Here is a 115,343-nt window from a genome sequence, read left to right on the forward strand (position 1 = left end):
ACCGACAGCAGAGATAGCTACAACGCCTTAAGCTGTTATGAAAGCATATCCGCTACGATTTCACAGAATCTTATCGGCTGGAACATGATGCTGGGTTATACCCGCACGCAAAATAACACCGACGACAGCTTACGCTGGGACAAACAGCAGAGTTTTGAAAATAACTATCTTCGCCAGACTTCTGCGCAAAGTATTTCTGAAACCGTACAGCTTAGCGCGTCTCGCGCTTTTGTAATGCGTGACTGGATTTTGAGCACTTCTGTCGGGGTTTTCCATCGTAACGACAACGGCGGAGATAACGACGACAACGGATTGTACTTATCGTTTTCGTTATCTGATACACCAACGATGGACAGCAATAATAACAGTCACTCAACCAATGTTTCGACTGACTATCGCTATAGCGATCAGGATGGCGACCAAACTTCATGGCAGTTATCGCATACCTTTTATAACGATTCATTCAGCCATAAAGAACTTGGCGTGACCGTCGGTGGTCTGAACACCGATACCATAAACAGCGCGGTTAACGGTCGCTGGGATGGTCAATACGGTAATCTCTACGGCACCGTATCAGACAGTTACGATCGCAAGAATCATGATCATCTCTCTGCCTTTACAGGGTCTTACAGTTCCACACTGGCGGTGAGTCGTTACGGAATTAATCTGGGAGCCAGTGGAACAGATGATCTGCTCGGCGCTGTATTAGTCGATGTAAAAGGATTTACTGAACAGGATGAAGAGAGCCAGGATCTGCAATTCGAAGCTCGGGTTGCGGGCAGCAGAACTCTGCAACTTGGTCAAAGTGACAGTGTGTTGTTCCCCTATGCTGGATTCCAGTCGGGCTTTGTTGACGTCAGGGACAGCAACCAGGGCAACCAGCAGGGAACAACCAATATTATCAATGGCGCGGGAAACCGGGAATTAATGTTGCTGCCCGGTAAGTTACGTTATCGCGAAGTCACTGCCAGCTTTAACTACAACTATATTGGTCGCTTGTTATTACCAGCATCAGTAGAGAAATTCCCGCTGATTGGTCTGAACAGCACCATGTTATTGGTGGCTGAAGATGGCGGATTTACGCTGGAAATTAGCGGCAATGATAAAGAATTGTATCTGCTTTCCGGACACGAATTCCTTAAATGTCCGCTGACTGTTGTGAAGAAACGCGCCAGCATTCGTTACAGCGGCGATGTGACTTGTAGCGTCGTGAGTTATTCGCAATTGCCAGAGTCGATTCAGGTTCAGGCGCAGTTAAAACAGCCTAAATTACGTGAGAGCGTACAAACGGCGCAAAGGGAGGTTGCACCATGAGAAAGCGATTGATTGCCATACTATTTTGCTTTTTGGGCTCGGTTGCAGGTGTTCAGGCATCGCCCAACGTTACGGCTGAAATTACTTATGATTTGGCAGTCGGCAGGGCAGATTATTACATCTGGAACAAGGAAGAACCCCCTGCTATAAACTACGACACCGCATGGTCAAGTTATCAGTGCAATTTTCCTGATCGACAGCAGATTTGTACACCATCTGGTAATTATTCAAACGTGAAAATTTATATGACAGAAAAGCGCAGTGGTATGCGTTGGCCAGTTAACCTTAAAGGATATACGAATTTTGTGGTCCGCAATCCAGGAGGGGACTGTGATGGCTGGTCGGCGCAATTCCCTTTAGATAGTACAACTACTCGTCGATGTATAGCTAATAGCGGTGCTTATAATGCCAATGTAAAACTGTTAACGCTCTATCTTGAGCAAGCAGAAATGAAAAAATTACCGATTGGTGGCGTCTGGGAAGGTTCCGTTAAAATGCATTTTACCTACCCTGGAGCAGATTATTTTGCGGATATCACGCTTAATACGCTCGATCCCAACCATATCGATATCTTCTTTCCGGAGTTTGCCCACGCCACGCCACGGGTACAGTTGGATCTACACCCGACGGGGAGCGTCAATGGCAGTAACTATGCTCAGGATCTGACCACGCTGGATATGTGCCTGTACGATGGTTTTAACGGCAACGCCATCAGTTATGAAATCCAGCTTAAAGATGAAGGTCGCCCGGCTGCCGGGCGAAGAGATGGCGACTTCTCGATTTATCGTCAGGGAGGAATATCGACAGATGCCTCAGAACGCATTGATTACCGGGTAAAAATGTATAACCCGGAAACGGGCGGGCAAATTGATGTTCGCAACAATGAAAATATGGTCTGGAACAGCATCAACCTGAAGCGCGTTCGTCCGGTTGTGCTGCCAGGAATTCGTTACGCTGTCATGTGTGTGCCGACGCCATTAACCCTGGCGGTCGATAAATTTAGCGTGATGGATAAACAGGCAGGGTATTACATGGGGAAACTATCGGTAATTTTTACTCCATCTCTACCAACCATCAATTAACCCTCCAGGCCGGACAAACGCATAAACAACGAAGCCGCCTGAACAGGCGGCTTCGACATTAAAACTCACGCTAAGCGTTAATGTTGCGGGGCGGGATCGTTATGTGTTTCCTGCGCCACCTCAATCGCCGGTTTGTTCTGCAATACCGTCCAGATAACCAGCGCGCCTAACAGGTCGAACACTGCCAGCACTGCGAACAGCGGGCTGAAGCCGATGGTGTCAGCCAGAGCACCAACAACCAAGGCAAACAGCGTACTTGCCAGCCATGCGGACATCCCGGTCAGACCGTTTGCCGTTGCCACTTCGTTACGACCGAACACGTCAGAAGAGAGCGTAATCAGTGCGCCAGACAGTGCCTGGTGAGCAAAACCACCGATACACAGCAGCATAATCGCCACATATGGATTGGTGAACAGACCGATCATACCTGGGCCAATCATCAGCACCGCACCCAGCGTGACTACCATCTTACGGGAGACGATCAGGTTCACGCCAAACCAACGCTGGAACAGCGGCGGCAGGTAACCACCGAGGATACAACCGAGGTCAGCAAACAGCATCGGCATCCAGGCGAACATCGCGATCTCTTTCAGGTTAAAGCCGTAAACTTTAAACATGAACAGTGGGATCCACGCGTTGAAAGTCCCCCACGCCGGTTCAGCCAGGAAACGCGGCAGCGCGATACCCCAGAACTGACGGTTACGCAGGATCTGACCAACGGACATTTTCTTCGCCGTGCCAACCTGGTGCTGGGCTTCCTGACCGTTAATAATGTATTCGCGTTCTTCATCAGTCAGATGTTTCTGGTCGCGCGGGTGTTTATAGAAAATCAGCCATGCCATCGCCCAGATAAAGCTCAGCGCACCGGAGATGATAAATGCCATCTGCCAGCTGTGCATCACAATTGCCCATACCACCAGCGGCGGTGCAATCATCGCACCAATTGAAGAACCAACGTTAAAGTAACCTACTGCGATGGAACGCTCTTTCGCCGGGAACCATTCGGAACTGGCTTTCAGACCCGCTGGGATCATTGCTGCTTCAGCAGCACCTACCGCACCACGAGCAATCGCCAGGCCGCCCCAGCTACCTGCCAGCGCGGTAGCGCCACAGAACACAGCCCACAACACGGCAAACATCGCGTAACCGATTTTTGTACCCAGAACATCCAGTACATAACCCGCTACCGGTTGCATGACCGTATAAGCAGCAGAATAAGCTGCGATGATGTAGGAATACTGTTGGGTGGAGATGTTTAACTCTTCCATCAGAGTTGGCGCAGCTGCCGCCACAGTGTTACGCGTCAGGTAACCGAGCACGGTGCCGAGCGTCACCAGTGCGATCATATACCAACGTAACCCTTTAATTTTACGCATGTAAAACCTCATCGTTTTGTTATATCCGCAGTAATCGCGGCCATCATCCCGCCAGAGGCTGAAGATGTTACTTACGACCGGGTAACCGAAAAAAAAACCGGCACGCCCCGAACGTTGCCATGAAAGTTTCGTGCTAATTCGGCTTCCGTACCGGTCAATCCAATCCATCCAGAGAATGAATCGGCAATTTGCATTCCGTCGACTTATTATTTGCGACGGCAAAAAGATAACTTGTCATACAACTTTAAAAGGTGAGAGCCATCACAAATGTGCGAATATTTGTAGGGACATTACACGATGATAGCGAGGCCAGTAACGGCGCGGCTTGCAGCGATATTTACCACTTTGAGAGTAATTTTTTTAACTACGTTTATTGATCTAACTCACGAAAATATCTTCTGGCTCTGGAAATTGGTGTGATAACTTTGTCAGCATCGCACCATAAGCAAGCTAGCTCACTCGTTAAGAGGAAGACGATAATGACTCCGTTTATGACTGAAGATTTCCTGTTAGATACTGAATTTGCCCGCCGTCTGTATCACGACTACGCAAAAGACCAGCCGATTTTCGACTACCACTGCCATTTGCCGCCGCAGCAGATTGCAGAAGACTATCGCTTTAAGAATTTGTATGACATCTGGCTGAAAGGCGATCACTACAAATGGCGTGCAATGCGCACCAATGGTGTAGCTGAACGCCTGTGTACCGGTGATGCCTCTGACCGTGAAAAGTTTGACGCCTGGGCGGCGACCGTTCCGCACACTATCGGCAACCCGTTATACCACTGGACGCACCTCGAACTGCGTCGTCCGTTCGGTATCACGGGCAAACTGCTGTCTCCGTCGACTGCCGATGAAATCTGGAACGAATGTAACGAACTGCTGGCGCAGGATAACTTCTCCGCGCGCGGCATCATGCAGCAGATGAACGTGAAAATGGTCGGTACTACTGATGACCCGATCGATTCTCTGGAGCATCACGCAGAGATCGCCAAAGATGGCTCTTTCACCATTAAAGTGCTTCCGAGCTGGCGTCCGGATAAAGCCTTCAACATCGAACAGGCGACCTTTAACGACTATATGGCGAAGCTGGGTGAAGTTTCTGATACCGACATTCGCCGCTTTGCAGACCTGCAAACCGCCCTGACCAAACGTCTGGATCACTTCGCCGCTCACGGCTGTAAAGTGTCTGACCACGCGCTGGATGTGGTGATGTTTGCTGAAGCGAACGAAGCGGAACTGGACAGCATTCTGGCACGCCGCCTGGCAGGCGAAACCCTGAGTGAGCACGAAGTGGCACAGTTTAAAACTGCGGTGCTGGTGTTCCTTGGTGCCGAATACGCACGTCGCGGTTGGGTGCAGCAGTACCACATCGGCGCTCTGCGTAATAACAACCTGCGTCAGTTCAAACTGCTGGGGCCGGATGTTGGTTTTGACTCCATCAACGACCGTCCGATGGCAGAAGAGCTGTCTAAACTGCTGAGCAAACAGAACGAAGAAAACCTGCTGCCGAAAACCATTCTCTACTGCCTGAACCCGCGCGATAACGAAGTGCTGGGCACCATGATCGGTAACTTCCAGGGCGAAGGTATGCCGGGCAAAATGCAGTTCGGTTCCGGCTGGTGGTTTAACGACCAGAAAGACGGTATGGAACGTCAGATGACCCAACTGGCGCAGCTCGGTCTGCTGAGCCGCTTTGTCGGTATGCTGACTGACAGCCGTAGCTTCCTGTCATACACCCGTCACGAATACTTCCGCCGCATTCTGTGCCAGATGATCGGTCGCTGGGTGGAAGCGGGCGAAGCACCGGCGGACATCAACCTGCTGGGCGAGATGGTGAAAAACATTTGCTTTAACAATGCGCGTGACTATTTCGCCATTGAACTGAACTAAGGTCTGGGGTTGATATGCAATACATCAAGATCCATGCACTGGATAACGTCGCGGTTGCTTTAGCAGATTTGGCGGAAGGCACAGAAGTCAGTGTCGATAACCAAACCGTTACGCTGCGCCAGGATGTCGCTCGAGGACATAAATTTGCGTTAACGGATATCGCAAAAGGGGCCAACGTCATCAAATATGGCCTGCCGATTGGTTATGCACTGGCGGATATTGCGGCGGGGGAACACGTTCACGCCCACAATACGCGCACGAATCTGAGCGATCTGGATCAGTATCGCTATCAACCTGATTTTCACGAACTGCCAGCACAAGCGGCAGATCGTGAAGTGCAGATCTATCGTCGCGCTAACGGCGATGTCGGGGTGCGTAATGAGCTGTGGATCCTGCCAACCGTGGGCTGTGTCAACGGCATCGCGCGGCAGATCCAGAACCGTTTCCTGAAAGAGACCAACAACGCTGAAGGTACTGACGGCGTGTTCCTCTTCAGCCACACCTACGGCTGCTCACAACTGGGTGACGATCACATCAATACCCGCACTATGCTGCAAAACATGGTGCGCCACCCGAACGCGGGCGCAGTGCTGGTGATTGGTCTGGGCTGTGAAAACAATCAGGTCGATGTCTTCCGTGAAACGCTGGGGGACATCGATCCTGAACGCGTTCATTTCATGATCTGCCAACAGCAGGATGATGAGATCGAAGCCGGGATCGAGCATTTGCATCAACTGTATAACGTGATGCGCAACGATAAACGCGAGCCAGGCAAACTCAGCGAACTGAAGTTTGGTCTGGAGTGCGGCGGTTCTGATGGTCTTTCTGGTATTACCGCTAACCCGATGCTGGGGCGTTTTTCTGACTACGTGATTGCTAACGGCGGTACTACCGTACTGACCGAAGTGCCGGAGATGTTTGGCGCAGAGCAGTTGCTGATGGATCATTGCCGCGACGAAGCAACGTTTGAAAAATTGGTCACCATGGTCAACGATTTCAAACAGTACTTTATTGCTCATGACCAGCCCATTTACGAAAACCCATCACCGGGGAACAAAGCGGGCGGTATCACCACGCTGGAAGATAAATCACTTGGTTGTACTCAGAAAGCGGGTTCCAGCGAAGTGGTTGACGTGCTGCGTTACGGCGAGCGTCTGAAAACGCCGGGACTGAACCTGTTGAGCGCGCCGGGTAACGATGCCGTAGCGACCAGTGCCCTGGCGGGCGCAGGCTGTCACATGGTGCTGTTCAGTACCGGTCGCGGTACGCCGTATGGTGGTTTTGTGCCGACGGTGAAAATTGCCACCAACAGTGAACTGGCGGCGAAGAAAAAACACTGGATCGACTTTGACGCGGGTCAGTTGATTCACGGAAAAGCGATGCCGCAGTTGCTGGAAGAATTTATCGATACCATCGTTGAGTTTGCCAACGGTAAGCAAACTTGCAACGAGCGTAACGACTTCCGCGAACTGGCGATCTTCAAAAGCGGCGTAACGCTATAAAGTCGAAATGAGTTGTTAATAAAAAACGGCGTTTCATAATGTGAAGCGCCGTTTGCTTTTCCATACCTGTTAAGGATTTATCATGACCGCGTATTGGCTGGCCCAGGGCGTGGGTGTCATCGCCTTTCTGATTGGTATCACTACATTTTTTAACCGTGACGAACGTCGCTTCAAAAAGCAGCTTTCGGTCTATAGCGCCGTTATTGGCGTGCATTTTTTCCTCCTGGGCACTTATCCTGCCGGTGCCAGTGCCATCCTTAATGCTATTCGTACGTTGATTACCTTACGCACGCGCAGCTTATGGGTAATGGCGATATTTATTGTGCTGACTGGCGGAATCGGCCTGGCGAAGTTCCATCATCCTGTTGAACTATTGCCGGTTATTGGCACGATTGTCAGTACCTGGGCGCTGTTCCGCTGTAAAGGGCTGACCATGCGCTGCGTGATGTGGTTTTCAACGTGTTGCTGGGTGATTCACAACTTCTGGGCGGGGTCGATTGGCGGCACGATGATTGAGGGCAGTTTTCTACTGATGAATGGCCTGAATATTATTCGTTTCTGGCGGATGCAGAAAAGGGGAATTGATCCATTTAAAGTAGAGAAAACCCCTTCCGCCGTTGACGAAAGGGGTTAAACATTAATTACGCAGGGCGCTATTTGCCAGACGCTCGTCTTCTGCCTGGCAAACAGCCGCAGTGAACAGCACGTCAGTTGAAGAGTTCAGTGCGGTTTCGCAAGAGTCCTGCAACACGCCGATGATAAAGCCGACGGCAACCACCTGCATGGCGATATCGTTCGAAATACCGAACATATTACAGGCCAGTGGGATCAGCAGCAGAGAACCCCCCGCCACGCCGGAGGCGCCACAGGCACACAGGGAAGCAACCACGCTCAGCAGCAGCGCCGTAGGCAGATCGACCGGAATACCCAGCGTATTAACCGCAGCAAGCGTCAACACCGTAATGGTGATTGCTGCGCCCGCCATATTAATGGTGGCTCCCAGCGGAATAGAAACGGAATAGGTATCGCGATCCAGATTCAGCTTTTCGCACAGCGCCATATTCACCGGAATGTTCGCCGCAGAGCTGCGGGTGAAGAAGGCGTACACGCCGCTTTCGCGCAGGCACAGCAGTACCAGCGGGAACGGGTTACGACGAATTTTCCACCACACCAGCAGTGGGTTAACCACCAGCGCCACCAGCAACATACAGCCAACCAGCACGACCAGCAGTTGCGCGTAGCCCCACAGTGTGGAGAAACCGGTAGTTGCCAGGGTAGAAGAAACCAGACCAAAAATACCGATTGGTGCGAAGCGAATCACCAGTTTCACCATAAAGGTGACGGCATTCGACATATCATTGACCAGGTTTTTGGTGGTTTCGTTACCGTGACGCAGCGCGAAACCGAGGCCAATCGCCCACACCAGAATCCCGATGTAGTTACCTTTCAACAGCGCGTCGATGGGGTTGGAAACCATGCTCATTACCAGTCCGCGCATCACTTCCACAATACCTGACGGCGGCGAAATATCGCCTGCGCTACTGGACAAATGCAGGGTAGAAGGGAAGGCGAAGCTGAAAACGACTGCGGCCAGTGCGGCGGAGAAAGTACCCAGCAGATAGAGGAACAGAATAGGGCGGATATTGGTTTTCTGCCCGTGTTGGTGGTTAGCGATGGAAGCCATCACCAACATCAGCACCAGGATGGGTGCTACGGCTTTCAGGGCGCCAACAAATAAAGTGCCTAACAGACCAACAGCTTCAGCCGCCGGTTTTGAGAACCATGCCAGAATAATCCCCAGAACAAGGCCGACCAGGATTTGTTTTACCAGGCTGCCATGAGCCAGACGCCGGAATAGCCCCGGTGAATGTTGCGTAGTCATTTTTCGATCCTTTCATTGTGTTGTCGTACATCCCTGGTACGTTCTTTCGACGCATCTTTCAGGATGTAACAAAGTGTTTGCAAGGTCGAGTATAAGGAAAGTTACAGCTTCGGGAAGCGAAAAATGCTGGATTTTAAAGAGAGGTCATGTTTTGCAACTTAATGGTTACATTTGTTTGACATAAAAATAAAGCCCAACGTGCGGCTTCCAGACTGATGACAACGTCAAAAAAGTACCCGGTCAGTCCCCTCGCCCCTTTTGGGGAGAGGGTTAGGGTGAGGGGAACAGGCCAGCATTGGTGCGAAAAATTACCCTCACCCCGACCCTCTCCCTGGAAGGGAGAGGGAGAAAACGGTGCTCATGTTGATGACAGGGTACACGGCTTAGGCAGATTAAAAATCATTCTACCCGCTGCTTATCATGCCGATAATTCACCCAGGCGTTGATAATAAACGTCATCACCAGAATGCCAAACACCACGCCCAGCGAGACGGCGATCGGAATATGGTAGAAGTCGACAATCAGCATCTTGATACCGATAAACACCAGAATCACCGCCAGACCATATTTGAGCATCGAGAAACGTTCTGCTACGCCTGCCAGCAGGAAATACATCGCACGCAGGCCGAGGATCGCAAACAGGTTTGAGGTCAGCACAATAAACGGATCGGTGGTAACAGCGAAGATAGCCGGAATGCTATCCACGGCGAAAATCACGTCGCTCAACTCCACCAGAATCAGCACCAGCATCAGCGGGGTGGCGTACAACAAGCCATTCTTACGCACAAAGAAATGCTCGTTGTCGATGGTGTCGGTCATGCGCAAATGACCGCGCAGCCAGCGCACCAGCGGCTTGTCGCCGATTCCTGATTCATCTTCATGAGCCAGCGCCATCTTCACGCCGGTAAACAGCAGGAATGCACCGAAGATATACAGGATCCAGTCGAACTGCGAAATCAGCCAGCTACCGGTGAAGATCATGACGGTACGCAGAACAATCGCCCCGAGCACGCCATACACCAGCACGCGGCGCTGTAATGCCGCCGGAACAGAGAAATAGCTGAACAACATTAACCAGACGAAGACGTTATCGACCGCCAGCGATTTCTCAATCAGATAACCCGTGAGGAAGGCCAGCGCCTGCGGGTCAGCGACTTCGCGCCCCTGTGTCTGCACCAGATACCACCAGAAAGCGGCGTTAAAGAGTAACGACAGCGTCACCCAGACCAGCGACCAGGCCGCAGCCTGTTTCATGGTCATGGCATGTGCCCCACGACGCCCCTGCAACAACAGGTCGATAGCCAGCATAATGGCGACAACAACAGCGAATCCGCCCCATAGCAACGGCGTGCCGACAGTATTCATAGAAGTTCCTTACACATAAAAAAAACGGCCAACGTCGGAAGACGTCAGCCGCTGCTTTTTATGCATAGACCTCGCCTTCCGGCAAGGTCTCACTTACAACAAAAAAGGAATACGTCTGCGTATTCCTTTCGGGTTGCCCGGTGACCGGATGTGGTTTTTCACACATCGTAATGACGATCGACCGGCAATGAAGTTACTCCCCTTTGCAGGTAACAAAGTATGACAGACCATTCAACCAGTCAATGGTCTGTTACATACCTTTTACACTGTTTTACTTTGGCAATTATAGTTTTACGCTATCTGCCGGAAAAATCACCCCAGTCTGGCGGCGAATCTCGGTCAGCAGTTTGGCGGTGATGCGACTGACCGCCAGCCCTGGATGATCCACCAGATGCTCATCCACCAGGGTAGCGAACAGCTCTGCTTCGTAGAGCATGGTATTAATATGCTGCGGTTGGGTGAGATCCTGCATCTGGCTGCCGCGTGGCACAAAGCAGACTTTCTGGCATTCAGAAAGTTTTTCAATCACCAGCGATCCCGCTTCGCCTTGAATCTCGCTTGCCAGCACAGAATCGCTGACCTTTGAGTGCTGCAACGTAACGCTGAAATCACCGTAATCCATCACTACCACGCCGTGGGCATCCACGCCGCTTGCCAGCAAACTGGCGGTTGCCTGCACGCTTTTCGGTTCACCAAATAACGCCACCGCCGACGCCAGGCAGTAAAAGCCGATATCCATGATTGAACCGTTAGAGAACGCCGGGTTAAAGGTGTTGGGATTCTCTCCGTCCAGATAACGCTGATACCGCGAGGAATACTGGCAGTAGTTGAAAAAGACTTTACGCAATTTGCCGACTTTCGGCAGCACCTGGCGTAACAGATGAAAGTTCGGCAGGCTGGCGGTTTTAAATGCCTCAAACAGCACCACCTGATTTTCTCGTGCGCAGGCAATGGCGGCATCCACTTCCGCCAGATTCGACGCCAGCGGCTTCTCGCAAATCACATGAATTTTATGGCTAAGGAAAAGTTGTGTCTGGGAAAAGTGCAGGGCATTCGGGCTGGCAATATACACCGCGTCAATGGCATCGCTTTCCGTCATCGCTTCTAGCGATGTAAACAGATGCTCGACAGAAAAATCATTGGCGAAGTGCTGAGCCTGTTCAAGGCTGCGGGAATAAACGGCGGTTAACTTGTATTTACCGCTCTCATGGGCGGCCTCGACGAACTGACGAGTGATCCAGTTCGTGCCAATCACAGCGAAACGTATCATAACGCGTGGATACTCCATAAAGGGATTCTGTCGTCAATGTAGCACGCCTTTTTCATCTTCGACGTGCGCAGATACGCATTATTCTTTCGCCGGGCAGCCATGCTCACTAAACGGACCAATCATGACCGATGACCCAAGATATTTCGGCTGGCGATGGAGGATTTTCGCGTCAATCACCGCACTGACTCTGGCGAGTTTTTCCCGTAGCTGAGTATAAAAGCCGTGCTTCATATTCAGGTCTGGCGCGTTAAACCCGATGGCATCAATGCCGTATTGCTTTGCCAGCCAGATGGCGCGTTGGTTATGAAATTCTTGCGAAATAATGGTGATATGGTTTTCCCCAAACACCTTTTTGGCACGCACTACCGAATCCAGCGTTGAGAATCCGGCATAGTCGCAGAAGATCACTTTCGCCGGTACGCCTTTAGCGATCAAGGCCTGCTGCATGCCTGATGCTTCATCGTAATTTTTACGTCCGTTATCGCCACTTACCAGCAGCCATTTCACTTTTCCGGCATGGTACAACGCTGCTGCGGTATCAATGCGTCGGGTAAAGTAGCGATTACCCGGTCTCGCCCCCAGCAATAAACCCACGTTACGCGCCGGAACGGCGTTGATATCGCTCCAGGTCAGCTGCTTGCTGGCGGTGACCATTGCGCGATCGGCGATAAAAATGGTCGCTCCTGCCACAAGCAACAATAAACAGGCAATTTTAAGAGTCCGGCGAGAAAAACAAACGCGGCGAAGAAGGCGAGCAAATGCGCGCAGCATGGTCGTTATCCTTAACGAAAAGAGGGGCGTCGATTTTAGGCGTTAATGGTTGAAAATATAACGCCTGGCATCATTTTCAGATTTTGTCCTGCCCAAGCGACAACTGCGTTAGCCACAGCCGGGTGTCGAACTCAAGCTGGTGGTACTGCGGCTCCATATGGCAGCACAATTGATAGAACGCTTTGTTATGCTCTTTTTCCTTCAGGTGCGCCAGCTCGTGCACCACGATCATGCGCAAAAACGGTTCCGGCGCGTTGCGAAACACGGTAGCGACGCGGATCTCTGCTTTTGCTTTCAGCTTGCCGCCCTGCACACGAGAAACAGCGGTATGTAACCCGAGCGCGTTTTTTAGCACATGGATCTTGTTGTCATACATCACTTTATTGATCGGCGGGGCATTGCGCAGAAACTGATTTTTCAGATCCTGGGTATATTGCCAGAGGGCTTTATCGGTGGCGTAGTCGTGCGTTCCCGGATAGCGTTTTGCCAGCACATCGCTCAGACGTTGTTCATTAATCAGCGTGCGCACTTGGGAAAGTAGCTGCTCGGGATAACCCTGAAGATAAGTAAGATTGCTCATAACCGCCCACGAAAAAGAGAAAAAGGGTATACTCACGCACCCTTTTCAGGGGCAACGTCGAAATTTTATCATTCAGGAGGGCCGATGAGCCACTTAGACAACGGTTTCCGTTCACTGACACTACAACGTTTTCCGGCGACGGATGACGTTAACCCGCTACAGGCGTGGGAAGCGGCGGATGAATATCTGCTGCAACAGTTGGACGACACAGAAATCTGCGGCCCGGTGTTGATCCTGAATGATGCCTTTGGCGCGTTAAGCTGTGCGCTGGCAGAACATAAGCCGTACAGCATTGGCGACTCGTATATCAGCGAACTGGCAACGCGCGAGAATTTACGTCTCAACGGGATTGATGAGTCGAGTGTGAAGTTTCTCGACAGCACTGCCGACTACCCGCAACAGCCGGGTGTGGTGCTGATCAAAGTACCGAAAACACTGGCATTGCTGGAACAGCAACTGCGTGCGCTGCGCAAAGTGGTCACGTCGGATACGCGTATTATTGCCGGTGCCAAAGCCCGTGACATTCACACTTCCACGCTGGAACTGTTCGAAAAAGTGCTCGGCCCGACCACCACCACGCTGGCATGGAAAAAAGCGCGCCTGATTAATTGCACTTTCAACGAGCCGACGCTGGCCGATGCGCCGGAGACCTTAAGCTGGAAGCTGGAAGGTACTGACTGGACTATCCACAATCACGCGAATGTCTTCTCCCGCACCGGGCTGGATATTGGCGCGCGCTTCTTTATGCAGCATCTGCCGGAGAACCTCGAAGGTGAGATTGTCGATCTCGGCTGTGGTAACGGCGTTATTGGCCTGACATTGCTCGATAAAAACCCGCAGGCGAAAGTGGTGTTTGTCGATGAATCACCGATGGCGGTTTCTTCCAGCCGTTTGAACGTTGAAACCAACATGCCAGAGGCGTTGGATCGCTGCGAGTTTATGATCAACAACGCGCTCTCCGGCGTGGAGCCTTTCCGCTTTAATGCTGTGCTCTGCAACCCGCCGTTTCATCAGCAACATGCGCTGACCGATAACGTCGCCTGGGAGATGTTCCACCACGCCCGCCGCTGCCTGAAAATCAACGGTGAGCTGTATATCGTTGCCAACCGCCATCTGGATTACTTCCATAAACTGAAGAAAATTTTCGGCAACTGCACCACTATTGCTACGAATAATAAATTTGTGGTGCTGAAAGCGGTGAAGCTGGGGCGTCGTCGGTAAGATTGGCAACTACCTGCCGGATGCGGCGCATCCGGCAATGCTGCTCATTTCTGGAATCTCGCTTCCATAAAACAAAAAATCCCTGTCACCGCCCCCTGCATTCTCTTGTTTGGCATTTCTCAACGTTTATTCTTCCGTCATACAGATAAATTCATTCGTTGCCAATCTGTCAACGAATGTTATCATATTGCCAATTTGTCAACGGACATGATGAAGAATGCACCTGATCACTCAAAAAGCACTGAAAGATGCTGCGGAAAAATACCCGCAACACAAAACGGAGCTGGTGGCTTTGGGGAACACGATTGCTAAGGGATATTTCAAAAAACCTGAGTCATTAAAAGCAGTGTTCCCATCTCTGGATAACTTCAAATATCTGGATAAGCATTATGTTTTCAATGTCGGGGGCAATGAATTACGTGTTGTCGCAATGGTCTTTTTTGAATCGCAAAAGTGCTACATACGCGAAGTTATGACGCACAAAGAATACGATTTCTTTACCGCCATTCATCGTACTAAGGGGAAAAAATGATTGCGATTGCCGACATCTTGCAGGCGGGAGAAAAGCTAACTGCTGTGGCACCTTTTCTGGCGGGTATCCAGAACGAAGAACAATACGCCCAGGCGCTGGAACTGGTCGATCATCTGCTGCTTAACGATCCTGAAAATCCCTTGCTGGATCTGGTGTGTGCCAAAATAACCGCGTGGGAAGAATCAGCGCCCGAATTTGCTGAATTTAATGCCATGGCTCAAGCCATGCCAGGTGGTGTTGCTGTGATTCGTACCCTGATGGATCAATACGGTTTAACCCTTTCCGATCTGCCGGAAATTGGTAGCAAGTCGATGGTGTCACGCGTTTTGAACGGGAAGAGGAAATTAACGCTGGAACACGCTAAAAAACTGGCAGCGCGATTCGGTATTTCTCCCGCCTTGTTTATTGATTAATGCAACTGCCGGATGCGGCATGAACGCAGCATCCGGCACGTCAAATAACGATTTAAATCTCCAGTGCAAGCCGTGTTCCCTGGGCAATCGCTCGGCGTGCGTCCAGCTCCATAGCCACGTCGCAGCCGCCAATCAAATGCACGGTTTTCCCGCTATCAATCAGCGGTTGCGCCAGCGCGCGGTTTGGCTCTTGCCCTGCGCAGATCACCACATTGTCCACGGCTAATACCTGCGTTTCGCCGTTGATCACCACATGCAGCCCGTCATCGTCGATCTTCTGATAACTTACGCCTGGGATCATTTTCACGCCTCGCGAGAGCAGGGTGGTGCGATGGATCCAGCCTGTGGTTTTACCCAGCCCCTGACCTGGTTTGCTGGCTTTGCGTTGGAGCATCACAATCTGCCGTGGGCTACGGGGGATCAGCATCCCTTGCGAACTTAAGCCACCAGCCTGTTGTAGGCTGCTGTCGATCCCCCACTCATTACAGAACTCGGCGATATTCTGGCTGGTGGATTCGCCCGGCTGACTTAAATACATCGCCGTGTCAAAGCCAATCCCGCCACAACCGATGATGGCAACTTTGTTGCCCACCGGCGCTTTGTCGCGCAGTACATCGAGATAACTCAATACCTTCGGATGATCGATCCCGTCGATAGGCGGAACGCGCGGCACGATCCCGCTAGCGAGGATCGTTTCATCGAACGACTCTAACTGATCCGCCGTCACGGTGTGATTGAGTTTCAGCGTCACGCCTGTTACTTCGATCATCCGCCGGTAGTAACGTAGCGTTTCGTAAAACTCCTCTTTGCCGGGGATCTGTTTGGCGATATTAAACTGACCGCCGATCTCACTGTGCGCATCAAACAACGTTACCTGATGACCACGCGCCGCCGCGTTAATGGCAAACGCCAGCCCCGCCGGACCGGCACCGACCACCGCCAGATTTTTTTTCTGCACGGCAGGAAGGATCGGCATTTTGGTTTCATGGCAGGCGCGAGGATTCACCAGGCACGAGGTGACTTTGCCAACGAAGATCTGATCGAGACAGGCCTGATTGCAGCCAATGCAGGTGTTGATCTCATCGGCTCGCCCTGATTGCGCTTTTGACAGCAGCTCCGCATCAGCAAGAAACGGTCGCGCCATCGATACCATATCGGCATCACCGCGCGAGAGAATGTCGTCGGCAACCTGCGGATCGTTAATCCGGTTGGTGGTCACCAGCGGCAGCGAGACGTGACCTTTCAGTTTGCGCGTGACCCAGCTAAATGCGCCGCGCGGCACGGGCGTGGCGATGGTCGGAATACGCGCTTCATGCCAGCCAATGCCAGTATTAATAATGGTTGCGCCAGCCGCTTCAATGGCCTGCGCCAGATCTACCGTTTCGGCAAAAGTACCGCCGCCTTCGACCAGGTCGAGCATCGACAGTCGGTAGATAATAATGAAGTCGTTGCCGACGCGTTCGCGCACTGCTCGCACCACTTCAACGGCAAACCGCATCCGGTTAGGGTAATCGCCGCCCCATTGGTCGCTACGCTGGTTGGTGCGCAAGGTCAGAAATTCGTTGATCAAATATCCTTCGGAACCCATTACCTCTACGCCATCGTATCCGGCCTCCCGCGCCAGTTGCGCGCAGCGGGCGAAATTGTCGATCAGTTGCAGAATCTCTTCATGGGTGAGTTCATGAGGAACGAAACGGTTGATGGGAGCCTGCAATGCGGAAGGTGCCACCAGATGCGGCTGGTAGCTGTAGCGCCCGGTATGCAAAATTTGTAGGGCAATTTTGCCGCCTTCCTGATGCACCGCTTCAGTAATGGTGCGATGGTGCGGGATCTGGCTGACGTCATTGAGCATTGCGCCGCCTTCCATGCCAACGCCTGTGAAATCTGGTGCAATGCCGCCGCTGACAATCAGCGCCACGCCGTGACGGGCGCGTTCAGCATAAAACGCCGCCAGCCGTTCAGCGCCGTCCGGGTATTCCTCCAGCCCGGTGTGCATTGAGCCCATCAACACGCGGTTTTTTAACGTGGTAAAACCTAAATCCAGCGGGGCGAACAGCGACAGGTAGCTCATAAAATTGTCCAGTATGTAAAATAATTGTTATGTGGTCGGATGAGTTCTAATTTAGCCGTCGCCGGGGAAAAGGGAAAAGGGGAATGCGGGGTTTGTGATGGGATTCAAAAAGAATGCGCCCGGGGGTAATGCCGGATGCGACGCTTGCCGCGTCTTATCCGACCTGGGGGATTGCACATGTAGGGCGGATAAGGCGTTTACGCCGCATCCGCCAGCCGTTGAAAATTACTGCTTACGGAAAAAATCGTTATACAACATATACAAATGCGCGGCACTCCAGGAGAAATTGGGTGCCCCTTGCTGCGCGCCGGTCAGCGGATTGTAATTCTCCTGAATCGGACCATCGGCGGTTAATCCTTTGGCGTGCCGGAAGAACGTATCCGCCAGCTTCAGGGCATCATCACGATAACCGTAACGCTCCATCCCTTTCAGACCAAACCAGAACTGATCCACCCATACGCGCCCACGCCAGTAGATATCCGCGCCAAAGGCCGGGTTGGTTAACGCTGCCGTTCCCAGCGGTACAAAGGTGTTGAACTCTTTAGTGTCCAGCATCACCTTCACCACCGCGTCGGCATTGGCCTGCGTTGCCGCACCGTTAAACAGCGGCGACCAGCCTTCCGGCCCTTTACCGCGCTCGACTATCGGTTTGCCCGCGCAGCCGTTTGCCAGCGGTTTATCTTCAATGCGCACGTCATAGTAGAACTGTGTAGTCGGGTCGAACATACAGGTGTTGATGTAGTCCGCGAGCTGCTGTGCCAACTGGCGATAGCGTTTGGCCTCTTCCGGCTTACCGAGGATGGTTGCCATCTCCGCCAGATAATGGTTATCGCTGTACATATAGCTGGCCTGATCCACCGACTCCTGCAATAGCGAGTAGCCCAGCAACGTTCCGTCCTGACTGCGGTTTTCGGCGAATTTCACCGTCCAGTCGCTACGTTTGCCGCCGTTAGCGACATATTTATCCAGCTGTTCTTTGTCGATAAACCCAAAGACGGCGGCGTCATCACGCCCCGATTCCCACGACGCAGCGACCTGTGCCGGAATTTCCAGACTGTCATACTGGCCTTTCTCCACCACGCGGGCGTAGTTGTTCAGGCCAGACTGCGTCTCTTCTTTGTCGCCTTTTTTCACCGTAAACAGCATCTCACCGCTCTCGGTGTTGTGGGCTTTATCGCGGGTCGCGCCATATTCCGGCACGCCGTTGCCGTTATGATCGCGGTTACGTAACCACCAGTCGTGATAGGCCACCAGTTTCGGGTACATCTCTGTCAGCCAGGCTTTATCCTGGGTGACGTTATACACTTCCATCACCGACCAGGCGGCAAGGCTGGGTTTGGTGTTACGTTCGTTCCAGTTGCCGCCATCACCGCCACGCTCGGGGCTAAGGTTCCACGCAATCAGGTCGGGGACAAAGCCCACATCCTGCGGACGCACGCTATCGCCAGGCTGGATCTGCCAGGAGAAGACCGCGCGGATATTCTCTTTGGCGATGTCCGGATTGAAATGCGCCATCGCAAACGCCTGCTTCCAGGTATCCCACGGCCAGGTCTGATTGCCGGAGAACCAGCGCCCGGTTACCGACGGCGTAACGGTGTTATATTTCACCGCACCGCCAGGCGAGCGCCAGTTACCGTTAAGCGTTTCGATTGCTTTCACCGCGACGCGCGTCTGTTCCGGCGTCGCATCCGGATTGGTTAACCCTTTCTTCAGATACTCTTCCCAGCGTTGCTGCGAGGCGGTGAGATAAAACGCCGGACGCGCCAGAATATCGTGGATCTGCATCTGCTCTTTGCTAACTTCCTGGGCGGTCAGCAGATGGGAATAGGTGGTATAGAGCGTCGTTGACCCGTTGATATGCGCCTTACTGGTAAAGCGATTGCCGTTGATTTCAGTCTGCACTGGCAGGGATTTATGCACCTGATATTCCGATTCGCCGGAGGTCAGTAGATCCCAGGTGGCGCGCACTTTGCCAAAGGTGACTTTCAGGCCATCACGGGTGGCGCTGATTTTGCGTTGATAATCAGGGTACTCGCCAGCAATGGTTTTATCGGAAAGTGGTTTCCCTTCTTTTGCTTCCAGTTTTTCCAGCAGCTCGCCATCCCACACCAGATCCAGCGGTTTATCGCTGATGATTTTAGTTTCCAGTAGTGAGGTGCGCGGCGTGGCGAAGCGCAGGGTCATTTCAACCTGCACATCTTTTGCTATCAGTTTTTGCACCAGCGCGCCGGGAATACTGTATGCCTCCAGCGTGAAGTCGACTTTCTTGCCGTCCTGCCAGACGGTCAGGCGGTCGAAATTGGTCGCCATAAAGTTGATGTACTCTTCTGTCAGCAGCGCAACGCCCGGAAAACCGCCCATGGTGTTCGGGCCGTCTGGCAACAAGTGACCATGCCAGGCACCGAGATCAAAAAACGGGTTAAAACGCTGGTGATCGTCGTAGTCGTAATCCTTCATGTACTGCGGCGCGCCGGTACGGTTAATCACATTTTTATAATTGTCGGCGTTAGCGGCATGGGCGGAAAAGCTCATCAGCAGAGCACAGGCTACTGGCGTTAAAATAGTTTTGATTTTCATGAAATTACAGTCCTTATTACCAGTAAAAATATTGCATCAGGAAGATTTGGTCGCTGGGATCGTTAGAGGCATTTTTCATGTAGAAGCGGCTATCAAAAGCCGTTGCGAAACGTCCGCCGCCGTATTCGTACCAGATACCAAACTGCATGAAAGAGGTGGTTTCATCGTCAGCGTGGTCAGGGCGATGTTTGGCGTAGGTGTAAGCGGTGGAGAGATAAACGCCTTTTAACGCTTCATACATGGCGCTCACCATTATCCCGCTTTCACTTCCCGGTACGTCCAGCCCGTCGGCGCGTCCGGTATGGTGCCAGGCGCGAGCGGCAAAGTTAGGGGTAAGCAGGCCCGTGAGATAGAGTTGTCCAGTGCCGTCGGTGATTTCCAGACCGTTCATCCAGGTGATGCCTTCGGCAAGGTCATACTGGATGTAACCGTTCATCATTGCCGGATAGGTATATTTGTCGTCGTAGCGATCGTACTTGCCAAAATGTAGCCAGGCTTTGCTTTCGTCATGATGTCCGGCAGGTGTGGCGGTGACGCTATAACGAAAGTTGCCGCTTAAGTTCTGCACCTTCAGCGCGGTCATAATGTCGCGGGTATTGGGAATGACGTAGCCCAGATCGGGCGTGAAATCGCCCCACCATTGCAGGTCATCCAGCGAGGAATCCTGGCGCAGACTGAGCATGATTTCGGTGCCATCGTTAGTACGATAACCGCCATAAAAACGGTTAATCCCACCTTCAAAACCACCCCAGCTATGGTCAGGCACCCAGGCATTGCCGTCGTGGTCGGCCTGCACGGTCCAGCCTTCGCCGTAAATCAGGCCGAACCAGGAGCCATATTTCATCTCCAGACCGCCTTCGATATAAGTTCCGTCGCTGTATTTATGTTTATTCTCACCTTCTAAATCCATATATCCACCAACCCCTAATTCGCCGTAAAAACGAAATGAAGGAGAAGACGTCGAGGTAATGGCGGGTGTTTTTGTGTCGTCATGTTCTGCCGGACGTACTTCATCAGCGGCCGCAGAAAAGGCGTAGCAAAACGGCAGAGCAAGTAATGCTCTGCATGGTGCAGTGATTAATTTCATTGTGTTAATCCATGAGCTAAAGAAAAAATACAGCCTTTTATCGTTGTAATTATAAAAATATTAAGGCAGAAACTATTTTCCCTCACCCCATCCAGGAAGAGGGAAAATGCCTGCTCATTTTTTATTAGTCTGCTTAATCAACATTATTGGCTGGCGTTGCTTCAATATGACGTTCTTCAGCCGTTAATCCCTTTATATATTTACTGTATTTCCACCACGCAAAGCCGAGGAAGATAACAATACCGCCGACGTTATAAAAAATGATGGTCAGAATATTCGCGCCAGTCGGGAATGTCGAAGCGACAAACCCTACGGCAAATATCGCAATCAGCATTGAAACAACGATAATACCGGTGCGGCGGGAACCCATACGGAAATCACGTGGCAGGTGATCTAATTTGGCGCGTAAATTCAGGTAAGCCAGCATGATGAATAACGGCGGAAGCATGGACGCTGCGGCGGTCATATTAATAATGGTATTCATCAGATCCTGCACGGTATTGGAACCGAGCATCGGGATAATCATCAGCGGGATGACGATCAGGAACTGGATCCACGCTGCACGCGCCGGAACGCCGTTTTCGTTCAGTTCAACGGTTTTCTTACCAAAGATGCCTTCCGGGATTTCGGAGAAGAAAATTTTCACCGGCGTTGCGGTCCACATCAGCAGGGAACCGAACATCGCAGTAAAGGATACCAGACCGACAAAGCGATTCATCAACGCTTCAGGTAGACCAAAATACGCCGCCATGCCGTGGAATACCTGTACCGATCCGCCGGTAAATTTCAACTCTTTGCTGCTGACGAAGACGTTAATCAGCACCGAGGAGACGGAATACAGTACGCCAATGAAAATCCCGGCGAGGATGATCACTTTAACGAACGATTTCGAACCGCCTTTGACGTCGTTAACGTACACCGCGACGGACTCCGCGCCGCCTGCGGCCATAAAGATCCAGGTGGTAACGCCGAGGAACGCCCAGTTGAAGTTCGGGATCATCGCGTCAACAGTGATCGGATCGGCAGGCTGTACGCCGCCAACCAGCGCCGTACCTGCCAGTAAAATGTAGGAGAGCGTTAACAGCAGCATCAGCGTTGAAGTGACGGAGGTAATTGGCCCCAGCATTTTCGCCCCGTTGGTAGAAACCCAGGTGGAGAAGGCGAACAGCACCATACTGATAATGGTGGTGGCAACTGGCGTCATAATATATTCGTAGCCGAGGAAGGCATATGAAGCGTAAGCAATAACGCGCGGCAACAGCGAGGTGAAAAAGAACAGGTTTACGAACCAGTAGGTATAGGCAGTAATAAATGCCCAACGTCCGCCCAGCGAACTTTTTACCCACGCGTAGACACCGGCTTCCGAGTTTTTATTTAACGAGACAAATTCTGCGATGATCAGACAGAAGGGAATAAAATAAAAAATCGTTGCGAGGAAAAACATCGGTGCCGAGGCCAGTCCAAGCTCAATATTATTATTGATAACGTTGTTAAAGCTGTAAACGGCGGCAAAAGTCAGCGAGAGCAAGCCGAATTTGCCGATTGTATTACGTTTGGTATCAGACATAACACATCTCCGAAAATGAGTAGGGTAGCGGTGGCGGCAAACTCCTTTTGCCGCCGTAGTTGTTATTTGTTATGGAAATAACCATCTTCGATGGTGACTTTGAGAACCACTTTTTTGACCGCGTTATTGCAGATAAACCGATACGCTTCATGGATATCGCAAATAACGATTTGCCCTTCGTGAACCTCGACGGTTTCTCCGCAGCCTTTTAAATATTCACGGTCAGTTTCATCGCGATAATATTCCACTACCTGTAATGTCTCTTTCGGCGCATATTCAATCTTTTGCTGCCCTTGCAGGTAGTAATGCACTTCAAAATAACGACGATGCCCGGTAAATAACGCATCGGTCGCGGAGTCATTTTCCACACGGTAGGTCAATGAGTCACCGATGGAGTGGGCGACGCCGGGCTGAATGTTGTCGATATTTTCAATCGCTTCAACGCAGCGTTGCCACTTCTTGCCAGAGGCGTAAATCTGGCGGAACTGTTCTAAGTTATCGATGATCCTCATTGCTTATTCTCGCTGTGCAAATTCGTGGAAAAGAACCCTGCGCCGAACTCATACGACGCCAGGCTTTGCGCGGTAGCTTCTCCGCCAGAAACCGGCAGCAACGTAAAGCCGTAGCTGAAGTCACGGAACCAGACGCGCCAGGAGTCCAGCACTTCGCTGCCCCAGGAGTTGGAGCCGAGGCCAAGCAGCTGGTGGTCAAGATTCAGGGTGATGTCATCACTGCGCTGAAGTTCGTTGCAGTGTTGGGCTGCGTGGATGTTTTCCTGGGTGTAGTGCCAGGCGCTGAAGTTAATTGGGCGCTGCGGAACCACCAGCAGACCGTTGCCGTGGCGGTTAGTCAGTGCCGCCCAGCGGACATGCTGACGGTTGCCGTTGTTCTGCGGGAAGGGATAGTTCTCGAACATGGCATCGACGTTACTGCGCCAGATATCGATGATGTTAGCCTGCTGGCTGTCGGCGTAGTTTTCGCCCGGTCCACGACCGTAATACGCCACCTGGTCGTATTCGCCGTTAATCCCCATGGTGAAACCGATGCACGGAATGATGTGCGGATAGTCACCGTAACGCTCGCCGGAAAGCGCCACGTTAACCTGTCCATCGGCAGCGATACGCCAGATGTAGGTGCAGCGCATCCCGAAGTCAAACACCGGCGGGGCAATAACCGTGCGGCTGATGATCAACACTTCGCCATCGCTTTGCTCAACGGCAAAGTCGCGCAGATGTTCCTGCATGATCTGCAAATGATTCGGCTGCCACAGCCCTTCGTACTCCTGCTTGTGGTTGTCGATCATTGGCTTGAAGAAGTTGATCTTTGGCTCGCGAGTCAGCATTGATTCGCCATTCACCTGCCATGACGTCGGTTTGCCACTCATTTTTGAGAAGGTGATTGCGAAGTTGTAGCCGCGAACGGTGCAGCTCAAACGATCGTCTTCCAGCGTCAGCGGACGAGCATTATTTGGTGCGAAAGGCACTGGCTGCGCGGTGTTTTCCTTCAGCGGGAACTGATAAGTAGCGATAGGGTGCCCGGCGTCGCTGTAGCGGGTGCGGGAATCTTTGGTCACCGTAATGTTGAGGAACGCTTCGCGGGCGTCCAGTTGTGGCAGCGTAATGCGCAATGGCGCTTCGCTGTTTGGCGCAACGTCGTGCAGCTTAATTTGCTGCGTCGCGAGCGTTTCACCTTCGGCGCGCACCTCTGCGTGCAGGGTGTAGTCATCAAGCGTGGTAAACCACAGTTTATTTTCGACTTTTAGCTCGCCGCGAGTCAGATCCAGCGCGTGGATTTTTACCGGCGCAATAACCTGTTTGTACTCTTTCAGGCCTGGTCCCGGCGTCTGATCGGAGTAGATCAAACCATCAAGACAGAAGTTATAGTTGTTGGGATAGTCGCCGTAATCGCCGCCGAATTTATACCAGACATTGCCGTTGTCATCCTGCGCCTGGATCCCGTGGTCGCACCATTCCCAGACATAATGTCCCTGAATGCAATCGTGCTTATAGAAGACGTTCTGGTATTCCGTTAGCCCGCCCGGTCCGTTCCCCATCGCATGAGCGTATTCGCAGATGATACGCGGCTTCGGATGCGGATATTCACCAAACTCATTCATCAGCGGCACGCGGGTGTACATGGTGGAAATAATATCGACCACTTCAGCATCGCGATCTTCTTCGTAGTGCACCAGACGCGTGTCATCGAGCGCCTTCGCCGCGTGGTACATCGCGCGGATATTACAGCCATAGCCGGACTCGTTGCCCAGCGACCAGATGATGATCGACGGATGGTTTTTCTGCGCGTGAATATGGCGAACGATGCGCTCGACGTAGACCTTTTCCCACTGCGGATCGTCGGTAATACGGCTGATATCGCCGACATTAGCAAAGCCGTGCGATTCGACGTCGGTTTCCGCCATCACAAACAGGCCGTAGATATCACACAGTTCGTAAAAACGCGGATCGTTCGGGTAGTGAGCGGTACGCACGGAGTTGATGTTGTGCTGCTTCATCAACTGGAGATCTTTCTCGACGCGATCCATTCCAACGGCGCGGCCTTTGCGATGATCGTTGTCGTGACGGTTGACGCCGTGCAGCATTACATAACGGTTATTGATCCAGAACAGACCGTCGCGCACTTTGATATCACGGAAGCCGACGCGTTGCGGCACCACTTCCAGAATGTTGCCGTCGGCGTCTTTCAGCGTCATGACCAGATGGTAAAGATAAGGAGATTCTGCCGACCATTGCTGCGGCTGTTCGACAGTAAAAGCAAAGCTGGCGCTGGTCAGTTTTTCAATTGCCAGATGAGGAATGGCGCTGCTGTGCACCACGCGTTCGCCGTCGAACAGGGTATATTCCAGCGTCGTTACGACAGGGGAGGCGGCGAGGTTTTCCAGCACCACTTCGCAGGAGAGCGTGGCATCGCAATAGGCTTCGTCAAAGTCGGTGCGCACGGTGAAATCGTTAATATGCGTCGGTTGTTTACCGATCAGATAAACATCGCGGAAGATCCCCGCTGACCACCACATATCCTGGTCTTCCACGTAGGTGGAGTCCGCCCACTGCATCACGCGCACACACAACAGGTTATCGCCGGTTTTAACCATCGCGCTGATGTCAAACTCTGCGGTCAGGCGACTGCCCTTGCTGAAACCCACATACTGACCGTTAACGTAGACTTCAAAATAGGTTTCGACGCCGTCAAATTTAATCAGCGTCTGCTTGCCCTGCCAGCCGTCGCTGAGGGTGAAAATACGTTGATAGGCACCGGTTGGGTTATCGCTGGGGACAAAAGGCACATCGATGGGGAACGGAAAACCTTCGTCGGTATATTGCAGTTTGCCGTGGCCTTCCATTTGCCACATGGCGGGGACGGTAATGTCCCCCCAGTCAGCCATTAACTCGGAAGTGAAGGCTTCTGGCACTTGTAGCGGATGGTCAAAAAAATGGAAATTCCACTGACCGCTTAAGGGCTGAAACAAGCTGCTGGTTTCGCGGGCAAAGGTACGCGCCTGCTCAACAGAATCATATGAAAAAAAGTACGCACGCGGCGCAAGTCGGTTTTCGTGGGTGAGTTGAATGTTTTCCCAGCGATTCATAGGGCCTCCCGGTAGAGAGAAATCGGAACCATTCATGGTGATGGTAGTTTGTGTAATTGCTGGGGAGTTTAGTAAAATTTTTACTAAAAAGTAGCAGGTAAATGCATTTACTTTAACTGGATCACGAAAATAAACGGCAGCACTGCCCGGCAAAAACGATTGCCGGACAGTGTGTAAGGAGATTTAGCGGGTCGTGCCGCGCAGTTTTAATTTGCTGGGAACGAAGACTAACAGCGGCAGCGCGCGACCATCGCGAGCCTTTTCATACAACAGGTTAACGCCCTGGCTTCCCATCATTTCGGAATGGATGCGCACGGTTGAGAGCGGCGGAAAGGTAAATCGCGCGGTGGGGATGTCGTTCACGCTGATAAGCGAAATATCCTGCGGGATGTTCAGGCCGCGTTCATGAATTGCCCGCAGTACGCCGATAGCAATGGAATCAGAAGCGACAAACAACGCCTTCGGATAGTCTTCCCGCGCCAGCATTTGCTTTGCCAGTTCATAGCCCGACGAACTGGAAAAACCGCCGCGCCAGATGTCCTCTTCGCGTACCACTTGTTTCAGTCGGCCATATTCCACAAAGGCGACTTCACGAATATCCGCCTTGCCAGGCAAGTCTTCACCGCCAATAAAACCAATACGATTAACGCCCTGATCGATATAGAAGTCGATGATTTCTTTACTGATGCGTGCCAGATCGATATCCACAGCATCGTAACCGCTGCCGGGTTCGTGAAAGTCGATAAAACAGATATTGTCGGTCAATGCGCTGGCGGCGGCGCGCAGTGCGGGCGTGGGTTTGCCGACAATCAAAATGCCGGTGACGTTTTTAATGTCCGGTAAGCCGTTGTGCTCATAACAGTTGGTCAGTTCGATCGCCAGCTTTTCGCACTGGGTTTCAATGCCGTGGCGGATCGCCAGATAATAAGGATCGTTGATCTCCAGCTCCTGTTGGTAGCTGTAGATAGCCAGAATATGGTGTTGGTTGACTGCGCCTGTCTGTAGTTTACGGGCGCTACTGGTCTTGTACTCCAGCTTTTCGGCGATCTCGAGAATGCGATGTTTCGTCTCTTCTTTCACATTCAACGTCGGATCGTCATTTAAGACCCTGGATACTGTCGCCAGGGATACGCCAGCTTCGATTGCGATGTCTTTTAGTGTTGCCATGTTTACCTTTTTTACTTTCCCTGATGTGCGTCTCCATTGTAGAGGAAGTGCTTATCGGGTCACCTGTTTTCAGTAAATAAAGCGCGTTTCTTTGACGCTGTAACGGTAACACAGCGGCTTACGAATGTGATCACGCCTGCATTCTCCATTTTTAGCCTACAGGATTGAGAAAAACTTTTGCTATAGTTTAGTAAAATTTTACTTGAGGGGGGGAAACAATGGAAACCGTTGCTAACGCTGATTTTGCGCGACTGGAAATGCGCGTCGGGAAAATTGTGGAAGTGAAACGCCATGAAAACGCCGACAAGCTGTACATTGTACAGGTTGATGTGGGGGAAAAAACGCTGCAAACCGTGACCAGCCTGGTGCCGTACTACAGCGAAGAAGAGCTGATGGGGAAAACGGTGGTGGTGTTGTGCAATCTGCAAAAAGCGAAAATGCGCGGTGAAACGTCGGAATGCATGCTGTTGTGTGCGGAAACCGATGACGGCAGTGAAAGCGTACTGTTAACGCCGGAACGGATGATGCCTGCGGGCGTGCGAATCGTATAAAGAGATCGGATGGCGACGTTGCATCGCCATCCGATTTGATATTACGCTTCTTCGACACTTACTCGCATGGCCGCCAGCGCCTTACGCGCCGCTTTGATCACCAGTTCACACTGTTCAATGGTCAGCGTCAGTGGCGGTTCAATGCGGATCGTTTTGGCGTTGTTGAGCGTGCCGGCGACCAGCACACGCTGGCGGAACATCTCGCTGGCAAAGTTGTAGCCGATTTCGTTATCAACAAACTCAATCGCCATCAACATCCCTTTACCTCGCGCTTCCTGCACCAGATCGGGATATTCCCGCGCCAGTTGGCGGAAACCGTCCAGCAACATATCGCCTTTTTGTTCAGCCTGAGCCGGTAAGTTCTGCTCCAGCAACACATTGATGGTCGCCAGCGCCGCCGCACAGGCCAGCGGGTTGCCGCCAAAGGTGGTGGTATGCAGGAACGGGTTGTCGAACAGGACTGAGAACACCTCTTCAGTGGCGATGGTTGCGCCAATCGGCATCACGCCGCCGCCGAGGGCTTTTGCCAGACACAGAATATCCGGCTGAACGTTCTCATGCTCACAGGCGAACATCTTGCCCGTGCGCCCCATGCCCGTTTGTACTTCATCGAGGATCATCAGTGCGCCGAACTCATCGCACAGCTTACGCACGGCGGTGAGGTAGCCCGGCGGCGGCAGAATGACGCCACCTTCGCCCTGAATCGGCTCAAGGATCACCGCAGCCACATCATCACCGGTTTTTTTGCACTCGCTAAGAGCCGTGCGCATGGCTTCGATATTGCCAAACGGCACATGACGGAAGCCCGGTAGCAGCGGCATAAACGGTTTGCGGAAGGTCGATTTTGCCGTGGCTGACAGTGCGCCAAGCGATTTACCGTGGAACGCGCCGCTGGTGGCAATAAAAGTAAACTTGCCGCGCGGTGACTGATAAGCCTTCGCCAGCTTCAGCGCCGCTTCAACGGACTCAGTGCCGCTATTACAGAAGAAGCTGTATTTCAGTTTACCGGGCGTTAGCGCGGCAAGGGTTTTCGCCAGCATCGCCCGTAATGGGTCTAGCAACTCCTGGCTGTGCAGCGGCTGTTTCGCAAGTTGATTCTGTACGGCGGAAACCACAACTGGATTACGGTGCCCCACGTTGAAAATGCCAAAACCTCCCAGGCAGTCGATAAACTCCTGTCCTTGGGTGTCGACAAGCGTATTTAAACCTCCCGCTTGCCACTCTACGGCTCCGTAATCCCCGCCGGCGGTAACAGATTTGCGATACTCTAAAAACCCCGGATTGACATGCTCTTTGAAGTATTCAATCACCTCCCGGTTAAGTGCTTTCATCTCCTCATGATCCAGCGTTCGCTTTTCAATGAGATTCAGGGCGTGGGCGCTGCACGCTAAAGCCGATGCGCTCGAAGGTAACCTGTTCAAAATATGCTCCAGAGGCTCGCGTATCACATGATACCGATTTAAGTATTGCAGGGATTGCGCCACTCCGGCTGCGATCGCGAAAATCGGGATAAACATAAATGCGGTTATCATTCATGCAATATTTAATGCTATTTGTTAACACTTGCTGTTGTTTTGAACGATTTTTATCGGGCGCACCTCCTGCTATCCAGGAGGAAATGCACTATGTCAGGGCAATAATTGCCTGATTGTTGGGCAATATAATAAACGTGCCGGGATAGTACCCAAGTGAAAGTATTTTAAATCAAGGAATTAGGTTTTGTGCTTTAATCGAAAATTGCGATCTAAATCAAATTAAACCACTAAAGATAACCGCACCGGAGCCGACATAACTTCTGACAAGAAGTTAACAACAATATAACCTGCACAGGACGCGATTATGTCTTCTCATTCGTATGTCACCCAGCAAAATATCCCGCTGGCTGACGATACCACTCTGATGTCTACTACCAATCTACAAAGCTATATCACACATGCTAATGACACTTTTGTGCAGGTTAGCGGCTATACCTTGCAAGAGTTACAGGGACAGCCGCATAACATGGTGCGCCATCCGGATATGCCGAAAGCGGCCTTTGCTGATATGTGGTACACCCTGAAGCAGGGGGAACCCTGGAGTGGTATTGTGAAAAATCGGCACAAAAATGGCGATCATTATTGGGTGCGGGCGAATGTGGTGCCGATGGTGCGTGAGGGCAAAATCAGTGGTTATATGTCGATTCGTACACGGGCGACGGATGACGAGATCGCAGCGGTAGAGCCGCTGTACAAGGCGCTGAATGCCGGACGTACAAATAAGCGTATTCATAAAGGTCTGGTGGTGCGTAAAGGCTGGCTGGGAAAACAGCCTTCATTGCCGCTTCGCTGGCGGGCGCGTGGAGTGATGGCGCTGATGTTTATCGTGCTGGCGGCAATGCTCTGGTTTGTTGCTGCCCCGGTGGTGACGTATTTCCTCTGTGCGCTAGTGATGTTGTTGGCAAATGCCTGTTTTGAATGGCAGATTGTACGCCCGATAGAAAATGTTGCCCGTCAGGCACTGAAGGTGGCGACCGGAGAACGTAATAGTGTTGAGCATTTGAATCGCAGCGATGAGCTGGGGCTGACATTACGCGCGGTAGGGCAACTTGGCCTGATGTGCCGTTGGCTAATTAATGATGTCTCAAGCCAGGTGTCCAGTGTCAGAAACGGCAGCGAGACGCTGGCGAAAGGCACTGATGAACTGAACGAACATACCCAGCAGACAGTTGATAACGTTCAGCAAACGGTGGCGACCATGAACCAGATGGCGGCGTCGGTGAAACAGAACTCTGCTACGGCGTCGGCTGCCGATAAACTTTCTATCACTGCCAGTAATGCAGCAGTGCAGGGCGGGGAAGCGATGACCACGGTGATCAAAACGATGGACGATATCGCCGACAGTACCCAGCGCATTGGCACCATAACTTCGCTGATTAACGATATTGCGTTTCAGACCAATATCCTCGCCCTGAATGCGGCGGTGGAAGCGGCGCGCGCCGGAGAACAAGGCAAAGGTTTCGCGGTGGTGGCTGGGGAGGTACGTCATTTAGCCAGCCGTAGCGCCAATGCTGCCAACGATATTCGCAAGCTAATTGATGCCAGTGCAGATAAGGTGCAATCCGGTTCGCAACAGGTACACGCCGCCGGGCGGACGATGGACGATATTGTGGTGCAGGTAAAAAACGTCACCCAGTTAATTGCTCAGATTAGCCATTCAACGCTGGAACAGGCTGATGGGCTTTCCAGCCTGACCCGTGCGGTAGATGAGCTTAACCTGATCACCCAGAAAAACGCCGAGCTAGTGGAGGAGAGCGCGCAGGTGTCGGCGATGGTAAAACACCGCGCCAGCCGACTGGAAGACGCGGTGACGGTGCTGCATTAATCGGTATGCCGCATCCGGCAGTTAGAGCACAATGCCTGATGCGATGCTGGCGCATCTTATCAGGCCTACGGGGGGTAGGCGGATAAGGTATTTACGCTGTATCCGGCAGTTGGAGCACAATGCCTGATGCGATGCTGACACATCTTATCAGGCCTACGGACGGGTGTAGGCCGGATAAGGCGTTCACGCCGCATCCGGCGGTTGGTACACAATGCCTGATGCGATGCTGACGCATCTTATCAGTCCTGCGGACGGGTGTAGGCGGATAAGGCGTTCAACGCCGCATCCGGCAATCGGTGATTAATCCAGTTGCGTAATATCAAAAGCAGCGCGGTCGATCACCGCAATGATCTTTTTTATCTGCGCGTCGGTGATATCGCTCTGGTTGACGCGTAAGTCCAGCACCGCTTTAAAATTATCCAGCGCCCGCTTCATTTGCGGGTTCTGGCGCAGCGCCGCACCAACGCAACGCGCTTTGATGCGTTCCTCAATCATCTCCACTTGTTCGCGGTTTTCTTCCAGCCACTGCGCGCCCTGTTCGGTCAGCGCAATCTGTTTTTTGCCGCCTTCCTCTTCGCGGATGGTAATTAGCGACTGCTCCTGGAGAAAATCCAGCGTCGGGTAGATGACGCCCGGGCTTGGGGTGTAATTCCCCTGGGTCAGATTCTCAATCGCTTTAATCAACTCATAACCGTGGCTGTCATCGCGCGAGAGAATATCCAGAATCACCAGGCGCAATTCACCGTGACCAAAGAAACGCTGCCGACGACCACCACCGCGACCGTGGCGACCACCGCAGCATTGACCGTGTTCATGCTGGTGACCGTGCCCGCAGTGCTCGTGTTCTGACTTCTCACCTTTGCAGCAGCCTTCATGGCGTGGCTGGCCTTCATGTTTACAACACCCTTCGTGATGATGGCTCATATCAGCCTCCTTTTGCTTAATTAGATATATCTAATTTATATCTGATATGAGCATTGCTGCAAGTACAAAAATGATTTTTAAACTCAGATGTACTCAACATGTAGGCCGGATAAGGCGTTCACGCCGCATCCGGCAGCCTTGCTACGGTGCTGAATGACTTCACATACTTCAGATATATCAGTACTACAAATTGCTTGCATTTATCATGATTAACAATCATTATCATTTGCGAATTTTATTTAGATATATCTGATTACCATCACGAAGGCGATAACAATGAATAACTCTCCCCGCTACCCACAGCGCGTTCGCAATGATCTGCGCTTCCGTGAACTGACCGTGTTACGCGTTGAGCGCATCAGCGCCGGTTTTCAGCGCATTGTCCTCGGCGGCGAGGCGTTGGACGGTTTTACGTCGCGCGGCTTTGACGATCACAGCAAACTCTTCTTTCCTCAACCTGACGCTCACTTTGTACCGCCAACGGTAACAGAAGAGGGTATCGTCTGGCCGGAAGGGCCACGCCCGCCGTCGCGCGACTATACGCCACTGTATGATGAGCAGCGCCATGAACTGGCGATCGATTTTTTTATTCATGACGGCGGTGTCGCCAGCGGCTGGGCGATGCAGGCGCAACCGGGCGATAAACTCACAGTAGCCGGACCGCGTGGTTCGCTGGTGGTGCCGGAAGATTACGCGTATCAGCTGTATGTCTGTGATGAATCCGGAATGCCCGCACTGCGCCGCCGCCTGGAAACGTTGAGCAAACTTGCCGTTAAACCGCAAGTTACCGCGCTGGTCAGCGTGCGGGATAACGCCTGTCAGGATTATCTCGCGCACCTTGACGGTTTTAACATCGAGTGGCTGGCGCATGATGAGCAGGCGGTGGACGCGCGTCTGGCGCAGCTGGAAATTCCTGCCGATGATTATTTCATCTGGATAACCGGCGAAGGTAAGGTGGTTAAGAATTTAAGCCGCCGCTTTGAAGCGGAACAATATGACCCACAGCGGGTACGTGCAGCAGCTTACTGGCACGCAAAGTAATTGATATATGAAAAAAGGCTGACGATTTCTCGTCAGCCTTTGCGGTATCTGGTGGCCCCTGCTGGACTTGAACCAGCGACCAAGCGATTATGAGTCGCCTGCTCTAACCACTGAGCTAAGGGGCCATGGTAGCGGATTATAAAGTAACTCCGTGCCGCGATCCAGCCATTAGCGTGCGGCTGCTGTTTTTATAAACAACGTGTTTTCAATTCGTTATACTTCCTGCGGGTTGTGTTGTTCAGGAGTTAATATGGTTGACGATATTCTTGCGCCAGGATTGCGTGTGGTGTTTTGTGGCATCAATCCGGGTCTTTCTTCCGCAGAGTCTGGCTTTCCGTTTGCCCATCCGGCAAATCGCTTCTGGAAGGTGATTTATCAGGCCGGATTTACCGACCGTCAGTTGAAGCCACAGGAAGCGCAGCATCTGCTGGATTATCGTTGCGGTGTTACCAAACTGGTAGATCGTCCAACGGTGCAAGCCAATGAAGTTTCAAAGCAGGAGTTGCACGCAGGCGGGCGCAAGCTGATTGAAAAAATTGAAGATTATCAGCCGCAAGCGTTGGCGATTCTGGGCAAACAAGCATATGAACAGGGATTCAGCCAGCGCGGTGCACAATGGGGGAAACAAACGCTCACCATTGGTTCGACGCAGATTTGGGTGTTGCCGAATCCCAGCGGCTTAAGCCGCGTTTCACTGGAGAAACTGGTTGAGGCGTATCGGGAACTGGATCAGGCGCTGGTCGTGCGTGGGCGATAAAAACGCCACCGAAAAGGTGGCGTTTGTGCAGAGGGATAAGTGCCGGATGCGGCGTAAACGCCTATCCGGCTTACCGATTAATCGTCCAGGAAGCTACGCAGTACTTCAGAACGGCTTGGGTGACGCAGTTTACGCAGCGCCTTCGCTTCGATCTGACGGATACGTTCACGGGTAACGTCGAACTGTTTACCCACTTCTTCCAGCGTGTGGTCGGTGTTCATGTCGATACCGAAACGCATACGCAGAACTTTCGCTTCACGCGCGGTCAGCCCAGCCAGCACGTCGTGCGTTGCCGCACGCAGGCTTTCGGTGGTCGCAGAATCCAGCGGCAGCTCGAGGGTGGTATCCTCGATGAAATCACCCAGATGCGAATCTTCATCATCACCGATCGGCGTTTCCATGGAGATTGGCTCTTTGGCGATCTTCAGCACTTTGCGGATTTTGTCTTCCGGCATCAGCATACGTTCAGCCAGTTCTTCCGGCGTCGGTTCACGACCCATTTCTTGCAGCATCTGGCGAGAAATACGGTTGAGCTTGTTGATAGTCTCAATCATATGCACCGGAATACGGATGGTGCGCGCCTGATCTGCGATAGAGCGGGTGATCGCCTGACGGATCCACCAGGTTGCGTAGGTGGAGAACTTGTAACCACGACGGTATTCGAATTTATCAACCGCTTTCATCAGACCGATGTTGCCTTCCTGAATCAGATCGAGGAACTGCAAGCCACGGTTGGTGTATTTCTTAGCGATAGAAATAACCAGACGTAAGTTCGCTTCAACCATCTCTTTCTTCGCACGGCGGGCTTTCGCTTCACCGATGGACATGCGACGGTTAATGTCTTTAACCTGCTCAATGGTCAGGCCGGTTTCTTCTTCAATCTGCTGCAGTTTCTGCAGGGCGCGATGCACTTCTTCAGAGACATCGTGCAGTTTTTCCGACCACGGTTTGTTCATCGCAATTGCCGCGTTGAACCAGGTATCGCTGGTTTCGTTGCCGGTAAACAGGGTGATGAAGTTTTTCTTCGGCATTTTGCACTGCTCAACGCAGAGCTTCATGATCAGACGCTCTTGTGTACGAACGCGATCCATCATGACGCGCATACTGTTGACCAGGTAGTCAAACTGCTTCGGCACCAGGCGGAACTGTTTGAATACTTCAGACAGTTTCAGGATTTCTTCCTGAGCGGCAGCGTGGCTGCGGCCTTTCGCTTTGATGGTGTCACGCGTTACAACGTACTGAGCGCGCAGTTCAGCAAATTTTTCGCGAGCCAACTCCGGGTCGATGCTGTTGTCATCGTCGGCACTGTCGTCGTCGGCATCTTCTTCGTCTTCATCTTCGTCATCGTCCAGATCTTCCTGGGAAAGCTCAGAACCGACGTGAGTGGCGGTTGGTGCCAGATCTTCTTCTGCGTTCGGGTCAACAAAGCCAGTGATCAGATCGGACAGACGCGCTTCTTCTGCTTCAACACGATCATACTGTTCCAGCAGATAGGTGATCGCTTCCGGATATTCAGCAACGGAGCATTGAACCTGGTTGATCCCGTCTTCGATGCGTTTAGCGATGTCAATTTCGCCTTCGCGGGTCAACAGTTCAACGGTGCCCATTTCACGCATGTACATGCGTACCGGGTCAGTCGTGCGCCCGATTTCAGATTCCACGCTGGAAAGCACCTGCGCGGCGGCTTCGGCAGCATCTTCGTCTGCTGTGTTTTCAGCCAGCATCAGGTCATCGGCATCCGGCGCTTCTTCCATCACCTGAATGCCCATGTCATTGATCATTTGGATGATGTCTTCGATCTGATCGGAATCGACGATATCTTCCGGCAGATGGTCATTGACCTCGGCATAGGTCAGATAGCCTTGCTCCTTACCACGGGTGACAAGAAGTTTCAGCTGTGACTGCGGGTTTTGCTCCATAAGACGGTATCCACACTTATTTCATGAGGTTGGTGTTGGGCGATTGACCGGATATCATTCAGACGTTAATACTGAAATCCAACGGTTATTTACCGCCAACGATAATTACGAGGGCGTACTTATATCATTGCCGCTGCCTCTCAGTGCGGCTGTCGGGGGCTTCCCGATCGCTATTCGGCACTTAAGCCGTTAAATCACTTTTTCGCCAGTTCCTGGTTTAATGTCCAGAGTTCCAGGCGTTCTTCATTACTTAAACCATGGGTGCGCTCACGAGCGATTAACTCTTCCTGGCGCAGTTCAAGCAACGAATCAAACATATGGTTGAGTGAGTCGGTGAAGGTTTGCTCAGCAATATTCTTATCTGCTATATCGTCCCACATCGACAGTTTTTCAAGGGTGGCAGCATTATTTGTACCACGATAGTGCTCTAAAAGTTGCCCGGTGGTCAGACCTGGCTGAGAGAGACAAGTGTTGACCAGTTCTCTGAATAAGCCAAGTCCAGGAAGCTTATTTTGATCCAGATTCTCAAGCGGCGGGACTAACGTCGCTAATTCTGGATTTTGCACCAGCAACCCTATAAGTATACGCATGGTCGTGCGTTTTAGCTGCGGAACAGGACGAGAAACGCCGTTCTCTGCTGCTTTCGGCATTAATCGTTCAAGCTGGCTGTCATCAAGTATGCCTAACTTGTTGCCTAATTCCTGACGAAGATAGATGCGCAGCGTTTCTCCTGGCACCTGAGAAATCAGTGGCAGCGCCAGCGTACTTAAACGTGCGCGCCCGTCAGGGGTACTCAGGTCAACCTGCGGCATCAGGCTGTTAAACAGAAACGCGGAGAGCGGCATTGCCTGCTCCATTCGCGCTTCAAACGCCTCTTTACCCTCTTTGCGCACCAGTGTGTCTGGGTCTTCGCCATCGGGTAAAAACATAAAGCGTAACTGACGGCCGTCTGTCATATAAGGCAGCGCAGTTTCCAGCGCCCGCCAGGCGGCATCGCGACCTGCACGGTCGCCGTCATAACAGCAAATGACATTGTTGGTCGCGCGGAACAATAACTGAATGTGATCGGCAGTGGTTGACGTACCCAGCGATGCAACGGCGTAATTAATACCGTATTGCGCCAGAGCCACCACGTCCATATAGCCTTCGACCACCAACAGACGCTGGGGTTCAGCGTTATCCTGCTGCGCTTCATAAAGACCGTAAAGCTGGCGGCCTTTATGGAAAATATCAGTTTCCGGTGAGTTCAGGTATTTGGGGGTATCGTTGCCCAGCACGCGCCCGCCAAAACCAATCACCCGACCGCGCTTATCGCGAATAGGGAACATCACCCGCTCGCGGAAACGATCGTAACTGCGACCCTGATCGTTGGTGACCAACATGCCCGCATCAATCAATGACTGGCGATTTTCTGGATTGCCGCCAAACCGTTTCAGGACGTTGTCCCAGCCGGGGGGGGCAAAACCAATCGCAAAGCGGGCGATAACCTCGTGGCTTAATCCGCGTTTTTCCAGATACTGGCGCGCAGATGTGGCAACAGGTTGTTGTAAAGATTGTTGGTAAAACGTATTCAGACCGTCCATCAACTGATAAAGCGTTTGCCGTTGATGGCGCTCTATCTGGCTGGGGCCGCTGCCTGCTTCAAATGGCACTTCAAGATTGTGCATTGCTGCCAACTCTTCGACCGTTTCGACGAACTCAAGCTTGTCGTAGTTCATCAGAAAGTCGATCGCGTTGCCGTGCGCGCCACATCCAAAGCAGTGGTAAAACTGTTTCTCACCGTTGACGGTGAATGACGGGGTTTTCTCGTTGTGGAATGGACAACACGCGTGAAAATTCTTGCCCTGCTTTTTCAGCTTCACACGGGCATCGATCAGATCGACGATGTCAGTGCGTGCCAGCAGATCATTAATGAATACGCGTGGGATTCGTCCAGCCATAGGCCCCGATTTTTAGCAATTCATAAACGAAAATAAGCCGCGCATTCCTTTCGGAAGCACGGCCTTACAACTACAACTCGGTCTGATCGGAGAGCAACGCTCTCAGGGAATTAGTACAGACGAGTACGGCGTGCGTTTTCGCGAGCCAGTTTCTTCGCGTGACGTTTCACTGCAGAAGCTTTAGCGCGCTTACGTTCGGTAGTCGGTTTTTCATAGAACTCACGACGACGAACTTCCGCCAGAACACCTGCTTTTTCGCAGGAACGCTTGAAGCGACGCAGAGCTACGTCGAACGGCTCGTTTTCACGTACTTTAATTACCGGCATGTGCCTCTCACCTTTGATTAATTCGGTTTGCCGCTGGCATCAACGCCAGCTTATTTCAAAATGGTGCGGAATTTTACTGCAATTGCTGCTGCTTTGTAAAGCACCGCGACCTCTTTTGAAAGGGACTTTTATAAGGGTGAGGAGTATACACGAGGCTTTCTCCAGGGGCGAACAAAGTTTTACATCAACCCGCATTGGTTCTACACTGCGCGGTAATAAAGCGAGGTAAAACAAGTCATGCGTGTACTGGGTATTGAAACTTCCTGCGATGAAACCGGCATCGCCATTTACGACGATGAAAAAGGTTTGTTAGCCAACCAATTGTATAGTCAGGTGAAATTACACGCTGACTACGGCGGCGTGGTGCCTGAACTGGCCTCCCGCGATCACGTGCGTAAAACCGTACCGTTGATCCAGGCGGCGCTGAAAGAGTCTGGTTTGACGGCAAAAGATATTGATGCCGTGGCCTATACCGCAGGCCCAGGATTAGTCGGCGCGCTGCTGGTTGGTGCGACCGTGGGACGTTCTCTGGCGTTTGCCTGGAACGTTCCGGCGATTCCGGTGCACCATATGGAAGGGCATCTGTTAGCACCGATGCTGGAAGATAACCCGCCGGAATTTCCGTTTGTCGCATTGCTGGTTTCCGGCGGCCATACGCAGTTAATCAGCGTTACCGGCATTGGTCAGTATGAGCTGCTCGGCGAGTCCATTGATGATGCCGCTGGTGAAGCGTTTGATAAAACCGCGAAGCTGCTGGGGCTGGATTATCCAGGCGGGCCGCTGCTGTCGAAAATGGCGGCTCAGGGTACAGCCGGGCGCTTTGTCTTCCCGCGTCCGATGACCGACCGTCCGGGGCTGGATTTCAGCTTTTCTGGTCTGAAAACCTTCGCCGCGAACACGATTCGTGATAACGGCACCGACGACCAGACGCGTGCTGATATCGCCCGCGCTTTTGAAGATGCGGTGGTCGATACGCTGATGATTAAGTGTAAGCGTGCGCTGGATCAGACGGGCTTTAAGCGACTGGTAATGGCAGGCGGCGTGAGTGCTAACCGCACGCTGCGGGCGAAACTGGCGGAAATGATGAAAAAGCGTCGCGGCGAAGTGTTCTACGCGCGTCCGGAATTTTGTACTGATAACGGCGCGATGATCGCCTATGCCGGAATGGTGCGGTTTAAAGCAGGCGCGACGGCGGATCTCGGCGTTAGCGTGCGTCCGCGCTGGCCGCTGGCGGAGTTACCCGCTGCGTAAAACTCTCGGGTGCCGGAGAGCAATTTCCGGCACCGTCCTCACTTAAAGCAACACCACGGGCATCCACAGTAAGCCGGTAATCACCAGCAACACGAGGAATATCAGCCCAAAAATCGCCCCCAGTCGCCAGTAATCCACCGTTGGCAGATAACCACTACCGTAGTAAATCGGACTGGGTCCGGTGGCGTATGGTGTAAGAATGCTCCCCAGACCAATTGCCGCGCCAACCATCAGGCAGAACACCGGCAGCGAGATTTCCGGCATCGCCAGCGCAGCGGCAATCATCATCGGCGCGAGAGCGGAGGTATACGCCGTGGCGCTGGCAAAAAAGTAGCGCAGCAGATAAAACACCACAATCAACGCCATCATCACCATCGTCGGCGAATAACCACTTAAGCTGCCTGCTAACAGTTTGCCAAACCAGCTAATAAAACCGGTGTTGTTGAGTCCGGTGGCGAGGGTGATTAGCGAGGCCAGCCAGAAGAAAACGTTCCACGCTGCTTTATTACTGACAATATCGTCCCAGCTGATAATACGCAGAAGCAGCATCAGTGCCACCACGCTGTAACCGACCATCGCAGCATCGATATAATCACCGCCGAAAATCCACAGCACCAGCGCGCCTACCATCAGCCCCAGCATCCGTTTTTCACGCGAACAGAGTGGCCCCATCGCTTGCAGTTCCGTCTCTGCCCAACGCGGCACCTGATCACCAGACTTCAGTACCGGTGGGTATAGCACGTAAGCCAGCCAGGGAACCAGCAGAACCAGTAAAATACTGAGCGGCAACATCCCGAGGAACCAGTCGCCCCAACTCAGCGTGGCGTGAGATGCGCTTTTCATCAGTCCAATTAGCAGCAAGTTAGGTGCCATCGCCGTCAGGAAAATGGCGCTGGTCACACAATCGGCAACAATCCCCATCCACATGATGTAGGAGCCAATGCTGCGCGAACTGCTGTCGTTCGGCTGTGATTGATAGAGCGGCGGCAGGTTACGGATGATGGGATAGATAATCCCCGCACCGCGCGCTGAGTTGGAAGGTGTTACAGGTGCCAGGATCAGCTCGGAGAACATCACCGCATAGCCGAGAAACAGTGTGCGATGCCCCATCTTTTTCACCAGAATCAGCGCGATGCGACGTCCAAGTCCGGTTTTTTCATAGCCAGTGCCAAACATAAAGGCGGCGAAAATCAGCCAGATAACCGAATTAGAAAAACCGGAAACCGCCCAGGAGAGGGATTTAGCGGTGAATTTAAAGCCTGGCTGGGCGAGCTGTTCGGGGCTAAACAGCAGCCAGGGCGAGAGAATGGCGATGATGGAGATACCCACCATCGCCACCACGGCACCCGGTACCGGTTCGAGGATCAGCCCAACGATCACGCCGGTAAAAACAGCAAAGTAGTGCCAGGTATGACTCTCCAGCCCCGCAGGAACCGGAAGTAGAGCAATAATGGCGATGACCGCCAGCGGTGCGAGATATCGCCACCATTCAGTGGAAGGTTTCATCGTGTTATGCCTGCGAAAAAGGAGAGGGGGCGAACCTCTCCGGGAGGGTTATTTGATGTAATGGACGTGCTCGCAGATCTCTTCCACGATGGGATCGCGGCGTTCGGCGAACAACTTTTTGTTTTCGGCTATCAGGTTGTTGCCGTGGGTATCAATAGAGACAATCAGCGGGCCGAACTCTTTGACCCGGCAGACCCACAGTGACTCCGGCATCCCGAGTTCTGTCCAGTGCACCTCTTCAATCTCTTCCACCTGGGTTGCCGCCAGCACCGCGCAGCCTGCCGGGAAAATCACATGCAGCGCCTTGAATTTCTGGCAACCTTCTTCAGTCAGCGGCCCCATTCCGCCTTTGCCGACCACCAGTTTCACGCCGGTCTGTTCGATAAATTCACGTTCAAAACTTTCCATCCGCATACTGGTTGTTGGGCCGACGGATACCATCTCCCATTTGTCGCCATTTTTGCGCACGATGGGGCCAGCGTGGAAAATCGCTTTGCCGTTGAGATCGTAAGGGATCGGACGTTTCAGTTCGATCAGGCGGCGGTGACAAACGTCGCGGCAAGTCACCAGCGTACCGGTCAGGTAGATCACATCGCCGACGCGAATATCTTGCAGATCTTCAGCTTTGATCGGGGTTGTCAGGATCTTTTTCATAACGCGCTCCGGGTGTGAGAAAGGTTTTCAAAGGAGAGATCGGCATGAACCAGCAGCGTACCGCGACGATGCGCCCAGCAGCCGGTAGAGACAGCGACGCCGATGGTAGACGGATGGCGAGCGGCAGATTCGATATGCACGCCCATCACTGAACTGTTGCCAGTCAGCCCTTGTGGGCCAATTCCCAGACGGTTGAGTCCTTCTTCCAGGCGTAGCTCCAGCTCTGCCGCTTTTGGATTGGGATGGCGGCTGCCAATCGGGCGCAAAATGGCTTTACGTGAGAGCACGGCGGCGGTTTCCACCGAGGTGGCGATGCCTACACCTACCAGTACCGGTGGACAGGCGTTTACGGCGAGGGTGGAGATATTTTCGAAGACGAATTTCACCACGCCTTCGTAGCCTTCCGATGGCATTAACACTTTTGAGCGGCCAGGTAGCGTGCAGCCGCCGCCAGCCATGTAAACTTCGATTTCCGCGTCGTCACCGTCGGGGACGATATCCCAGGTAACCCACGGTACGCCGCTACCGGTATTTTTGCCGGTGTTCACTTCGTCAAAAATTTCCACCGCGTTGTGGCGCAGTGGCGCTTTGACGGTCGCCTCTTCCACGGCTTGCTTAAGAATGCTTTGCAGTTCGCCAAGCAGCGGGAAACGGGAACCGACCTTAACAAAAAACATGATTTCGCCGGTGTCCTGACAGGCCGGGCGATTCAGGTCGATCGCTTTTTGCATGTTATCGAACATCGTGTGGTAGATGATTTTCCCCATCGACGACGTTTCGGCGTCCCGAAGCTGTTTTAGTTTATCCACTACGTCATCAGGCATTCGGGTAGAAATCATGGCGGTAAAGTTAGCGACAATATCCGTCAACTTATTCACTGCCTGTTGTTTATTACATTCGCTCATCATGGCAACTCCAGTTTTTCTATTTGTCTGGAAAAATTCACCACCACAAACTACCACTAAAAATGTGGTTTTATATTTTTTGCCACCGTGAATATGTAATTAACAGTTCGTGAATCAACACGAAAATAAGAATGAATATTGCGCCAGAGCAGGGAATGGAAATGTTTTGCGAAATACACTGAGCCAGTCAAAATTGCGGATAGTTAACGATGCTGAATAGCTGGCCTTTAGCCAAAGACTTGCAGGTACTGGTAGAAATCGTCCATAGCGGCAGTTTTAGTGCCGCAGCGGCGACGCTTGGGCAGACGCCCGCATTTGTCACCAAACGAATCCAAATCCTTGAAAACACGCTGGCAACGACGCTACTTAACCGCTCCGCTCGCGGCGTGGCACTGACTGAAAGTGGCCAACGTTGTTACGAACATGCGCTGGAAATCCTCACCCAATATCAGCGACTGGTCGATGACGTCACGCAAATCAAAACGCGCCCGGAGGGGATGATTCGTATTGGCTGTAGTTTTGGTTTTGGGCGCAGTTATATTGCACCAGCCATTACGGAACTGATGCGCAATTACCCTGAGTTACAGGTGCATTTTGAATTGTTCGATCGGCAAATTGATTTAGTGCAGGATAATATTGATCTGGATATTCGTATTAATGATGAAATCCCTGATTATTATATTGCGCATCTTTTGACAAAAAATAAAAGAATATTATGCGCAGCACCTGAGTATCTGCAAAAATATTCCCAGCCACAATCCTTACAGGAATTAAGTCGTCATGACTGTCTGGTGACCAAAGAGCGCGATATGACCCACGGAATATGGGAGTTGGGGAACGGTCAGGAGAAAAAATCGGTGAAGGTAAGCGGGCATCTTTCCTCCAACAGCGGTGAGATAGTGCTGCAATGGGCACTGGAAGGTAAAGGGATTATGCTGCGTTCCGAATGGGATGTGCTGCCGTTTCTGGAGAGTGGCAAACTGGTGCGAGTATTGCCGGAATATGCACAAAGCGCCAATATCTGGGCTGTCTATCGGGAGCCACTCTATCGCAGTATGAAGTTGCGCGTCTGCGTAGAGTTTCTGGCGGCGTGGTGCCAGCAACGGCTGGGCAAGCCCGCCGAAGGCTATCAGGTTTTGTAAACCTGCCAGAAATCACTGCGGATCTTTTTCGCGCTTTCTTTTAAATTTCGTCCAGATTTTTGTCTCCTGGCGACGCCACAGACGCTGGATGTTGTCATGATGACGCAGCAGGATCAGGCAAGAGAGCATAGAAACCGGAAAGGTGAATTGTGGCTTAAACCACCAGACATAAAACGGAGCAATCAGTGCGCTGACAATCGCTCCCAGCGACGAATAACCGCTGAGTAAAATGGTTAACAGCCAGGTTCCCGCCATCACACCCGTTAAATCCCAGCCAATTGGTGCGATTGCGCCAAAAGCGGTGGCAACGCCTTTTCCCCCTTTAAAACCGAAGAAAACCGGCCAGATGTGTCCAAGACAGGCGGCGATGGCAATTAAGCCTAGCCAGAAGGGGCTGACACCTAATTCATACGCGCCCCAGACGGGTAACATTCCTTTCAGAACGTCGAAAATCAGCACTGCTACGGCTGCTCCCTTGCCACCGATACGTAACACATTGGTGGCGCCGGGATTGCCGGAGCCGCTGGTTCGCGGATCGGGCAGCCCACACAAGCGGCAAACCAGAATGGCACTGGAAATGGAGCCGCAGAGGTACGCGATGAGGATCATTCCAGGCGCGATTGCACTCATAAGCTGTTCCGTTTTGAAAATTCGTGTTCAACGATGAATCTGTGGATAATACGCACATTTCGCCGGAAGTGGTATCCGGTTAGCCAAAAAGCAGGCAGGACGTGATGGATATTGTATTTATAGAGCAACTTTCGGTAATCACCACTATTGGTGTTTACGACTGGGAACAGACCATCGAACAGAAGTTGGTGTTCGATATCGAAATGGCGTGGGATAACCGTAAAGCGGCGAAAAGCGATGATGTGGCGGATTGTCTCAGCTACGCTGACATTGCCGAAACGGTGGTCAGCCACGTCGAGGGCGCGCGTTTTGCACTGGTGGAACGCGTGGCGGAAGAGGTGGCGGAGCTGCTGTTGACTCGCTTTAACTCGCCGTGGGTGCGTATCAAACTCAGCAAGCCAGGCGCAGTGGCGCGTGCGGCGAATGTTGGCGTCATCATTGAGCGTGGCAATAATCTGAAAGAAAATAATTAATTTTACAGCTGTTAAACCAAACGGTTATAACCTGGTCATACTGCAGTAGTTCGGACAAGCGGTACATTTTTATAATTTAGGGGTTTATTGATGAGCGATATGCACTCGCTGCTGATAGCGGCAATATTGGGTGTGGTCGAAGGATTGACAGAATTTCTGCCGGTATCCAGCACGGGCCATATGATTATTGTCGGTCATTTGTTGGGATTTGAGGGCGACACGGCGAAAACCTTTGAAGTCGTGATCCAGTTAGGATCAATTCTGGCGGTAGTAGTGATGTTCTGGCGGCGTCTGTTTGGTCTGATTGGCATTCACTTTGGGCGTCCGTTGCAGCACGAAGGAGAAAGCAAAGGTCGGTTAACGCTGATCCACATTTTGCTGGGGATGATCCCGGCGGTGGTACTGGGGCTATTGTTCCACGATACGATTAAGTCGTTGTTTAACCCGATAAATGTGATGTATGCGCTGGTTGTTGGCGGTCTGTTGCTGATTGCCGCTGAATGCCTGAAGCCGAAAGAGCCGCGTGCGCCGGGTCTGGATGATATGACGTATCGTCAGGCGTTTATGATTGGCTGTTTCCAGTGTCTGGCGCTGTGGCCGGGTTTCTCCCGTTCCGGGGCGACCATTTCAGGTGGGATGCTGATGGGGGTGAGCCGTTACGCTGCTTCCGAGTTCTCGTTCCTGCTGGCGGTGCCGATGATGATGGGCGCAACGGCGCTCGATCTCTACAAAAGCTGGGGCTTCCTGACAACCGGCGATATCCCGATGTTTGCCGTTGGGTTTATCACCGCCTTCGTAGTGGCACTGATTGCGATTAAAACCTTCCTGCAACTGATTAAGCGCATTTCGTTTATCCCGTTCGCCATTTATCGCTTTATTGTGGCGGCTGCGGTGTATTTTGTGTTCTTTTGATTGAGAAAAGGTTCGGGAGCAGGCCTGGTTTTCTCCCTCGCTCTGTAGGGAGAAGGCCGGGGTGAGGGTGATTGTTCGCACCGGTGCTGGTCTGTTCCCCTCACCCTAACCCTCTCCCCGAAGGGGCGAGGGGACGGTTCGTGCTAACGTTTAGTTTTATACTCATTCAGGCTTTGGGCAACGTTGTTCCTTCCAGCTGGCTACCGCCGCAATCCTCCGTCGGGTCAGCTCCTCGCGAATCTCCACGCCTTTAAATCCTGCTTCAACGACGGCTTTTGTCGGCACTGACTGTGCCACTTCCCAGGCCTCGCGCAACCAGCGGCCTTGCGGGTAGTCCGCCGATTCAAAACCGGTTCTGCCGCGCACGTCAGCCTCGCTGGTCAGCGCCAGTTGCTCGACACGCTGCGGTTTACGCCAGGCGTCAATGGAATCAAATAATTTGACGATGGTTTTTGGGTTCAGCATTGGGAAGGTGTGGATGAGATCGTGAAACTCAGCCACCAGTCTGGCTAAATCGCGAATTTCATTTGGCACGCGCAGACGCTGGCATAGTTGTTCCACTAACTTAACACCCGCCGGGCCATGACCATGATGACGCGGCCAGAGTTCTGGCGGCGTCAGTCCTTTACCGAGATCGTGGCATAAAGTTGCGAAACGGACATCGACCTGCGGACTCAGCATCGCCGCCATTGAGAGCGTCATTAAGGTGTGAATACCGGTATCGATTTCCGGGTGCCATTTCGCCGGAGCGGGGACACCAAACAACGCGTCGATCTCCGGGAATAAAACGCGTAGTGCGCCGCAATCACGCAATACCTGGAAGAAAACTTGCGGATTGCGTGTGGTGAGGGCGCTTTCCGTCTCTTTCCACACCCGTTCAGGTGTCAGGTGTTCCAGTTCACCTGCGTGGGTCATCTCGCGCATCAGCGCCAGAGTTTCATCGGCAATACGAAAACCAAGGTGGGCATAACGCGCAGCAAAACGCGCCACGCGCAGTACGCGTAACGGATCTTCGCCAAAAGCGGGGGAAACATGGCGCAACAGACGATTTTGCAGATCGCCCAGACCGTTGTACGGGTCGATAATCTCGCCGTTATCGTCCTGGGCCAGCGCATTAATGGTCAGATCGCGACGCTTAAGATCATCTTCCAGCGTGACATCCGGTGCGGCATAGCAGGTAAAACCGGTGTAACCGGAACCGGATTTCCGTTCGGTACGTGCCAGCGCATACTCTTCATGCGTTTGCGGATGCAGAAAAACAGGAAAATCGCGGCCTACCTGCTGGTAGCCCGCGTCGAGCATCTCCTGTGGCGTACTGCCGACCACCACCCAATCTCTGTCTTTGACCGGTAGCCCTAACAATGCATCCCGAACAGCACCACCGACCAGATAAATCTTCACGCCATCTTCCCTTCGTCAAATACACAATTCCTAATAATAAGACAGTGCAACGAAGAAGGCGATTTAGTTCATCCAGCGATCTTTACGTTTGCGCGTTGGGATCAGGTGCGGCAATACCAGACCGAGCAGCAAGCCAAGTCCCAGCACGCCGCCACCATACATAAACCACTGCATGATGATGGTGCGCTGTTTGTCATCCAGCTGAACGCTGGCGGCATCGACTTTTTTCTGCGCGACAATCAGTTCGTTTTTCAGCTTCTGATTTTCTTCTTTTAACCCGTTGATCACACTGTCGCTCTGCGCCACTTTTTGCTGCATTTCTGCGGTGCGCTGATTCCAGGTGTTATCGATATTGGTGAGCTTATCGGTCAGAGTTCTGACCTGATTTTCCAGATCTGGCACGCGGGAGCGCAGGCTTGGCTCAGTACTCAGTTGTTTCAACGGGATCCAGGCGGTACGGCCGGAGCTGTCTTTCACCTGGGCATAATTGGTGTTGGCGTCAGTTTGTAATAATGTCACTTCTTCACCGGCGTTCACGGTGCCCACGAGGCGATAATGATCTCCCGGACCACTGCGAACCCAGGTATTCAGTTCGTCAGAAACATAGCGTTTTTCTTCCGCGTGAGAGACGGCAGTGGCGCTAAGCGCGAGTAAAGTTAGTGCGATCAGGCGTAATTTTGGCATCAGGCTGTCGTTATTGTCATGGAAAGTGGAACGATAGTAGTGGCATCAGTGTTGCTGCGCAAAGCATTCGGTATCAATCAGAATCCTCTGTGTCAGCTTTTGCCACTGTCTCAAACTTTTACGCCCGTCAAAATGCTCGTTGCATGGCAATTTGGCGCAAAATACTATCTACTGACAAAAAAGATCGCATTTAGTTCGCCGTTCATCGTCACTTATGTGACATAACCGATAAGTAAAGGCCATGGCTCAGGAAATCGAATTAAAGTTTATTGTTAATCACAGTGCCGTTGAGGCGTTGCGTGACCATCTCAATACGCTGGGCGGCGAGCATCATGATCCCGTGCAGTTACTGAACATTTACTACGAAACGCCGGATAACTGGCTGCGTGGGCACGACATGGGGCTGCGTATTCGTGGCGAAAACGGTCGCTATGAGATGACCATGAAAGTTGCCGGACGGGTAACGGGCGGATTGCACCAGCGCCCGGAATATAACGTGGCGTTGAGTGAACCGACGCTCGATCTGGCGCAGTTACCGACGGAAGTCTGGCCAAACGGTGAGTTACCTGCCGATCTCGCGTCCCGCGTGCAGCCGCTGTTCAGCACCGATTTTTATCGCGAAAAATGGCTGGTGGAGGTCGATGGCAGCCAGATTGAAATCGCTCTCGATCAGGGCGAGGTGAAAGCCGGTGAATTTGCTGAACCTATCTGTGAGCTGGAACTGGAGCTGCTTAGCGGTGAAACGCGCGCGGTGCTGAAACTGGCGAACCAACTGGTATCGCAAACCGGATTACGCCAGGGCAGCCTGAGTAAAGCAGCGCGTGGCTATCATCTGGCGCAGGGCAATCCCACGCGTGAAATCAAACCCACCACCATTCTGCATGTTGCGGCAAAAGCCGATGTGGAACAGGGGCTGGAAGCGGCGCTGGAGCTGGCGTTAGCGCAATGGCAATATCATGAAGAGCTGTGGGTGCGCGGCAACGATGCGGCGAAAGAGCAGGTGCTGGCAGCCATCGGTCTTGTTCGCCATACGCTGATGCTGTTCGGTGGTATTGTGCCAAGAAAAGCGAGCACTCACTTACGTGATTTACTGACTCAATGCGAAGCGACCATCGCTTCTGCGGTGTCTGCCGTAACGGCGGTCTACTCTACCGAAACGGCGATGGCGAAGCTGGCGTTGACCGAATGGCTGGTAAGCAAAGCCTGGCAGCCGTTTTTAGATGCCAAAGCGCAGGGCAAAATCAGCGATTCCTTCAAACGCTTTGCCGATATCCATCTTTCCCGCCATGCCGCGGAACTGAAAAGCGTTTTCTGCCAGCCGTTAGGCGATCGCTACCATGACCAGTTGCCACGCCTGACGCGTGATATTGATTCGATATTGTTGCTGGCGGGTTACTACGATCCTGTCGTCGCGCAAGCCTGGCTGGAGAACTGGCAGGGGCTGCGTCACGCTATTGCGACCGGTCAACGCATTGAAATTGAACATTTCCGTAATGAGGCAAACAATCAGGAACCGTTCTGGTTGCACAGCGGAAAACGTTAATCAGGCAAGGATAAAATCGCTTATGAAGCCGCTCTCTTCACCGTTACAGCAGTACTGGCAGACCGTTGTTGAGCGGCTGCCAGAGCCTTTAGCCGAGGAATCACTTAGCGCACAGGCGAAGTCAGTACTTACTTTCAGTGATTTTGTGCAGGACAGCGTGATTGCGCATCCAGAGTGGCTGACGGAACTGGAAAGCCAACCGCCGCAGGCCGACGAATGGCAGCATTACGCTGCCTGGTTGCAGGAGGCGCTCAGTAATGTGAGTGACGAAGCCGGGTTAATGCGTGAACTGCGGCTATTCCGGCGGCGCATTATGGTGCGCATCGCCTGGGCGCAAACGCTGGCACTGGTTACTGAAGAGAGCATTTTGCAGCAGCTCAGTCATCTGGCGGAGACGCTGATTGTTGCGGCGCGTGACTGGCTGTATGACGCCTGCTGCCGCGAGTGGGGAACGCCGTGCAATGCGCAGGGCGAAGCGCAACCGCTGCTGATTTTAGGCATGGGTAAGCTGGGCGGTGGGGAGCTGAATTTCTCCTCAGATATCGATCTGATTTTTGCCTGGCCGGAACATGGTTGTACGCAGGGCGGACGCCGGGAACTGGATAATGCGCAGTTTTTTACCCGCATGGGCCAGCGGCTGATTAAAGTGCTGGATCAACCAACGCAGGATGGCTTCGTCTATCGCGTGGATATGCGACTGCGTCCGTTTGGCGAAAGTGGCCCGCTGGTGCTGAGCTTTGCGGCGCTGGAAGATTATTACCAGGAGCAGGGGCGCGACTGGGAGCGTTACGCGATGGTCAAGGCGCGGATTATGGGCGATAGCGAAGGCGTCTATGCTAACGAGTTGCGTGCGATGCTGCGCCCGTTTGTTTTCCGCCGTTACATCGATTTCAGCGTGATTCAGTCGCTGCGCAACATGAAAGGAATGATTGCCCGTGAAGTGCGTAGACGCGGTTTGACCGACAACATCAAACTTGGCGCAGGTGGCATTCGCGAAATTGAATTTATCGTCCAGGTGTTTCAGCTCATTCGCGGCGGGCGTGAACCGTCGCTGCAATCGCGCTCTTTACTACCAACGCTCAGCGCCATTGCCGCGCTGCATCTGCTTTCTGAAAACGATGCTGAACAATTGCGAGTGGCGTATCTGTTCCTGCGGCGTCTGGAAAACCTGCTGCAAAGCATTAACGACGAACAAACCCAGACGCTTCCTTCTGATGAGCTTAATCGTGCGCGGCTGGCGTGGGCAATGGATTTCGCTGACTGGTCGCAACTGACCGGGGCGCTGACCGGACATATGACCAATGTGCGCCGGGTGTTTAACGAATTGATTGGCGACGACGAAAGCGAAACTCAGGAAGAGTCGCTGTCGGAACAGTGGCGTGAGCTGTGGCAGGATGCGTTGCAGGAAGATGACACTACGCCAGTGCTGGCGCATCTTAGCGAAGATGATCGCAAAAAGGTGCTGACGCTGATTGCTGATTTCCGCAAAGAGCTGGATAAGCGCACCATCGGGCCGCGAGGACGTCAGGTGCTCGACCATCTGATGCCACATTTGCTAAGTGATGTCTGTGCGCGTGAAGACGCTGCCGTTACGCTGTCGCGCATTACCGCCTTGTTGGTGGGGATTGTTACTCGCACCACTTATCTTGAGTTGCTTAGTGAATTTCCGGCGGCACTTAAGCATTTGATTTCTCTGTGTGCCGCATCGCCGATGATTGCCAGCCAACTGGCGCGTTATCCATTATTACTGGATGAACTGCTCGATCCAAATACCCTCTACCAACCGACGGCGACCGATGCCTACCGCGATGAGTTGCGCCAGTATTTGCTGCGCGTGCCGGAAGATGACGAAGAGCAACAGCTTGAGGCGCTGCGTCAGTTCAAACAGGCGCAGCTGTTACGCATCGCCGCAGCGGATATCGCCGGTACGCTACCGGTGATGAAAGTGAGCGATCACTTAACCTGGCTGGCGGAAGCCATGATAGATGCTGTCGTTCAGCAGGCGTGGGTTCAAATGGTCGCCCGCTACGGTAAACCGAATCACCTGAACGAACGCGAAGGTCGTGGTTTTGCGGTGGTCGGCTACGGTAAGCTGGGTGGCTGGGAGTTAGGTTACAGTTCCGATCTTGACCTTATCTTCCTCCATGATTGCCCGATGGATGTGATGACCGACGGCGAGCGGGAAATCGACGGGCGGCAATTTTATCTGCGTCTGGCGCAACGCATTATGCATCTGTTCAGTACGCGTACTTCTTCCGGCATTTTGTACGAAGTGGATGCGCGGCTGCGTCCGTCCGGGGCGGCGGGAATGCTCGTGACATCCGCTGAAGCGTTTGCCGATTATCAGAAAAGCGAGGCCTGGACGTGGGAACATCAGGCACTGGTTCGTGCGCGTGTGGTATATGGCGATCCACAGCTCACTGCGCACTTTGACGCGGTGCGTCGGGAAATTATGATGCTGCCGCGTGAAAGTAAAACTCTGCAAACGGAAGTACGGGAAATGCGTGAGAAAATGCGCGCTCATCTCGGCAATAAACATCGCGATCGCTTTGATATCAAAGCCGATGAAGGCGGAATTACCGATATCGAATTTATTACTCAATATCTGGTGTTGCGCTACGCTCATGAAAAACCGAAGTTAACGCGTTGGTCAGACAACGTGCGCATTCTGGAACTGCTGGCGCAAAACGACATTATGGAAGAGCAGGAAGCGATGGCGCTGACCCGTGCTTACACGACGCTGCGCGATGAACTTCATCATCTGGCGTTACAGGAATTACCGGGTCATGTGCCGGATGAGTGCTTCACCGCAGAGCGTGAACTGGTGCGGGCAAGCTGGCAGAAGTGGCTGGTGGAGGAATGAAGTGTGATATTATCGCGCGCAAATTTTGAATCTCTCAGGAGACAGGAATGAAAGTAACGCTGCCAGAGTTTGAACGTGCAGGAGTGATGGTGGTTGGTGATGTGATGCTGGATCGTTACTGGTACGGTCCCACCAGCCGTATCTCGCCGGAAGCGCCGGTGCCCGTGGTTAAAGTTAATACCATTGAAGAACGTCCGGGCGGCGCAGCCAACGTGGCGATGAACATCGCTTCTCTTGGTGCTAACGCTCGCCTGGTCGGGTTGACCGGTATTGATGATGCGGCGCGTGCGCTGAGTAAATCACTGGCGGACGTCAACGTAAAATGCGACTTCGTTTCTGTGCCAACGCATCCGACCATCACCAAACTGCGGGTGCTTTCCCGTAACCAACAGTTGATCCGCCTGGATTTCGAAGAAGGTTTCGAAGGTGTTGATCCGCAGCCGCTGCATGAGCGGATTAATCAGGCGCTAAGTTCGATTGGCGCGCTGGTGCTTTCTGACTACGCCAAAGGTGCGCTGGCAAGCGTGCAGCAGATGATCCAACTGGCGCGTAAGGCGGGCGTTCCGGTGCTGATTGATCCAAAAGGCACCGATTTTGAACGTTACCGTGGCGCTACGCTGCTGACGCCAAATCTCTCAGAATTTGAAGCCGTTGTCGGTAAATGTAAGACCGAAGAAGAGATTGTTGAACGTGGCATGAAACTGATTGCCGATTACGAACTTTCTGCGCTGCTGGTGACCCGTTCAGAGCAGGGTATGTCGCTGCTGCAACCGGGTAAAGCGCCGCTGCATATGCCAACCCAGGCGCAGGAAGTGTATGACGTTACCGGTGCGGGTGACACGGTAATTGGCGTACTGGCGGCAACGCTGGCGGCGGGTAATTCGCTGGAAGAAGCTTGCTTCTTTGCCAATGCGGCGGCGGGCGTAGTGGTCGGCAAACTGGGGACATCCACGGTTTCTCCCATTGAGCTGGAAAACGCGGTGCGTGGACGTGCGGACACCGGCTTTGGCGTGATGACCGAAGAGGAACTGAAGCTGGCTGTAGCGGCGGCGCGTAAACGCGGCGAAAAAGTGGTGATGACCAACGGTGTCTTCGACATCCTACATGCCGGGCATGTCTCCTATCTGGCAAACGCCCGCAAACTGGGTGACCGCCTGATTGTCGCAGTGAACAGCGATGCTTCCACCAAACGACTGAAAGGGGATTCTCGTCCGGTTAACCCGCTCGAACAGCGTATGATTGTGCTGGGCGCACTGGAAGCTGTCGACTGGGTGGTGTCGTTTGAAGAAGACACGCCGCAGCGCCTGATCGCCGGCATCTTGCCAGATCTGCTGGTGAAAGGCGGCGACTATAAACCGGAAGAGATCGCCGGGAGTGAAGAAGTCTGGGCCAACGGCGGTGAAGTGCTGGTGCTCAACTTTGAAGACGGTTGCTCGACGACCAATATCATCAAGAAGATCCAACAGGATAAAAAAGGCTAACCGGAAAGCGGTTCACAGATCTCGTTTCGTACCTGGCAGGCCTATTGACGCTGTTGTTTTTTCAACCTAAAGTAAAGGAACAAGGGTAAGGGAGGATTTCTCCCTCCTCTGATGAGTTGTTAGTAAGTCGGGAAACTTAACAGTAACAACACAACCAGTATGATGACGAACTTCATCATAACCCTTTCCTTCTGTAAGGCTCCTTCCTCGGGAGGGGCTTTCCCGTTTCAGCCCCTTACTGACTCCCCGATTGTTGATGAGCGGCAGACCCCGCGCAATGCTTTTTCTGATGCAGTTTTACCTTCCCCGAGTCGACTCGCAAAACGCTGTAACAAGCTGATCATTTGCACTTTTTAGTGGAACGCAGATATAAAAAATCCCCGGCTTTTTGAGCCAGGGATGTGGATATAAGAAGATTTACTCTACGTTATCTGCGATGGGTATCGATGGAGTCAATGGTGAAGTCAATGCCGCCAGCGAACCGCCTGAAACGCCGATTTCATTGAGGAGAGAGTCAATAAGCGGTGCCTGTGTGCGGTAAGAAAGGGCGGCTGATAACGCCTGTTCTGCCAGATTACCCCCACCAACGCAGCCTGATGTCGCATCACCCGTAGCGCCTCCACGATTCAGTCCATCCACCTGAATTATTTTAATACCGTCGATAGACTTCATCGGTTCTACGGATTTCTCGATTACTGCAGGAAGAGACTGCAACAGCGCCAGCTTGAACTTAAGACTGGTTTGTTCGTCAGAAAGTACGTTGATAGCGTCGTTCAATGCACGTTGTGCTTCCGCTTCCGCCAGGCCTTTTTTACGTGTTGCCTCAGCTAACTCTACGATTGCTGCCGCCTGCATCTCTGCGGCTTCTTTTTCAGCTTTCGCGCGGACGGTCAGTTCGACCGCTTTGGTTTCCGCGTCTTGTGCTGCGGCAATCAGAGCAACCTGCTTGGCACGATCGGCTTCGGCGGTCTGACGAGTTGTTTCCACGTTTTGCTGGGCGCTTACCGCTTCTGCAAGTGCGAGGTTGGCACGCGCTTCCGCTTGTGACTGCTGTTCCGATTTGGCCGCAATAGCGATCGATTTCGTCTGGTTGGCGATTTCGGTGACCTGCTGCTGTTCGATTTCTTTAATGCGAACTTCGCGTTCGGCCTCAACTTTTCTTGAGCGCACGGCCTGTTCGCGGTCGATTTCTGTTTCCTGAATTTGCCGTTCAGCCAGAATACGCGTCTGCTCTGCTTCACGACGACGTTCAGCTTCAAAAGCCGCAATTTTCGCATTCTGCTCTGCGGTGCGGGTTTTAACCTGCTGCTCCTGCTCAAGTGTCATAAACGCTTCTTGCTGTTCAATTTCCAGCTTCCGCGACAGCGCATCACGGTTTTTCTCACGTACTGCGACTTCCACATCCTGTTCAACTTCGTTACGCTCGCGGCGACGGCGTTCTGTTTCCTGCGTCAGCTTGGTTAAACCTTCGGCGTCAAAGGCGTTGTTCGGATTAAAATGTTCTTTAGAGGTCTGGTTAAAGTTGGTAAGTGACACGCTTTCCAGTTCCAGACCGTTTTTCGACAAGTCTTCTGCAACGGTATTTTGCACCCCCTGAACGAAGTTTTCGCGTGTATCCTGTAACTCATGCATGGTCATTTGTGCTGCGGTGGCACGCAGAGCATCGACGAATTTATCTTCGACCAGCATCCGTAAATCTTCCGGCGATAAGGTTCGTTGCCCTAACGTCTGAGCGGCGGTGGCGATGCCTTCTACCGACGGTTTTACCCGCACGAAGAAAGCGACCACGACATCGACACGCATACGATCTTTCGTAATTAAACTATCAATCGTCGAGCGACTGACTTCCAGTTTCAATGTATTCATATTGATAGGGATTATTTCATGGAAGATCGGCATAACAATTGCGCCGCCACTCATAACCACTTTTTGTCCGCCTAATCCGGTACGGACAAATGCCTGCTCGGCAGATGCCCGACGATAAAGTCGCGCGAAAATAATACCAATAATAAATAGAACGCATACGGCAACAATCGCCATAAACATCCAGGAAGGCACTAAATTAACAATATCATCCATTACTAAATTTCCTTTTAATTAAATGTTTATAATATATTTGGCCAGGGGTTTTTTTCAGCTAAATACCGCGTTGAAGAAAGCCGGCAAATAATTAACACCTTGTCACCTTTATTAAAAAAATCACCTTCTTCAGGTTCCAGTAATAAATAGTGTGTTTGACCGAATTGATCGGTGAGTTTTCCTTCACAGGGGTGACCTGAAGTTGCCTGATGACCGGTAATTAATGCCATGCAGCCAATATATTCTTCTTCGGTAATAGCAGAGCTATGGTCACGTGGAACCCAGGGGGCAATTATCTTGCCGGTATAATGCACCATGATAATGGTGAGCAGTAAACTGACTGGAACAACGAACAGATTCGAGAGTGGGGCTTGCCAGAGCAAGATGCAGGTGTGCTGTAGCAAAACGCCAAGCAGTCCAAAGAAACCGGCTAACAGGCAGAGGACGACGAGGGCTGGCAGCCTTCCGATATTGAGATAATGAAACGCTTGACTAATATTACCTGTGGTTATGGAATCGTAATGATCAAGATGTGCATCAAGAGCGCCAGAGAGCATATGGCCACAGATAATGGCAATAATTTCCAACAGACCGATTAATAGTACAAAGGAAATAGCGAAAAGATAAGGTGCGTTATAGTCGGCAAATAAAATCATCAGTCACTCCATCGTCCATTCAGTGACGCATTGTTTATTATGGTATGGTTTCCTTGCTTACATTTGCTCTGACTAATAATAACATATGTTAGTGAGTTCTTAAAAGGAGAAGTCCTTTAATGTTATTTTTTATTTTTAGAAAAAGTGTGATCCTAAACAATATATTTACGCACGTTATGTTTAAAGGCACTACACTGATTAGGGAATACTGAAATCAGAAAAAGCATATAGCCTTAAAAGGTATGCGATAACCGGAGGATGTGCTTATGGATCATAGTCTTAATTCTTTAAATAATTTCGATTTCCTGGCGCGTAGTTTTGCCAGAATGCATTCTGAAGGCCGCCCGGTCGATATTCTGGCCGTCACCGGTAATATGGATGAAGAACATCGGACCTGGTTTTGCGCCCGCTATGCCTGGTATTGCCAGCGGATGACACAGTCAAAAGAACTGGAATTAGAACATTGATATTACGGGCCATTTGGCCCGTTTTTGTGTTGCTTTATTCTGCTTTATCAACGGGTGGGATAGCTGGAGGAGACTGAACTTCTGCTACCGGGTTATTGCGCGCTTCCAATTCACTGATGCGCTGTTCCAGTAACGCCAGTTTCTCACGGGTCCGTAACAGAACCTGCGTCTGAACGTCGAATTCTTCACGGCTCACAAGATCGAGACGCGTCAGCTGCGCCTGGAGGGTTTGGCGGATTTTTTTCTCCACATCTTCCCCGAACTCCCTGATTCCTTTAGGCATTGATTCGTGAACCTGGCGAGCGATTTGCTCAATTTTTTTCGGGTCAATCATTGTAGTTTCCCTGTACTGATAGGTGTTAAGTGCCATTGTAGTGCGATAAGGGTAAGGCATAAACCAGAATTATGTGAACCTATGCGTTGCCGCCGCTAATCATTAGCGTTATAGTGAATCCGCTTATTCTCAGGGCGGGGCGAAATTCCCCACCGGCGGTAAATCAACGTATGAACATTGCTTATGAACATAGTTGAAAGCCCGCGAGCGCTTTGGGTGCAAACTCAAAGGACAGCAGATCCGGTGTAATTCCGGGGCCGACGGTTAAAGTCCGGATGGGAGAGAGTAACGATTCTGTCGGGCATGGACCCGCTCACGTTATTTTGGCTATAAGCCGCCACTCCTAAGACTGCCCTGATTCTGGTAACCATAATTTTAGTGAGGTTTTTTTACCATGAATCAGACGCTACTTTCCTCTTTTGGTACGCCTTTCGAACGTGTTGAAAATGCACTGGCTGCGCTGCGTGAAGGACGCGGTGTAATGGTGCTTGATGATGAAGACCGTGAAAACGAAGGCGATATGATCTTCCCGGCAGAAACGATGACCGTTGAGCAGATGGCGCTGACCATTCGCCACGGTAGCGGTATTGTTTGCCTGTGTATCACCGAAGATCGTCGTAAACAGCTTGATCTGCCGATGATGGTGGAAAATAACACCAGTGCCTATGGCACCGGTTTTACCGTGACCATTGAAGCTGCTGAAGGTGTGACTACCGGTGTTTCTGCCGCTGATCGTATTACAACCGTTCGTGCTGCTATTGCCGATGGCGCGAAACCGTCAGATCTGAATCGTCCGGGCCACGTTTTCCCACTTCGCGCGCAGGCAGGTGGTGTACTGACTCGCGGTGGTCATACTGAAGCGACTATTGATCTGATGACGCTGGCAGGCTTTAAACCGGCAGGTGTACTGTGTGAGTTGACGAATGATGATGGCACCATGGCGCGTGCGCCAGAGTGCATCGAGTTTGCGAATAAACACAATATGGCACTGGTTACCATCGAAGATTTGGTGGCTTATCGTCAGGCACATGAGCGTAAAGCCAGCTGAAAATCGCTGCTTAATTTACCGCGTTAATCAAGAAACCGAAGTTGTTGCTGGCTTCGGTTTTTATTTTGCCTTCATTATGCAATATGTTAATTCCGCTTCTCTTTCTATGAGAAAATTTCATTAATATCAGGCAACCTTTTTCATTATGATCAAAATCATATAATTGTTTCGTTATTATGCGACCATATGAATATATCCGAAAAAGGATATGTGAAATTTATGCGCCAAATGTTTAGTAATGTTAAATGTTAAGGGTAAAAAGGATGTTTATCGCCTGGTACTGGATTGTATTGATTGCGCTGGCTGTGGTGGGTTATTTCCTGCATCTGAAACGTTATTGTCGGGCGTTCCGCCAGGACAGAGACGCACTGCTGGAAGCGCGGAACAAATACTTAAACAGTGCGAGAGAAGAGGCAGCAGAAAAGCTGGAATAGGGCTTTTGTGATGTTTGCAGATGTTGTCCATGCGCCGGACAACATCTGAAGCCGTTTTTAACCAATTCCTGCCGTTTGTAGCAGTACTAAACTGAACCCCATCACTGACATTCCACATAGAACGCCATAGCTGGGGTTATTATTGGGATCAATTTCTTTAGCCAATGGCATTAATTCATCAACGGAAAGTGCGACCATAATACCTGCAACCGCCGCCATGATTGCTGCCATTACCACTGGAGAAATCATGCTACCGAGGATTAACCACGCCAGAACACCACCGAGAATCTCTGCCAGTCCAGAAATCCCTGCCCACAGAATTGCGGTGCGTTTAGACCCCGTTGCCGCGTAAACCGGGCCTGCAACCGCCAGACCTTCAGGAATATTATGCAACGCCACTGCCAGAGCGATACCAAAGCCCAGCTCCAGGTTACTGCTCGCTGTGACAAAGGTGGCAATCCCTTCCGGGAAGTTATGCAGGCTGATACCCAGAGTGAGCAGAATAGCAGTGCGCTTGATTGATTTTGGTAGCGGCTGCACTGATTTTTGCATTAAATCCTGCGGGTGAGCATGTGGCAACATGCGGTCCAGGCCAAAATAGCCCAGCAAACCAACGATAAACATACCGTAGCCCAGCACAGGCGACATCCCTTCGGCGGCTAATGCGGCAGGAAGCATCTCCATTAATGAGATGAGCAACATAATTCCCGCCGCAAATCCCAGCGAAAACGCCAGCAGTCGGTTTGAGGGTTTTTGTCCAAGAACGCCGAGAAACGCGCCAATAAACGTGGCTGCCCCCGCCAGTATGGTCAGAATGAGAGGTACTGACATCGACAACTCCTTATAATTCTTCAACTTCAGGTGGAGCTTCAAAATAACTGATGATGATCATCATGGTTATCTGGGTTCTTCGCCCACCGAACAAGCGTATTGTGAGGATATCAAAATGACACCTTCAATTAAGGATATCATCATGTCTTCAACGCGTATGCCAGCATTGTTTTTAGGTCACGGTAGCCCGATGAACGTGCTGGAAGATAATTTATATACCCAGGCCTGGCAGCGGCTAGGCGAGACATTGCCGCGCCCGAAAGCGATAGTCGCTATTTCTGCGCACTGGTTTACCCGTGGCACGGGAGTAACAGCAATGGAAACGCCACCGACAATTCATGACTTTGGCGGCTTTCCTCAGGCGTTATACGAAACGCATTATCCGGCTCCGGGTTCACCTGCTTTGGCACAGCGACTGGTCGAATTGCTGGCGCCAGTACCTGTTACCCTGGATAAAGAAGCCTGGGGTTTTGACCACGGTTCCTGGGGCGTGCTGATTAAGATGTATCCTGACGCTGACATCCCGCTGGTGCAGTTGAGTATCGATAGTACTAAACCCGCCGCCTGGCATTTCGAAATGGGACGTAAGCTGGCGGCGCTGCGCGATGAAGGGATAATGTTAGTTGCCAGTGGCAACGTGGTGCATAACCTGCGCACGGTGAAGTGGCATGGCGATAGTTCACCGTACCCGTGGGCGATGTCGTTCAATGAGTATGTGAAAGCGAATCTGACGTGGCAAGGGGCGGTTGAAGAGCATCCACTAGTGAACTACCTCGACCATGAAGGTGGGGCGTTATCGAACCCAACACCGGAACACTTTCTGCCACTGTTGTATGTGTTAGGTGCGTGGGATGGTCAGGAGCCGGTGACTGTTCCGGTTGATGGTATAGAGATGGGCAGTTTAAGCATGTTGTCGGTGCAGGTAGGCTAAAAGATGAGAAGAACCGAAGCCACATTGCTGGCTTCGGTTCTCGTTACCTTACTTTTGCAGCAGCTTGAGTCCCCATGCGCCGCTCATCACTAGCAGCAGTAATAAACAGAGACCAAAAGCCAACATACAGGCCTGTGCCATGTTCATAAAGTGCCACGGCGGTAGCAGATACCAGCCTTCAGATTGCTGATACATCTCTACAAACCACTGCTGCATACTACTCAGTGTGACGCCATCGGGAACGATTGGCGCGTCATAGCCACAATCTCCGGTCGGTTTGAACCAGTTTGGTGCCCACTGTGCAAGCGGCAGGTTAAAGGGGAAAGTGGGATCGGTAGAGCAACCCTGTACGCCAAACAGTGAATCGGGATCCGGGTTATGCACCGCATGGTGGATATCGTTCAGTTTGAGTGAAAACTTCAGTCCCATAATGCTGCCGTAAAATGCCATCACGCAGCCAATCAACTTAAGGACGATATTCTTCGGGTTGATCGCCGCAACCAATCCTCCAATAACCATTACAAACATGGCGTAGCGAATGTAAACGCATTGTTCGCATGGTGCCATGTAGAGATAGATTTGGAAGAACGAGTGCGCGAGGATAATCAGCGCGCCCATCGCAGCGGCCATTAACAACCACAAAAAGCGTTGTTCCTGCCATTTGACCAGCGTGTTCACCGGTGATGTGCGTAGGTCTTTCCACATTCCCTTAATACCCATAGCCTGTTTCCCTGTTATTTGCTTGCTAACTCGCGGATAAGGTCTGCCATCGCATCAATGGATTTAATACTCTTGGTGTAGATCAAGTACTTACCATTAACGACATAGGCCGGAACCCCCTGGATTTTGGCGACTTCATAAGAGGCTTTCCATTTTTCCAGTGTTTCTTGTACCGCTGGCTCTTTCAGTGCTGCTTCAAAATCCGCCTGGCTCATACCTGCGGCATCCAGACCGGTTTTGATAAAGGCAGCGGGATCTTTGCCGTCAGACCAGCGTTCTTTTTTGTCGTGATATGCCGCGTAGTAGGCAAACTTGGCCTTCTTAAACTGAGAGTTAGCATCAAATAAGGAAATGCCTGCTGCTTTATCTTTATTGATCAATACTGCAAATACTTCGCTTGCTTGTTTGCCGTATTCACCTTTGGTTTCCAGATGAAAAGGCGTGAAAGCAACGACGTCTTTCACTTTTTCAGAGACAGGGCCAGTCACTGCTTTGTCATACTTGTAGCAGAACGGGCAGGCATAACTGAACACTTTAATCAGCGTTTTATCAGCATTCGGAATCGGTTTTTCCAGAACCATATAATCCGTGCCTTCGGTGAATGCAGATGCGGTAAATGAAACCGCCAGAGCTGCGGTCAGCAGTACACTTTTAAACAGTGATGAGATCCCTAATTTCGACATTTTTTATTCCCTTCTTAATTATTTAAACATCTGCTGTGGACGGACTAACAGCGCACGATAGTGAGTCTGGTTGGGTTTATCAGACAGCACGTCGATTTCCACTTTCACTTCTTTGGTTTTGTAATCTATTTCGTTCAACTTACCGACGGTTGGCTGCCCGACATCGAACAAATGAATAGAACCACCGAAGCCAAACATGGTGTTGCGGTCGGCTTGATATTCAATGATAGAGGTGATTGGGCTATAGAAATCGTAGCCACGTTCTTTACCGTATTCCCAAACTTGCTGAACGGTGCCTTTCTTCTCATCAATCTTATATTCCACAAAGCGGGAATATTTCATGGTTGGTAAGGCAGGTTGTTCCAGATGGCGACCGTCGCCATTATCAAAGATAGTGAGCGTACCTTTACTGGAAATCCAGGCGGTATGCTGGGTGTAGGTAAAGTCGAAGTCTGAGTTTTCACACAGACCGTTTTCGTTACACGTAATAGGTTTACCGTTAGCATCAACTGGTTTCAGCAGCTTGCTAGCCAGTGGTTTTTCCCAGCCTTTCGATGGCGCAAGGATCCATTTCACTTGCTTATCACGACCAATCTTCACTACGCCCTGATGACGAGAGGAGAGAATAATTGAGTCATCTTTTGCGTCATAAGCGATGGAATTAACGTGCGCCCAGTTACGGCCTGGCCCTACACCCAGAGCGTCGCCAAACGGTGTATCTGGTTCCAGTTTTGCCTGTTGTCCTGCATGGGCAAGGTCAACGTTAACGCAAACTGCACCTGCATCCAGCGCGCCGAGCAGTGCATCGCGTTTCGGATCGAGGATCTTCGTCAGATCCCATACATCGACAACGCGACCAGATTTATCGACTTCGAGGATATGGTCACGAATGGTGGTGACGTGTACGCCGTCATCGCGACGATAGTTACTCTTACCTACGCGCAACAGTACCGTGCCATTTGGCGTCTCAATGGATTCATGAGTGGCGTCAGCGAATCCGCGCGGCAGTTTATGATCTTCCAGCACCTGACCCATCATGTCGAACTCGTACCAGTGCTGACCCTGTACTGCGGTAAAGGTGCCGCGTGGCGTTTCGCGGATGCCCATCAGATAACCACGCTTGTTGATATCGCGGTCACGACCATCGTAGAAGGTGTCTTGATCCAGCCACCAGCGGTATTCACCTTCGGTATCGACGATAAAGGTGAATGGCGCGATATCAAAAGGCAGTGCGCCGGTTGCCGGACCCGCATCGAGGATCCCGGCATTTTTATCTTTCTCACCATGCCAGTGGAGGTCGGAACCTTGCGCAGTAAAGGTATGGGTATTAACCAGATAGAGGCGGTCTTCAAAACCTGGCGCGACTTTAACAACTTTGGTTTGCTGTAGGTCGGAGATGGAGCGGTTATCCATGTAATTATTGACGATGGCGGAAGTCTGCACCACGTAATCATCTTTCATGGCCTTACCGTTTTCTTTCCACTCAACGGTTACTTTGTTAGCAAATTTCTGGTAAAGACCAAAAATCGGTACACCATCGTAAGTTTTTAGTGACTCCTGACCCACGTGATAGCTGATTTCAACGCCTTTTTCGCCTTTCCCGTGGACGGTAACTTTGACGTCAGAAATGGCATGGCTATCTAAATCAACCACAGCAGTCAGAGGAGCATTACCGTAGGGATCAACGATGACTGCGCCGAGTTGCCCGGCAGGTGGTGCAGGTTTAAAACCTGCTGCCATCACCCCTGATGCTGACAAACCCAGAGTTATCGCCACAGCTCCGGCTACCAGAGTTTTTCTATATTTATCAAACATGGATATATCTCCTTATATAACGCAAATATATAATAATGATGAATATCGACTGTTGAGATGGTACTAATAAATTCATTTGACGAATGAAAGTGTATTTCTAATAGTTGTTATAAATGCTTTTTTACTTGATTTAGATTTTTGTATTTCTCTGTAACAAATATTTTCTTTTAGTCGATACTAGGGGGGCAATATATCAATAACAATATTCAATATTGTGTAGTGTGATCCCAGCGACATTGTTTTTTAATTATTAAATCTATTCTTGGTGCAATAAAAGTTATAAATAAACATATAAAACAACAAGTTACTATGTGGTTTTATTAGTTAATTTAATTACAATATCGCTTACATATGACGATCTAATATTAAATTAGGAATTAATGTTAAATAAAGGTGATAGATGTAGTTGATTATATATAGGTGGGAGTGATGATTTGCGGATTATAATAAATTGCCCCAGTAAACGGGGCAATTTTGAACAGTATTATTCAACAAAAATATGCGGATAAAACCGTGACATGTCCTGGGTGATTAATGCTCGGTCTTCACGAATCCCAATTCCGGCAGGTTGATCGTTCACCAGCCAACTTCCAATCAGCATATAACTGTCGCCAAATTTCGGTAGTGGATGGAATTGCTGAACAATCATCCCTTCTTCGCCATACGGACCTTCCGCTGCTTCAATGGTTTTACCGTTCTCAATGATCGACACGTTTGCGCCTTCACGGGAGAAGATCGGTTTAACCACATATTTTTCCATTTGCGGATGATCATCTTCCGCAAAATAAGCGGGCAGCAGGTTCGGGTGATTCGGGAACATCTCCCACAGCAGCGGCAGAAGCGCCTTGTTGGAGATAATGCTCTTCCACGCCGGTTCCAGCCAACGCACGCCAGCATCTTCAAGTTTAGTGGAGAACATTTCGCGCAGCATAAATTCCCACGGATACAGTTTGAACAGGTTAGCGATGACCTGATCCTGCAAATCTGTGAACTGACCTTTTTCGCCTAAACCGATATCGTCGATGTACAGAAACTCGGTGGCGATTTCAGCTTCGGTCGCGCAGTCCTGCAAATACTGAATGGTGCCACGATCTTCCACTGTGTCGCGACAGCAGGTGAGATGCAGCAACTGAAAGCCGTACTGCTCACGCAACTCGACAAAACGGTCAATGAGCTTTTCTTGCAGACTGTTAAACTGGTCGCTGCCTTCCGGCAGGTTGCCCGCGTTAAGCTGATCTTCCAACCAGATCCACTGAAAGAACGCCGCCTCGTATAGTGACGTTGGCGTATCGGCGTTATTTTCCAGAAGTTTAGGTTCGCCAGTGCCATCCCACGCCAGATCAAGACGCGAATAAAGCGACGGCTGGTGCGTCAGCCATGACTGACGCACAAAACTCCAGGTGTGTTTTGGAATGCGGAATTTGGTCATCAGCTCGTCGCTGGCGATCACTTTTTCCACCACCTTCAGGCACATCTGGTGTAGTTCAGCGGTGACCTCTTCCAGCTTTTCAACCTGGGCGAGGGTCAATTTGTAGTAAGCATCTTCACACCAGTACGGCTCACCGTACATGGTATGGAAATTGAAACCGTACTCGTGAGCTTTCTCGCGCCAGTCCGGGCGCTCGGTAATACTGACTCTTTCCATCGGTATCAGCCGCCCATTGAACGAGAGGAAGTGCCGGTTGCGCTACGCTGCATGGTGCTTTGTTTGGCAACAGATTCACCAAAGCCGCCACGGGTAACGGTGGTGGTGGTGGCTGGTTTCGGCGCCATGGCTGTTTTCGGTACGGTCATGGTGCGGCCTGGCTGGGCTGCGCCATAGTTTTTACCGGTGGCATCAGTGTATTTGCCGTAAGCCGGGCTGGCCGGGTTTTTCGAAGAGAACAGCGGTTGTTGCGCAAAGCCCGCGCCGCCGCCCATCAGACGTCCCATCATGTAACCGGCCATCAGCGGCATCCAGAAGCTACCGCTGGATTGCTGAGCCTGCGCCTGGTTTTCTGGCGCCATGCCAGCCTGAGCAGGTGCCTGCTGGCATTGACCTTCGCCAAATTCAGCAACACAGTCTTCACGGGTGGCGTATTTCGGCGCAGTACGTTCCGCTTCTTTCAGCGCATTATTGTACGCAGTGGTGCATTCTGCACTTTTGCCTGGGTTTGCCGCTGAACAATCATCAGCATTTTGATACAGAGACACTGTTTCATCACTCTTTTCACAGCCTGCCAGCATAAAAACAGTGGCAACCGCGAGAGCAACAGGTGTCAGATGGCGTGCGCTCCAGTTTTTGCGGAACGATGCGTGGCGTATGGATTTTGTCCGTTTCATTTTTGTCTTCCGGGACCAGTGGTAAATACCCATCAGAATAGAGGATGGCTGGTCGAAATTGAAGCGAGAAGGGGGAAGAATGCGGCAGATAACCCGTATCTTTACGTTGCCTTACGTTCAGACGGGGCCGAAGCCCCGTCGTCGTCATCAGTTACGGAAAGGGTTATGACCGTTACTGGTGGTAGTGCGTGCGGATGTTTGCTGAACGACGGGTGCCGGGCTATCAGGCGCATAGCCATCAGCAATAGCATTCTGTTCTGGCGTTGGCGGCGCAACGTTTTCCGGATTAGTAGAAACCGGTTTGCTCAGCGCATTGTTTAGTGCCAGCAGATCCTGCTCGTTCAACGTACCCAGAGCTGATTTAATATTCAACTGGTTAATCAGGTAGTTATAACGCGCATTTGCCAGTTCTTGTTTGGCGTTGTACAGCGTAGTGGTGGCGTCCAACACATCAACAATGGTACGCGTACCGACCGAGTAGCCCGCTTCCATCGCGTCTAATGAGCTTTGGGCGGAAACAACGGCTTGTTTGTAAGCGTTAATGCTACTGATAGATGCATTAATGTTGTTGAAAGAGGAACGCACGGTTTGCACGACGCTACGGTGTGCGCTTTCCAGTTGTTCGCTGGCACCGACAAAGTTGTACTGTGCCTGTTTCACCTGCGAGTTAACCATTCCGCCCTGATAAATCGGCAGCGAGAAGCTCAGACCCACTTTGTTCTGACCCATATTGCTGTCGTCATACTGGGCACTGTTCGCTCCACGGGTTTTCGAACCGCTATAAGAGGTGTCAGAAATCCCGGTAGAAGCCGTTAAATCCAGCGTCGGTAAGTGACCATCCTGCGCCTGGCGAATTTGCTCGCGCGCCAGATCCTGGCTCAAACGTGCCTGTAACAGCGACAGGTTGCGTTTTTCTGCTTCTTTCAGCAGCGCGTTAACCGGCTGTGGTTTGTCGGTTTTGAAGTTTTCGACATTCAGGGCCGCCAGTTCCGGATAGTAATTACCGGTGATCTGACGCAGTTGTTCAACGGCATTGTCGAGGTTGTTACGTGCGGTCACTTCGTTCGCCAGCACGGTATCGTACTGTGCGCGGGCGTTCTGCACGTCGGTGATCGCCACCAGACCCACGTTAAAACGTTGGGTGGTTTGATCTAACTGACGGTAGATCGCTTCTTTTTGCGCCTGGGTATAGGAAAGCACGTCAATAGCATTCAACACGTTGAAATAAGCGGTCGCAGTGTTGAGGATCAAGGTTTGTTGATCGGTCTGATAGGTGACGTCCTGAATACCGGCAGCCTTTTCCTGCAAGGTCAGCGCCCGCCATTTCGACATATCGAAAATGGACTGAGTCAACTGCAGGGATGCACTGGTTGCGTTAGAGTTGATGCCGTTCGCGTCGCGGTAGCCGTTGCTATAGGTGTAATCTGCACCTAAACCTAGCTGTGGCAGTAATGGACTGCGCGCTTCATTAATTTTTTCAAAGGCAGCATCACGATCGGCGGCAGACTTACGCAATTCCGGGTTACTAAGGCGTGCTTGCTGATAAACTTGCATCAGGTTCTCGGCCTGGCTCAACGTACTGAACCCAGAAAGGCTCAGGCCGATAAGAATGGGGAGCAATTTCTTCATTTGCATTCCTTGTGGTGAAGCAGTATTTAGCGCTGATCAAACTGTAAAATTATTGCGGATTCTAGCAGAAGCCGCTACCGCAAAAGGTTGGCGTTACGTGCCATAGGGCATTAATGTGCCTCAATTTAACACATGACTGCTCAAACGGCAGTCAAACGTCGCTGAAATTCACATTTTATTCACTATTAGTGCCAGGACATTAACCATGCTTAAGCCAGACAACCTGCCCGTTTCATTTGGCAAAAACGATGTAGAAATTATTGCACGAGAAACACTTTATCGCGGCTTTTTTTCATTAGATCTTTATAGGTTTCGTCATCGTCTATTCAACGGGCAAATGAGTCATGAAGTCCGCAGAGAAATTTTTGAGCGCGGTCACGCCGCAGTCTTGCTACCCTTTGACCCAGTGCGTGATGAAGTCGTGTTGATTGAGCAGATACGGATTGCCGCGTATGACACCAGCGAAACGCCCTGGCTACTGGAAATGGTTGCCGGGATGATTGAAGAGGGGGAAAGTGTGGAAGATGTCGCCCGACGCGAAGCGATTGAAGAGGCGGGGCTGATAGTCAAACGAACCAAACCGGTGTTAAGTTTCCTGGCAAGCCCAGGCGGCACCAGTGAGCGTTCGTCAATTATGGTGGGCGAAGTGGACGCCACGACCGCAAGCGGTATTCACGGTCTGGCTGATGAAAACGAAGATATTCGCGTTCATGTGGTAAGCCGGGAACAGGCCTACCAGTGGGTAGAAGAGGGGAAAATCGACAACGCAGCGTCAGTCATCGCTTTGCAATGGCTGCAACTGCATCATCAAGCGTTAAAAAATGAGTGGGCATAAATGAAGCGTTACACACCTGACTTTCCTGAAATGATGCGCCTGTGCGAGATGAACTTTTCACAATTGCGCCGTTTGTTACCGCGCAATGATGCACCCGGCGAAACTATAAGCTATCAGGTGGCAAACGCACATTATCGGCTAACGATAGTGGAATCGACCCGATACACTACCCTGGTGACAATAGAACAGACTGCGCCTGCGATCAGTTACTGGAGCCTTCCGTCAATGACGGTGCGTCTGTATCATGACGCGATGGTGGCTGAAGTGTGTTCAAGCCAGCAGATTTTTCGCTTCAAAGCGCGGTATGATTATCCTAATAAAAAGTTGCATCAACGCGACGAAAAGCATCAAATTAATCAGTTTTTAGCGGATTGGTTGCGATACTGTTTAGCACATGGAGCGATGGCGATTCCGGTTTATTAGCGTCGTGAAACCTAAGGACACCATTTGGAAAGCCTGTTAACCCTTCCTCTGGCTGGTGAGGCCAGAGTCAGGATTTTACAAATTACCGACACTCACCTGTTTGCACAAAAGCACGAAGCCCTGTTGGGGGTAAACACCTGGGAGAGCTACCAGGCTGTGCTGGAGGCGATTCGTCCACACCAGCACGAATTCGACCTGATTGTCGCGACAGGTGATTTAGCGCAGGATCAAACTGCTGCGGCCTATCTGCACTTTGCGGAAGGCATCGCAAGCTTTCGTGCGCCCTGCGTCTGGCTGCCGGGAAACCATGATTTCCAGCCTGCGATGTACAGCGCGTTACAGGATGCGGGTATTTCCCCGGCGAAGCGTGTGTTTATCGGTGAGCAATGGCAAATCTTGCTGCTGGATAGCCAGGTGTTTGGCGTACCGCACGGCGAATTGAGCGAGTTTCAGCTTGATTGGCTGGAGCGTAAGCTGTCTGATGCGCCAGAGCGCCATACGTTGCTGCTACTGCACCATCATCCGCTGCCTGCAGGCTGTAGCTGGCTCGACCAACACAGTCTGCGTAACGCAGGTGAACTGGATAATGTGCTGGCGAAGTTTCCGCACGTCAAATATCTGCTGTGTGGTCATATTCATCAGGAACTCGATCTCGACTGGAACGGGCGCCGCCTGATGGCAACGCCGTCGACCTGTGTACAATTTAAACCACACTGTTCCAACTTCACGCTGGACACCATTGCTCCCGGCTGGCGTACGCTGGAGTTACATGCTGATGGCACGCTGACTACCGAAGTGCACCGCCTTGCGGACACGCGTTTCCAACCTGATACCGCTTCAGAAGGTTACTGATGTCTACGCTTCTTTATTTACACGGTTTCAACAGCTCGCCGCGTTCTGCAAAAGCGAGCTTGTTGAAAAACTGGCTGGCGGAACATCACCCTGACGTTGAGATGATTATTCCGCAGTTGCCGCCGTATCCTTCCGATGCGGCAGAACTGCTGGAATCCATTGTCCTGGAACATGGCGGCGATTCGCTGGGTATCGTCGGTTCATCACTGGGGGGTTACTACGCCACCTGGTTGTCGCAATGTTTTATGCTGCCCGCAGTGGTGGTAAACCCGGCGGTGCGCCCGTTTGAATTGCTAACAGACTATCTCGGTCAGAACGAGAACCCCTACACCGGGCAGCAATATGTGCTAGAGTCACGCCATATTTACGATCTCAAAGTCATGCAGATTGACCCGCTGGAAGCGCCGGATCTTATCTGGCTGCTGCAACAGACGGGAGATGAAGTGCTGGATTACCGCCAGGCGGTGGCGTACTACGCTTCCTGCCGCCAGACTGTAATAGAAGGCGGCAACCACGCATTCACGGGCTTCGAAGATTATTTCAACCCGATCGTCGATTTTCTTGGTCTGCACCATCTCTGACGATCAACTCGAATTGCTAACTTAAACCATGACGCAAACTTATAACGCTGATGCCATTGAGGTACTCACCGGGCTTGAGCCGGTTCGCCGCCGTCCGGGGATGTATACCGATACCACTCGCCCTAACCATTTGGGGCAAGAAGTTATTGATAACAGTGTCGATGAAGCACTGGCGGGTCACGCAAAACGCGTGGATGTAATTTTACATGCTGACCAGTCGTTAGAAGTGATTGACGATGGTCGCGGGATGCCGGTGGATATTCACCCTGAAGAGGGTGTACCGGCGGTTGAACTGATTCTTTGCCGTCTGCACGCAGGCGGTAAATTCTCTAACAAAAATTACCAGTTCTCTGGCGGCCTGCATGGCGTGGGGATTTCGGTGGTTAACGCCTTGTCGAAGCGCGTAGAAGTCAACGTGCGCCGCGATGGCCAGATTTATAACATCGCGTTTGAAAATGGCGAAAAGGTTCAGGATTTGCAGGTCGTCGGCACTTGCGGTAAACGCAATACCGGCACCAGCGTGCACTTCTGGCCGGATGAAACCTTCTTTGACAGCCCGCGCTTTTCTGTTTCCCGGCTTACACATGTACTGAAAGCCAAAGCAGTACTGTGCCCCGGCGTTGAGATCACCTTTAAAGATGAGATCAACAATACCGAACAGCGATGGTGCTATCAGGACGGTCTGAATGATTACCTGGCGGAAGCGGTAAACGGTTTACCGACACTGCCGGAAAAACCGTTTATCGGTAATTTCGCTGGCGATACTGAAGCGGTTGACTGGGCGCTACTGTGGCTACCGGAAGGCGGTGAACTGCTGACCGAAAGCTACGTCAACCTGATCCCAACGATGCAGGGCGGTACGCACGTTAACGGTCTGCGTCAGGGCTTGCTGGATGCGATGCGTGAGTTTTGCGAATACCGCAACATTCTGCCGCGCGGCGTGAAACTGTCGGCGGAAGATATCTGGGATCGCTGCGCATATGTGTTGTCAGTAAAAATGCAGGATCCGCAGTTTGCCGGGCAGACCAAAGAGCGTCTCTCTTCGCGTCAATGTGCGGCATTCGTTTCTGGCGTGGTTAAAGATGCCTTCACCCTGTGGCTGAACCAGAACGTCCAGGCGGCGGAACTACTTGCTGAGATGGCGATTTCCAGCGCCCAGCGTCGTATGCGTGCCGCCAAAAAAGTGGTACGTAAAAAGCTGACCAGCGGCCCGGCGCTGCCTGGCAAACTGGCTGACTGCACCGCGCAGGATCTTAACCGTACCGAACTGTTCCTCGTGGAAGGGGACTCCGCAGGCGGATCCGCCAAGCAGGCGCGCGATCGTGAATATCAGGCGATCATGCCGTTGAAAGGTAAGATCCTTAACACCTGGGAAGTCTCTTCCGATGAAGTACTGGCCTCGCAGGAAGTGCACGATATTTCGGTTGCGATCGGTATTGATCCTGACAGCGATGATCTTAGCCAGCTACGTTACGGCAAGATCTGTATCCTCGCGGATGCGGACTCCGATGGCCTGCACATTGCCACGCTGCTCTGCGCGCTGTTTGTAAAACACTTTCGCACGCTAGTGAAACATGGTCACGTTTACGTTGCTCTGCCACCGCTCTACCGTATTGATCTGGGTAAAGAGGTCTATTACGCGCTGACAGAAGAAGAGAAAGAGGGCGTACTTGAGCAATTAAAACGCAAGAAAGGCAAGCCGAACGTCCAGCGTTTTAAAGGTCTCGGGGAAATGAACCCGATGCAATTGCGCGAAACCACGCTTGATCCGAATACTCGCCGTCTGGTGCAGTTGACTATTGATGATGAAGACGATCAGCGTACTGACGCGATGATGGATATGCTGCTGGCGAAGAAACGCTCGGAAGACCGTCGTAACTGGTTGCAAGAGAAAGGCGACATGGCGGAGATTGAGGTCTGATAATCCTCCCGTCAGGAGAATAAAACATAGCCCGGTATACAATCGTATACCGGGCTTTTTTATCAAAACTCCATTTTCACCGTGAATTGCACTTCACGAGGATCGCCAATCTGGTTGCCCAGATTATTTGTGGCGATGGAAGAGGTGTAATACGTTTTATCAAACAGGTTTTTGACGTTTAATTGCAGAGTGACCGGATACTGCAATTTCATTTTGTATGCGGCGAAGGCATCGGCAACGAAATAGCCTGGCAGATAATAGTCAGCCCCATTGGTTGCCGAACGACGGCTTACGCCATGTCCGCCACCGCCAAACGTCAGTGTGTTATTGCCTGGCATGTTGTGAATGTCATAGGTCAGGAATAGCGAACCGGTATGACGAGGAACATTCGGCAATGGTTTTCCTGCATAATCAGGATCATCCAGAACCTTAGCATCGGTATAGCCGTAGCTGGCAATGATATTAATGTTTTCAGTTAATGCTCCCGCAAGGTCGACTTCTACCCCTCTTGAACGAACGCGGCCTGCCGTTTTGGCGATGGTTTCATCACCAATACTTTCGGTATACAACACGTTACGTTTATGGATATCAAACAGCGCAATATCTGCGGTTATACCATCGAACAGCTCGACTTTTGCCCCGACTTCGTAGGCATTAGATGATTCCGGTGGAAGATCGCCAATGTAGCTGGCAATTGACGATTGCGGCATAAATGTTTGCGAATAATTGGCAAATAAGGATACCGATGGCGTCAGTTTGTAGACCAACCCCAGTTTGGGCGTCCATTGTTCATCGCGGCTGTCAGTATTGACATTAAAAGGACGGCCTTTACCCGCATACTGCGTGTAATACTGATAGCGGATCCCAGCGACGGCAATCCAGTTATCGGTCAGATAGAGCGCATCTTGCGCATATGCTGAGTAGCTCTCTTGTTTGATCGTCTGATCGCTGTCCGACGCCGAGACCGTTGTGCATTTGCTGGTATTGCCATAAACAGGGTTGTAGATTTTGAAATCTTTAGCGTTTTTACAGCGGATCATATCTGTGCGCAGAAGATCATAATATTCATATGACACCCCACTCAAAATTTCATTATAGAATCCAGCAATATCAACATTCCCTTGTAGATCCGCACGAGTAGAATGCATACGCTGGGTAGATCCCTGAGTTGCATCAACACGCCGTGTCAGCGTTCCTGTCGTTGCATCATACGCGGTAACACGAGCCTGATTATCGCTGTATTTATCCTGGCTGTAGCTGTAATCAAAGCGCGCTGTCCACTGGCTATTGAGATGATATTCTGCGTTGAGTTGCGCCAGATCGGACTGACCATCTGTAATATTAAACGGTTCGTCGAAACGTATTTTTCGATCAACGTTTACGGGCTGTTTCGTCGTAAGGTCGAAAATCGTTCCACGATCGAACGGCGTTTTATAATCCCGATGTGAATAGAGCATGGTTACTGTTGCATTATCACCAAACCAGGTGAGTGATGGGGCAATAAATGTGCTGCGCTCTTTACCGAAATTCCGCCAGTAATCTTCATCCTGCACTTCCCCCGTCAGGCGGTATGCCAGCTGAGTGCCTTCAATGGGACCTGTGATATCCAGTTGCCCAGTGCCTCCGCCAAAACTGGAGGACGTGGCTGATACAGAACCATGGAATGTTTTTTCCGGGCGCTTTGTCACGACGTTAATCAGTCCGCCAGGATCAAGAATGCCATACAGCGTGGAGGCCGGGCCTTTTAGCACTTCCACACGTTCTGTTGCAGCGTTGAAGCTGCGAGGAAGTACGGTTCGCAGACCGTTGGTCAGGATGGAGCCATCCCGGTTTGCGCCAAACCCACGGCGTACAAAAGCATCCTGAGTCCCGCCTAATGTATTGGTCTGTACCACGTTACTGACGTTATAAAGCGCCTCATCCAGCGTCGTCGCATTCTGATTTTCCAGTACTTGATCGCTAACCGTATTGACCACCTGCGGAATATCCAGCATTGGCATATCGGTTAATGTCGCCGTGGAGGTGCTCAGAGGTTGATAACCATCGGTAGCCTCAGTTGCGGTATTTGCATCCGCTGTAACAGTGATTGTTTCGCCATCTTTGGTCGTTACAGTGTCGGTTGCATGAATCATCGGTGCCGCAAAGAACAGTGAAAAGAGCGCCCGACCTTTGACTCCTGAGAATGAAGGTGTGAACTTAGCCATTTAGTCTGTTATCCCAAAAACTCGCGGATTGTCGCGAGTGAAAATTGTTTCTTGTTGCTCACTAAGCACTATCCGTTTGTTATTTCGCCATCGGATATGTAATTGAGAATCATTCAATCATGTGGTGATGTAGTAGTAAATGATAAATAACAAAAAATTGCCACATGTGTTTTTATGAGAGATTAATGCAATTTAGTTGTGATTAAATTATTAATATATAATGGTTTTATTTTTATCATTAAAAATATTTAACCTGTTATTTACCTTGTTTTTGTGTGGCTTTTAACTTCTTGACTACTACATTTTGTGGCGTCAAACTCTCAAAGGAGAATGAGTTTTATTTTTGTTTGTCTTTGATTAAGTTGGCGTACACGTGGCACATAACGCAAAAGGGCAGGGGCTGATCCTCGACAATGTTTCTGCCGGGTATCACAAGAAAATCATTGTTGATGGTGTTTCTTTCTCCGTTCCCACAGAAAAAATGACCGTTCTGGTTGGGGCAAACGGTTGTGGAAAGTCGACGTTGCTCAGCACCATTGCACGTATCTTGCAACCCATGGGCGGCTCGATATTGCTGGATGGTAAAGCGATTCACGAGCAACCAACGAAAGAGTTATCCCGCAGACTTGGGATCTTGCCGCAGTCGCCATTATTGCCAGAGGGCTTAACCGTTTATGAACTGGTGTCGCGTGGGCGCTTTCCCTGGCAAAATTTCATACGTCAATGGAGCGACGCCGACGAACAGGCGGTAGAAGAGGCACTAAAATTAACCGGTACGCAGGAGTTTGCACATTTACCGGTTGAAAAACTCTCTGGTGGGCAGCGCCAGCGATGCTGGATTGCGATGGTGTTGGCGCAAAAGACGCCTTATATCCTGCTGGATGAACCCACAACCTGGCTTGATTTACGTTATCAGGTTGAAATTCTTGAATTATTACATGATTTGACGCGTCATCACGGGCGTACAGTCGTTGTGGTGTTGCATGATCTGAATTTTGCCGTGAATTATGGTGATACGTTGATATTTTTACGCCAGGGAAAAGTGGTGCGTGTATTGAATGAGGGGGAGCATTGCACGCCTGAGCTGGTAAAAGCTGTCTTTGACGTTGATGTTCACGCATCAATAAATCCTCTGACGGGGAAACCGTTATTCATGCCGTTTCGTGGTGTAGAAAAAGTATGATGCGCGCGGGGCTGGTTACTGTATTTTTCCTCGCCTTACTGCTGGTGGGATGCGTGGTATATCCAGGGATTGGTGCCCGATTTATTGCACCACAAACGGTGTTGCAGGCATTTCTTCATTTTGAACCGCAAAACTTCGATCACAACGTAATTGTAAGACTCCGTTTGCCGCGTTTAGCGGCAGCATTGCTTACCGGTGCTTCTCTTGGCGTTGCTGGTGCTTTATTGCAGGCTGTCATTCGTAACCCATTGGGGGAGCCACATATTTTAGGCTTAAATGCCGGAGCCGCTCTTGCTGTCGTTGCTGCCAGTGCGCTTGGGCTGGCCTTTCCGGTTGGACGCCCACTGCTGGCATCTACGGGCGGCGCGTTATTGTTCCTGTTGATATTGCTGCTTTCCTCCGCAGGGCGTTCAGGGTTAACGCCAATGAAAGTTACTTTATGCGGCGTGGCGCTATCGGCGTTCGTGTCCTCAATAACGGCTGCAATCCTGATTCTTGACGAACAAACACTGCTGGAGATGCGGACATGGCTAGCAGGTGATTTAGCGGGGCAGGATTGGGCGACGCTGGGTACGTCCGCCTGGTTTTCTCTGGGGGGGGTTGTGTTAGCCATTTACCTTGCGCCCTCTCTTAACATGTTGGCACTGGGTGATCGCATGGCGCAGGGGCTGGGCGTCTCGGTACTCCGCACGCGAACATTCACTCTGCTTGCGATCGCGTTGCTCTGTGGCGCAGCCGTATCGATTGCTGGCCCCATTGGTTTTGTCGGTCTGCTAGTACCGCAGATTGTCAGGCGTCTGGTATCAGCGGATCTGCGCGTTCTGCTCCCTCTTTCAGCTTGTGTCGGCGCGCTTTTGTTATTACTGGCAGATATTATTGCCCGGACGCTTTTCACGCCCCATGAGTTAGCGACCGGTGTCATGACGGCGTTAGTTGGTGCGCCCGTTTTTGTCATTATGGCGACGAGGATGTTCAAATGAGTCGGATAATGAACGTCGGACTACGCCCACTACGTGTTGGTAAGTTTTCGACACTGGTGCGCCCTAAAAACCTGGTGTTGCTTAGTGGGCTGTCTCTGTTTGCGGTTGGAATACTGATATTCGGTTTGATGCATGGCACTTTCTCCGTCCCGGCATCGGAAGTCGGGCGAGCGTTGTTTGCTCCAGAAAACGTAAGCACAGACGCACGTTATATTGTGCAGGATATCCGCTTGCCAAGAGTCATCATGGCATTGCTATGCGGGGCCATGTTAGGTATGGCAGGAGCCGCAATGCAATCCATTGCGCGTAACGGCCTTGCCGATCCCGGTTTAATCGGCGTTAAAGAAGGATGTAGCGTGGCTGTGCTGTGGCTGATTTTCCAGTTTCCAATGCTGGGAATGTTCTGGCGTCCAGTGGCTGGTCTTGCTGGTGGCTTGTTGGTAGCTTTAATCGTGATTTTTTGCGCGCGCGATATTTCTCGCCCGCGATTTGTTCTGATAGGCATTGGCGTGTCCTGGTTTTTCGCCGCCGGGATCGGTGTATTTATGACCACAGCAGATGTTCGTGATGTACAAACTGCATTGATGTGGTTATCGGGAAGCCTTCATGCAGCCAACTGGATGTTAGTCGGTATTTCAGCCTGTTGGATGGTGCCAGCCGCTCTTTTATTGCTGTTCACCGCCCGGACTGCGGATATCGCTCTGCTTGGTCATCAGATTGCAACCGGGTTAGGTGTGAATAGTTCCCGTCTGGCGTTATTGCGTGTAGCCGCACCAATAATCCTGACAGCTGTCTGCGTTTCATGTGTTGGTAACATCGGTTTTGTCGGATTGATAGCACCGCATATATCACGTTTTATTCTGCGTGGCGGGCAGACGACATTACTGCTGGGGAGCGCAGTATCGGGGGCGTTATTAGTTATCCTGGCGGATAGCATTGGTCGTTTGGCTTTTTTGCCTTTGCAACTGCCAGCCGGAATCATTATTTCACTGATTGGTGGACCATTCTTTTTACTACTGCTCTGGCAACGCAGGAACAGTTTTTAATGGGAGTTATATGCGTTTATTTTTTTCTCTGCTGATACTGTTGTCATTTTTTGCCCGTGCAACAGAACCGGTTCAGGTCTTTACTGATGATTTAGGGCGCAAAGTCACTGTTCCTGCACATCCAAAGAGAATTGTCTCTTTACACGACCTTGATATCACTATTCCTCTGATTGAGCTCGGTGTACCTCCTGTCGCCAGCCACGGGCGAACACGGCCTGATGGTAGCCATTTCATTCGATCAGGCGCGTTACTGACAGGCGTCGACTTCGATAATTCATCGATAGCCTTTATTGGAACTGCTGATATTGATATTGAAGCGATTGTGGCGGCAAAGCCTGATCTGATCATCACAGAACCGACCCGTAATACGCCCATTGAACAACTGGAAAAAATTGCGCCCACGGTGAGCATTGATCATCTCAAGGGGGGCGCGCCAGAAATCTACCGCAAGCTGGCAGAACTTACAGGAACGCAGGCGCGGCTGGCGATACTTGAACGCCGCTATCAGGCACAAATCAATGCGCTGAAGGCGACGCTGGACAGCCAAAAAATAACGGTATCGGTGATTCAGGCAAATCAGGGAAAAATTAATGTGATGCATAGCTATCATTCGCTGGGGCGTGTATTACGCGATGCTGGTTTTCGCTTTCCGCCGCTGATTGAGAGCATTCCTGAAGGTGGGCGAATGGATGTGAGCGCGGAGCGTTTGCCTGAACTGGATGCCGATTTTGTTTTTGCAACCTGGCGTGGTGACACCGGTGGTAAACCTCAGGATGAGCTGGCAGCAATGGAAAAAGTCATGCCGGGATGGTGTCAGTTTCTGACGGCCTGTCGTTCCGGGCGCTATGTGCTGATTTCTCGTGAAGAGGCGATTTCTAACTCCTTTGCATCTCTGGGGCTGATAGCCGCGCAGATACAATCACAAATTGCAGGGCGACCTCTACCGGAGGCCAAATGATTCAGAAAGACAAAACACGAGTTGATATTTTTGGTGAGCGTTTTCGTACTCGCGCGAGTCAGTTAACGCCTGGGTTAAGAGCCGTCGCCAGCTACATTAATGAACATCGTGAAGTGGTACTCGAGCAAACGGCGATGGAAATTGCGACCACATTGAACACTTCTGATGCCACAGTGATTCGGGCTATACAGGCCCTGGGGTTTGCGGGGCTACGAGATCTGAAACGCACTCTGGAACAGTGGCTTGATCCTGCTCTTAGTTCCAGCGAAAAGATGTCTACGACGGTGAGTAACTTGACGAGTGATGTTAACACCGCAATCGATTTTGTTCTTGAAGGGCATTTGTATACCTGTAATGTCCTGTCAGAGCCTGAAAACCGCCATGCGCTTGCACAAGCGGTAGCCATGCTGGTGCAGGCGCGGCAAGTTGTTATTTTTGGCATTGGCGCTTCGGGTATTCTGGCGGACTATACTGCACGGTTATTCAATCGCATTGGCTTACCCGCCACGGCGCTAAACCGTACTGGTATTGGCCTTGCCGAGCAACTGATCGCGCTTCAGCGTGGTGATGTATTGATCATGATGGCGCAAAAATCCGCACACCGGGAAGGACTGACAACGCTGCGTGAAGCAAGACGGCTGGGGATCCCTGTTATTTTGCTGACAAACGCTCTGGATTCGCGTTTTAGCAAAGACGCCAGTATCGTGATTCATGTTCCGCGCGGCGATGAAAAGGGGAAAACGCCGCTACATGGTACGGTATTGTTGTGCCTGGAAATGATTGTCTGGTCGGTGGCTTCCGCAGTGCCGCAGCGTGCGGTTAAAACCATTAAGCGAATTAACGATTTCCATCGGGGTTTGAAAACGGGAAGAAAGAATGGCTGACCGGGTGCAGCCATTTCAGATGCCTGATGATAATTATCCCGGTAAGACTGACATTTTGTCAGGGGGGGCTAGTTGATCGGACACAATTTATGTCGATCAGGAAATATACTGGCCAGTGAACCAGAGAGCATCTTCCAGTCGGTACTCATTATATCTGTTTGTGCGAGTGTAATGACTGCCCCTTGTTGCTTAATTAAATCGCTTTCTATTTTTGTATAATGAATAACGGTAAAATCCGTGGAGAACCATTTTTCCGTAGAAAACATTTTCGTCATCGCATTAATGTTTGCTTGTCCGTCATCGACAAACACAATCGCGTCATATTTGTTCTCCATTTTATCCAGCATAAAGTCGAGAATTACGCCTTTATCTTGTCCGGAAGAAAAAAATATCCCCTGGCTGTACAACCATGAGCGTTTAAGTTTTCCTTTTTCAAAGGGTGGCAAAGCATCCTCTTTTTTCCTGAGTGCGGAAGAAGAAAAATCAATGCCGTTTCGCTTTAGTTCACGTAATGTTGGAAAGAGTGTATCTGGCGCCCTGGATGTCAGAGCAAAGGCGGTATGTTTCTGTTGCCATTGTTTTAACATCGCCGGTAACTGTGACTCGGTAAGCTGCATAGGGCTAAGTTCATAAAGCATACTGATTGCATTTTCATACAGGCAAGGAACTTTTTGTGAGCTATCTGGTTTTAACGGTAGTTTGCCGGTTTGCCATTGATACCAGATATCACCGCCAATACGTGTGCCACTCGTTAATAACGTATTATCAATATCAAAAACTAATAATATCTTATTGGGAGGATAGAGAGTTTCCTTTTCTGTTATGATTTTATTGACTGTACTATATTCGCTAGTGACTATATTTTTTACCTGTGCACAAGATAAAGCAGGTAGGGCAGAGAGCATCATCCAGAGGGTGATTTTAAATTTATTATTCATTTTTTTATTCCAGATTAGAAAGTATAGGTCAGACCCCAGCGCCAACGGATTTGGCGATTGCTTGATGTTTTATCCACACCTTTATAATCCGCAACACTCATATAAGGTATCCATGATCCCATTTTATACCCCACTTTAAATGATGCAGTGTAGTTTGTATGACCATCATTCCAGGTTAAATAACCATTATTGTAATAGACCAGGTTTAACTGATATTGGAAGTTGGTGTTTTGTGGTCGATAATCGATCCACACATCGTAACGGCGGTTATTACGATCATCATTGCCATAACCTTTAGATTTATCGGTGGCTTTATCCATGTCATAACGAAAACGACCCGAAACCTTCCACTCTTTGCTGAAATCATAACCAGCAGAAAGACCATATTCGTAAGTTGACCAATATTGTGTGGTATCAAGCCAGAACATGGGTTCTAACCAGAACTTTTTGTCATCCAGCGGCTTAAAGCGGTAAACGACAGATAATCCTGTTCCGTTATTGCCAAATTGTGAGGGGTCCCACTTATCTTTATCACCTTCATCGGTGTTATAGCGTAATTCCCCCATCAGGCCGATACCGTTGCTAAAAAACGTACCAAATTCGACACGGTCCGCGTGAGTGCGAGTATCATCGAGATACTCATGGCGATAATCAATAAATCCATGCGGTTGTTCTGCATAGGTGAGCGTAGGCGAAAAGCCAGATAACGTTATTATTCCTACGAGTGATAATTTAAGATAAGAGTTCATAATATTCCCTTTCAGAATAAAATATATTTTTGGTGGCTGAATACACCATCTGATAATTCCAGGTGTCAGAATTTTTATATCTGTGGTTTGATTCTAAATTTTAAGTTTGTTTTCCTTATCGATGAATAAATAGAATTTTGTCTGTTGATGAGGCTGGAAATTGTTATCTGATACAAATATTAATGATGTATGCCCATCAATTTCAGGACCGAATGTTACCCCTTCAATACAATCCGCTGATGAAGTGTAATCGGCAAAATCGATCAACAATTTTTTACTGACGGGTTGTAACGTGGATTTATTGGGCCAGTCTTGTAGACTGTCAATATTCTTGATATCGCTCGCGGTATTTAAATCCACCATATAAACTCTGACGGAGTAATCCCAGTCATTGAACCCAGCACTGACGTTCCTGCCGGAACGTTCGATGACCAATAATTGGTGATCATTCAACGCCAGGATCTCGGATACGCCATTATCATTAATACCGAATTCACTCACTTGCGGAACAGGATCAGTAATATAGAGATATTCATGCAATTGCGTTGAAGGTTGACCGTCTGCATCCATAGAAAATTGCAGTAAGCGTGATGTGCCTGAATTTATTGGGCTTGCAATAGGTCCATCCTGCTTAAGACTACTTTCAACGGCGATAAAAAGTGATTTACCATCAGGTGTAAGCGTCAGGCCCTCCCAGGCATTGCCGCTGCGGATACCACTGGTACTCTCTTTGCCAGAGCTAATATTAAAGCGAGCAGGAAATAAAGACGTAAACTCCTTCTCCATTACGCCATCAAGAGTGCTCAGACGCAGTGGTGCACCTAATTCCGAACTCCAGATTAACGATTCACCATTGTGTGTCAGTGCCAGACCTTCGGCATCCACCATATTGATCATGAAAGGCTGCTGCTTTGCGTCAAGCAGTGGACGTTGGTTGAGAAAATTTACTTGCTCAATGCCCCTGGATGACACCTGCATTTTTAGCGTATAAAGGCTGGCATCTCCCTCCTTATTATTGTTTCTGCTATCGTTAATAGCGTAGAAAATATTCTTTTGGGGATCAAATGTAATGGCAGAAATCCCCGCAATGGTGACATTGTTCTGTTTTTCTCCCGTAGGGAAGTTAAACTCGCCGGCATAATGAAGAAAACTGTTTGCCTGCGCTGTTGCGCATAACAGCGGTAATGCCAGAAAAATAGCGGCATGTTTTATTTTCATGATGTTTACCTGTGTGTGTATATCTATTTTTAGTCGTGTTGTAAAAGAAAAAGATTAACCTCCGATGGCGTCGCCAGATGGCCTCTGGCACCTAACGCGGTAATATTTATTGCGGCTGTAGCAGAGGCAAATTTCAGAGCTTCAATTAAAGACATGTTTTTTATTAAGCTATAAATAAAGGCACCATTAAAAGTATCTCCAGCGCCTGTGGTATCAAGAACGGGGATTGTATAACTACCGATTTGCACTTGCTCATTGCCTTTGACCGCAATCACTCCCCGAGCATCCAGCGTTACCACGATAGCATCAAGTTGATAATCTTCTTGTATATCATGCAGAAGAGTGCAATCTGGCTCTGCTGCATATCCACGAATAAAGCCGTCATAATTAAAAATCGCAATATCTGCAAGCTGTAAAATACTGGCAAGGCGCTCAGGTGTTGCAACGATATGGGGTTCAATATCAACGACGACTTTTGTCGTCTGGCTATGGGCATATTGGGCCAGCATACGAAATTTCTCTATATTGGCTGGCATCGAATAAAAATAATGACTTTGAGCAATAGCCTGTAGGGCTTTTTCTTCATCCCATTCATGATCGCTGCCAGGTGAGTAAACCAACGTTTTTTCACCTGATTCGTCAATAAAAATAATCGCGGTATTGGCAATTAAATCCGGGATTACCTGAATGAAATCACAATTCACATGATGTTTTTTAAATCCGTCAAGAATGATCGAGGCCGAATGATCATTGCCTATACATGAGACCGAAACAACATCGAGACCCAATTGTCCCATCGCACAGGCACTGTTGGCGACGGTGCCGCCAGCTTGTTCGCCCAGGCGTGCCCCGATCACTTTACCGCCACGTGTGGGGAGTGACGGGATAGATAAAAACATATCTATATTTCCACTACCTAAAGCGGCGACATCAAATTTCTTCATAGCCTTATTTCTCCATATGGCTAACGCGTTTTCCGCCTGCGTTGACATAATCAGAACTTAAATGCCAACACATTTCATATAACCACTGCATGACCAGAAATAAATTGGTGGACTCACTGGCGTCAGGTATAAAACTGATTAATTCTGCTGTTGCTCCCTGTTCAATGATTGCTTTTTGGGTTGCAAGGTAAAATGGGTACTCGCAGGATGTGGCTGGTATTAAAAAATAATGCTGACTGGCATCAACTTGATATAAGCGTAATGAATGATAGAATTCTTCCACAGGAAGGGCTGTCGCACGAATCTGTGGGCCACAGGAAAGTAAATTACTGCCCGATAATGCCAGTCCCCAACTTAAGCCGCTACCCAGAAACGTCATCTCTTTTTGCTGATAAAGACGGCGCTTCTTTTGCTGCCAGTGCCGATTAATCTGTCTAAATTTCCCTTCCAAATCTTCTTCAATTTGCAGTGGTGTTATGTCTGGACATAATTTTTGCACTAAGCGCAGGAGGGCATAAAGTGTGACACTACTACTTTGTGTTGGAATACCCTGCTTATTCGCCCATGTGTAGAGCACATTTTCTGTTATTGCGCAAAATGGCGTTCCTGGGCAATTCGTCACACCCAGTACTTGCGCGTTTGAGTATACAGCGTGGTGGAAGGCGTCAACGGCCAATGAGGGTCTGCCACTCGCGCTGAGAATAATGATCAGCGTTTCTTCCTGATAACGGGTTAAATCAGTCTGAAGAAAATCCCACGTTTGCAATGCGGAACAAGACAGATGTGTATATTTTCCCAGCCATGCGGCGACACACAGTGCTACCGTCCAGGAGTCGCCCGATCCCACTATATAGACGCGTTTGACAGCATACTCATCGAGCTGAATAGTAGAAAAACATTCACCCCAGATAATTGCCAAATGACGTAACGCTGCCGCCGTTGTGTCTATTTCCTCACGAGTTTTCGCTAATGGCATAATAGGAGTACGGGCTGACATGTTCATTATTTCTCCTGTGCCTGTAATGCAAGCAATGTCAGGCCAGACGCGGTCGCTTCAAGGTCGAAATCTTTATTATTTACGGCACGGAAAAAGGCATATTTGTCTTTAGGGAGAGCATCAAAACCGCGCCATGCTCCTGCAATTGCGCCTGCCATCGTGGCGATGCTATCGGTGTCGTTGCCGATATTGGCGCAAGCATAAATGGTTTCCCAGGGTTCTCCTTTGCAATACAGCAGAAGGCCGATTGCCGCAGGAATTGACTCGTGAGCTGCGACAGAGTTACCTACCAGACCTTCCATTTCTCGCAGGCAAGACTCCAGATCATTAGCACGTCTGGCGATGTCCGCTGCAAGCTGGATTCGCATGGCAATAGACGGTCCTGCCACACACCGAGCATGTTGTTTTGCCAGATGTTCGCCGTAATTAGCTCCCCAGATTGCGGCGTCCAGTAATGATGTAAGAGAGGCTTGCGGCAACATGGCTTGGGAGGCTGCCGCTGCGATAGCGCATGCGCTGGCAATCGCAATATTAGTGTCATGCGAAGGTAGACAGGTTAATAATGCCAGATTGCATGCTTTTTCTTTATTGCCTGGCCAGATTAATCCTGCTGGGGCGACACGCATCCCGGCACCATTCGTTGTACCGATATTGGGAGCCTGGCGAGAAGATGTTCCAATGCGCCCAATGGTGTTTGTTGGCCTACCTTCTTTGAGTGCTTTGACGATTTGTTCTGTCGTGGGGCCTTTGTAATTTGCGTAGGGCTGCATATCAGCCCAACGCAGGAGGCAAGCCAACCAATCCTTATTGGTGAAGTTATCAAAACCAGCCTGGATTAATCCCTCTGAAAATACATACATTTGACTGGAATCATCGGTAATCAGTCCAGCAACACCTTTCAATGAGCCAGCGAAAGTATCGGCGGGAGGAGATACAAAATCGTTTAAAAAACCACCCCATTGCTCTTTTATCTCATCAATGCTGTAGAGTTCAGTCGCCGCGCCTAAAGCATCGCCCATTCCTGCGCAGGCTAACGAACCTAAAATTTTGTTATAAATAACGTTTTTTTCAATTTTGTTCACAATATTCTCTCTATTACACACTAAAACTATCTTTTGTAATTCGTGCCTTGTAGGAGTAGCGGCTTGCGGGATAAACCATCTCAACGTACTCCATCGGTTTGCGTTCTACGGATAGCGTGACGCGGGTACAACTCAATACGACATCTTCGGCCGTCAGCTCCAGCAATGTCCGTTCCAGGGGGGAAGGAAGCCGGGCGGAGATAATTTCAGTTGCCTCTAAAGGTTTAATGGCGAGTTTTTCTTCCAGTAAAATATAGAGCGAACCTGTCGCCAGCAGCTCATCCTGGGTTATTTCTTGTCCGTCATTTAATGCAAGCCATGATGTTTGAATACCCAGTGGTGTACTTCCCATATAACGAATGCGTTTAATGTAAAATACGGTATGAACATGAATATCCAGTTCGAGATTTTTTCTGATGACATCACTGACGGGAATCAACCCCATCTCAAGAATATTCTGTGCAGGTATACCGCCACGAGCTTTAATATCATCAGTAAAGCTGTGTAATAAATGATTTTCCCTACTGCGAGCAGGTAATACAAATGTCCCTTGCCCGTGGACACTATGCAGATAGCCGCGTTGTTTCAGGCTTTCTATTGCCTTGCGAATCGTTGTTCTGCTGCTTAAATAATATTCTGAAAGTTCTCTTTCTGTTGGTATAGCTTTGCCTTCTTTCCATTCACCGTTATCAATCTTTTTCTTTATTTCATCAAAGATTTCACGATGTTTTAACTGACCTTTACTGGCTTTATAAATTCTTATCATGACAAAGCCTCATTTCATGTGGTTGATACCAACTCTACATTCTTTAGCTTTTATTACGCATGATGCTTGTTCACTATCTGTGACATAAAACAGAAAAAACCACATTTATAATTAAAAATCATGATGTTAAATGAGATTGGTTTTTGTGTGATGTTGTTCAATAATGATTTAATGGTTTGTTGTGGTATCTACCAATGCATTTATCCTCACTCACAGAAATCATGTGCTGAAATTTTTAACACATTTGTTTTTAATATGAATTTAAATAATTAATGAGTGCTGTGTATGAAACTTACGATAAATGAAAAGATAGGTTTTGGCGCGGGTGATATGGCTATCGCAATAGTAATGATGTCTTTGGCTATGATCATTACTTATTTTTACACGGATATATTTGGTCTGAAACCGGTAGATTTAGGTATTCTGTTATTTTCTGTGCGTATTCTTGATGCGGTTATCGATCCTATTGTAGGGACGCTGACAGACAGAACAATAACGCGTTGGGGAAAATATCGGCCATGGTTGCTTTTTATGTCGATACCCTTTGGAATCAGCATTTGGTTGATGTTCATTACGCCTGATGTTGGTTATTCGATGAAACTTTTGTGGGCCTGGGCGACCTATATTTTACTCACCTTGACATATACATTCATCGCAATTCCTTATGTTTCGTTAATTAGCGTGATCACGGATGATCCACAAGAGCGATTGAGTGCCAACGGTTTTCGTTTTGTCATGACAAAAATCGCGATGTTTGCAGTAACTATTATTGTTCCTTTATCTGCAATGTATCTTGGTAAGAATAATGTACAACTGGGTTATCAAATTGCAATGGGAGCAATGGGAATTCTGGCAACGTGTTTATGTCTTTATTGTTTTTTTAGTGTAAAAGAACGTATCCACCATCCAAGACCTGCTCTTGGGATGAGCGCGCAGTTTCGGTTATTAGTCAAAAATGATCAGTGGCTAATTCTTGGTGTTGCCATCGCGGTCATTATGTTCGGTGGGATTATTCGTAACTCTGTAGCTGCATATTATGCAAAATATTATCTGAATGGTGGGGATGCTTTAATTTCACCCTTTTTAACCTCAGGCGTGATTGCTTCTGTTATGGCGATGGTAACTTGCACGTGGCTTACTCGTTTCTATGACAAAATAAAAATGTTTCGTTATACCCAATTACTGGCGTTCGTGGTGGGTGGCGCGATGTATTTTGTGCAACCAGATTCTATAGTGTTAGCCTTTACATTTTATATTGTGGTGACCTTCCTGACGGATATCCAGCTTCCCGTCTATTGGGCATCTATTGCTGAATCGGTGGATTACGGCGAAATGAAAACGGGGCAACGTGTTTCCGGGCTGGCATTTGGCGGGATTCTCTTTTTTCAAAAATTCGGTATGGGGTTGGCGGGAGGCTTTATAGGTATTGCTTTATCCTGTATGGGCTACCAACCAGGCATTGAGCAAACACCGAAGGCGCTGTGGGGGATCTGCTTATTAATGACGATAGTTCCAGCGGTGCTCAACCTGATAACTGGACTTATCATGCGCTTTTATCTGATTAATAATGAATATTACGAACAGATTAAAGCGCGTTTAGAGACGGCGGAAGTATGAAACTAAAAGTCGGTAGCAATACTGACCTTAACTTGTTGACAAAGCGCGCGTTGTTCATGCCGGATGCGGCGTGAACACCTTATCCGGCCTGCAGAATCGTGCAAATTCAATATATTGCAATCCTCTGCCAGGCCCGATAAGCGTAGTGCATCAGGCAATCTTACGTTTGCCATCAGTCTCAGGCCGATAAAAATTACCAGCCTCTTTTCAGGAACATCAAAGCCCCGGCTGCAGAATACGAATATTCATCTCCAGCACGTCGCCTTTTACGGCTTCACTATATGCTTTCATGTGCGGGGTTTGCAGATGCGCTTCAAGATGGGCAATGCTTTCCCACTGCTCAATCATCACGATAGAGTCCGGCGCCATAGACTGGAAACTCACGCCAGCAGCGCAATCCACCATCGGCGCATAGCCGTGGCAACCTTCTTCCTTCAGTACGATTGGAACGATTTTAGCAAACTGATCCAATACTGCCTGACGGTGATGTTGGCCAGGACGAGTACGGATTTCAGCGATTACTGTAAGCATGGTTAACTCCTTCTAAAGCCAGAGCTCTAGTTAACCAAAAATTTCCACAAGATGCTTGCGATATTCTTCAGTATAGCGGGGAACATCAGGCATTTTTATCACGTCATTAGCGATAAATGTCGGCAGCGGTTCCATACCGAGGAATTGGTTTGCTTTATGGAACGGCAGATACACGCCGTCAACGCCGACGCCGTGGAAGAACTGATCTTTTTCGGTGAAGGCTTCCATTGGTGCGTTCCAGGTCAGAGAGAGCATATATTTTTTGCCCTGTACCAGGCCGCCAGAGCCGTATTTTTTCGACGGATCTTTGCGGGTACGACCATCGCTGGCATACAGCGTACCGTGACCTTCGGTGAACACATCATCAATGTATTTTTTCACCGTCCACGGCGCGCCCATCCACCAGCCAGGCATCTGCCAGATAACCACATCAGCCCAGAGAAAGTTTTGTACTTCGGCTTTGACATCGTAGTCGCTGTCGGCGCGAACGATACGGACATCATGCCCGAGGTCGCGGAGCGTGCCATCCGCGACTTCGGTCAGGGTGTCGTTCAGTTGACCATTGGAGTGGGCGAATTTCTTCGCGCCGTTGATAATCAGGATATTGCTCATTTTTTATCCTCAAGGTGAGAAGTTTGTCGACTATAGTACGTCACAGAGCGGTACGGTGAAATTAGCAAAATGTGCAAAGTCTTTTGCGAATTTTGCAACAATATCACCACTACCAGCTCACCTTCGCCTCAAATCCACCTTGTTCCGCATTCCCAAACACAACATTCATGCCATGCAATTTGGCAATTCGTTGGACAATCGACAGCCCAAGCCCACTGCCGGTGGCGGTTTGTCCCGGTGGACGATAGAAACGTTCGCCGATTCGCGCCAGCGCCTCTGGCGTCACACCGGGACCGTTATCCCTCACGATGAAATTATTGGCATTCAGCGTGACGTCCACCACGCTGCCTTGTGGGCTGTAGCGCACGGCGTTATCCAGCAGATTTCGTACCAGCAAACTTAGCAATAGCGGTTGTCCGGTGCGTTTGATGCCCTGTGCGTTGAGCGTCAGCCGCACGTCAATTTTCGCCTGCTGCGCCGTGTGGTAAATATCCATCACCGCCGATTGCAGGAGATCTTCAAGTGGGATCTCCGCGACGTCCTGAAGGTTATCCAGCGAGTCGAGCCGCGATAGTGTGAGCAGTTGATCAACAAGGCGGGTGGCGCGATCGATCCCGGAATGTAACTGTATCAGTGCTTTTTTCCGTGCCTGCGGATCGTCGTCGGAAAGCTGTGCGACTTCGGTTTGTACTTTCAGCGCCGTTAACGGGCTACGCAGTTCGTGAGCGGCATCGGAGGTAAAGCGTCGTTCACGAACCATCATCGCATGTGTACGGTCGAAAAGTTGATTCAGAGACTCAACCAGCGGACGCACTTCGTTGGGTACACCGTCAGCGTTGAGCGGTTTTTCCGAGTCAGGATCGCGCATACGTAGCGCCAGCGCCAGTTTGTTTAGTGGCGAGAGTTCACGGCCCAGTAGTACCATCATGATGATCAACATGATAGGCAGCGCGATAAGCCAGGGAATGAGCTGTCCAGTGACAATCGCCAGTGCCATGTCTTCACGGTATTCCCACTCCTGGCCAACAACGATGCGATATTTACCATCATGTGACGTCATCCAGACAAAACGCCAGGGATCGTCTTCACCTACCAGTTGCCCATTAGCAAAACCTTCCCGTTGATAGCTGTAGGGAATATCTTCTCCATTATCGCCATCGTTAAGAACCATGTTGCCGTCGTGAGTAAAGACTGCAAAGGTCAGCGCATCATCATCTACGTGACCGTGTTTTAATTTATTCGGTGTTTGCGCCATACGATCTGCCGCATTGATTTCGTTAAGATCGAGCGTACTTAACCGTTTGGCAAACAGCATCAACTGGGTATCGAATAACTCATCGACATTATCCATTGTTTGTTTCCAGGCGACAAAGCTGGAGACAAGCCAGGTCACCGAGGCCAGAATCAAAAAGATCAGCGTCAGTCTGACTCGCAGACTAAGGCGTTGGGTAAATTTCATTTCTCACCTAATGTGTAGCCAATACCGTGAACGGTGCGAATAAAGTCGCTGCCGAGCTTACGTCGCAGATGATGCACATGCACTTCGATGGCATTGCTGGTGACCTCTTCGTCCCAGGTGTACAGTTTTTCTTCAATCAATTTGCGCGGCAGTACCCGACCAGCGTTACGCATCAGTAATTCCAGCAGGGCAAATTCTTTTGGCTTCAGCGTTAAGGGTTCGCCAGCCTGAGTGGCAATACGTTTGCCGGGGTCGAGCATTACGTTACCGTGATGTAACTCATTGCTGGCTTGCCCGTTGCTTCGACGCATCAGTGCTTCCAGCCTGGCAGCGACTTCTATTAAGGCAAAAGGTTTACACAGATAATCGTCGGCGCCCAGACGCAAACCTTCTACGCGTTCCGCCAGGGCGTCGCGCGCGGTCAGGATCAGTACCGGTTCACGCTGACCTTTATCCCGCCATTCGCGCAAAATATCGCGACCATCCATTCCTGGTAAGGTTAGATCAAGGATTACTGCGTCATAAGGTGCGCTATAAAGCGCCTCTTTTCCCTGACGACCTTCCGTAAACCAGTCAACACTAAAGCCCATCTTACTAAGACCTGTTTTGATGCCGTCGCCAATCAGCATGTCATCTTCTATCAGTAAAATTCGCATCTTTTCATCCCTGCGATAGCTGTATTCGTTGCCAGTAAACCGTGTTGTAACGTGCTCTGTACAGTACTAAATTTTCTTTTTTTTTCTTAAGAAGTTGTTAAGGAGTATCTTGTTTAATGCTCGAAAACAGACATTAAAGGGAGTAACAAACATGAAAAAATTAGCAGCAGTAATTGCAGTAATGGCTCTGTGTAGCGCACCAGTTATGGCAGCAGAGCAGGGTGGTTTTTCTGGCCCATCGGCAACACAAAGTCAGACCGGAGGATTCCAGGGGCCGAACGGCAGTGTAACTAACGTAGAAAACGCAAAATCCCTGCGTGATGATACCTGGGTAACCCTGCGCGGCAATATCGTTGAACGCATCTCTGACGATCTCTACGTGTTCAAAGATGCCAGCGGTACTATCAATGTCGATATCGACCACAAACGCTGGAACGGTGTGACGGTGACTCCGAAAGATACGGTTGAGATTCAGGGGGAGGTTGATAAAGACTGGAACTCTGTTGAGATCGACGTTAAACAGATTCGTAAAGTGAATCCGTAATTGTTACCGCTCCCGGGACGCGTTCCCGGGAATAATTTCGCAGGGAGGCAAAATGACAAACCTGACACTGGACGTGAACATCATCAATTTCCCTTCAACCCGCGTGGCTTTGTTGCCGCATCGCTGTAGCCCTGAGTTGCTCAACTATAGCGTGGCGAAATTTATCATGTGGCGCAAAGAGACGGGGCTTTCTCCTGTTAACCAAAGCCAGACATTTGGCGTCGCCTGGGATGATCCTACAAGCACCGCGCCGGAAGCGTTTCGCTTTGATATCTGCGGCAGCGTTAGCGAAGCGATTCCGGAGAATCGTTATGGCGTGAGTAATAGTGAGCTTGGTGGAGGACGTTATGCCGTGGCTCGTCACGTTGGCGAACTGGACGATATTTCGCGCACGGTATGGGGCATCATTCGTCAGTGGCTGCCTGAAAGCGGCGAGAAAATACGTAAAGCGCCGATACTGTTTCACTACACTAATCTGGCTGAAGGGATGTCAGAGCAGCGGCTGGAAACGGATGTCTATGTGCCGTTGGCGTGATGGGGGAATCTTTACCGGAGTGTGAGCCAAATCACTCGCGATAAGTTTGAGCTAACAATGTCACAGGCGTATTGTTGTCGGGCTTATAATTTCTTCGGTAAGGAATACCATGTATACGCGAAATTTATTATGGCTGGTCAGCCTGGTAAGTGCGGCTCCTCTCTATGCTGCTGACATTCCCGCCAACACACCGCTCGCCCCACAGCAAGTCTTTCGTTACAACAATCATAGCGACCCCGGTACGCTCGACCCGCAAAAGGTTGAGGAGAATACTGCTGCGCAGATTGTGCTGGATCTGTTTGAAGGTCTGGTATGGATAGACAGTGAAGGCAAAGTGCAATCCGCTCAGGCCGAATCATGGGAGGTGGCAGATAGCGGCAAACGCTATGTTTTCCATTTACGTCACGGCTTACAGTGGTCTGATGGTCAGCCCTTAACGGCACAGGATTTTGTCCTCGGCTGGCAGCGCGCGGTTGACCCCAAAACGGCAAGCCCTTTTGCCGGCTATCTGGCGCAGGCGCATATTAAAAATGCAGCGGCTATTGTGACAGGCAAAGCGGATGTTGCATCGCTGGGTGTGAAGGCTACCGATGACCGCACTCTTGAAGTCACGCTTGAGCAGCCCGTTCCCTGGTTCACGACCATGCTCGCCTGGCCGACGCTGTTTCCGGTTCCGCATCATGTGATTGCGAAATATGGCGATAGCTGGAGTAAGCCAGAACATATGGTTTACAACGGTGCTTTTGTTCTTGATAAATGGGTAGTTAACGAAAAGATTACAGCCCGAAAAAATCCGGAATACCGCGATGCCGAGCATACTGTCTTACAGCAGGTTGAGTATCTGGCGCTGGATAATTCGGTCACCGGTTATAACCGCTATCGCGCGGGAGAGGTTGATCTCACCTGGGTTCCGGCGCAGCAAATTCCTGTAATCGAAAAATCACTGCCTGGCGAGCTGCGGATAATCCCTCGCCTGAACAGCGAATATTACAACTTCAACACCCGGAAACCGCCGTTTGATGATGTCCGTGTGCGGCGGGCATTGTATCTTACGGTTGACAGGCCGCTAATCGCGCAAAAGATACTTGGGCTACGAACGCCAGCAACAACATTGACGCCGACAGAGGTAGAAGGGTTTCGTGCGCCAACGTTTGAGGAACTGCAAAAGCCAATGGGTGAACGCGTTGCGATGGCAAAAGTCTTGCTGAAACAGGCGGGATACGACGCCTCTCATCCGCTACGCTTTGAACTGTTCTACAACAAGTACGATCTGCATGAAAAAACGGCGATAGCCTTGTCTTCCGAATGGAAAAAATGGCTTGGCGCACAGGTGACGCTGCGCACGATGGAGTGGAAAACGTATCTCGATGCCCGGCGTAGTGGTGATTTCATGTTGTCGCGGCAGTCGTGGGATGCGACATATAATGATGCATCCAGCTTCCTGAACACGCTTAAAAGCGATATTGAAGAGAACGTCGGTCACTGGAAAAACGCAAAGTATGACGCGTTACTAAACCAGGCCGCTCAGACCACTGACGCGACAAAGCGTAATGCGTTGTATCAGCAGGCAGAAGAGATCATCAACCAGCAGGCACCGCTCATCCCCATCTACTATCAACCGCTAATCAAACTGCTTAAACCCTACGTTGGCGGTTTTCTGCTGCATAATCCCCAGGATTATGTCTACAGCAAAGAGTTGTATATCAAGGTACATTGATGCCTTTATCGCCGTCGGAGCACGTCCGGCGGCACTATTCACACTGATCTCCTGTGACTCGACGCGACAGATAATGTAGTATCTCCGGCAATATTGCCCCTTTGAAGGCTGGCGAATAAGTTGAGGAATCAGAATTAATGAGCGATATGGCAGAGCGCCTTGCGCTACATGAATTTACGGAAAACGCCTACTTAAACTACTCCATGTACGTCATCATGGATCGTGCGTTGCCGTTTATTGGTGATGGTCTGAAACCTGTTCAGCGCCGCATTGTGTATGCGATGTCAGAACTGGGTCTGAATGCTACCGCCAAATTTAAAAAATCGGCCCGTACTGTGGGTGACGTACTGGGTAAATACCATCCGCACGGTGACAGCGCCTGCTATGAAGCGATGGTACTAATGGCTCAGCCGTTTTCTTACCGTTATCCGCTGGTTGATGGGCAGGGAAACTGGGGGGCACCGGACGATCCGAAATCTTTCGCGGCAATGCGTTATACCGAATCCCGCCTGTCGAAATATTCTGAGCTGTTACTGAGTGAGCTGGGGCAAGGGACGGCGGACTGGGTGCCAAACTTCGACGGCACGTTGCAGGAGCCGAAAATGCTGCCTGCCCGCCTGCCGAATATTTTGCTTAACGGCACCACCGGTATTGCTGTCGGGATGGCGACGGACATTCCGCCACATAACCTGCGTGAAGTCGCACAGGCGGCAATCGCGTTAATCGACCAGCCGAAAACCACGCTCGACCAGTTGCTGGATATCGTGCAGGGCCCAGACTACCCGACTGAAGCGGAAATCATCACCTCCCGCGCCGAAATCCGTAAAATTTACGAGAACGGTCGTGGTTCTGTGCGTATGCGCGCGGTGTGGAAGAAAGAAGATGGCGCGGTAGTGATCAGCGCCTTACCGCATCAGGTTTCTGGCGCTCGCGTACTGGAGCAAATTGCTGCGCAAATGCGCAACAAAAAGCTGCCGATGGTTGACGATCTGCGCGATGAATCTGACCACGAGAATCCGACCCGTCTGGTGATTGTGCCGCGTTCTAATCGTGTGGATATGGATCAGGTGATGAATCATCTGTTTGCCACGACCGATCTGGAAAAGAGCTATCGTATTAACCTCAATATGATTGGTCTGGATGGGCGTCCGGCGGTGAAAAACCTGCTGGAAATCCTCTCCGAATGGCTGGTGTTCCGTCGCGATACCGTGCGCCGCCGTCTCAATTATCGTCTGGAGAAAGTCCTCAAGCGCCTGCATATTCTTGAAGGTTTGCTGGTGGCGTTTCTCAATATCGACGAAGTGATTGAGATCATTCGTAATGAAGATGAACCGAAACCGGCACTGATGTCGCGTTTTGGCATTACGGAAACCCAGGCGGAAGCGATCCTCGAACTGAAACTGCGTCATCTCGCCAAACTGGAAGAGATGAAGATTCGCGGTGAGCAGAACGAACTGGAAAAAGAGCGTGACCAGTTGCAGAGCATTCTGGCTTCCGAGCGCAAGATGAATAACCTGCTGAAGAAAGAGCTACAGGCCGACGCACAGGCCTACGGCGACGATCGCCGTTCGCCGTTGCAGGAACGCGAAGAAGCGAAAGCGATGAGCGAGCACGACATGCTGCCGTCTGAACCCGTTACCATTGTGCTGTCACAGATGGGCTGGGTACGCAGCGCCAAAGGCCATGACATAGACGCACCAGGCCTGAACTATAAAGCGGGCGATAGCTTCAAAGCGGCGGTGAAAGGCAAGAGCAACCAACCGGTGGTATTTGTTGATTCTACCGGCCGTAGCTACGCCATCGACCCGATTACGCTGCCGTCGGCGCGTGGTCAGGGCGAACCACTCACTGGTAAACTGACGTTACCGCCAGGTGCCACAGTTGATCACATGCTTATGGAAAGCGACGATAAGAAACTGTTGATGGCTTCCGATGCTGGCTACGGATTCGTCTGCACCTTTAACGATCTTGTTGCCCGTAACCGTGCTGGTAAAGCGTTGATTACCTTACCTGAAAATGCGCATGTTATGCCGCCAGTAGTGATTGAAGATGCTTCTGATATGCTACTGGCTATCACCCTGGCAGGACGCATGTTGATGTTCCCGGTAAGCGAGCTTCCGCAACTGTCGAAGGGTAAAGGCAACAAGATCATCAACATCCCGTCGGCAGAAGCCGCGCGAGGCGAGGATGGTCTGGCACACCTGTATGTACTGCCGCCGCAGAGCACTCTGACTATTCATGTCGGGAAACGCAAAATTAAACTGCGCCCGGAAGAGTTGCTGAAAGTGACTGGTGAGCGTGGTCGCCGTGGCACCTTGATGCGCGGTTTACAGCGTATCGACCGTGTCGAGATTGACTCCCCTCACCGCGCCAGCAGCGGCGATAGCGGAGAGTAATATGCCGGAGGGGGGCTTTCTCCCGTTTGCAAGGAATGCCGGATGAAACGTTAAGTCGTCATCCGGCAGCGTATTCAACCCCCGGAAACGATAAAAATTCCCTTGAAACCGTTGTTTATTCATGCGTTGCGATTAACAATACGCTTTTCCAGAGAGCGGCTTTTAACAATGCCCTAACCTGATTTCAGGTGACGTACAATGCCAGTCTCTCAGATCTTCAGAGGGTGTTATGCTATATATCTTTCGTCTTATTATTACCGTTATTTACAGCATCTTAGTCTGTGTTTTCGGCTCCATTTACTGCCTTTTCAGCCCGCGAAATCCAAAGCATGTAGCCACCTTCGGGCATATGTTTGGGCGCCTTGCGCCGCTATATGGGCTGAAAGTTGAGTGCCGCAAACCTGCTGATGCTGAAAGCTATGGTAATGCTATCTATATTGCTAACCACCAGAACAACTATGACATGGTGACAGCATCGAACATCGTGCAGCCACCGACGGTCACAGTGGGTAAAAAGAGTTTGCTGTGGATCCCCTTCTTTGGGCAGTTGTACTGGTTAACCGGCAACTTATTGATCGACAGAAACAACCGTACTAAGGCGCATGGCACCATCGCGGAAGTTGTGAACCACTTCAAAAAGCGCCGTATTTCCATCTGGATGTTCCCGGAAGGAACGCGTAGCCGTGGTCGCGGCCTGCTGCCGTTTAAAACAGGGGCATTCCATGCGGCAATTGCGGCAGGCGTCCCGATTATTCCCGTGTGTGTTTCCACGACTTCGAATAAGATTAATCTTAATCGACTGAATAATGGTTTAGTGATCGTAGAAATGCTGCCGCCGATTGACATCAGTCAATATGGTAAAGATCAGGTTCGCGAGCTGGCTGCTCATTGTCGTTCGATAATGGAACAAAAAATCGCCGAGCTCGATAAAGAAGTCGCAGAGCGCGAAGCCGCCGGAAAAGTTTAAGTCGGCAATCTGTTTTTTGCGGGGATGTTTTCCTGCACGGTATTACTTTAGCCAGTTTTACATGGAGCAAATATGTCACTCAGTCGGCGTCAGTTCATTCAGGCATCGGGGATTGCACTGTGTGCAGGTGCTGTCCCCCTGAAGGCAAGCGCAGCCGGTCAACAGCAACCACTGCCCGTTCCGCCGCTGCTTGAATCTCGCCGTGGGCAACCGTTATTTATGACAGTACAGCGCGCGCACTGGTCATTTACGCCAGGAACGCGCGCGTCGGTTTGGGGTATCAATGGTCGCTACCTTGGGCCGACTATCCGCGTCTGGAAGGGCGACGATGTTAAGCTGATTTACAGCAACCGACTGACAGAAAACGTCTCAATGACAGTGGCTGGATTACAAGTGCCAGGTCCACTGATGGGCGGCCCGGCACGCATGATGTCGCCAAACGCTGACTGGGCGCCTGTGCTGCCAATTCGCCAGAATGCTGCGACTTTGTGGTATCACGCCAATACCCCCAACCGCACGGCGCAGCAGGTCTATAACGGCCTTGCCGGGATGTGGCTGGTGGAAGATGAAGTCAGCAAGTCGCTGCCCATTCCTAACCATTATGGTGTGGATGATTTTCCGGTCATTATCCAGGATAAACGGCTGGATAACTTTGGTACGCCAGAATACAACGAACCGGGAAGCGGCGGCTTTGTTGGCGATACGCTGCTGGTCAACGGTGTACAAAGCCCGTACGTTGAAGTTTCGCGCGGTTGGGTGCGCCTGCGTCTGCTGAACGCATCGAACTCCCGTCGCTATCAACTACAGATGAGCGATGGTCGTCCGTTGCACGTGATTTCTGGCGATCAGGGATTCCTGCCTGCTCCTGTTTCGGTGAAGCAGCTTTCGCTGGCACCGGGCGAACGCCGTGAAATACTGGTGGATATGAGCAACGGTGATGAAGTGTCGATCACCTGTGGCGAAGCGGCGAGCATTGTTGATCGTATTCGCGGTTTCTTTGAGCCGTCCAGCATTCTGGTTTCTACGCTGGTGCTAACGCTGCGCCCGACCGGCCTTCTGCCGCTGGTGACTGACAGCCTGCCGATGCGCCTGCTGCCGACTGAAATAATGGCTGGTTCGCCGATTCGCAGCCGTGATATAAGCCTGGGCGATGATCCCGGCATCAACGGGCAGCTATGGGACGTTAACCGCATTGACGTTGCTGCCCAGCAGGGAACGTGGGAACGCTGGACGGTACGCGCGGATGAACCGCAATCATTCCATATTGAAGGTGTGATGTTCCAGATCCGTAACGTGAATGGCGCGATGCCATTCCCGGAAGACAGAGGCTGGAAAGATACCGTCTGGGTTGATGGACAAGTGGAACTGCTTGTTTATTACGGTCAGCCTTCCTGGGCGCATTTCCCGTTTTACTTTGGTAGCCAGACACTGGAAATGGCGGATCGCGGCTCTATTGGGCAGTTGCTGGTCAATCCAGTACCGTAATCTTCATACTCGCCCTGGGAGGGCGAGTATGGAATACCTTTCGATTTCTCTTTCGTTCCGGCTTATAATCCCCGGCCTTTGATTATTTTTTTATCATTTCTGGAAGCAAAATGAGCTCTATCTCCCTGATCCAACCGGATCGCGACCTGTTCTCCTGGCCGCAGTACTGGGCCGCCTGTTTTGGACCGGCACCGTTTTTGCCGATGTCTCGTGAAGAGATGGATCAACTTGGCTGGGATAGCTGCGACATCATTTTGGTTACTGGCGACGCGTATGTCGATCACCCAAGCTTTGGGATGGCGATTTGCGGTCGTATGCTGGAAGCGCAGGGCTTTCGTGTCGGGATCATCGCCCAACCGGACTGGAGCAGCAAAGACGACTTTATGCGTCTGGGTAAACCGAATCTGTTTTTCGGCGTGACCGCAGGCAATATGGACTCGATGATCAACCGCTATACCGCCGATCGCCGTTTACGTCATGACGATGCCTACACGCCGGATAACGTCGCGGGTAAGCGACCGGATCGCGCCACACTGGTTTATACCCAGCGTTGTAAAGAGGCGTGGAAAGATGTGCCGGTGATCCTCGGTGGTATTGAAGCCAGCCTGCGCCGTACCGCACATTATGATTACTGGTCCGATACCGTGCGCCGTTCCGTGTTGGTGGATTCCAAAGCAGACATGCTGATGTTCGGTAACGGTGAGCGTCCGTTGGTGGAGGTGGCACACCGTCTGGCGATGGGCGAGCCGATTAGCGAAATCCGCGATGTACGTAATACCGCGATTATCGTGAAAGAGGCGCTGCCTGGCTGGAGCGGCGTGGATTCTACTCGCCTTGATACACCGGGGAAAATCGACCCGATTCCGCATCCGTATGGCGAAGATTTGCCGTGTGCGGATAACAAACCGGTGGCTCCGAAAAAACAAGAAGCCAAAGCCGTAACCGTGCAGCCGCCGCGTCCGAAGCCGTGGGAAAAAACCTACGTGTTGCTCCCTTCTTTCGAGAAAGTGAAGGGCGATAAAGTGCTGTACGCTCATGCTTCGCGTATTTTGCACCACGAAACCAACCCAGGCTGCGCTCGCGCATTGATGCAAAAACATGGCGACCGCTATGTGTGGATCAACCCGCCTGCTATTCCGCTTTCTACCGAAGAGATGGACAGCGTCTTTGCGCTGCCGTACAAGCGCGTGCCGCATCCGGCTTACGGTAATGCCCGTATTCCTGCTTACGAAATGATCCGTTTCTCAGTCAATATTATGCGTGGCTGCTTTGGCGGCTGTTCTTTCTGTTCTATTACCGAGCATGAAGGGCGCATTATTCAGAGCCGTTCGGAAGATTCGATCATCAATGAGATTGAAGCGATCCGCGACACCGTTCCTGGCTTTACGGGCGTGATTTCCGATCTCGGCGGGCCAACTGCCAACATGTATATGTTGCGCTGCAAATCGCCACGCGCCGAGCAAACCTGCCGTCGTTTATCGTGCGTTTACCCGGATATTTGTCCGCACATGGACACTAACCACGAACCGACGATCAATCTCTATCGCCGCGCGCGCGATCTGAAAGGCATTAAAAAGATCCTGATTGCCTCCGGCGTGCGTTATGACATCGCCGTGGAAGATCCGCGCTATATCAAAGAGCTGGCAACCCATCACGTTGGTGGTTATCTGAAGATAGCCCCGGAACATACCGAAGAAGGGCCGTTGTCGAAGATGATGAAGCCGGGCATGGGCAGCTATGACCGCTTTAAAGAGCTGTTCGACACCTACTCGAAACAGGCAGGTAAAGAGCAGTATCTGATCCCATATTTCATCTCCGCGCACCCCGGTACACGCGATGAAGATATGGTGAATCTGGCGCTGTGGCTGAAGAAACATCGCTTCCGTCTCGACCAGGTACAGAACTTCTATCCGTCGCCGTTGGCTAACTCAACCACCATGTATTACACCGGCAAAAATCCGCTGGCGAAGATTGGTTATAAGAGCGAAGACGTTTTCGTGCCGAAGGGTGACAAACAGCGTCGTCTGCATAAAGCGTTGTTGCGTTACCACGATCCGGCAAACTGGCCGTTAATCCGCCAGGCGCTGGAAGCGATGGGTAAAAAGCATCTGATTGGCAGCCGTCGCGATTGCTTAGTGCCTGCGCCAACCATTGAAGAGATGCGCGAAGCTCGCCGTCAGAACCGTAATACCCGTCCGGCGTTGACCAAACATACGCCGATGGCGACCCAGCGCCAGACGCCTGCCGGAGCAAAGAAAGCGCCGTCTGCGCAACCTCGCCCGATGAATGCCGGTGCGAAGAAACGTCCTAAAGCGGCGACTGGACGTTAAAAAAACATCCCCGGTAACTGAATGCTACCGGGGATATTTTTATCACTCCGTATACATACGCAAGCAGCGCAGGCAATCAAAATAGTCCTGCGCATCAAGGCGTGTATTGGCTCTGTTAGCTTCGGATTTGGCGGCGTAAATTTGCGGGCGTAATGCTTTTATATCCTGCTCTAGCCGGGCGATTTTGGCATTTAATGTTTGTACATTACCTGCCAGTTGATTGACCTTTTGCTCATTGACGCAACCACTTAATAAGCCGGTTACCAGAACAACAGCTCCCACGGTGAAAATCGTTTTCATATCGTGCTCCCTTTTATTTATTGTTCCGACTAATTTTTATTTTATTCAGTTCATTGCGTTAATCTGGCGGCGGTTTTCGTTTCAATCTGTTTAAGCAAGCTACCGCTGCCTGGACGGATAAAATCGGCAATTTCCCACTTTCCTTCGCGCCGATGTAAAACTAAATCCTGCTCTTCACTGTTACCATTGTTCAGCGCAATACGAACATGAATACGGGCGGAATCGGCGGTTTTTTCCTGGACACGAATTTCATCAACACGAGCAAATAGCGACTCTTCACCAAAACAAATCGGGTTGTCGTAAATAAATTGCCGTTCTATTTGCATCTCTTGATCGAAATTGCCGTTTTTATTGAAGGTGGTTTTATAAAACTCATTGACTGCCTGGCGATAGGTGTCGGAAACAACCCATGTCCAGGGCCAACTATAATCGGCAATATGTTTAAACAGTTCAGCGACAAAGGCTTCAGGCTCTTCTTTTTGTAATGAAGCCAGTGTTGCCAGGATTTTTTCATTCTCGCTATTAACTGCCTGCCAGACGCTACCATGGTTGCTGATGACATCATCAATGACCCAACGACCATTTTCTGCCACCATTTTCAGCGTTTGCGTGGTCTTTTCTTTATCGTCGTCAAAGGTACGGAAACGCACAACGGCATCTGCATGATCGGTATCCGTTTGAGTAACCACTACGCTTTCTAACACCAGATCGCCAAAATCCTGACAATCACAAATCGGATCATAATCCAGCCAGCCAATATTGCCCGGCAGCGTGAGATTATCATTCAGGGTAAGTGCCTTTTGTATGCGTGCAGACGTTATCGCCTGCTCTCCTGTCTCACCAAAATAAGGCGCGCTGGCATCAGATTTATAGTTTTGATAAATCTGGCGAACTGTCTGTTCTACAGTCAGCGAGGATGATTGGGCTTGAGTAGTGAAGCTTGCAAAAAACGCCAAAAACAGAAGTATTATTTTCATCTGTTTTTGACCTCACCGTCGTGTTTATCCATATTGTAGATGCTTTGTTGATTAAAGAGCCCCCAGCTCTGCATGATGATGTCCTTAAATTTGGCATTTCTGAGCAGGGGAGAGTAACAACGGGCGGGAGGTGAGGGGAATAAATGATTTCTGAAAAGTCCGGTAGCGGAACATTACCGCTACCGGGAGAATTTGCCCGTTAGCCGCCGAACTGGTCGGGATCGGGACCGAGACGTTTACCCTGATCGAGTTTTGCGATTTCACCAAGTTCGTCTTTGTCGAGACGGAAATCCCAGACATCAAAGTTTTCGGCAATGCGTGAAGGCGTGACCGATTTCGGGATCACCACCAGACCGTTATCCAGATGCCAGCGGATAACAATTTGTGCCGGTGTTTTGCCGTATTTATCCGCCAGGTCGCGAATGACTTTCTGATCGAAAACGCCTTTCCCACCTTGCGCTAATGGACTCCAGGATTCGGTCTGGATTTTGTGCGTGGCATTCCAGGCATGAAGCTGGCGTTGCTGCATCAGCGGGTGAAGTTCGATTTGATTAATAACAGGCGTCACGCCAGTTTCGTCGATCAGACGTTGCAGGTGGTGGATCTGGAAGTTACAGACGCCAATGCTTTTGATTAATCCCTCTTTTTGCAGCTCGATCATTCCTTTCCACGCCTCGACATAGTGATCGATAGCGGGAACGGGCCAGTGCATTAAGTAAAGGTCTATATAATCAAGCTGGAGTTTTTTCAGGCTGTCGAGCAGTGCTTCGCGGGGGTGTTTGTGGTCGTCGTTCCACAGCTTGGTTGTAATGAACAACTCTTCTCTGGTAAGTGCGGCATTTTTCAGCGCCTTGCCGACACCTTCTTCGTTTTTATAGGCAGCAGCGGTATCAATTGAGCGATAACCCACTTCCAGAGCTTTTTGAATAGCGGTGATAACTTCCTCATTACTTGCTTGCCAGACGCCCAGTCCCAGCTGGGGCATGACATTGCCATCCTGTAGCTTAATAACGGTTGGATTAGCCATACGTTCCTCCTTTTATATGAACTCACCGGAGCCTGCTCCGGTGAGTTGGTGTGAACTTAAGTCTGGACGAAATACCCAAAAACGAAAGTTTGAGGAGGAAAAAGCTTAACGAGCGGCTTCGTAAATGCGGCGGCTGACATCCAGCGTAATGTCATGATTTTCGCCCAGTTGGGTCATGCCGTGTTCTTCCAGTTTCTTCAGCAATGCCGGGATGGAGCTGCCGTCCAGACCGTAGTCGGACAGGCGGGTCGGCACGCCCAATTGCTCGAAGAAGTTGCGGGTAGCGGCAATTGCGGCGTCAATACGCTCATCGTCGGAACCTTCAGTGATGTTCCAGACGCGTTCAGCATATTGCAGCAGTTTCGCGCGCTTGGTGTCGCGTTTTTCATTCCACAGAGCAGGCAGGACAATAGCCAGCGTTTGCGCGTGATCCAGACCGTGCATCGCAGTCAGTTCGTGTCCCAGCATATGTGTTGCCCAGTCCTGCGGTACGCCGGCGCCGATCAAACCGTTCAACGCCTGAGTCGCTGCCCACATGACGTTGGCGCGCACATCGTAGTTTTCTGGCTCTTTCAGGGCTTTCGGACCATCTTCGAGAAGCGTCAGCAAAATGCCTTCTGCGAAGCGATCCTGAATTTTTGCATCAACCGGTTTGGTAACATACTGTTCCACGGTGTGTACAAAGGCATCCACTACGCCATTAGCCACCTGGCGCGGCGGCAGGGTGTAGGTATAAACCGGATCGAGCACGGCAAATACGGGTTGAACGTGGGCAGAATGGAACGCCTGCTTGTCGCCGGTGGTTTTACGGGAGATAACCGCACCTGCGTTGGATTCTGAACCGGTCGCTGGCAGCGTCAGCACACAGCCCATCGGGATGGCGCTTTTAATCTCTTTACCGCCCGTTTGCAGAATGTGCCACGGATCGATGTTCTCAGGATAATTTGCCGCTGCGGCGATAAATTTGGTGCCGTCCAGTACGGAACCGCCGCCAACCGCCAGCAGGAAAGTCACTTTCTGTTCGCGAACCAGTTTCACGGCGTTCATCAGCGTTTCATAAGCCGGGTTTGGTTCAATACCGCCAAACTCCAGCACGTCCATACCTTTCAGCGCATCCAGAACTTGATCCAGAACGCCTGTTTTTTTCACGCTGCCGCCGCCGTAGGTAATCAATACGCGAGCATCGTGAGGAATTTGTTCGCGTAAACCAGCGATAGCGCCTTTACCAAACAGAATACGGGTTGGGGTGTGCAGATTAAAGTTGTTCATTACGTGCTCCCTTTGCTGGGCCAATATGAGGGCAGAGATCGGTCTGCCTGATGTTTTTCATTGTGGTCGCCAGCGTCGCTGCTCTCAATGCTCATTTCTGCCAATGTCTTGCCTATTTCTCCAGAGCACTGGAGAAATAGTACAAAATTGCGCACAATCAAATTGACGCATTATTCTTAAGAAATTACGCGATATGAAACGTGAAGAGATTTGCCGCCTGCTGACGGACAAAATTAATAATCTGAAAAATAAAGAAAATAGTTTGTCTGAATTGCTGCCCGATGTGCGCTTATTGTATGGCGAGAACCCCGGCGCACGTACGCCGGTGATGTATGAGCCTGGCATCATAATTCTCTTTTCCGGGCATAAAATCGGCTATATCAATGAGCGCGTGTTTCGTTATGATGCCAATGAATATCTGCTGCTGACGGTGCCGTTACCGTTTGAGTGCGAAACCTATGCCACGCCGGAAGTGCCATTAGCGGGTTTACGTCTCAATGTTGATATTTTGCAGTTACAGGAACTGTTGATGGACATTGGTGAGGATGAGCATTTCCAGCCGTCGATGGCTGCCAGTGGTATAAACTCCGCTACGTTGTCAGAAGAGATTTTATGCGCGGCGGAGCGGTTACTGGATGTGATGGAGCGACCGCTGGATGCGCGCATTCTCGGTAAACAGATCATTCGCGAAATTCTTTACTACGTGCTGACCGGACCTTGCGGCGGTGCGTTACTGGCGCTGGTCAGTCGGCAGACTCATTTCAGCCTGATTAGCCGCGTGTTGAAACGGATTGAGAATAAATACACTGAAAACCTGAGCGTCGAGCAACTGGCGGCAGAAGCCAACATGAGCGTTTCGGCGTTCCACCATAATTTTAAGTCTGTCACCAGCACCTCGCCGTTGCAGTATTTGAAGAACTACCGACTGCATAAGGCACGGATGATGATAATCCATGATGGCATGAAGGCCAGCGCGGCGGCGATGCGCGTCGGCTACGAAAGTGCGTCGCAATTTAGCCGTGAGTTTAAACGCTACTTCGGTGTGACGCCGGGGGAAGATGCGGCAAGAATGCGGGCGATGCAAGGGAGTTAAATGTGTTCCCGGACAAGTCGCCGGGAACGGAGAAAAACGTCAGGCGTTACCGTATTTCTTTTTAATCACCACAAACAGCGTGCCTAACAGGCCTGCGGTTAACAGGGCAATCGGCAGGATCATCAGGAACGTCATCACCTGATCTTCATGGCGCTTAACGAACGGGATCATGCTTAAGGCATAACCAAAACTGGTCACCACGCTGACCCATAGCAATCCACTTAACCAGTTGAAAAACTGGAAGCGGCGGTTTGGCAACCCGGAAATTCCCGCCATGGTTGGTAGCAGCGTGCGGACAAATGCAAGAAAACGTCCAGCCAGCAAAGCCAGCAAACCGTGGCGGTCAAACATACAGGTGGCGCGCTGATGATATTTGGCCGGAAGCTGTGCCAGCCAGCCTTTCACCGTTTTGGTATTACCTAGCCAACGCCCCTGAATATAGCTTAGCCAGCAGCCCAGGCTGGCTGCGGCAGTCAGAATCACGATTGTTGGCAGAAAATCCATCACCCCCTGGGCAATCAGTGCGCCAGCCAGTATCAACAAGCTGTCGCCTGGCAAAAATGAAGCGGGCAGCAGACCGTTTTCTAAAAACAGCGTGGCAAACATGACAAAGTAAACAACGCTAACAATATGAGGATCCGCCAGCGCGGCAAAGTCGTGTTGCCAGAGCGCAGCGATAATGTCTTGAATAACAGCCATGGACTTTCCTGTGGAACAGCGTTTAAGCCTTTATTTGCCTATTGTACTCCTGAATTGTCCGGGACGCCTTGATCCCGGACGCAACAATTTAAGACTATTCACAATTAAATGTCTGCAAAATTGTCCAAATTTGGCAATGTTACACAATTCGGGTAAATCCCGCGTTCAGATCGGCAATCAGATCGTCGACGTTTTCCAGACCAATATGCAGGCGAATCAATGTGCCGCTGAAATCAATCTTTCCTTGTGGGCGGATGGCGGCGATATGTTCCGGCTGATTCGCGAGGATCAACGATTCATAACCGCCCCACGAGTAGGCCATGCTAAATAAACTGAAGTTATCCAGATAGTTCGCCAGTTCTTCATCGTTGAGTTTTTTCTTAAGCACAAAGGAAAATAGCCCGCTGCTGCCTGTAAAGTCTCGTTTCCAGAATTCGTGACCTTTACTTTCCGGCAGAGCAGGGTGGTTAACTCGCGCTACTTGCGGATGTTCTGCCAGCCATTCAGCCACTTTCAGACTGCTTTCATGATGTTGACGCAAACGCACACCTAATGTGCGCAGGCCACGGCTGGTCATATAAGCGGTATCGGCATCGACCATTTGTCCCATCAGATAAGCGTTCTCCCGTAGTTGCTCCCAGCAACGGGCATTGCATACTGCGGTGCCGATCATGGCATCCGAGTGACCTATCAGATACTTGGTTCCCGCCTGAATCGAAATATCAATACCAAAATCAAGAGCTTGAAAAAGCACCCCGGCAGCCCATGTGTTATCGATCATAATGATGGCGTCTGGCACGACACTGCGCACGGCAGCAACAATCGCCGGAACGTCGTGGACTTCCATAGTGATGGAGCCTGGCGATTCCAGAAAGACGATTTTAGTGTTTGGCTGCAGATGTTTAACGATATCCGCGCCAATCAGCGGATCAAACCACGATGTCGTTACGCCCAGTTTGCTGAGGATTTTGCTACAGAAATCCTGACTCGGTTCATAGGCGGTATTGGTCATCAATACATGATCGCCCTGTTCGACAAAAGCAAGAATGGAATTGGCAACGGCGGCCGCACCGCAAGGAAACAGTGCACAGCCGGCGCCACCTTCCAGTTCGCACATTGCTTCTTGTAACGAGAAGTGGGTTAACGTTCCGCGCCGTCCATAGAACAATTCGCCGTTGGCGCGATTACGCGTCGCATGTTTTTTCGCTTCAACGCTATCAAAAACCAGCGAAGAGGCGCGCTGAATCACGCTATTCACCGCGCCGAGAGTGTATTTTTTGCTGCGTCCTGCATTCACCAGTTGAGTATCAAGCTTTTTGTCCGCCATGTCGGGATTCCTGTTTTTATACGTCTGGATGTCTAAACTAGCATGAATAACAGCGAGCGCATCCTGAAGAATTGGCATAAAGAAGAAAATTTTCGCAAATGGCGTTCTGGTGGCTTTTTTACTGCGTAAACGCAAAGAAAAGAAAGCAAAGGTACGGCAGTATGCAAATAGTAATGAGAACGACTATCAATTCGACGTCGTTTTGATATTATTATGCGCAGATTTTGTGACTTGCGTCCTGGAGATACACAGTGGGTAATAATTTAATGCAGACGGACCTTTCCGTCTGGGGTATGTATCAGCACGCCGATATTGTCGTTAAGTGCGTGATGATTGGGCTTATTTTGGCCTCCGTTGTCACTTGGGCAATCTTCTTCAGTAAGAGCGTAGAGTTCTTCAATCAGAAGCGCCGTCTTAAGCGCGAGCAGCAACTGCTGGCTGAAGCGCGTTCCCTAAACCAGGCCAACGATATCGCCGCTGATTTTGGTAGCAAAAGCTTAAGCCTGCATTTGCTCAATGAAGCGCAGAACGAGCTGGAACTGTCAGAAGGCAGCGACGATAACGAAGGTATTAAAGAGCGTACCAGCTTCCGCCTGGAGCGTCGGGTCGCCGCTGTGGGGCGTCAAATGGGACGCGGTAACGGCTATCTGGCAACCATTGGCGCGATTTCGCCGTTTGTGGGGCTGTTTGGTACGGTCTGGGGCATCATGAACAGTTTTATCGGTATTGCGCAAACGCAGACCACCAACCTGGCGGTGGTTGCGCCGGGTATCGCAGAAGCATTGTTGGCAACAGCAATCGGTCTGGTGGCAGCGATTCCGGCGGTCGTTATCTATAACGTATTCGCGCGCCAGATTGGCGGCTTTAAAGCGATGCTGGGTGATGTTGCAGCGCAGGTATTGTTGCTGCAAAGTCGTGACCTGGATCTGGAAGCCAGCGCCGCTGCGCATCCGGTTCGTGTCGCACAGAAATTACGTGCAGGGTAATGCGCTATGGCAATGCATCTTAACGAAAACCTCGACGATAACGGCGAAATGCATGATATCAACGTGACGCCGTTTATCGACGTGATGTTGGTTTTGCTGATTATCTTTATGGTGGCGGCACCGTTAGCGACGGTAGATGTGAAGGTGAACTTGCCTGCTTCTACCAGCACGCCGCAGCCGCGCCCGGAAAAACCGGTTTATCTGTCGGTGAAGGCGGACAACTCGATGTTTATCGGTAACGATCCGGTCACCGATGAAACGATGGTTACGGCGCTGAATGCGTTAACCGAAGGTAAGAAAGATACCACCATCTTCTTCCGTGCGGATAAAACCGTTGATTACGAGACGTTGATGAAGGTCATGGATACGCTGCATCAGGCGGGTTACCTGAAGATAGGTCTGGTCGGCGAAGAAACTGCCAAAGCGAAGTAAAGCAGAATTGCCTGATGCGCTACGCTTATCAGGCCTACAAATCTATCGCAACGTGTTGAATTTGCATGACATGTAGGCCGGATAAGGCGTTCACGCCGCACCCGGCAAGCGTTAAAAGTACGATGATGCCCGGTTGCTTTTCACAACCGGGCATTTTTTTAGCCTAAATGCTCGCCGCCGCACACGCCATGCACTTCTGCGGTGACGTAGCTCGACTCCTGACTTGCCAGGTAAACATATACAGGGGCCAGTTCCGCCGGTTGCCCCGCACGCTTCATTGGTGTTTGCTGGCCGAACTGCGGGATCTTATCCTGCGTCTGTCCGCCGGAAATTTGCAGTGCTGTCCAGATCGGGCCTGGCGCAACAATATTCACCCGAATACCTTTCTCCGCGACCTGTTTTGCCAGGCCACGGCTGTAGTTCAGAATCGCCGCCTTCGTAGCCGCATAGTCCAGTAAATGCGGGCTTGGCTGGTATGCCTGGATTGACGAAGTGGTGATGATACTGGCACCTTTTGGCAGCAGGGGGATCGCTTCCTGGGTTAGCCAGAACAGCGCGAAAACGTTAATGGCAAAGGTCTTTTGAAACTGTTCGCTGGTGAGGTCTGCAATATCAGGAATGGCAACCTGTTTCCCGGCGACCAGCGCCATAATATCCAGCCCGCCTAACGCCTTGTGCGCTTCGTGAACCAGCGAACGGGCGAATTTCTCATCGCTTAAATCGCCTGGCAGCAGAACGGCTTTGCGTCCGCATTCTTCAATGATCTTTTTCACATCCTGAGCGTCTTCTTCTTCCGCCGGAAGATAACTGATCGCCACGTCAGCGCCTTCACGCGCGTAAGCGATGGCGGCAGCACGACCGATACCAGAATCGCCCCCTGTCACCAGTGCTTTACGATCTTTCAGGCGACCGCTACCAACATAAGTTTTCTCGCCACAATCCGGCACCGGCGTCATCTTCGCCTGGATGCCTGGCGTCGGTTGTTTCTGTTTGGGATATTCACCAGTGTAATACTGCGTGGTCGGGTCTTTTAAATGAGACATCGCTTTTCTCCCTTCAGGTTCAACGTCCTTTAAGGGTAGACGCTCTCGATGCGTTAATCAGGGAACCAGGAAGATCCCTAAACCTCAGAATTATGCGACAAAGGTTTAACGTATATGTTGATTTGCTGTTGCGCGCTGTTTACTCAATTGCGATATACTGTTGCCCGTTTTAACTACACGACAGGAATGTATGGAACGTTTTCTTGAAAATGCAATGTATGCTTCTCGCTGGCTGCTTGCCCCCGTGTACTTTGGCCTTTCGCTGGCGTTAGTTGCCCTGGCGCTGAAGTTCTTCCAGGAGATTATTCACGTACTACCGAATATCTTCTCGATGGCGGAATCTGATTTGATCCTCGTGTTGCTGTCGCTGGTGGATATGACGCTGGTTGGCGGTTTGCTGGTGATGGTGATGTTTTCCGGTTATGAGAATTTCGTCTCGCAGCTTGATATCTCCGAGAACAAAGAGAAGCTGAACTGGCTGGGGAAAATGGACGCAACGTCGCTGAAAAACAAAGTAGCAGCGTCGATTGTGGCAATCTCTTCCATTCACTTACTGCGCGTCTTTATGGATGCGAAAAACGTGCCTGATAACAAACTGATGTGGTACGTCATTATCCATCTGACGTTTGTGCTCTCTGCGTTTGTGATGGGCTATCTTGACCGACTGACTCGCCATAATCACTGATCTGATTCGGGCGCGGTTCTCGCGCCCGTTATTAACATGTTATTTATCGGACGACGCCTGCCACAGATTCAGCTCGCCATCGGCGATATGCTGGTCAATCTGCACTAACTCCTCGGTGCTAAACGTCAGATTATTCAGCGCCTGCACGTTCTCCTCCAGTTGCTCCGCACGGCTGGCACCAATCAATACCGACGTCACTCGCTCATCTTTCAGCAACCAGCTTAACGCCATTTGCGCCATTGATTGTCCACGCTGCTGTGCCATTTCATTCAATAAGCGCAGGCTGTTGAGGTTGGCTTCGGTGAGCATTTTCGGCGTCAGACCACGAACTTTATGACCTTCGCGATGCATCCGTGAATCCTCCGGAATACCGTTGAGATATTTTCCGCTCAGCAATCCCTGAGCCAGAGGAGTAAAGGCAATGCAGCCCACGCCGTTATTTTGCAGGGTATCCAGCAGGCCGCTTTTATCTACCCAGCGGTTCAGTAAATTGTACGAAGGTTGATGAATTAACAGCGGAATTTTCCACTCGCGCAGTAACTCGACCATTTTTTGCGTCCGCTCTGGCGAGTAAGAGGAGATCCCGACATAAAGCGCCTTACCGCTTTGCACAGCATGAGCCAGCGCAGAGGCGGTTTCTTCCATCGGCGTATTTTCATCGACGCGATGAGAGTAAAAAATATCGACATATTCCAGACCCATACGCTTCAGGCTTTGGTCGAGGCTGGCGAGCAGGTATTTACGTGAACCGCCAGAGCCGTAAGGGCCGGGCCACATATCGTAGCCAGCCTTGGTTGAGATAATCAGTTCATCGCGATAAGCGGCAAAATCCTCCCGCAGCAGGCGACCAAAGTTCTCTTCTGCGCTTCCTGGAGGCGGCCCGTAATTGTTGGCTAAATCAAAGTGCGTAATGCCTAAATCAAACGCTTTACGCAGGATCGCACGCTGTGATTCCAGCGCGTTAACGTGACCGAAATTGTGCCATAAACCGAGCGATAACGCGGGCAGGCGTAAACCGCTTTTTCCGCAATAGCGGTATTGCATCTGCCCGTAACGTTCGGGATTTGCTAACCAGACCATGACCTCTCCTTTCAACCGTTCAATTTCGAAACAATGTTTCTAGTTTAGCGATTCGCCAGCGTGTATCCCGTAGTGTGGCTCACAGAGTGACGAAAAACTGGGCAAAAACACGTGCTTATGCTTTGCTTAAAAAAACACCAGTTGAGGAGTGCAACGATGCCGCGTTTAACCGCCAAAGATTTCCCACAAGAGTTGCTGGATTACTACGACTATTACGCTCATGGGAAAATCTCGAAACGTGAGTTCCTCAACCTTGCGGCGAAGTATGCGGTGGGCGGGATGACGGCATTAGCGTTGTTTGATTTGCTCAAGCCAAATTATGCGCTGGCGACTCAGGTAGAGTTTACCGACCCGGAAATTGTTGCTGAGTACATCACGTATCCTTCGCCAAATGGTCACGGCGAGGTACGGGGTTATCTGGTGAAGCCCGCGAAGATGAGCGGCAAAACGCCAGCCGTGGTGGTGGTGCATGAGAATCGTGGACTGAATCCGTATATCGAAGATGTGGCACGGCGAGTGGCGAAGGCAGGGTACATCGCCCTGGCGCCAGACGGTTTAAGCTCCGTGGGTGGATATCCGGGGAACGATGATAAAGGTCGTGAGCTGCAACAGCAGGTCGATCCGACTAAGTTGATGAATGATTTCTTTGCCGCAATTGAGTTTATGCAACGCTATCAGCAAGCCACGGGCAAAGTGGGTATTACTGGATTTTGCTATGGCGGTGGTGTCTCAAACGCGGCTGCGGTGGCATATCCGGAACTGGCCTGCGCGGTGCCGTTTTATGGTCGCCAGGCACCCACCGCTGATGTGGCGAAAATCGAGGCACCTTTACTGCTTCACTACGCTGAACTGGACACCCGAATCAACGAAGGCTGGCCTGCTTATGAGGCGGCGTTGAAAGCGAATAATAAGGTCTATGAGGCGTATATTTATCCGGGGGTTAATCACGGATTCCATAATGATTCCACGCCCCGTTATGACAAATCTGCCGCCGATCTTGCCTGGCAAAGGACGCTGAAATGGTTCGACAAATATCTCTCCTGATGGGTTTATCTCTTTCTGGATAACATTCTTAACATGCTGAAAAAAATAGCGTGCGCAAAAGTCGTTCTTTGCCTAAAATATCGCTATATAAGTTCATATATAACGTTTAAGGGCAAAACGATGAATAACCATTTTGGTAAAGGCTTAATGGCGGGATTAAAAGCAACACATGCCGACAGTGCGGTTAATGTGACTAAATTCTGTGCTGATTATAAGCGTGGATTTGTATTAGGCTACTCGCACCGGATGTATAAAAAGACCGGTGACCGCCAGCTCAGTGCCTGGGAAGCGGGTATTCTGACGCGCCGTTATGGACTGGATAAAGAGATGGTAATGGATTTCTTTCGTGAGAATAATTCCTGTTCTACATTACGATTTTTTATGGCTGGTTATCGCCTCGAAAATTGATCAAACATACGTATTATCTTGCTTTAATTAATTACACTAATGCTTCTTCCCTTCGTTTTAGCGCCCCGCCGCAGTATCATGACAATGATAACCATAATAAATGTGTGGTAAATGGCGCATCGATCGCATTATTGATTTTGCGGTTGAGGCAAAATATATGCCAGGTCTTCGCAACGGAATAACTATAAATGACTGGAGATAACACCCTCATCCATTCTCACGGCATTAATCGTCGTGATTTCATGAAGCTTTGTGCAGCATTAGCCGCCACCATGGGGCTGAGTAGCAAAGCCGCCGCAGAGATGGCCGAATCGGTCACTAACCCGCAGCGCCCGCCGGTTATCTGGATTGGCGCGCAGGAATGCACCGGTTGTACGGAATCTCTGCTTCGTGCAACGCATCCAACGGTAGAAAACCTCGTGCTGGAGACCATCTCTCTGGAGTATCACGAAGTCCTTTCCGCCGCATTCGGCCATCAGGTTGAAGAGAACAAACATAACGCGCTTGAGAAGTATAAAGGGCAGTATGTGTTGGTTGTGGATGGTTCCATCCCATTAAAAGATAATGGTATTTACTGCATGGTTGCCGGTGAGCCGATTGTGGATCACATCCGCAAAGCGGCGGAAGGCGCAGCAGCCATTATTGCTATCGGTTCTTGCTCCGCGTGGGGCGGTGTCGCCGCAGCTGGGGTTAACCCCACCGGCGCGGTCAGCCTGCAAGAAGTTCTGCCGGGCAAAACCGTTATCAACATTCCAGGCTGTCCGCCGAACCCGCACAACTTCCTTGCGACCGTTGCGCACATCATCACTTACGGCAAACCGCCGAAACTGGATGACAAAAATCGTCCGACCTTCGCCTATGGCCGTCTGATTCACGAACACTGCGAACGTCGCCCGCACTTCGATGCTGGTCGTTTTGCCAAAGAGTTCGGTGATGAAGGCCACCGCGAAGGCTGGTGCCTGTACCACCTTGGCTGTAAAGGCCCTGAAACTTACGGCAACTGCTCAACGCTGCAATTCTGCGACGTTGGCGGCGTGTGGCCGGTGGCGATTGGTCACCCGTGCTATGGCTGTAACGAAGAAGGTATCGGCTTCCATAAAGGCATCCATCAGCTTGCCAACGTCGAAAATCAGACGCCACGCTCACAAAAACCGGACGTGAATGCTAAAGAAGGCGGCAACGTCTCTGCGGGCGCTATCGGTTTGCTTGGCGGCGTGGTTGGGCTGGTTGCCGGTGTCAGCGTGATGGCGGTGCGTGAACTGGGTCGTCAGCAAAAGAAAGATAACGCTGACTCACGGGGAGAATAACCGTGAACAGACGTAATTTTATTAAAGCAGCCTCCTGCGGGGCATTGCTGACGGGCGCGTTGCCGTCGGTCAGCCATGCGGCTGCTGAAAACCGCCCGCCAATTCCGGGATCGCTGGGTATGTTGTATGACTCGACCTTGTGCGTAGGCTGCCAGGCTTGCGTCACCAAGTGTCAGGATATCAACTTCCCTGAACGTAACCCACAAGGGGAACAGACCTGGTCGAACAACGACAAACTGTCGCCATACACCAATAACATCATTCAGGTGTGGACCAGCGGCACGGGGGTCAACAAAGACCAGGAAGAGAACGGCTACGCGTACATTAAGAAACAGTGTATGCATTGCGTCGATCCGAACTGTGTCTCTGTGTGCCCGGTCTCCGCACTGAAAAAAGATCCGAAAACCGGCATTGTCCATTACGACAAAGACGTGTGCACCGGCTGCCGTTACTGCATGGTTGCCTGCCCGTACAACGTGCCGAAGTACGACTACAACAACCCGTTTGGTGCGCTGCATAAGTGCGAGCTGTGCAACCAGAAAGGTGTGGAACGTCTCGATAAAGGCGGTCTGCCTGGCTGCGTAGAAGTGTGCCCGGCGGGCGCGGTGATTTTTGGTACTCGTGAAGAGCTGATGGCTGAGGCGAAAAAACGTCTGGCACTGAAGCCAGGCAGCGAATACCACTATCCGCGTCAGACGCTGAAATCTGGCGACACTTACCTGCACATGGTGCCGAAATATTATCCGCATCTGTACGGCGAGAAAGAGGGCGGCG

The 115,343-nt window shown here is 50.8% G+C and carries 104 protein-coding genes, 1 tRNA gene and 1 riboswitch (2 of these 106 only partly in view); of the genes, 49 read left to right on the plus strand and 56 right to left on the minus strand.

Going from position 1 to position 115,343, the window contains the following annotated elements; translation table 11 throughout:
- Positions 1 to 1,314 carry the 3' end of a TcfC E-set like domain-containing protein gene (locus A7Z06_RS01745; protein WP_000358689.1) on the plus strand. 1,371 nt of this gene lie to the left of the window's left edge, so 1,314 of the gene's 2,685 nt are visible here — the last part of the coding sequence; its start codon lies off the left edge, out of view; the stop codon is at positions 1,312 to 1,314.
- Positions 1,311 to 2,396 (plus strand): CfaE/CblD family pilus tip adhesin, encoded by a 1,086-nt coding sequence (locus A7Z06_RS01750; protein WP_024165154.1) that lies wholly within the window; start codon positions 1,311 to 1,313, stop codon positions 2,394 to 2,396. The genes A7Z06_RS01745 and A7Z06_RS01750 overlap by 4 nt, the downstream gene beginning before the upstream one ends.
- A 77-nt stretch (positions 2,397 to 2,473) precedes the next feature.
- Here A7Z06_RS01750 and exuT read toward each other — a convergent pair whose 3' ends face one another.
- Positions 2,474 to 3,772 (minus strand): hexuronate transporter ExuT, encoded by a 1,299-nt coding sequence (gene exuT / locus A7Z06_RS01755; RefSeq protein WP_024165155.1) that lies wholly within the window; start codon positions 3,770 to 3,772, stop codon positions 2,474 to 2,476.
- 479 nt (positions 3,773 to 4,251) lie between these two features.
- Here exuT and uxaC point away from each other — a divergent pair, with 479 nt between their 5' ends.
- The 3 genes from uxaC to A7Z06_RS01770 all read left to right on the plus strand — a co-directional run bounded on the left by uxaC (position 4,252) and on the right by A7Z06_RS01770 (position 7,800).
- Entirely contained in the window at positions 4,252 to 5,664 is a 1,413-nt protein-coding gene (uxaC, locus tag A7Z06_RS01760) for a glucuronate isomerase (RefSeq protein ID WP_000187442.1), read from the plus strand.
- A 14-nt stretch (positions 5,665 to 5,678) separates the two neighbouring features.
- Positions 5,679 to 7,166: an altronate dehydratase gene (gene uxaA, locus A7Z06_RS01765; protein ID WP_001199359.1), complete on the plus strand. Its 1,488-nt coding sequence runs from the start codon at positions 5,679 to 5,681 to the stop codon at positions 7,164 to 7,166.
- A gap of 82 nt (positions 7,167 to 7,248) precedes the next feature.
- The gene (locus A7Z06_RS01770; protein WP_000128138.1) at positions 7,249 to 7,800 is read left to right on the plus strand and encodes a YgjV family protein; all 552 of its coding nucleotides are present in this window, start codon (positions 7,249 to 7,251) and stop codon (positions 7,798 to 7,800) included.
- Between the two features lie 3 nt (positions 7,801 to 7,803).
- Here the strand turns inward: A7Z06_RS01770 and sstT are convergent, their stop codons facing one another.
- From sstT to A7Z06_RS01795, 5 genes are all read right to left on the minus strand, one after another.
- Complete coding sequence (sstT, locus tag A7Z06_RS01775; protein WP_000211390.1) at positions 7,804 to 9,048, minus strand: serine/threonine transporter SstT; 1,245 nt, start codon at positions 9,046 to 9,048, stop codon at positions 7,804 to 7,806.
- 399 nt (positions 9,049 to 9,447) lie between these two features.
- On the minus strand, positions 9,448 to 10,413 hold the full coding sequence (alx, locus tag A7Z06_RS01780; RefSeq protein WP_001098822.1) for a TerC family membrane protein Alx: 966 nt from the start codon (positions 10,411 to 10,413) through the stop codon (positions 9,448 to 9,450).
- 283 nt (positions 10,414 to 10,696) lie between these two features.
- A complete protein-coding gene (locus tag A7Z06_RS01785) occupies positions 10,697 to 11,683 on the minus strand; it encodes a Gfo/Idh/MocA family protein (RefSeq protein ID WP_024165223.1) in 987 nt (328 codons plus the stop codon).
- Between the two features lie 78 nt (positions 11,684 to 11,761).
- Complete coding sequence (locus tag A7Z06_RS01790; protein WP_000942567.1) at positions 11,762 to 12,454, minus strand: SanA/YdcF family protein; 693 nt, start codon at positions 12,452 to 12,454, stop codon at positions 11,762 to 11,764.
- A 76-nt stretch (positions 12,455 to 12,530) separates the two neighbouring features.
- Entirely contained in the window at positions 12,531 to 13,034 is a 504-nt protein-coding gene (locus A7Z06_RS01795) for a M48 metallopeptidase family protein (RefSeq protein WP_105279318.1), read from the minus strand.
- Positions 13,035 to 13,118: 84 nt separating this feature from the next.
- On the opposite strand from A7Z06_RS01795, the gene rlmG reads away from it, so the two are divergent.
- The 3 genes from rlmG (at position 13,119) to higA (ending at position 15,200) form a co-directional block, all read left to right on the plus strand.
- Positions 13,119 to 14,255 carry a 23S rRNA (guanine(1835)-N(2))-methyltransferase RlmG gene (gene rlmG, locus A7Z06_RS01800; protein WP_000018655.1) on the plus strand — a complete coding sequence of 379 codons (1,137 nt, stop codon included), beginning with the start codon at positions 13,119 to 13,121 and terminating at the stop codon, positions 14,253 to 14,255.
- A gap of 217 nt (positions 14,256 to 14,472) precedes the next feature.
- A complete protein-coding gene (gene higB / locus A7Z06_RS01810; RefSeq protein ID WP_000550188.1) occupies positions 14,473 to 14,787 on the plus strand; it encodes a type II toxin-antitoxin system toxin HigB in 315 nt (104 codons plus the stop codon).
- Positions 14,784 to 15,200 (plus strand): type II toxin-antitoxin system antitoxin HigA, encoded by a 417-nt coding sequence (gene higA, locus A7Z06_RS01815; RefSeq protein WP_000560254.1) that lies wholly within the window; start codon positions 14,784 to 14,786, stop codon positions 15,198 to 15,200. The genes higB and higA overlap by 4 nt, the downstream gene beginning before the upstream one ends.
- 52 nt (positions 15,201 to 15,252) lie before the next feature.
- Here the strand turns inward: higA and fadH are convergent, their stop codons facing one another.
- From fadH to ebgR, 7 genes are all read right to left on the minus strand, one after another.
- Entirely contained in the window at positions 15,253 to 17,271 is a 2,019-nt protein-coding gene (gene fadH / locus A7Z06_RS01820; protein WP_105279319.1) for an NADPH-dependent 2,4-dienoyl-CoA reductase, read from the minus strand.
- Positions 17,272 to 17,496: 225 nt separating this feature from the next.
- Positions 17,497 to 19,848 (minus strand): alpha-glucosidase, encoded by a 2,352-nt coding sequence (ygjK, locus tag A7Z06_RS01825; RefSeq protein WP_105279320.1) that lies wholly within the window; start codon positions 19,846 to 19,848, stop codon positions 17,497 to 17,499.
- 16 nt (positions 19,849 to 19,864) lie between these two features.
- Positions 19,865 to 20,935: a protein YgjJ gene (gene ygjJ, locus A7Z06_RS01830; protein ID WP_000767629.1), complete on the minus strand. Its 1,071-nt coding sequence runs from the start codon at positions 20,933 to 20,935 to the stop codon at positions 19,865 to 19,867.
- Positions 20,936 to 21,068: 133 nt separating this feature from the next.
- Positions 21,069 to 22,502, minus strand: a complete 1,434-nt coding sequence (locus tag A7Z06_RS01835) for an amino acid permease (protein ID WP_001285444.1) — start codon at positions 22,500 to 22,502, stop codon at positions 21,069 to 21,071.
- 62 nt (positions 22,503 to 22,564) lie between these two features.
- Complete coding sequence (locus A7Z06_RS01840; RefSeq protein WP_001219943.1) at positions 22,565 to 23,014, minus strand: beta-galactosidase subunit beta; 450 nt, start codon at positions 23,012 to 23,014, stop codon at positions 22,565 to 22,567.
- Positions 23,011 to 26,103 (minus strand): beta-galactosidase subunit alpha, encoded by a 3,093-nt coding sequence (gene ebgA / locus A7Z06_RS01845; protein WP_001082932.1) that lies wholly within the window; start codon positions 26,101 to 26,103, stop codon positions 23,011 to 23,013. The genes A7Z06_RS01840 and ebgA overlap by 4 nt, the downstream gene beginning before the upstream one ends.
- A 183-nt stretch (positions 26,104 to 26,286) precedes the next feature.
- The gene (gene ebgR, locus A7Z06_RS01850; RefSeq protein WP_000212441.1) at positions 26,287 to 27,270 is read right to left on the minus strand and encodes a transcriptional regulator EbgR; all 984 of its coding nucleotides are present in this window, start codon (positions 27,268 to 27,270) and stop codon (positions 26,287 to 26,289) included.
- 218 nt (positions 27,271 to 27,488) lie between these two features.
- Between ebgR and A7Z06_RS01860 the strand changes: the two genes are divergently transcribed.
- Entirely contained in the window at positions 27,489 to 27,821 is a 333-nt protein-coding gene (locus A7Z06_RS01860) for a tRNA-binding protein (protein ID WP_000450581.1), read from the plus strand.
- 41 nt (positions 27,822 to 27,862) lie between these two features.
- On the opposite strand, the gene ygjG is transcribed toward A7Z06_RS01860, so the two are convergent.
- Positions 27,863 to 29,242: a putrescine aminotransferase gene (gene ygjG, locus A7Z06_RS01865; protein ID WP_001309772.1), complete on the minus strand. Its 1,380-nt coding sequence runs from the start codon at positions 29,240 to 29,242 to the stop codon at positions 27,863 to 27,865.
- Positions 29,243 to 29,660: 418 nt separating this feature from the next.
- On the opposite strand from ygjG, the gene aer reads away from it, so the two are divergent.
- Complete coding sequence (gene aer, locus A7Z06_RS01875) at positions 29,661 to 31,181, plus strand: aerotaxis sensor receptor Aer (protein WP_105279321.1); 1,521 nt, start codon at positions 29,661 to 29,663, stop codon at positions 31,179 to 31,181.
- A gap of 300 nt (positions 31,182 to 31,481) precedes the next feature.
- On the opposite strand, the gene nfeR is transcribed toward aer, so the two are convergent.
- Positions 31,482 to 32,105 carry a DNA-binding transcriptional regulator NfeR gene (nfeR, locus tag A7Z06_RS01880; protein WP_000018005.1) on the minus strand — a complete coding sequence of 208 codons (624 nt, stop codon included), beginning with the start codon at positions 32,103 to 32,105 and terminating at the stop codon, positions 31,482 to 31,484.
- A gap of 276 nt (positions 32,106 to 32,381) precedes the next feature.
- Between nfeR and nfeF the strand changes: the two genes are divergently transcribed.
- Entirely contained in the window at positions 32,382 to 33,146 is a 765-nt protein-coding gene (nfeF, locus tag A7Z06_RS01890; protein WP_001065906.1) for an NADPH-dependent ferric chelate reductase NfeF, read from the plus strand.
- 49 nt (positions 33,147 to 33,195) lie between these two features.
- Here the strand turns inward: nfeF and A7Z06_RS01895 are convergent.
- Positions 33,196 to 33,271, minus strand: a tRNA-Ile gene (locus A7Z06_RS01895).
- 125 nt (positions 33,272 to 33,396) lie between these two features.
- Here A7Z06_RS01895 and mug point away from each other — a divergent pair.
- Complete coding sequence (mug, locus tag A7Z06_RS01900; protein ID WP_000227303.1) at positions 33,397 to 33,903, plus strand: G/U mismatch-specific DNA glycosylase; 507 nt, start codon at positions 33,397 to 33,399, stop codon at positions 33,901 to 33,903.
- A 77-nt stretch (positions 33,904 to 33,980) separates the two neighbouring features.
- On the opposite strand, the gene rpoD is transcribed toward mug, so the two are convergent.
- From rpoD to rpsU, 3 genes are all read right to left on the minus strand, one after another.
- Positions 33,981 to 35,822, minus strand: a complete 1,842-nt coding sequence (gene rpoD, locus A7Z06_RS01905; protein ID WP_000437367.1) for an RNA polymerase sigma factor RpoD — start codon at positions 35,820 to 35,822, stop codon at positions 33,981 to 33,983.
- Positions 35,823 to 36,016: 194 nt separating this feature from the next.
- Complete coding sequence (gene dnaG, locus A7Z06_RS01915) at positions 36,017 to 37,762, minus strand: DNA primase (RefSeq protein ID WP_000918843.1); 1,746 nt, start codon at positions 37,760 to 37,762, stop codon at positions 36,017 to 36,019.
- A gap of 110 nt (positions 37,763 to 37,872) precedes the next feature.
- Positions 37,873 to 38,088: a 30S ribosomal protein S21 gene (rpsU, locus tag A7Z06_RS01920; RefSeq protein ID WP_001144069.1), complete on the minus strand. Its 216-nt coding sequence runs from the start codon at positions 38,086 to 38,088 to the stop codon at positions 37,873 to 37,875.
- 237 nt (positions 38,089 to 38,325) lie between these two features.
- Between rpsU and tsaD the strand changes: the two genes are divergently transcribed.
- Positions 38,326 to 39,339 (plus strand): tRNA (adenosine(37)-N6)-threonylcarbamoyltransferase complex transferase subunit TsaD, encoded by a 1,014-nt coding sequence (gene tsaD / locus A7Z06_RS01930; RefSeq protein WP_001264365.1) that lies wholly within the window; start codon positions 38,326 to 38,328, stop codon positions 39,337 to 39,339.
- A gap of 42 nt (positions 39,340 to 39,381) precedes the next feature.
- On the opposite strand, the gene ttdT is transcribed toward tsaD, so the two are convergent.
- From ttdT to ttdA, 3 genes are read right to left on the minus strand one after another with little or no spacing between them, the layout of a single operon-like run.
- On the minus strand, positions 39,382 to 40,845 hold the full coding sequence (ttdT, locus tag A7Z06_RS01935) for an L-tartrate/succinate antiporter (protein WP_000804983.1): 1,464 nt from the start codon (positions 40,843 to 40,845) through the stop codon (positions 39,382 to 39,384).
- A gap of 48 nt (positions 40,846 to 40,893) precedes the next feature.
- The gene (ttdB, locus tag A7Z06_RS01940; protein WP_000722957.1) at positions 40,894 to 41,499 is read right to left on the minus strand and encodes a L(+)-tartrate dehydratase subunit beta; all 606 of its coding nucleotides are present in this window, start codon (positions 41,497 to 41,499) and stop codon (positions 40,894 to 40,896) included.
- Positions 41,496 to 42,407, minus strand: a complete 912-nt coding sequence (gene ttdA / locus A7Z06_RS01945; protein WP_000986723.1) for a L(+)-tartrate dehydratase subunit alpha — start codon at positions 42,405 to 42,407, stop codon at positions 41,496 to 41,498. The genes ttdB and ttdA overlap by 4 nt, the downstream gene beginning before the upstream one ends.
- 206 nt (positions 42,408 to 42,613) lie before the next feature.
- Here ttdA and ttdR point away from each other — a divergent pair, with 206 nt between their 5' ends.
- Positions 42,614 to 43,546 carry an L-tartrate utilization transcriptional activator TtdR gene (gene ttdR, locus A7Z06_RS01955; RefSeq protein WP_000935221.1) on the plus strand — a complete coding sequence of 311 codons (933 nt, stop codon included), beginning with the start codon at positions 42,614 to 42,616 and terminating at the stop codon, positions 43,544 to 43,546.
- Between the two features lie 12 nt (positions 43,547 to 43,558).
- Here the strand turns inward: ttdR and plsY are convergent, their stop codons facing one another.
- Positions 43,559 to 44,176 (minus strand): glycerol-3-phosphate 1-O-acyltransferase PlsY, encoded by a 618-nt coding sequence (gene plsY / locus A7Z06_RS01960; protein ID WP_001272794.1) that lies wholly within the window; start codon positions 44,174 to 44,176, stop codon positions 43,559 to 43,561.
- A gap of 104 nt (positions 44,177 to 44,280) precedes the next feature.
- Between plsY and folB the strand changes: the two genes are divergently transcribed.
- A complete protein-coding gene (gene folB, locus A7Z06_RS01965; RefSeq protein WP_010347879.1) occupies positions 44,281 to 44,649 on the plus strand; it encodes a bifunctional dihydroneopterin aldolase/7,8-dihydroneopterin epimerase in 369 nt (122 codons plus the stop codon).
- A 90-nt stretch (positions 44,650 to 44,739) separates the two neighbouring features.
- Complete coding sequence (gene bacA / locus A7Z06_RS01970; RefSeq protein ID WP_010347875.1) at positions 44,740 to 45,561, plus strand: undecaprenyl-diphosphate phosphatase; 822 nt, start codon at positions 44,740 to 44,742, stop codon at positions 45,559 to 45,561.
- 162 nt (positions 45,562 to 45,723) lie between these two features.
- On the opposite strand, the gene cca is transcribed toward bacA, so the two are convergent.
- Complete coding sequence (gene cca / locus A7Z06_RS01975; RefSeq protein WP_000708487.1) at positions 45,724 to 46,962, minus strand: fused tRNA nucleotidyltransferase/2',3'-cyclic phosphodiesterase/2' nucleotidase/phosphatase Cca; 1,239 nt, start codon at positions 46,960 to 46,962, stop codon at positions 45,724 to 45,726.
- Between the two features lie 63 nt (positions 46,963 to 47,025).
- The gene (locus tag A7Z06_RS01980) at positions 47,026 to 47,646 is read right to left on the minus strand and encodes a TIGR04211 family SH3 domain-containing protein (protein ID WP_001125317.1); all 621 of its coding nucleotides are present in this window, start codon (positions 47,644 to 47,646) and stop codon (positions 47,026 to 47,028) included.
- Positions 47,647 to 47,887: 241 nt separating this feature from the next.
- Here A7Z06_RS01980 and ygiF point away from each other — a divergent pair, with 241 nt between their 5' ends.
- From ygiF to hldE, 3 genes are read left to right on the plus strand one after another with little or no spacing between them, the layout of a single operon-like run.
- Positions 47,888 to 49,189, plus strand: coding sequence for an inorganic triphosphatase (gene ygiF / locus A7Z06_RS01990; protein WP_000046294.1), 1,302 nt, complete (start codon positions 47,888 to 47,890; stop codon positions 49,187 to 49,189).
- A 22-nt stretch (positions 49,190 to 49,211) separates the two neighbouring features.
- Positions 49,212 to 52,052 carry a bifunctional [glutamate--ammonia ligase]-adenylyl-L-tyrosine phosphorylase/[glutamate--ammonia-ligase] adenylyltransferase gene (gene glnE, locus A7Z06_RS01995; RefSeq protein WP_010347870.1) on the plus strand — a complete coding sequence of 947 codons (2,841 nt, stop codon included), beginning with the start codon at positions 49,212 to 49,214 and terminating at the stop codon, positions 52,050 to 52,052.
- A 47-nt stretch (positions 52,053 to 52,099) separates the two neighbouring features.
- Entirely contained in the window at positions 52,100 to 53,533 is a 1,434-nt protein-coding gene (hldE, locus tag A7Z06_RS02000) for a bifunctional D-glycero-beta-D-manno-heptose-7-phosphate kinase/D-glycero-beta-D-manno-heptose 1-phosphate adenylyltransferase HldE (RefSeq protein WP_000869176.1), read from the plus strand.
- Positions 53,534 to 53,652: 119 nt separating this feature from the next.
- Here hldE and ibsE read toward each other — a convergent pair whose 3' ends face one another.
- From ibsE to A7Z06_RS02020, 3 genes are all read right to left on the minus strand, one after another.
- Complete coding sequence (ibsE, locus tag A7Z06_RS02005) at positions 53,653 to 53,712, minus strand: type I toxin-antitoxin system Ibs family toxin (protein WP_001387082.1); 60 nt, start codon at positions 53,710 to 53,712, stop codon at positions 53,653 to 53,655.
- A gap of 238 nt (positions 53,713 to 53,950) precedes the next feature.
- Positions 53,951 to 55,612, minus strand: coding sequence for a flotillin family protein (locus A7Z06_RS02015; RefSeq protein ID WP_000341010.1), 1,662 nt, complete (start codon positions 55,610 to 55,612; stop codon positions 53,951 to 53,953).
- Between the two features lie 26 nt (positions 55,613 to 55,638).
- Positions 55,639 to 56,268: an OB-fold-containig protein gene (locus A7Z06_RS02020; protein WP_000599919.1), complete on the minus strand. Its 630-nt coding sequence runs from the start codon at positions 56,266 to 56,268 to the stop codon at positions 55,639 to 55,641.
- 266 nt (positions 56,269 to 56,534) lie between these two features.
- On the opposite strand from A7Z06_RS02020, the gene glgS reads away from it, so the two are divergent.
- Positions 56,535 to 56,735: a cell surface composition regulator GlgS gene (gene glgS / locus A7Z06_RS02025; RefSeq protein WP_010348753.1), complete on the plus strand. Its 201-nt coding sequence runs from the start codon at positions 56,535 to 56,537 to the stop codon at positions 56,733 to 56,735.
- Between the two features lie 34 nt (positions 56,736 to 56,769).
- Here glgS and ubiK read toward each other — a convergent pair whose 3' ends face one another.
- Positions 56,770 to 57,069: a ubiquinone biosynthesis accessory factor UbiK gene (ubiK, locus tag A7Z06_RS02030; protein ID WP_010347865.1), complete on the minus strand. Its 300-nt coding sequence runs from the start codon at positions 57,067 to 57,069 to the stop codon at positions 56,770 to 56,772.
- Between the two features lie 121 nt (positions 57,070 to 57,190).
- Positions 57,191 to 57,360, plus strand: a riboswitch (FMN riboswitch).
- 103 nt (positions 57,361 to 57,463) lie between these two features.
- Between ubiK and ribB the strand changes: the two genes are divergently transcribed.
- The gene (gene ribB / locus A7Z06_RS02035) at positions 57,464 to 58,117 is read left to right on the plus strand and encodes a 3,4-dihydroxy-2-butanone-4-phosphate synthase (RefSeq protein ID WP_001076997.1); all 654 of its coding nucleotides are present in this window, start codon (positions 57,464 to 57,466) and stop codon (positions 58,115 to 58,117) included.
- Between the two features lie 263 nt (positions 58,118 to 58,380).
- Positions 58,381 to 58,551 carry a protein YqiD gene (yqiD, locus tag A7Z06_RS21780; RefSeq protein WP_000469260.1) on the plus strand — a complete coding sequence of 57 codons (171 nt, stop codon included), beginning with the start codon at positions 58,381 to 58,383 and terminating at the stop codon, positions 58,549 to 58,551.
- 57 nt (positions 58,552 to 58,608) lie between these two features.
- On the opposite strand, the gene zupT is transcribed toward yqiD, so the two are convergent.
- Positions 58,609 to 59,382: a zinc transporter ZupT gene (gene zupT, locus A7Z06_RS02045; RefSeq protein WP_000115866.1), complete on the minus strand. Its 774-nt coding sequence runs from the start codon at positions 59,380 to 59,382 to the stop codon at positions 58,609 to 58,611.
- 142 nt (positions 59,383 to 59,524) lie between these two features.
- Here zupT and ygiD point away from each other — a divergent pair, with 142 nt between their 5' ends.
- A complete protein-coding gene (gene ygiD, locus A7Z06_RS02050; protein ID WP_010347856.1) occupies positions 59,525 to 60,313 on the plus strand; it encodes a 4,5-DOPA-extradiol-dioxygenase in 789 nt (262 codons plus the stop codon).
- Positions 60,314 to 60,361: 48 nt separating this feature from the next.
- Here ygiD and dsbI read toward each other — a convergent pair whose 3' ends face one another.
- The 6 genes from dsbI to tolC form a co-directional block, all read right to left on the minus strand.
- Positions 60,362 to 61,033 (minus strand): protein-disulfide oxidoreductase DsbI, encoded by a 672-nt coding sequence (dsbI, locus tag A7Z06_RS02055; protein ID WP_000511509.1) that lies wholly within the window; start codon positions 61,031 to 61,033, stop codon positions 60,362 to 60,364.
- 14 nt (positions 61,034 to 61,047) lie between these two features.
- Positions 61,048 to 61,716 (minus strand): thiol:disulfide interchange protein DsbA/DsbL, encoded by a 669-nt coding sequence (locus tag A7Z06_RS02060; RefSeq protein ID WP_000040018.1) that lies wholly within the window; start codon positions 61,714 to 61,716, stop codon positions 61,048 to 61,050.
- Between the two features lie 18 nt (positions 61,717 to 61,734).
- A complete protein-coding gene (locus A7Z06_RS02065; protein WP_000459857.1) occupies positions 61,735 to 63,531 on the minus strand; it encodes an aryl-sulfate sulfotransferase in 1,797 nt (598 codons plus the stop codon).
- A gap of 484 nt (positions 63,532 to 64,015) precedes the next feature.
- A complete protein-coding gene (locus A7Z06_RS02070; protein WP_000442852.1) occupies positions 64,016 to 65,176 on the minus strand; it encodes a glutathionylspermidine synthase family protein in 1,161 nt (386 codons plus the stop codon).
- A gap of 5 nt (positions 65,177 to 65,181) precedes the next feature.
- Positions 65,182 to 65,853, minus strand: coding sequence for a DUF1190 family protein (locus A7Z06_RS02075; protein ID WP_000831543.1), 672 nt, complete (start codon positions 65,851 to 65,853; stop codon positions 65,182 to 65,184).
- Positions 65,854 to 66,000: 147 nt separating this feature from the next.
- Complete coding sequence (tolC, locus tag A7Z06_RS02085) at positions 66,001 to 67,482, minus strand: outer membrane channel protein TolC (RefSeq protein ID WP_000735301.1); 1,482 nt, start codon at positions 67,480 to 67,482, stop codon at positions 66,001 to 66,003.
- 205 nt (positions 67,483 to 67,687) lie between these two features.
- Between tolC and nudF the strand changes: the two genes are divergently transcribed.
- From nudF to parE, 5 genes are read left to right on the plus strand one after another with little or no spacing between them, the layout of a single operon-like run.
- A complete protein-coding gene (gene nudF, locus A7Z06_RS02090) occupies positions 67,688 to 68,317 on the plus strand; it encodes an ADP-ribose diphosphatase (RefSeq protein ID WP_000917108.1) in 630 nt (209 codons plus the stop codon).
- On the plus strand, positions 68,318 to 68,740 hold the full coding sequence (locus tag A7Z06_RS02095; RefSeq protein WP_000833387.1) for a DUF1249 family protein: 423 nt from the start codon (positions 68,318 to 68,320) through the stop codon (positions 68,738 to 68,740).
- Between the two features lie 24 nt (positions 68,741 to 68,764).
- Positions 68,765 to 69,592 carry a 3',5'-cyclic-AMP phosphodiesterase gene (gene cpdA, locus A7Z06_RS02100; RefSeq protein ID WP_000444758.1) on the plus strand — a complete coding sequence of 276 codons (828 nt, stop codon included), beginning with the start codon at positions 68,765 to 68,767 and terminating at the stop codon, positions 69,590 to 69,592.
- Complete coding sequence (yqiA, locus tag A7Z06_RS02105; RefSeq protein WP_000105733.1) at positions 69,592 to 70,173, plus strand: esterase YqiA; 582 nt, start codon at positions 69,592 to 69,594, stop codon at positions 70,171 to 70,173. Before cpdA ends, yqiA begins: the two co-directional genes overlap by 1 nt.
- A gap of 28 nt (positions 70,174 to 70,201) precedes the next feature.
- Positions 70,202 to 72,094, plus strand: coding sequence for a DNA topoisomerase IV subunit B (gene parE, locus A7Z06_RS02110; RefSeq protein WP_000195277.1), 1,893 nt, complete (start codon positions 70,202 to 70,204; stop codon positions 72,092 to 72,094).
- A gap of 62 nt (positions 72,095 to 72,156) precedes the next feature.
- Here parE and A7Z06_RS02115 read toward each other — a convergent pair whose 3' ends face one another.
- Positions 72,157 to 74,298 carry a TonB-dependent siderophore receptor gene (locus A7Z06_RS02115; RefSeq protein ID WP_105279324.1) on the minus strand — a complete coding sequence of 714 codons (2,142 nt, stop codon included), beginning with the start codon at positions 74,296 to 74,298 and terminating at the stop codon, positions 72,157 to 72,159.
- Positions 74,299 to 74,671: 373 nt separating this feature from the next.
- Here A7Z06_RS02115 and A7Z06_RS02120 point away from each other — a divergent pair, with 373 nt between their 5' ends.
- From A7Z06_RS02120 to A7Z06_RS02140, 5 genes are read left to right on the plus strand one after another with little or no spacing between them, the layout of a single operon-like run.
- A complete protein-coding gene (locus A7Z06_RS02120; protein ID WP_000940878.1) occupies positions 74,672 to 75,481 on the plus strand; it encodes an ABC transporter ATP-binding protein in 810 nt (269 codons plus the stop codon).
- A complete protein-coding gene (locus tag A7Z06_RS02125) occupies positions 75,478 to 76,461 on the plus strand; it encodes a FecCD family ABC transporter permease (RefSeq protein WP_000984133.1) in 984 nt (327 codons plus the stop codon). The genes A7Z06_RS02120 and A7Z06_RS02125 overlap by 4 nt, the downstream gene beginning before the upstream one ends.
- A gap of 8 nt (positions 76,462 to 76,469) precedes the next feature.
- Positions 76,470 to 77,507, plus strand: coding sequence for a FecCD family ABC transporter permease (locus A7Z06_RS02130; protein ID WP_038808991.1), 1,038 nt, complete (start codon positions 76,470 to 76,472; stop codon positions 77,505 to 77,507).
- Positions 77,508 to 77,517: 10 nt separating this feature from the next.
- On the plus strand, positions 77,518 to 78,465 hold the full coding sequence (locus A7Z06_RS02135; RefSeq protein WP_010356901.1) for an iron-siderophore ABC transporter substrate-binding protein: 948 nt from the start codon (positions 77,518 to 77,520) through the stop codon (positions 78,463 to 78,465).
- Complete coding sequence (locus tag A7Z06_RS02140; protein ID WP_105279325.1) at positions 78,462 to 79,349, plus strand: MurR/RpiR family transcriptional regulator; 888 nt, start codon at positions 78,462 to 78,464, stop codon at positions 79,347 to 79,349. Before A7Z06_RS02135 ends, A7Z06_RS02140 begins: the two co-directional genes overlap by 4 nt.
- 68 nt (positions 79,350 to 79,417) lie before the next feature.
- Here the strand turns inward: A7Z06_RS02140 and A7Z06_RS02145 are convergent, their stop codons facing one another.
- The 7 genes from A7Z06_RS02145 to A7Z06_RS02175 form a co-directional block, all read right to left on the minus strand.
- The gene (locus tag A7Z06_RS02145) at positions 79,418 to 80,287 is read right to left on the minus strand and encodes a DUF2608 domain-containing protein (RefSeq protein WP_001060175.1); all 870 of its coding nucleotides are present in this window, start codon (positions 80,285 to 80,287) and stop codon (positions 79,418 to 79,420) included.
- 14 nt (positions 80,288 to 80,301) lie between these two features.
- A complete protein-coding gene (locus A7Z06_RS02150; protein WP_001089848.1) occupies positions 80,302 to 81,036 on the minus strand; it encodes an oligogalacturonate-specific porin KdgM family protein in 735 nt (244 codons plus the stop codon).
- A gap of 93 nt (positions 81,037 to 81,129) precedes the next feature.
- Positions 81,130 to 82,254 carry an esterase-like activity of phytase family protein gene (locus A7Z06_RS02155; RefSeq protein ID WP_000693794.1) on the minus strand — a complete coding sequence of 375 codons (1,125 nt, stop codon included), beginning with the start codon at positions 82,252 to 82,254 and terminating at the stop codon, positions 81,130 to 81,132.
- Between the two features lie 29 nt (positions 82,255 to 82,283).
- On the minus strand, positions 82,284 to 83,198 hold the full coding sequence (locus A7Z06_RS02160; protein ID WP_000712980.1) for a carbohydrate kinase family protein: 915 nt from the start codon (positions 83,196 to 83,198) through the stop codon (positions 82,284 to 82,286).
- A 4-nt stretch (positions 83,199 to 83,202) separates the two neighbouring features.
- Complete coding sequence (locus tag A7Z06_RS02165) at positions 83,203 to 84,201, minus strand: SIS domain-containing protein (RefSeq protein WP_010347835.1); 999 nt, start codon at positions 84,199 to 84,201, stop codon at positions 83,203 to 83,205.
- The gene (locus tag A7Z06_RS02170; protein WP_001033109.1) at positions 84,201 to 85,277 is read right to left on the minus strand and encodes an ADP-ribosylglycohydrolase family protein; all 1,077 of its coding nucleotides are present in this window, start codon (positions 85,275 to 85,277) and stop codon (positions 84,201 to 84,203) included. The genes A7Z06_RS02165 and A7Z06_RS02170 overlap by 1 nt, the downstream gene beginning before the upstream one ends.
- A gap of 13 nt (positions 85,278 to 85,290) precedes the next feature.
- On the minus strand, positions 85,291 to 86,043 hold the full coding sequence (locus tag A7Z06_RS02175; protein WP_000619463.1) for a GntR family transcriptional regulator: 753 nt from the start codon (positions 86,041 to 86,043) through the stop codon (positions 85,291 to 85,293).
- A gap of 285 nt (positions 86,044 to 86,328) precedes the next feature.
- Between A7Z06_RS02175 and A7Z06_RS02185 the strand changes: the two genes are divergently transcribed.
- A complete protein-coding gene (locus tag A7Z06_RS02185) occupies positions 86,329 to 87,660 on the plus strand; it encodes an MFS transporter (protein WP_000778878.1) in 1,332 nt (443 codons plus the stop codon).
- 216 nt (positions 87,661 to 87,876) lie between these two features.
- Here A7Z06_RS02185 and A7Z06_RS02190 read toward each other — a convergent pair whose 3' ends face one another.
- The 4 genes from A7Z06_RS02190 to qseB form a co-directional block, all read right to left on the minus strand.
- On the minus strand, positions 87,877 to 88,191 hold the full coding sequence (locus A7Z06_RS02190) for a putative quinol monooxygenase (RefSeq protein WP_000958592.1): 315 nt from the start codon (positions 88,189 to 88,191) through the stop codon (positions 87,877 to 87,879).
- A gap of 30 nt (positions 88,192 to 88,221) precedes the next feature.
- Complete coding sequence (mdaB, locus tag A7Z06_RS02195) at positions 88,222 to 88,803, minus strand: NADPH:quinone oxidoreductase MdaB (RefSeq protein WP_000065430.1); 582 nt, start codon at positions 88,801 to 88,803, stop codon at positions 88,222 to 88,224.
- 109 nt (positions 88,804 to 88,912) lie between these two features.
- On the minus strand, positions 88,913 to 90,262 hold the full coding sequence (gene qseC, locus A7Z06_RS02200) for a quorum sensing histidine kinase QseC (protein WP_000673412.1): 1,350 nt from the start codon (positions 90,260 to 90,262) through the stop codon (positions 88,913 to 88,915).
- A complete protein-coding gene (gene qseB, locus A7Z06_RS02205; protein ID WP_001221481.1) occupies positions 90,259 to 90,918 on the minus strand; it encodes a quorum sensing response regulator transcription factor QseB in 660 nt (219 codons plus the stop codon). Before qseB ends, qseC begins: the two co-directional genes overlap by 4 nt.
- 151 nt (positions 90,919 to 91,069) lie before the next feature.
- Between qseB and ygiW the strand changes: the two genes are divergently transcribed.
- The 7 genes from ygiW (at position 91,070) to A7Z06_RS02240 (ending at position 100,892) form a co-directional block, all read left to right on the plus strand.
- Positions 91,070 to 91,462, plus strand: a complete 393-nt coding sequence (gene ygiW, locus A7Z06_RS02210; RefSeq protein WP_010347824.1) for an OB fold stress tolerance protein YgiW — start codon at positions 91,070 to 91,072, stop codon at positions 91,460 to 91,462.
- 52 nt (positions 91,463 to 91,514) lie between these two features.
- Positions 91,515 to 91,997, plus strand: a complete 483-nt coding sequence (locus A7Z06_RS02215) for an AraC family transcriptional regulator (RefSeq protein ID WP_000183516.1) — start codon at positions 91,515 to 91,517, stop codon at positions 91,995 to 91,997.
- Positions 91,998 to 92,106: 109 nt separating this feature from the next.
- Positions 92,107 to 93,714: an ABC transporter substrate-binding protein gene (locus A7Z06_RS02220; RefSeq protein WP_000288649.1), complete on the plus strand. Its 1,608-nt coding sequence runs from the start codon at positions 92,107 to 92,109 to the stop codon at positions 93,712 to 93,714.
- Between the two features lie 137 nt (positions 93,715 to 93,851).
- Entirely contained in the window at positions 93,852 to 96,110 is a 2,259-nt protein-coding gene (gene parC / locus A7Z06_RS02225) for a DNA topoisomerase IV subunit A (RefSeq protein WP_001281915.1), read from the plus strand.
- Positions 96,111 to 96,339: 229 nt separating this feature from the next.
- Positions 96,340 to 97,077, plus strand: coding sequence for a 1-acylglycerol-3-phosphate O-acyltransferase (plsC, locus tag A7Z06_RS02230; protein ID WP_000965724.1), 738 nt, complete (start codon positions 96,340 to 96,342; stop codon positions 97,075 to 97,077).
- Between the two features lie 72 nt (positions 97,078 to 97,149).
- Positions 97,150 to 98,562, plus strand: coding sequence for a cell division protein FtsP (ftsP, locus tag A7Z06_RS02235; RefSeq protein WP_000059392.1), 1,413 nt, complete (start codon positions 97,150 to 97,152; stop codon positions 98,560 to 98,562).
- A 110-nt stretch (positions 98,563 to 98,672) separates the two neighbouring features.
- Entirely contained in the window at positions 98,673 to 100,892 is a 2,220-nt protein-coding gene (locus A7Z06_RS02240) for a YgiQ family radical SAM protein (protein ID WP_000095183.1), read from the plus strand.
- Positions 100,893 to 100,934: 42 nt separating this feature from the next.
- Here A7Z06_RS02240 and yqhH read toward each other — a convergent pair whose 3' ends face one another.
- The 4 genes from yqhH to yqhD all read right to left on the minus strand — a co-directional run bounded on the left by yqhH (position 100,935) and on the right by yqhD (position 104,465).
- Positions 100,935 to 101,192, minus strand: a complete 258-nt coding sequence (gene yqhH / locus A7Z06_RS02245; RefSeq protein WP_000848539.1) for a lipoprotein YqhH — start codon at positions 101,190 to 101,192, stop codon at positions 100,935 to 100,937.
- A gap of 50 nt (positions 101,193 to 101,242) precedes the next feature.
- Positions 101,243 to 102,169 carry a YbjP/YqhG family protein gene (locus A7Z06_RS02250; RefSeq protein WP_000691653.1) on the minus strand — a complete coding sequence of 309 codons (927 nt, stop codon included), beginning with the start codon at positions 102,167 to 102,169 and terminating at the stop codon, positions 101,243 to 101,245.
- A gap of 199 nt (positions 102,170 to 102,368) precedes the next feature.
- Entirely contained in the window at positions 102,369 to 103,196 is an 828-nt protein-coding gene (gene dkgA / locus A7Z06_RS02255; RefSeq protein WP_000013138.1) for a 2,5-didehydrogluconate reductase DkgA, read from the minus strand.
- A 105-nt stretch (positions 103,197 to 103,301) separates the two neighbouring features.
- Positions 103,302 to 104,465, minus strand: coding sequence for an alcohol dehydrogenase (gene yqhD / locus A7Z06_RS02260; protein ID WP_001058817.1), 1,164 nt, complete (start codon positions 104,463 to 104,465; stop codon positions 103,302 to 103,304).
- 193 nt (positions 104,466 to 104,658) lie between these two features.
- Here yqhD and yqhC point away from each other — a divergent pair, with 193 nt between their 5' ends.
- Complete coding sequence (gene yqhC, locus A7Z06_RS02265; RefSeq protein WP_000817719.1) at positions 104,659 to 105,558, plus strand: DNA-binding transcriptional regulator YqhC; 900 nt, start codon at positions 104,659 to 104,661, stop codon at positions 105,556 to 105,558.
- A 39-nt stretch (positions 105,559 to 105,597) separates the two neighbouring features.
- Here yqhC and yghB read toward each other — a convergent pair whose 3' ends face one another.
- A complete protein-coding gene (yghB, locus tag A7Z06_RS02270) occupies positions 105,598 to 106,257 on the minus strand; it encodes a DedA family general envelope maintenance protein YghB (RefSeq protein WP_000268433.1) in 660 nt (219 codons plus the stop codon).
- Positions 106,258 to 106,396: 139 nt separating this feature from the next.
- Positions 106,397 to 107,584: a cystathionine beta-lyase gene (gene metC / locus A7Z06_RS02275; protein WP_010347810.1), complete on the minus strand. Its 1,188-nt coding sequence runs from the start codon at positions 107,582 to 107,584 to the stop codon at positions 106,397 to 106,399.
- A gap of 251 nt (positions 107,585 to 107,835) precedes the next feature.
- Between metC and exbB the strand changes: the two genes are divergently transcribed.
- Together exbB and exbD are read left to right on the plus strand one after the other, a co-directional pair.
- On the plus strand, positions 107,836 to 108,570 hold the full coding sequence (gene exbB, locus A7Z06_RS02285) for a tol-pal system-associated acyl-CoA thioesterase (RefSeq protein ID WP_000527844.1): 735 nt from the start codon (positions 107,836 to 107,838) through the stop codon (positions 108,568 to 108,570).
- Positions 108,571 to 108,576: 6 nt separating this feature from the next.
- Positions 108,577 to 109,002, plus strand: coding sequence for a TonB system transport protein ExbD (gene exbD, locus A7Z06_RS02290; RefSeq protein ID WP_001240714.1), 426 nt, complete (start codon positions 108,577 to 108,579; stop codon positions 109,000 to 109,002).
- Between the two features lie 158 nt (positions 109,003 to 109,160).
- Here exbD and yghA read toward each other — a convergent pair whose 3' ends face one another.
- On the minus strand, positions 109,161 to 110,045 hold the full coding sequence (gene yghA / locus A7Z06_RS02295; RefSeq protein ID WP_000018749.1) for an NADP(+)-dependent aldehyde reductase: 885 nt from the start codon (positions 110,043 to 110,045) through the stop codon (positions 109,161 to 109,163).
- Between the two features lie 190 nt (positions 110,046 to 110,235).
- Between yghA and A7Z06_RS02300 the strand changes: the two genes are divergently transcribed.
- A complete protein-coding gene (locus tag A7Z06_RS02300) occupies positions 110,236 to 110,730 on the plus strand; it encodes a TIGR00645 family protein (RefSeq protein WP_000439331.1) in 495 nt (164 codons plus the stop codon).
- Positions 110,731 to 110,769: 39 nt separating this feature from the next.
- On the opposite strand, the gene gpr is transcribed toward A7Z06_RS02300, so the two are convergent.
- Positions 110,770 to 111,810: an L-glyceraldehyde 3-phosphate reductase gene (gpr, locus tag A7Z06_RS02305; RefSeq protein WP_000262166.1), complete on the minus strand. Its 1,041-nt coding sequence runs from the start codon at positions 111,808 to 111,810 to the stop codon at positions 110,770 to 110,772.
- A 156-nt stretch (positions 111,811 to 111,966) separates the two neighbouring features.
- Here gpr and yghX point away from each other — a divergent pair, with 156 nt between their 5' ends.
- The 4 genes from yghX to hybA all read left to right on the plus strand — a co-directional run.
- The gene (gene yghX / locus A7Z06_RS02310) at positions 111,967 to 112,854 is read left to right on the plus strand and encodes a YghX family hydrolase (RefSeq protein ID WP_010347804.1); all 888 of its coding nucleotides are present in this window, start codon (positions 111,967 to 111,969) and stop codon (positions 112,852 to 112,854) included.
- Positions 112,855 to 112,974: 120 nt separating this feature from the next.
- Complete coding sequence (gene yghW, locus A7Z06_RS02315; protein WP_001059138.1) at positions 112,975 to 113,262, plus strand: DUF2623 family protein YghW; 288 nt, start codon at positions 112,975 to 112,977, stop codon at positions 113,260 to 113,262.
- Between the two features lie 188 nt (positions 113,263 to 113,450).
- Positions 113,451 to 114,569, plus strand: a complete 1,119-nt coding sequence (hybO, locus tag A7Z06_RS02325) for a hydrogenase 2 small subunit (protein ID WP_000145410.1) — start codon at positions 113,451 to 113,453, stop codon at positions 114,567 to 114,569.
- Between the two features lie 2 nt (positions 114,570 to 114,571).
- Positions 114,572 to 115,343, plus strand: partial view of a hydrogenase 2 operon protein HybA gene (hybA, locus tag A7Z06_RS02330; protein WP_085461189.1) — the 5' portion only. It continues 215 nt past the right edge of the window; only the first 772 of its 987 coding nucleotides appear in the window; the start codon lies at positions 114,572 to 114,574; its stop codon lies beyond the right edge, outside the window.

It is taken from the genome of Escherichia sp. MOD1-EC6819 (assembly GCF_002965765.1).
GTDB lineage: Bacteria > Pseudomonadota > Gammaproteobacteria > Enterobacterales > Enterobacteriaceae > Escherichia > Escherichia ruysiae.

Excerpts from the sequence above, each read along its gene's own strand:
- ygiF (WP_000046294.1), top strand. The coding sequence starts at position 47,888 with ATGGCTCAGGAAATCGAATTAAAGTTTATTGTTAATCACAGTGCCGTT.
- dsbI (WP_000511509.1), bottom strand. The coding sequence starts at position 61,033 with ATGGGTATTAAGGGAATGTGGAAAGACCTACGCACATCACCGGTGAAC.
- yghB (WP_000268433.1), bottom strand. The coding sequence starts at position 106,257 with ATGGCTGTTATTCAAGACATTATCGCTGCGCTCTGGCAACACGACTTT.
- ebgR (WP_000212441.1), bottom strand. The coding sequence starts at position 27,270 with ATGGCAACACTAAAAGACATCGCAATCGAAGCTGGCGTATCCCTGGCG.
- A7Z06_RS01785 (WP_024165223.1), bottom strand. The coding sequence starts at position 11,683 with ATGATACGTTTCGCTGTGATTGGCACGAACTGGATCACTCGTCAGTTC.
- glnE (WP_010347870.1), top strand. The coding sequence starts at position 49,212 with ATGAAGCCGCTCTCTTCACCGTTACAGCAGTACTGGCAGACCGTTGTT.
- ygjJ (WP_000767629.1), bottom strand. The coding sequence starts at position 20,935 with ATGAAATTAATCACTGCACCATGCAGAGCATTACTTGCTCTGCCGTTT.
- A7Z06_RS02015 (WP_000341010.1), bottom strand. The coding sequence starts at position 55,612 with ATGGATGATATTGTTAATTTAGTGCCTTCCTGGATGTTTATGGCGATT.
- ttdB (WP_000722957.1), bottom strand. The coding sequence starts at position 41,499 with ATGAAAAAGATCCTGACAACCCCGATCAAAGCTGAAGATCTGCAAGAT.
- A7Z06_RS01860 (WP_000450581.1), top strand. The coding sequence starts at position 27,489 with ATGGAAACCGTTGCTAACGCTGATTTTGCGCGACTGGAAATGCGCGTC.
- yghA (WP_000018749.1), bottom strand. The coding sequence starts at position 110,045 with ATGTCTCATTTAAAAGACCCGACCACGCAGTATTACACTGGTGAATAT.
- ebgA (WP_001082932.1), bottom strand. The coding sequence starts at position 26,103 with ATGAATCGCTGGGAAAACATTCAACTCACCCACGAAAACCGACTTGCG.
- A7Z06_RS01795 (WP_105279318.1), bottom strand. The coding sequence starts at position 13,034 with ATGAGCAATCTTACTTATCTTCAGGGTTATCCCGAGCAGCTACTTTCC.
- A7Z06_RS02155 (WP_000693794.1), bottom strand. The coding sequence starts at position 82,254 with ATGAAAATAAAACATGCCGCTATTTTTCTGGCATTACCGCTGTTATGC.
- ribB (WP_001076997.1), top strand. The coding sequence starts at position 57,464 with ATGAATCAGACGCTACTTTCCTCTTTTGGTACGCCTTTCGAACGTGTT.
- uxaA (WP_001199359.1), top strand. The coding sequence starts at position 5,679 with ATGCAATACATCAAGATCCATGCACTGGATAACGTCGCGGTTGCTTTA.
- yqhD (WP_001058817.1), bottom strand. The coding sequence starts at position 104,465 with ATGAACAACTTTAATCTGCACACCCCAACCCGTATTCTGTTTGGTAAA.
- ygiW (WP_010347824.1), top strand. The coding sequence starts at position 91,070 with ATGAAAAAATTAGCAGCAGTAATTGCAGTAATGGCTCTGTGTAGCGCA.
- tolC (WP_000735301.1), bottom strand. The coding sequence starts at position 67,482 with ATGAAGAAATTGCTCCCCATTCTTATCGGCCTGAGCCTTTCTGGGTTC.
- A7Z06_RS02185 (WP_000778878.1), top strand. The coding sequence starts at position 86,329 with ATGAAACTTACGATAAATGAAAAGATAGGTTTTGGCGCGGGTGATATG.
- alx (WP_001098822.1), bottom strand. The coding sequence starts at position 10,413 with ATGAATACTGTCGGCACGCCGTTGCTATGGGGCGGATTCGCTGTTGTT.
- A7Z06_RS01770 (WP_000128138.1), top strand. The coding sequence starts at position 7,249 with ATGACCGCGTATTGGCTGGCCCAGGGCGTGGGTGTCATCGCCTTTCTG.
- ygiD (WP_010347856.1), top strand. The coding sequence starts at position 59,525 with ATGTCTTCAACGCGTATGCCAGCATTGTTTTTAGGTCACGGTAGCCCG.
- aer (WP_105279321.1), top strand. The coding sequence starts at position 29,661 with ATGTCTTCTCATTCGTATGTCACCCAGCAAAATATCCCGCTGGCTGAC.
- ubiK (WP_010347865.1), bottom strand. The coding sequence starts at position 57,069 with ATGATTGACCCGAAAAAAATTGAGCAAATCGCTCGCCAGGTTCACGAA.
- glgS (WP_010348753.1), top strand. The coding sequence starts at position 56,535 with ATGGATCATAGTCTTAATTCTTTAAATAATTTCGATTTCCTGGCGCGT.
- A7Z06_RS02240 (WP_000095183.1), top strand. The coding sequence starts at position 98,673 with ATGAGCTCTATCTCCCTGATCCAACCGGATCGCGACCTGTTCTCCTGG.
- tsaD (WP_001264365.1), top strand. The coding sequence starts at position 38,326 with ATGCGTGTACTGGGTATTGAAACTTCCTGCGATGAAACCGGCATCGCC.
- parC (WP_001281915.1), top strand. The coding sequence starts at position 93,852 with ATGAGCGATATGGCAGAGCGCCTTGCGCTACATGAATTTACGGAAAAC.
- A7Z06_RS02300 (WP_000439331.1), top strand. The coding sequence starts at position 110,236 with ATGGAACGTTTTCTTGAAAATGCAATGTATGCTTCTCGCTGGCTGCTT.
- mdaB (WP_000065430.1), bottom strand. The coding sequence starts at position 88,803 with ATGAGCAATATCCTGATTATCAACGGCGCGAAGAAATTCGCCCACTCC.
- A7Z06_RS02145 (WP_001060175.1), bottom strand. The coding sequence starts at position 80,287 with ATGAATAATAAATTTAAAATCACCCTCTGGATGATGCTCTCTGCCCTA.
- higA (WP_000560254.1), top strand. The coding sequence starts at position 14,784 with ATGATTGCGATTGCCGACATCTTGCAGGCGGGAGAAAAGCTAACTGCT.
- A7Z06_RS02115 (WP_105279324.1), bottom strand. The coding sequence starts at position 74,298 with ATGGCTAAGTTCACACCTTCATTCTCAGGAGTCAAAGGTCGGGCGCTC.
- A7Z06_RS01750 (WP_024165154.1), top strand. The coding sequence starts at position 1,311 with ATGAGAAAGCGATTGATTGCCATACTATTTTGCTTTTTGGGCTCGGTT.
- qseC (WP_000673412.1), bottom strand. The coding sequence starts at position 90,262 with ATGAAATTTACCCAACGCCTTAGTCTGCGAGTCAGACTGACGCTGATC.
- exbD (WP_001240714.1), top strand. The coding sequence starts at position 108,577 with ATGGCAATGCATCTTAACGAAAACCTCGACGATAACGGCGAAATGCAT.
- gpr (WP_000262166.1), bottom strand. The coding sequence starts at position 111,810 with ATGGTCTGGTTAGCAAATCCCGAACGTTACGGGCAGATGCAATACCGC.
- yghW (WP_001059138.1), top strand. The coding sequence starts at position 112,975 with ATGAATAACCATTTTGGTAAAGGCTTAATGGCGGGATTAAAAGCAACA.
- yqhC (WP_000817719.1), top strand. The coding sequence starts at position 104,659 with ATGAAACGTGAAGAGATTTGCCGCCTGCTGACGGACAAAATTAATAAT.
- A7Z06_RS02135 (WP_010356901.1), top strand. The coding sequence starts at position 77,518 with ATGCGTTTATTTTTTTCTCTGCTGATACTGTTGTCATTTTTTGCCCGT.
- ygjK (WP_105279320.1), bottom strand. The coding sequence starts at position 19,848 with ATGAAAATCAAAACTATTTTAACGCCAGTAGCCTGTGCTCTGCTGATG.
- qseB (WP_001221481.1), bottom strand. The coding sequence starts at position 90,918 with ATGCGAATTTTACTGATAGAAGATGACATGCTGATTGGCGACGGCATC.
- uxaC (WP_000187442.1), top strand. The coding sequence starts at position 4,252 with ATGACTCCGTTTATGACTGAAGATTTCCTGTTAGATACTGAATTTGCC.
- A7Z06_RS02150 (WP_001089848.1), bottom strand. The coding sequence starts at position 81,036 with ATGAACTCTTATCTTAAATTATCACTCGTAGGAATAATAACGTTATCT.
- A7Z06_RS01980 (WP_001125317.1), bottom strand. The coding sequence starts at position 47,646 with ATGCCAAAATTACGCCTGATCGCACTAACTTTACTCGCGCTTAGCGCC.
- A7Z06_RS02220 (WP_000288649.1), top strand. The coding sequence starts at position 92,107 with ATGTATACGCGAAATTTATTATGGCTGGTCAGCCTGGTAAGTGCGGCT.
- A7Z06_RS02175 (WP_000619463.1), bottom strand. The coding sequence starts at position 86,043 with ATGATAAGAATTTATAAAGCCAGTAAAGGTCAGTTAAAACATCGTGAA.
- A7Z06_RS02060 (WP_000040018.1), bottom strand. The coding sequence starts at position 61,716 with ATGTCGAAATTAGGGATCTCATCACTGTTTAAAAGTGTACTGCTGACC.
- bacA (WP_010347875.1), top strand. The coding sequence starts at position 44,740 with ATGAGCGATATGCACTCGCTGCTGATAGCGGCAATATTGGGTGTGGTC.
- rlmG (WP_000018655.1), top strand. The coding sequence starts at position 13,119 with ATGAGCCACTTAGACAACGGTTTCCGTTCACTGACACTACAACGTTTT.
- A7Z06_RS02190 (WP_000958592.1), bottom strand. The coding sequence starts at position 88,191 with ATGCTTACAGTAATCGCTGAAATCCGTACTCGTCCTGGCCAACATCAC.
- yghX (WP_010347804.1), top strand. The coding sequence starts at position 111,967 with ATGCCGCGTTTAACCGCCAAAGATTTCCCACAAGAGTTGCTGGATTAC.
- ttdA (WP_000986723.1), bottom strand. The coding sequence starts at position 42,407 with ATGATGAGCGAATGTAATAAACAACAGGCAGTGAATAAGTTGACGGAT.
- A7Z06_RS02250 (WP_000691653.1), bottom strand. The coding sequence starts at position 102,169 with ATGAAAATAATACTTCTGTTTTTGGCGTTTTTTGCAAGCTTCACTACT.
- nfeF (WP_001065906.1), top strand. The coding sequence starts at position 32,382 with ATGAATAACTCTCCCCGCTACCCACAGCGCGTTCGCAATGATCTGCGC.
- A7Z06_RS02140 (WP_105279325.1), top strand. The coding sequence starts at position 78,462 with ATGATTCAGAAAGACAAAACACGAGTTGATATTTTTGGTGAGCGTTTT.
- A7Z06_RS02130 (WP_038808991.1), top strand. The coding sequence starts at position 76,470 with ATGAACGTCGGACTACGCCCACTACGTGTTGGTAAGTTTTCGACACTG.
- hldE (WP_000869176.1), top strand. The coding sequence starts at position 52,100 with ATGAAAGTAACGCTGCCAGAGTTTGAACGTGCAGGAGTGATGGTGGTT.
- A7Z06_RS02020 (WP_000599919.1), bottom strand. The coding sequence starts at position 56,268 with ATGATTTTATTTGCCGACTATAACGCACCTTATCTTTTCGCTATTTCC.
- A7Z06_RS02160 (WP_000712980.1), bottom strand. The coding sequence starts at position 83,198 with ATGAAGAAATTTGATGTCGCCGCTTTAGGTAGTGGAAATATAGATATG.
- A7Z06_RS01840 (WP_001219943.1), bottom strand. The coding sequence starts at position 23,014 with ATGAGGATCATCGATAACTTAGAACAGTTCCGCCAGATTTACGCCTCT.
- A7Z06_RS01790 (WP_000942567.1), bottom strand. The coding sequence starts at position 12,454 with ATGCTGCGCGCATTTGCTCGCCTTCTTCGCCGCGTTTGTTTTTCTCGC.
- plsC (WP_000965724.1), top strand. The coding sequence starts at position 96,340 with ATGCTATATATCTTTCGTCTTATTATTACCGTTATTTACAGCATCTTA.
- parE (WP_000195277.1), top strand. The coding sequence starts at position 70,202 with ATGACGCAAACTTATAACGCTGATGCCATTGAGGTACTCACCGGGCTT.
- metC (WP_010347810.1), bottom strand. The coding sequence starts at position 107,584 with ATGGCGGACAAAAAGCTTGATACTCAACTGGTGAATGCAGGACGCAGC.
- A7Z06_RS02125 (WP_000984133.1), top strand. The coding sequence starts at position 75,478 with ATGATGCGCGCGGGGCTGGTTACTGTATTTTTCCTCGCCTTACTGCTG.
- A7Z06_RS02095 (WP_000833387.1), top strand. The coding sequence starts at position 68,318 with ATGAAGCGTTACACACCTGACTTTCCTGAAATGATGCGCCTGTGCGAG.
- hybO (WP_000145410.1), top strand. The coding sequence starts at position 113,451 with ATGACTGGAGATAACACCCTCATCCATTCTCACGGCATTAATCGTCGT.
- A7Z06_RS02215 (WP_000183516.1), top strand. The coding sequence starts at position 91,515 with ATGACAAACCTGACACTGGACGTGAACATCATCAATTTCCCTTCAACC.
- rpsU (WP_001144069.1), bottom strand. The coding sequence starts at position 38,088 with ATGCCGGTAATTAAAGTACGTGAAAACGAGCCGTTCGACGTAGCTCTG.
- nfeR (WP_000018005.1), bottom strand. The coding sequence starts at position 32,105 with ATGAGCCATCATCACGAAGGGTGTTGTAAACATGAAGGCCAGCCACGC.
- dnaG (WP_000918843.1), bottom strand. The coding sequence starts at position 37,762 with ATGGCTGGACGAATCCCACGCGTATTCATTAATGATCTGCTGGCACGC.
- nudF (WP_000917108.1), top strand. The coding sequence starts at position 67,688 with ATGCTTAAGCCAGACAACCTGCCCGTTTCATTTGGCAAAAACGATGTA.
- plsY (WP_001272794.1), bottom strand. The coding sequence starts at position 44,176 with ATGAGTGCAATCGCGCCTGGAATGATCCTCATCGCGTACCTCTGCGGC.
- exuT (WP_024165155.1), bottom strand. The coding sequence starts at position 3,772 with ATGCGTAAAATTAAAGGGTTACGTTGGTATATGATCGCACTGGTGACG.
- yqiA (WP_000105733.1), top strand. The coding sequence starts at position 69,592 with ATGTCTACGCTTCTTTATTTACACGGTTTCAACAGCTCGCCGCGTTCT.
- A7Z06_RS02075 (WP_000831543.1), bottom strand. The coding sequence starts at position 65,853 with ATGAAACGGACAAAATCCATACGCCACGCATCGTTCCGCAAAAACTGG.
- A7Z06_RS02070 (WP_000442852.1), bottom strand. The coding sequence starts at position 65,176 with ATGGAAAGAGTCAGTATTACCGAGCGCCCGGACTGGCGCGAGAAAGCT.
- dkgA (WP_000013138.1), bottom strand. The coding sequence starts at position 103,196 with ATGGCTAATCCAACCGTTATTAAGCTACAGGATGGCAATGTCATGCCC.
- rpoD (WP_000437367.1), bottom strand. The coding sequence starts at position 35,822 with ATGGAGCAAAACCCGCAGTCACAGCTGAAACTTCTTGTCACCCGTGGT.
- mug (WP_000227303.1), top strand. The coding sequence starts at position 33,397 with ATGGTTGACGATATTCTTGCGCCAGGATTGCGTGTGGTGTTTTGTGGC.
- A7Z06_RS02165 (WP_010347835.1), bottom strand. The coding sequence starts at position 84,201 with ATGAACATGTCAGCCCGTACTCCTATTATGCCATTAGCGAAAACTCGT.
- A7Z06_RS02065 (WP_000459857.1), bottom strand. The coding sequence starts at position 63,531 with ATGTTTGATAAATATAGAAAAACTCTGGTAGCCGGAGCTGTGGCGATA.
- ttdT (WP_000804983.1), bottom strand. The coding sequence starts at position 40,845 with ATGAAACCTTCCACTGAATGGTGGCGATATCTCGCACCGCTGGCGGTC.
- fadH (WP_105279319.1), bottom strand. The coding sequence starts at position 17,271 with ATGAGCTACCTGTCGCTGTTCGCCCCGCTGGATTTAGGTTTTACCACG.
- zupT (WP_000115866.1), bottom strand. The coding sequence starts at position 59,382 with ATGTCAGTACCTCTCATTCTGACCATACTGGCGGGGGCAGCCACGTTT.
- higB (WP_000550188.1), top strand. The coding sequence starts at position 14,473 with ATGCACCTGATCACTCAAAAAGCACTGAAAGATGCTGCGGAAAAATAC.
- sstT (WP_000211390.1), bottom strand. The coding sequence starts at position 9,048 with ATGACTACGCAACATTCACCGGGGCTATTCCGGCGTCTGGCTCATGGC.
- A7Z06_RS01835 (WP_001285444.1), bottom strand. The coding sequence starts at position 22,502 with ATGTCTGATACCAAACGTAATACAATCGGCAAATTCGGCTTGCTCTCG.
- ftsP (WP_000059392.1), top strand. The coding sequence starts at position 97,150 with ATGTCACTCAGTCGGCGTCAGTTCATTCAGGCATCGGGGATTGCACTG.
- yqiD (WP_000469260.1), top strand. The coding sequence starts at position 58,381 with ATGTTTATCGCCTGGTACTGGATTGTATTGATTGCGCTGGCTGTGGTG.
- folB (WP_010347879.1), top strand. The coding sequence starts at position 44,281 with ATGGATATTGTATTTATAGAGCAACTTTCGGTAATCACCACTATTGGT.
- yqhH (WP_000848539.1), bottom strand. The coding sequence starts at position 101,192 with ATGAAAACGATTTTCACCGTGGGAGCTGTTGTTCTGGTAACCGGCTTA.
- ttdR (WP_000935221.1), top strand. The coding sequence starts at position 42,614 with ATGCTGAATAGCTGGCCTTTAGCCAAAGACTTGCAGGTACTGGTAGAA.